This window comes from Leptothoe sp. PORK10 BA2, from assembly GCF_034932105.1.
Lineage (GTDB): Bacteria > Cyanobacteriota > Cyanobacteriia > Phormidesmidales > Phormidesmidaceae > Leptothoe.
In genome coordinates this window covers 1-115,343 of record NZ_JAYGIG010000004.1, presented here as the reverse complement: position 1 = coordinate 115,343, position 115,343 = coordinate 1, and the positions used below count along the sequence as shown (strand labels likewise).

Here is a 115,343-nt window from a genome sequence, read left to right as displayed (position 1 = left end):
ACAGTCGAGATTTGCTGCTGCAGGGGGAGTCTGGTTGGTTACCGATTCACGGCATGCTGGTAAATCAACAGATAGTAACTATTACTACGGACGAAGGTGAAACCGTATTTGCCTTAGATGAGCCCATTGTATGGCTCAGTCGGGCAAATCCAGCCAATACAAAAATTACCCAAACCCCCATGGGGACTACAGAACCATGGAATTCTAGTCTGTGGTGCCCGGTTTAGGGGAGAAGCGCTGTCAAATCTAGAGATTGACCGGCTGACTCGTCCATAAAGAGAGTGTTTTTACCATCACCTTCCAGCCTTAGACCTGTTGCAGGACAGTGGCTGGAAGGTGATGCTGTGAGTACCGTTTGCATCACATCAGCCTTGGGCTGGCCAAATACACAACAGACGTTATAACGGGCTCTGAGGATAGTACTGAGGGTTAGGGTGATGGCATGGGTGGGGACATTTTCTAATTGGGCAAAGTGCTCGGAGGCGAACTGTTGTTGGCGGTTAATGGCATCTAGACGGACAAGTTTTACCCAGCGGGGATCATGGAAATTGGCTACGGCTGGGTCGTTAAAGGCGAGATGTCCGTTGTTGCCAATACCCAGTAAACAGATGTCAATGGGCTGCTGGCTCAGTAGATCGGTATAGCGATCGCATTCTGCAATCGGTTCTAAGGCATCCCCCTGAAGATAGTGAAAAGCTTGAAAAGGCAGCCACTGGGCAATGTGGTGGTGTAGGTAGTAACCAAAGCTGGCCGGATGCTGACGGCTCAGACCCAAAAACTCATCCAGGTGAAAGCCCTTTACCCGTGACCAGTCCACCTGGGTGTCATGGCGAAGATAGCTCAAGAGGCCTAGCTGGGATCGTCCGGTGGCAAAAACCATGGTGGCCGTGGACTGCTGGGCCAAGGTGTGCTGCAATCGCTCAATGATTTGCCGAACTGCGGCCAGGGCGACGGCCTGAGGGTCAGGATAGACTTCCACATTCAGAGCATCGACGCTAAAAGTACGTACAGGGATGGGGTTCATGCCGGAGGAATCCTGGGTAACGCTACAAAAGTTTAAGCTTTATCCTAGGGTAAGCCTTGCCCTACAAGGGTTTCTGATAACTCCTTGAAATAAGACCCTGGGGTTCCTTAGCTTGCGCTAAGCTTTTTAAGCGTTATCTGACAGGCTAAAGCATGAGTGCAAAATGGTTATGGCTGATTTTCGGGGGATTCCTTGCGATTACCTTTTCCGGCTCGTTAGTGCATTTAGCGACGGAGATGTGGTGGTTTGAATCCGTCGGATTTGCTGATGTGCTGCGGACTCGATTGCAATGGCAGGGTGCGATCGCAACCTTCTGCTTCATCGTCTGGTGGCTAGCCCTATTTCTTAACTACGCCATTGCCCAACGCTTAACCCGAGAACGCCCCCTGCACGTGGCGAAAAATCCCCAGTGGGACCCCTATTTACCCGGCCTGGTCCGCTACACCAGTCTAGGCCTCATTACCCTATTAGCCCTAACCGCCGCCATTAATGGAGCCGAAACCTGGCAAGAGGTGCTTAAATTTCTTCACCCCGTCGACTTTGGCAGTCAAGATCCCCTATACGGCCGGGAAATCAGCTTTTACATCTTTCAACTGCCCCTCTTTGAAAAAATGCACCGGGCCGCAGCCGAGCTGCTCGTGTGGGGTGCGTTCCTGGCCGCCAGCATCTACGGCCTCAAAGGAGAAATTCGTCCAGAACGCGGCTGGAAATATTTTCTCACCGGAGAAGTCAAAACCCACTTCTGCGTTTTACTCGCTGGCTTAGCCGTCATCTTTGCCCTGGGCTTTTGGATCGCTCGCTACAATCTCCTCTATTCATCCACCGGGGTAGTCTTTGGCGCTGGCTATACCGACGTCCATGCCCGGATGCAAGCCTACGGCACCATGGGCTTTATTACCATTGCCATCGGCATTCTATTTGTCACATCCCTATGGCGCAGCGGTTTTCTACTGCCCCTGACCGCCATTAGCCTATATGCCATCGTCTTTATCCTGATCACCGGGGTATACCCCTGGGCCCAACAAAAATTTGTCGTAGAGCCCAACGAACTCCAAAAAGAGTCCCCCTACATTGCCGATAGCATTCAGTTCACCCGTCAGGCCTACGGACTCAACGTTGTCCAACAACAGCCCTTTGAGGTGAAAAATCAGCTAGATGCCGCCACCTTAGAACGCAATAGCGCCACCATCGACAACATCCGTCTATGGGACTATCGCCCCCTCCAAAGCACCTACGGCAGTCTGCAAACCCTACGGCCATACTACAAATTTCTAGACGTCGATATTGATCGATACACCCTCAACAACGACTATCGACAGGTCATGCTCTCCCCCCGAGAACTGGTGGACGACAGCCTCCCCGCCCAAGCCCAAACCTGGGTCAATCAGCACACCATCTACACCCATGGCTATGGATTAGCCATGAGCCCTGTCAACAAGATCACCGAAGATGGCCTGCCCGAATTATTCATCAAAGACTTACCCCCCAAAAGCTCCGTCGACCTCACAGTGGAGCAACCCCGGATTTACTACGGTGAAGCCACCGACCGCTACATTCTAACCGGCACTGACCAAGCAGAATTTGACTATCCCCTCGGTAATGACAACGCCCAGTACAACTACACCGGCCTAGGCGGCGTTCCCATTGGCTCCCCCCTACGACGCTTGGCCTATGCCTACAGCCTGGGTAAAGGGCAGCTACTGTTGTCCAACGCCCTAGGAGAAAATTCCCGCATCCACTATCATCGGCTAATTCAAGAACGGATTCTTCAACTGGCACCGTTTCTCTCCCTCGACAGCGATCCTTACATCGCAGTCATAGACGGACGGCTGCAGTGGATTGTCGATGCCTACACCCTGAGCAATCGCTATCCCTACTCTGAACCCCTATGGCGCAGTGAAGGCATCCAATCCTTGCTTCAAGACCCAGCCATGCGGCAGATCGTTAGCCAAGAAACTAACTACATTCGCAATCCAGTCAAGGCCGTTGTGGACGCCTACGATGGGACGATCAAGCTCTACGTTGTGGACACCTCCGACCCGATTCTGGCCTCTTTCCAGCAGAGTTTCCCCACCTTATTCGACACCCTGGAGAATGCACCACCACAGCTACAGGCCCATTTCCGCTACCCTCAGATGTTGTTTAAGATCCAAGCCCAAATCTATCGGGCTTATCACATAGATCAACCGGGTGTCTTCTACAACCAGGAAGACTTCTGGGATTTTCCCACCCAAATCACCCGGGAAGAAACCGCGGAAATCCTAGAACCCTACTACGTCATCATGAAGCTGCCAGAGGCAGAGTCCGAGGAATTCATGCTGATTTTGCCCTTCACACCGGTGGGCAAAAACAATATGGTGGCCTGGATGACGGCGCTCTGTGACGGAGACAACTACGGCCAGCTGCTGGTGTATGAGTTCTCGCGCCAGGCCCTGCTCTACGGACCTCGCCAAATCGACTCCCGCATCGATCAAGACACCGAAATTTCCCAACAGCTCACCCTCTGGAATCAGGAAGGTTCAGAAGTATTCCGGGGTGATTTACTGGTCATTCCCATTGAAGAATCCCTGCTCTACGTCGAACCCGTTTACCTTCAAGCAAGGGGACAAAATGACAATAGCAATGCCATCCCCGAGCTAAAGCGGGTGATCGTCGCCTACAAAGACTCGATTGTGATGGAAAAAAACCTAGAGGACGCTCTAACCAAGCTCTTTGGTCAGCTGAGTAGAAAACCATCTCCAGCCGTTGACAATAGCCCATCTGCCACTGGCACACCCAGCACCGCTCCACCGCCCACCCAAACCCAAGCAGCCCTGATCAAATCTGCCCTGGAAGCCTATACCCAAGGCCAGCAGGCCCTGCAAAAAGGTGACTGGCAGGCCTATGGAGCAGCTCAAAAGCGGCTAGAGGGAATACTCAAGCAGCTGACTGAAATTGAACAGTAACTGAACGGTTACTGTTCAGTTACTGTTCAGGCCAGGGCCATGGAACATTGAATAAAGGGTGCTGCGTCTTTAGTTTTAGAGACGCAGTTAAACCATTTCAATATTTCTTGACGGGGACCTCCTGACGGCTACTCAGATCGGCTGGAAAGTAAAAAGGGGAACGACTGAAATTGAGCAATAATCCGGAAACGCATTGTCCTCCTGGATTCTATTAGTTCCTAACGCAAGCTACCCATTAAGCCCTTGAGGGGACCTAAATAAGCGTGAAAATTAGATCTAAAAGCCTACTGCTTCGGCTGATCACTCCCCTATCACTATTGTCTGCCGCCACCGTATTGACTATCTCAGTCAGCACCTATTTTTCGGCCAGGGAAACCCTTAAACAATCCATCTATGATCGCCTGAGTGTCGCCGCTATCCTCAAGGAAGAGGAGCTTAATGATTGGTTTCAGTCTCAACGCAACGACATACTACTCCTAGCTCAGTTGCCAGAAATTCAGTCCCAGACGGAAATCCTGCTGTCTGACTCAAACTCTGCTGACTCAAACCCTGCTGACTCAGACCCTGAAGCGGGCGGAAACGAGGCTGAAGCCCCCTCATCTACGGCAGAATTCAAACAAACGGCCAGGAAAAAACTAGCTGCTTACCTCCGAGATATTACTGCATTTAAGCCTGACCTGGCAGAAGTATCCATCGTGACCGATAGCGGTACCGTTCTATTCTCCACCAATCAGCAATTAAACAATCAAACCCAGTCCCTGAAGGACAATGTCACCTACTTTGCCGATGCCTCAGATAAAGTGACCCCTATTTTCTACACCTCTTCCACCACTGGGGCTACGGCCATTACCCTAGCGACGCCGGTTTTGAATGATGCGAAGAATCCTATGGGAGTCCTGCTGGTCACCCTAGACCTCCAGGATGTAGACTCCCTAATTCAAGATCGTACGGGTTTGGGTGAAACGGGGACAACCTACCTGGTGGGCCAGTTAGAGGAACAAAATATATTTATTGCCTCTGAACAAGCCAAAGAGTCAGCGGGAAACATTAGTAGTTTTGCCATTGATACGGCGGTGGCAGGCGAAAGCGGTGCCGGTCTCTATCAAAACTATGCCGGGGAGCCGGTGATTGGTGTCTACCGTTGGCTAGAGGATCAGAGTCTAGCGTTACTGGCAGAAATTAATCAGCGGGAGGCCTTTGCCCCAGCCCGTGCCCTAGCCAGAAATATCCTGTTAATTGGCTTTGTGGCCACGGGCCTACTGTTGTCAGGGATTTATTTATTATCCCGCCGCATTACCCAACCCCTAACGGAAATTACCAAGGCGGCCATTCAGCTGCAAAGTGGTGAACTGGATCAGACTTTATCCATTGCTAGCCAGGATGAAATTGGCGTTTTAGCCCAAGCCTTTAACCACATGGCCCAGCAGCTCAAACAGTCGTTCGTCATTCTGGAAAGCAATAATCAAGAACTGGAAACCCGCGTCCAGGAGCGTACGGCTGAACTAGAAGAGGCTAAGGAATTGGCCGAAATTGCCACCCGCACCAAAAGTGCTTTTTTAGCCAATATGAGCCATGAACTCCGCACACCGCTCAATAGCATTATTGGCTATAGCGAAATGCTGGAAGAAGACGTCGAACTGATGGGTGAAAACGACCTGATCCCAGATCTGCGGAAAATTCAGGGTTCTAGTCAACATTTACTCAGTCTAATTAACAGTGTGCTGGAGCTGTCAAAAATTGAAACGGGCCGTATGGAACTCCATCTAGAGTCGGTGAGCATCTCTGCCCTGGTAGAGGACGTTCTTGCCACTATCCGTCCGGCTGTAGAAAAGAAATCCAATAGTATTACATTGAGCAATTTGAGTAGTATGGACTCCATTGAGACCGACTTGAGTAAATTGCGCCAATGCCTCTTGAACTTACTGGACAACGCGAATAAGTTTACTGAACAAGGTCAAATCACACTGACTATCCAAACCCCCCACTATCAAGATGAAAAGTATCTTGAATTTATCGTCGAAGATACGGGAATTGGTATAGAGCCCGATCAGTTAGAACATGTTTTTGAAGCATTTACCCAAGCTGACGGGTCGTCCACCCGGCGCCATGGTGGTACAGGATTAGGGTTAACCATCACCCATGAATTTGTATATATGCTTGGGGGTGTTATTACCGCCCAAAATAGTCCAGACCAAGGGTCTATATTCACGATCCGGATTCCCCAGATGATTCCTAACCTTGAACGTCAGCTAGCAACCGCTCAACACAACTGAACCCGTTTTAGAAGCTGTTGTAAAAGGTAGAGGGGTCTCGAACCCACCCACGTACACGCTGATGAAGAGCAGCCCCATCTTGGCGCCAATTACGGAAATAGGTACTAGTCATTGACCAGGGAACTAAGTCGCCCGGACTATCTCACCATTTGCACCCTTGAATCGCACGTACAAAACTGCGTTGCCGTTCAATACCAACTAGCAGAGACTAAGGCTTAATGGATATTTTTTTGGGGTTGCAGAGTGGAGGTTATGGGTATGGAAAACTTGGCTTTGTTGACCAGACTGAGCAGCAAAGATTCGTAGGCTTCCAAGGCTTGCTCAAAGGAATAGTTTTTGATCGCATACCCGTGCCCATTTTCACCAAACTGCTCCCTGCAAATGGGATCATTATAAATTGTGAGGATAGCCCTAGCTAGGTTATTGGGCTTTTCTGGCTCCACCACTAATCCACCCATGCTCTTTCGAACCGCTTGGGCGGCAGCCCCATGCTCTGGAACAGAGGCCACAATGGGACGACCACTAGCCATCAGCACCATGGTCTTAGAGGGCATATTAAAGCCTACTACACTTTCTTTTTGCATAATCAGCGACACATCAGCCGCCGCTAGCATAGTCGGAAGTTCTTCACGGGGGGTAAAGGGCAATAAAGTGACATTATCTACGTTTAGCTCATGACGTAAATTTTCCAAGTCCTCAAGCTGACGTTCTTCACCCACGATCACAAACTCAATATCAGGGATATCCCGCAGGACATCTGCCGCATGGATGATTGTACGAACACCCTGGGTGCGGGCAATATTCCCTGAATAAAGCACAACAAATTTATCCACAAGCCCATGCTGTTGCCGAAATTGATTGTCATATTTCGGCAAGGGGCGAATGAAATTTGTATCCACCCAATTGGAAATGCACTTGATCTTATTGAGATCAACGCCCTTACTCACCAAATTTTTGGTGAAGCTATCAGTAATCACGCTGATGTGGGTAGCACTGGCATAGGCAAATTTTTCTAATACCTCAAAAGCTCGAATAGCGATTTTATTGCTAATCAGTCCGGTGCGGACAGCGGCCTCTGGCAAAATATCCTGCAAACTGAGTACGGTAGGACAACCGTAGATCAATTTAAGCAGTGCCACAGGGACACAGGCCGGTAGGGAAGGGCTCGTCGACAAGATTATATCGGGTCGCCACCCCTTGAGGGCCTGGAAAAAGCTGAGCAAAGCAAAACTACCATCCAGCAAGACACGGGTCACCACACCAGGGTTGGGGTGAATAGCTACATAGCAGCGCTGAATCTTAACCCCGTTACGCTCCTCTTCACAGAATAACTGGCCCCGATACTCAGAATAAATCTTGCGCTGAGGGTAGTTCGGCATTGCCGTTACCACTCTGACCTCATGGCCTTTCGTCACTAATCCTTCGGCCAACTCGGTCATCAGGGGGGCAATGCCGATGGGCTCAGGATGGTAATTGTATGAATAAATCAGTATACGCATGGAAATTGCTCTGACTACTAATGCCGTGGTCAACAAATAAGCAACAAGCGGAACAGGGCCAAAAGCTTGAAGACCAAATCGCGGAGCTAGGGAAATAGCTCCCATATGTAGTCCTACGAGATGGCCAACAGGTTTTTCGGAAACGATCCAAGTTACATAGTTACTTCCTTGCGGATAGACGCAAGTTAAATAAAGGGTTCCCCAAACAGCTTTTGTAAGATCCAAAGATCTCGACTAAAAAAATCTTACTGGGGGAAACATAAAGTCACCTTAACAACCGAACTTAGAAATCATCACCTGTCAACAATCTAAGACAGATCGGCTTGACAGATCGATTTAAGCATGGCTGATGTATGCGATAGACAAGCGACTTGCGACACATAACATCTAGTTCTGGATATTTCCTGACTCTAAATACTTATTCTCCAAGAAACTCTCCCAACTAGATGTCGCACATTCAGACTTCTACATGTGACACCAGCAATTCTCATTATGAGAATGATTCTCACTCAAATGTCTGATTTCAGTGGCTTCAAATGGCTAGACCCTGCATTCTGTCGTCCAAACGATCAGGAGTAAAAGTCTTTGAAAGCCCTGATTTCAGTACAAATGTTTCAAAATGAGAATTGCTGATGTGACACAGGAACACTACATCAGGAACCTTTTATATGGTAAAGGCCTGAAGCTTTGCAAAGACTAACCAAAGACAATCTTTATGATATTTGGATAAAAGTCTCCAGGTATATAGGCAGATTCTTCATAAAAACAGTTTAAATTCGACTTGACTAAAAGAAGAATCTTCACATATGAACAACTCGAATCAATAAAAAAGTCATTGCACAACTTAATAAACGTTTATGCAATGACTTTAGGAATTTTTAAGTTTCTAGTAGGCTCTAGACGGGTCCCCTTCAGAGCGAATCCGATCCTTGGCCCGGTTAGCACTGCGTTTTAGCGCTTCCAAACGCTTCACATACCGATCCCGCTGCTTTTTCTTCGGAGTTTGCTCGATCAGGGTTTTAAGGGCACTCCCTAGACTTTTATAGGCATTGGGCAAGGAATAGCCAAAACGAATCGCTAGGGCAATCGCCTTTTCATCAGCATCCATCGATTCTTTGAGGGTTTTCTCGGCATTATTGCGATTATATAGCCGCCAACCAGAAACGCCGCACAGACCCATGGCTAAGAGTAGCAGCAGTCCGTCTTGCACCCACAGCTCCCCCACAGCTCCCCCCAGACCAATGGCCAAAGCTGCCATTTCCCAACCATCTCGGGGAATTGTATCGTTCTGAACCCGGGCTACCTCATGCCAAAACAGTAGGTTGCGCTGGTCAATGGCTAGCTGCTCCCACTTGGGCAAGTCAATCTGAACTTCAACTTGGTCTTTACCCAGTTCTTCGGACGTAATCAGCGGTGGGCCTACATCCATGGCGGGCTCTACCGTAACCCAACTTTGCAGTTCTGGGGGCAGCAGACTACGTAAACGACGAAGTTCGCCCATATCTGCTCTGGAACTGTAGGTGGCGTAAGACATGCTGATACTAGTCCGGAAACGCTTATAGAAAATGCTTACACTATAGCGGTCTTTAGGGAACCATGGTGGCAACTTTCTGGGGAGATTACCGTAATGGCATCCTCCAATAATCCACAGCCAGCCTCTACGGATTCAAGGCGGCACAGCTTTTCCCGGAGTTCAGCCGCCCCGTCAAAGCCCTTGGCATACCAGGCCATATGTTTACGGGCCTGGCGAATACCGCTTTTGCCCTTATATTCCGCCAGCATAATCAGGTGTTCTTGGGCACAGCGCAGCCGCTCCACCACCGTCGGTGGCGTCAGATACGCCCCCGTTTTCAGACAGTGATCAATTTCCCCCACCAAGAAGGGATAACCCAGGGTGCCACGGGAACACATGACTCCATCCGCTTGGGTTTGCTCCAAACAGGCGATGGCGGCATCCACTGAAAAAATATCTCCGTTGGCGATGACGGGAATGGATAGGGCCTGTTTTACCTTGGCAATCCAGCTCCAGTCGGCGGTGCCATGGTAGCCCTGGGAACGGGTCCGGCCATGGAGCGTCAGCATCTGAGCTCCGGCGGATTCCAAACGCCGGGCAAACTCTACGGCATTGATGTCCTCTTCGGACCAACCGATGCGGGTTTTGGCGGTGACGGGCACGGATACAGCGGCGCTCACCGTTTCCACAATGCGGGCGGCGGTGTCAGGGTCCCGCAGCAGCGAGGAGCCCCCGCCATTTTTGGTGATTTTATTCACCGGACAACCCATGTTGATATCAATGGTGTCAGCCCCCTGATCCACCGCCTTTTTGGCCGCTTCCGCCAGAAAATCAGGTCTGCAGTCAAACAGTTGAATACTGATGGGGCGCTCATCCGGATCAACCTCCATCACCTGGGGTAACTGGCGCACATGGTGCAGCTCAGCCGCACTGACCATTTCGGTATACATCATGGACTGGGGGGCGTAGCGGCGCACCAGTCGACGGAAAACAAGATCGGTTACTCCGGACAAGGGGGATTGCAGTACCCGACTGTGCACGGCAACGTTACCAATGATCAGGGGAGTGGCAAGACGGGACTTTAATGCAGGGGAGAGGGAGCTATGGGTTTGGCCTTGGGACTTTTGAGTTGGGGATAGGTGGTCAAGGTTTAGGGCGACTGACATAGGTTTTGGCCCAGGGCCATGGAGCGAAGGGTTAATAACTCAAAACTTAAGGCTTAAACTTAGGACCTACTAGTTTAGAACTTAACCCAAAAACTTAACCAGAGAACTTAATCAGGATGTTTCAAGGGGAAATTGCAGCGCTGATGGCGGCGGGGTTGTGGGCGTTTGCAACGCTGATGTTTGGTCGGTTGGGGAAACAGCTGTCGCCACTGGTGCTGAATTTGCTTAAGGGTGCGATCGCGGTGGGGTTTATTGTGCTCACCTTGGCGGTGCGGCAACAGTTACTGACGTCATTGCCCATGGGGTCGGTCTGGTTGCTGCTGATCAGCGGTGTGGTGGGTATTGGGCTAGGGGATACGGCTTACTTTGCGACGGTGAATGCGTTGGGGGCGCGGCAGGCCCTGCTGCTGGAGATGCTGGCTCCCCCGATGGCGGCCGTAATGTCCCTGGTGTTTTTGCAGGAGCAGCTATCGGTGCTGGCGTGGCTTGGCATGGTTTTGACCTTGGTCGGCATTATTTGGGTGGTGAGTGAGCGCAATCCTAAAACAGATGGGGCGAAGTCGAAGGCTAGCCTGACCAGGGGAATCGGCCTCGGCATCCTGGCGGCCCTGGGGCAGTCCGTGGGCAGTGTGCTATCGCGGGCGGCACTGGCGGACACAGGGGTGGATCCGTTGTGGAGTAGTTTGCTGCGGTTGTCGGCGGGTGTGGTGTGGCTCGGGATACTCCTATTATGGCGGGTGAAATCCCAGCCGTTTAGTCGTCCGGTCATATCAGGGCGGTTGTTGGGGGGAGTTGCGATCGCAGCCTTCTTTGGCACCTACCTGGCCATCTGGCTCCAGCAAATCGCCCTCAAATATTCCCCCACCGGCATCGCCCAATCACTCCTAGCCACCAGCCCCATTATGGTTTTACCCATGGCCCTAGTGCTCGGCGAGCGAGTCACCCTACGAGCCGCCGGGGGGGCAATTGTTTCCCTGGCAGGTGTGTGGCTATTGTTTAGCCGTTAAACCGTTAAGCAAATGGTGATGCAAGAGGGGCGACGCAAACCGATGCATGCATTCACCGGCTTGCTAGATCGCGCCCTTCTAGGCCACCCTCACCTTCTTGGTCAAAATCGCCATCACCTCATTGGGTCGCCCAGTGGAGATGGGTTTGCTCCAATCATTGGGCTCAGCATATTGTTTACTGTGCAGGTCTTTGATGGTGAGCTGCACACCGGTCAGGGTGCCAAAAAGCATATGGCGAACAACTTCGAACGGGTGTTCGGGCAGAAACTCTGGAGTAGGTGGAGCTGTGGGCGCAACTGTAGGTACAGCTACGCCCTGGATTGGGTCGGTAAGCATCGGTTTTTTCTCCGAAATAATAAGGATTGAGATTTTGCAACAAGGGCACGCTAGCAGTACACTTGATCGCATAACTCCATATTGACCGCTTGCCGGACATTAGTCAATAAAATATTGGGCCGTTGTTGACCCGCCAGTAGCCTTCCCAGAGGGAATAAGGAAAGTTGATTGCAAAAGTTGGCTAACTCCGAAAGAGGCGCTTCGCGTTAGGCTTGCCCACAGGGCCGACTTCGCTCAGACAACTTTTACAACTTTTGTTCTGTTGGAGGTGTTTTAAAGTCAGATTGTTGGGCGATCAATTCTAGAAATTTTGTTGTTGAGCGATCGGGATCGTAGACGCCGTTTTCCCATTCGCTGACAGTTTGACGGCGCACACCCAGGGCTTGGGCAAATTTGGCTTGGGTTAGGCTCATGTGTTTGCGCAGGGCTTTGATGGCATCCTGCTGCCACACAATAGTGTCGCCTTTTTTCTGGATGTTGTACTGGGCCTGGAATGGATGGAAGATAACGGTTTGTTGAATGAGGTCAACGGTTTTGACATGGTAGCCTGCACTGACCCAAGCTTTGGCCTGGAGGGCACTGTCACTATCGCGGTTGCTCCACCAGTTTTTCCTTTTGAAGGCTGACGCCGGCAGGGAGTCCTGGAGCAATGCTTCAATTTTTGAAAAAGTCAGCGTTGTTGCTTTCCCATTGCATGTTTGCAAATGCTCAAACAGTGGATAGTATTTGCTACCAGGCTTGACGGTCATGGGGACAAAAGAGGACAGAGCGGAATGGGGATTTGGTTCAGGAGATGGCTACAGCTAACTGGCTGACCGGAGATAATGATGGTGAGGGCAAAGGACGGTAGGATGATATCGATCTCGATCGGAATACAGAGAAGCAACCATGGTGAGGAAACAACTTTCCTCTTTTTTACAGACTATGGCAGATTGGTGGCCCCATGGGACCACACTTGAGCCAACCGAAGATTTGGTTAATGTGCTCCCAGGGATCCTCAACAGTTTGGGGGAGCCAGTTAAAAAGCTATCGCCCCCGGTGCCTTACCAAGTCACCATCCAGGAAGCTTTAGCTAAAGCTTTACAGGACTGGCAGGCAAATCCTGAGTTTGAAAATAATAGTTTAGTGGTTTTAGGCCGACCGGTGGAAGACCTTGGCCCCATTATCAAGGCCAGTCTCCATGAAGGGTTGCCTGACTGTGACGTGCATTTTTTTCTCGGGGGCTACCAGCGACCGTCCGATCCTTTAACTGTGCGTGAGCATCTAAAGCACGAGCTAGATCCAGGTGCTCAAGCCCCCAGCGCAATGGCCCCTCCGGTCACCCAAACCGAGCTCGATAACCAGGTGCCAACGGTGATGGTGGTGTCCAGTTTGGAGCAATGCTTTTTGCGCTGTATTCAAGGCTGGGAGGGGATTGAACATTTACAAACCCTGAGCACCCAGGACACGTCACGCTTTTGGGTGTTTGGCTGCAATTACTGGGCTTGGGCTTTTTTGGAGCGGGTTTGCCAGGTGAGTGCCTACTGGGAAAATGTGGTGGAGTTACCTCACCTATCGGGAACAGAACTAGAAGATTGGTTAATGCCTTTACTGAAAACTGAGCTAAAAACCCAATCCGCTGGTCCCCTGGTCCAGATTGCGGCGGCCAGTGATGGCTACTGGAATAGCCTGGCGAATACAAGTGATGGCATTGCCACTACGGCGGCCCAGGTGTGGCTCAAGTCATTAAAAATGCGAGCGACGGCTTTGACCGATGAGGGGACCGTTGCCGATGGGGCCGCTTTGCTTGAGCTGTTGCCGGATGATAAACCCACGTTGCCAAGTCTAATGCCCCTGGAGGCCATGGACCGCTATTTGCTCCATTCCTTGCTCATCCATCGGGAAATGACCCGATCTCACCTGGCCATTAGCCTGGGGGAAGCGGAATGCAGTATTCGCTCTCGACTACAGGTTCTACGGAGAGAGGGCGTTGTCCACCAGCGGGGGCGGCAGTTTAGCGTCCAACCTGGCCATTACCCTAGGCTTTATAGCGAATTGGGCAATAACAATTTCTTAATTGGGAAAAGCTAGGGGGAGCGATGGCTAGGGGATTTTTCAAGGGATTGATGGCTGAGGTATTTAAAACCAAGGGATGGACAGCCACTGCGATCGCAACCATCACCGCATTGACCGCCACCTTTACCATGTCCGGTGGGGCCAGGGCCCAGGAGACAGATGTCACCACCGAAGCGCTCGATAAATTATTTCAACCCGTTACTTTTACAGTGGTTTTTCAAGCCTGTTTGGCGATGTTAATCGCCTATGGGCTGCTATTTCTGATTCAGACCAGCGCCAACGCCCTTTCAGAAAAGGGACCCCGTCGATCTCGATTGCTCATCAAGCAGTCGGTTCCCTTTCTCAAGGGGCTAGTCCTGATTTTTACCATTGGCTATGTACTACCCCTGTTCTTAGATCTAACGGGGTCCAAGCTAATTGCCGTGACCGGCACCATTGCCGTGGCCCTGGGCTTTGCCTTTAAGGACTATGCCAGCTCCATCATTGCCGGCGTGGTAAACCTATTTGAAGGCCCGTTTCGCATGGGCGATCGCATCCAAATTGGCGAACATTATGGCGAAGTGGTGGACTATGGCCTGCGAGGATTTCGGCTCCAAACCCCCGATGACAATACCGTCACCATTCCCCACAACACCACCTGGACCACCCCCATTGCCAATGCCAATAGCGGTCAGTTAGAAGCCCAGGTGGTGACCGAATTTTACTTTTCCCATGAGGCCGACATCGAACTGGCGGTGGAAATTCTCTACCAGGCAGCCTACAGCAGTCGCTTTACCCAGCTGAAGCTGCCGGTCACGGTGATGGTTTCAGAAGAAATCGAGGCCACCCATCTCAAGCTGAGGGCCTATCCCATGGATGCGCGGGATGAGTTTATTTATAAGACTGATTTGATTTTGCGGATCAAAAAAGCCTGTGCCCGGCATCAGTTGCTCTATCCGAGGACGTTAAATGATGAAGAGATTTAGGGTGAAGGGCAGGGGCATGTCCTTGTGGGTGCTCTAAATTCTTACGGCTGTTCCGCTAGCGGTAATCAGCATCAACACACCGCTGTCATCCAGATTGATGGTGTCGGTTTTGAGCTGAATGCCGATGACGGCATTGGCCCCTAGCTTCTGGGCGCGGTCCTGTAATTCTTCTAGGGCACTCTGCTGGCCTTTTTCAAAGACCCGTTCATAGGAACCGGTGCGTCCACCCCAAAAGTCCCGGAGACCGGCTAAGAAATCCCGAAGCATGTTGCTACCATAAATCACCTCAGAGGTGACAATTCCCAAATATTGTTTAATATTTTGTCCTTGAAGTGTATCGGTAGTTGCTAAAATCATGAACTATCCCGTTGACAGCACCGTTATATTACGACATCCACCCTGGCTAGGGTCGAGGACAACCGTTAAGGACAGCGTTATTCACCCTGAATCGGGTCGGGGACAACCGTTAAGGACGGCGTCATTGGAGTAATTTAGGAGACCTATAGTTAGGAGACTTATATGGTAATGCCCATCGTTACTATGCCTATGGTAAAGCCTTCTGGCCCAGGGACTGCGCGGTTGGTCGCCACTTTAGTGGGGGCGCTGTGGCTGTGGCCCATGGCGGCCCAGGCAGTGGTTCCGACTGATGGACTGATGGCCCAGGCGGAAACGGTGGTGGACGTTCAGGTCAGTGAACTGTCGGATGCTGATAAGGAACGGTTGGGGGAAGTGCTGCGGGAGGCGCAACAGCATGTGGAGAATGAAAATTATTCGGCTGCGATCGCAGCTTACCAAAATGCCCTCACCATCGATCGTAATAATGCGCGGATCTATTCTGGCATTGGCTATTTACAGATCCTTAAGGGCGACTTTCAGCTAGCGGTGGAAAGCTATCGCCAAGCCATTGACCGCGATACTCGCAACGTATCCTTTCGCTATGGTCTGGCCCACAGTCTATTTCAGGCAGAACGTTACGCCGAGGCGGCGGACACCTACCGGGCCATTATCCGCATGTCCCCCAATGAGGCCAATGCTTACCTAGGTTTGGGGAACATGCTACTGCGGCTAAATGAGTATGACACCGCCCTCAACGCCCTAGAACAAGCAGCGCGGTTAGCTCCCAACAATGCCCAGGTCTATGAAGCCATTGGGTTACTCTACATTCAGCAAGAGCGTTACGACGAGGCCTTGGAGCCGCTACAACGGGCTCTGCGCATTGATAGTAATCGGGGTAGCATCCATGGCAACCTGGCCAAAATTTGGCTCAGTCAGGGACGGCTACGCCAGGCAGAGGAATCTTTGCGGCGGGCCGTGGCGGTTAACCCGAGCGATTGGGAAAGTCACTATCAGTTAGCGCTCCTGCTGCAGGAGCGGGGGGATATTAACGAAGCGTTTATCCATTTTGAGGAAACAGTCGATGGCAATCCTTCCTTTGCACCTGCCCAGGCAGCTTTAGGAGCCTTGCTGTTAGAGCGTCAGCAATATATCCGGGCGGTGATTTCCTATCAGCAAATTGTGCGGCAGTTTCCGGAGGATGCGGGGGCACGGTACAACCTGGCCCTGGCGCTATGGGGCCGGGGCCAGCGTGATGCTGCGGTGGCGTCTTTGGAACAGGCCCGACGGTTGTATAAGAATCAGGATAATGATGAGGAAGAAGAGCGGGCGGAGGATTTATTGGAGGTGTGGGGAGCGGAGTGAGTTGTGCTGTACTGCCATCCATACCCTTAACTGCCGAACAGTTTTATGAGCTGTGTCGGACAAATCCAGAGATGAGATAAGGCATTGACATCAAACAGGATAGCCCTTCCAGAGAAGGAAGGAGCGAAGGGGTAGATGATCGTGTTTTACTGCCTTGACACCTACCAACTAGTTGGTAGATACTGAACCTATGGAAAACAACACAGCTGAACGCATCTTGAATGTGGCGCAGGATATGGTGCGAAATCGGGGCTATAGCGCCTTCAGTTACGCCGATATCTCAAAGCAAGTGGGCATTCGTAAAGCCAGTATTCACTACCACTTTCCCTCCAAGGATGAGCTGGTGCAGGAACTGGTGAAGCGATATCGAGAAGGAATGGTCAGGGCTTGCGATCGCATCGCCCAGTCCAACCTCAGTCTCGACCAACAAATCATCCAATTTGCCAATCTTTACCGAGACGGATTGGAGAATGAACAAATCTGTCTATGCGCCATGTTAGCAGCAGATTTCGCCGTTCTTCCCCAGGCCATCCACGACGAGATTCAAGTCTTCTTTCGAGAGACCGAAGCCTGGCTCGCAAACCTGCTCCAACAAGGATGTGATGCCCACATTTGGCATTGTCAACCTTCGGTGGAGCAAGAAGCCAAAGGATTGATCGCCATGCTCCAAGGAGCACAGTTGCTGGCTCGCCCTGCCGCCGATAGCATCGCCACTTTTGAGCAAGTTGTTTATCCAATGCTAAAAGCCAAGTTTTCCAAATCCTAATCCAAAAGAGAAAATTAACCATGATTGCTTACACTTTGGTTGGCACCAACGATCTCGAAAAGTCAACCGCATTTTATGATGCTCTGCTAGCGGAAATAGGCGGCAAGCAGGCTGTTGCCGTAGATCGGGTCATTCTTTATGCCGGTGCCGAGGGGACGCCATTCTTTGGCATTGCCCAGCCCGCCAATGGTCAACCCGCTAATGTCGGCAATGGTTCCATGGTGTCTTTAGGGGCAAAGAGCCCGGAAGAGGTTGACCGGTTACATGCCAAAGCACTGGACCTGGGGGCGTCGGATGAAGGTGCACCCGGTCCGCGGACTAATCAGGGCCTGAATTTTTACGCTGGCTATTTCCGCGATCCCGATGGCAACAAGCTCAATTTCTTTTACATGGGCTAGGGGCTGTTAGAAAATCACCTAATGGCTTTGGCATCCTCCCTTTTTTCAGGGGGGATAGGGGGGGATTCCTCAGCCAAAGGGTATATCGCCCCCCTCAATCCCCCTTATGAAGGGGGAAGCTAGAGAATTCATGAAGTTAATCATTAACAATCCCTTAGACTAACCATGAAAATCAATGCTGACCTAACACAACGCGCCGTGGTCCACACCCCAGACTTACCCTGGGTCGACTCCCCCATGGCAGGAGTCCAACGGCGCATGCTCGAACGTGATGGCGAAGAAGTTGCCCGGGCCACGTCCATCGTCCGCTATGCCCCTGGCAGCTACTTCCCAGCCCACACCCACGGCGGGGGTGAAGAGTTTGTCGTCCTAGAGGGCATATTCTCCGACGAGCATGGAGACTTTGGCCCAGGCACCTATGTGCGTAACCCCGTTGGGTCTAGCCACACCCCCCATAGTAAAGAGGGGACAACTATCCTGGTAAAACTGCGCCAAATGGACCCCAAGGATCAACAACAGGTAACTATCGACACGACAAAAGCTGGCTGGTCTCCTGGGCTAGTAACTGGGTTGCAGGTATTGCCGCTGCACTCCTACGGTACCGAGCAGGTGGCCCTGGTGAAATGGGCCCCTGGCACCCAGTTTCAAACCCATCGCCACTGGGGGGGCGAAGAGATTTTTGTCTTGGCAGGCACCTTTGCGGATGAACAGGGGGTGTATCCCCAAGGTACTTGGCTGCGGAATCCGCCGGACAGTGTACATACGCCATTTAGTCAGGAAGGCTGTGTGATCTATGTCAAAACAGGGCACTTATCCTAGGGGCTGGATACCGTCAACCAGCTTAAATACCCCCTATACTGAGCGAGTAATTTATCTTGCATAGGGTCAGTCAGGATGGCATCAAATCTTCCAGGGCTAATCATTGGGGGACTTCTCCCAGCTTTGTTCTATGGTATTTCCGGCGTCTTTGCTAAAAGTAGCAGTAATGCTGGCATGTCCGTCGGCGGACATTTATTTGTCATCGGCATTACCGTTAGCATTACCGGGGTCCTGTTTAATGTTCTGTTGCCAGGTAATATGCCGTCGCTAGTTGCGATCGCATCCTCCTCCATGCATGGCATTCTTTGGGGATTGGGCACCGGCTGTGTGGTTTTAGGCTTGATTAAATATCAGGTACCGTTAGCCAAACTAGTGCCGCTATACAACATGAACACCTTGGTAACATCGGGTCTTGCCCTAATGATTTTTTCGGAGTGGCGGGCCGTCAATCCACTGCAGCTTTTTGTCGGGGCGGGGTTGATCGTTGCCGGTGGTATTTTGGTGTCAGGGGCTTAGGGATGGGAGCTGAGCTAAACCTTACTCTGACAAGCTCTGCTTAGATAGACGTCGATAGAGAACATAGGCAACAATAATTAGACTAAATGAAAACAATGTGGTCAATGTCCCCAATGCATATAGAGCAGGGGATGTCACATTGGTGGTCATACCAAAAATCTCTAGGGGCAAGGTGTTGTTCTGCCCAGAGACCAACGATGTCCGGGTAAACTCATCGTAGGACAGAGTAAATGTGAGTAAGCTGACACCCACCAGACTCGGCGCAATTAGCGGGAACACAATCTCCCAGAATGTCTTGGTGTCACTGGCCCCCAGGTCCCTGGCCGCTTCCTCATAGGACGGATTAAACCGATTAAAAATACCCAGCATAATCAAAAAAGCAATCGGTAGGGTCCAGGTGAGGTGAGCCCCCAAACCAGAGCTGTACCATTTAGTAGGCCATTTCATTACCTGGAACATCACCCCCAACCCCAGGGAGACCAAAATACTCGGCACAATGAGGCTGGCAATGCTCAGGTAAAACAGCACCGTTGCCCCCTTAAACCGCTGCCGAAAGGCCATGGCGGCGGAGACTGACATGGTGGCTACTAGCAGGGTGACGATGCCGCCTAGCATCAAGGAGCGCAAAAATGGCTCCACAAAGTTTCCCACCCGTTGTTCCTGGAATACCTGCCCCAGCCAATATACACCAAAGCCCCGTAGGGGAAAGGTTAGGGTCCCCTCTGGCCCCTGCAACGACAGCATAAAAATGGTGATCATCGGGCCATAGAGGAAAATCACAAACAGCCCGAAAAAAGCAGCCAGGAGATAGAAGGAGAGGGAGCGTTTTTTCATAATTCTTTCCGAATATCCACCAGACGTAAAATCGAAATGACCACCAGTAGCGTCACCAATAACAACACCATGGCATTGGCTGCGGCCAGGGGATATTGCAAACTACCAATCTGGGTCTGAATCAGCTTGCCGATGGAGGCCGCCTGACCACCCCCCATCAGACGAACCGTGACAAACTCCCCCATGACTAAGGTGACGATAAAAATAGAGCCAATGGCAATGCCAGGGGTAGATAGGGGGAAAATAACTTCTTTAAATACACCCAACCCCGATGCCCCCATGTCCTCGGCTGCTGTAATCAGGTTACGGTCAATGCGCATCAGGCTATTAAAGATCGGTGCGATCATAAAGATCACATAGAGGTGTACTAGGCCCAGCACCACGGCAAAGTCGGAGTAGAGTAAAAACTCCAGGGGCTGTTGCACTAGGCCAGATCCCATCAGCATTTGGTTAACTAAGCCCTCCCGACCCAGCAGGGGCACCCAGGAAATCATCCGAATGATATTGGAGGTCCAAAAGGGAATGGTACAGACCAAAAACAACAGGACCTGCCACCGCAGTTTGGGGACATGAAAGGATAGGAAGTAGGCGACCGGATAGCCCATTAGCAGGGTCAATAGCCAGGTCAATCCGACAAATTTAAATGTGTTGAGATAGGTTTTGAAGGTGACATCGGAGGTAAACACACCGATGTAGTTGTCCAGAGTAAAGGCGGGAGTCATGGAGTAACCATTAAACTCCCAAAAGCTGACGACACCGATCAAAATGATGGGGAAGATCAGAAATAACCCCAATGCGATCGCTTGGGGAGTGGCAAGGAAATAGGGTTTGAGGGTAGTCCAGGCTTTAGCCATAACAAAAAAATTAAGTCTGCCACCAATGCTCCCCTCCCACGAGGGGCAGGAATGTGATCCCCTCCTAGGAGGGGCAGGGGTGGGTTAACCGTTGGCGCTATCGGTCAACCCACCCCGCCTTTCAGGCCCCCCTCCCAAAAGGGGAGGAGGGTGAAAGAGTTTTACGAAGCAATAAACTCGTTCCACTTCTGAACGAGGTAAGTGTTCTCCTTCATGGTGGAGTTCCAGCAAACGATGTTGCCAAAACGCTCCTTAAAGGAACCACCATCACGCACAGCACCTGCCTTGGCTAAGGTCTTTTCAAAGGGATCAACAATATCGGCGGCAGCGGGTTTTCCTTCATACCAGAAGTCCCACTCATCAGGGGTCATGTACTGCTTAGAGTTTTCCGGTGCAGCACTGTAGTAGCCCTGACGACCGAGGAAGGCTCCCACCCAACCCTCTAGCATCCAGTTGAGGTACTCATAGGCAGCATCGAGTTCGATACCTGTCAGGTTCTTGGAAAGGCCGACACCGCCGCCCCAGCCGCGATAGCCTTCTTTGAGGGGGGCATAGATGCACTCAATGCCCTTGGCCTGAACGGCGGTAACCGCAGGAGACCACATGGACTGGAGCACAACTTCACCGGAGGTCATCAGGTTGACTGACTCATCAAAGGTTTTCCAGAAGGCACGGAACTGACCCTTAGCTTTTTGTTCTTTGAGGATGTCAGTAATCTTGTCGATTTCTGCCTTGGTCATGTTGCCCTTGTCACCAAAGGACATCAGACCCAGGGATTCAGCCACCATGGCGGCGTCCATGATCCCAATCTGGGGAATATCCAGAATGGAGGTTTTACCCTTAAATTCTTCATTGAACAGCTCACCCCAAGTTTCGATGGTGCGACCGACTAGATCAGGACGATAGCCCAGGGTATCGGCATTGTACTGGAAGGGGATCAGGGTGGCAAAGTCGGTGGGGGTAGCGGAGAATTCCTTAGAATCGGCGCCCGTCAGATACATCACTTTATAGGGGGCCGTACCCTGGGAGGCTTCTACGGGCATGCCCTCGAATTTACCGGTGGTGAAGAAGGGAACAATTTTGTCCCAAGCAGCGATTTTGGCAACTTCTAGGGGCTGCAGATTCCCAGAGGGGACCACCAAGGGCAGACTGAAGTACTCACCGTCAAAGATGTCGTACTGGTCGGGCTGGGTAATGGCGATCTGGTTGTTCTCTTCGGTACTTAAGGCCCGCATTTCTAGCTTAAAGCCTAGATCTTCTTGGGCCTTGTCGCGGATTTCGTTGATCTGAGAAACCCCTGTACCGATCAGGCGAAGGGTAACGTCCTTAGTCTTGTTGGCATTCACTTCGGGGCCGGGGGCCGGATTGTTAGGGGTGCCTTCGGGCGCCGGGGAGGCACAGCGGGTGGTGGCGACGGCGGCCCCAGCGGCTAGTCCTGTGTAGAGCAGCTTGCGGCGAGTGATGTTAGTCATAGAGATGTCCTAGAAACAAGATCAAGTGATTACTGTGCGTTCGGATTAGAGCTGGTTAATTTAACCATATCTAAGTTAGACAAAAGCGTTATCAAACAATTGGCTAAACAATTAGCTATAGCTGGTAACACCTTTGTCTAATGGGCTAAGAAAACACAGTCGTTGGCAGACCATTTGAGTGAAACGGTCTGCCCTTCTTGCAGGGCAAGATTTTCCCAATCTACTGTCCGGAGGGTGTGCAGTAGGGGTTGTCCGGTGGCGGTGGTGATGAGGGCCACGCGGGTAACAAAGCCGGTGAGTTCTACCTGGGTAATGCGGGCGGTGAGGGTATTGGTGGGAGTCTGGGGGAGATTGGGCTCAGGGGAAGGAGAAGGGGCCAGGGTGAGGAGATCGGGGCGAATGGAGCAGGCGGCGGCGGTGCCGGGCTGGGTGCCGTTGCCAGTGGCGTGGATGGTGCCGAGGCCATCTATGTCTAGGCGGATCAGGTCTTTGCCACTGGCCTGGGGGGTGGAGGCAACAACGGTGCCGGTGAAAATGTTGTTGTCGCCGATGAATTTGGCGACGAACTGGGAGGCGGGCTGATTGAACAGTTCGGTAGGGGTGGCGACCTGGTCAATGTGGCCGTGGTTCATAACTACAATTTGGTCCGATAGGGAAAAGGCTTCTTCAACGTGGTGGGTGACTTGGATGAAGGTAAGACCAAACTGTTTTTGGATTTTGCGTAGCTCCCCCCGCATGCGTACCCGCAGGTTCTCGTCCAAGGCACTGAGGGGTTCGTCTAACATCAGCACCTGGGGCCGGGTGACCAAGGCCCTGGCCAGGGCGATGCGTTGCTGCTGACCGCCACTGAGCTGGTGGGGTTTACGATCGGCGGTGTGGCTGAGGCTCACCAGTTCTAGAATTTCGGCCACCCGATCCCGGCGCTCTGGCTTGGGAACCTGCTGCATTTTGAGGCCAAATTCCACATTTTGCCAGACGGATTTATGGGGAAATAGGGCGTAGTTTTGGAACATCATGGCGGTGTTCCGCTTGGCGGCAGGTAGGTCATTGACACAGTTGTCGCCAATTAGCACCTGGCCACTGGTCACCGCTTCATGGCCGGAAATCATGCGCAGGGCGGTAGTTTTACCGCAGCCGCTGGGTCCCAGTAGACAGCAATAGATGCCCGCTGGGATATCCAGGGTCATGTTTTCAATGGCGGTGACGGTGCCGTACTTTTTGGTGACGGAGCGGAGTGAAACACCAGCGGCTGCCTGCCCCTCACGGGGTGATAGGCGGTTGGGTGTGGGCTCTTGAGAGGCTAATGGGGATGTCCGATCAGCACTAACCGCCATGGGGTGTCTCCTATAGAGGATTTTGATATGGTTTCACTATGGGCGGTGACGGCTAATCACATCTGTTCCCGGTGAACATTGGATTAAGGTTCAAGGGGTTAAATGTAGTTCAGGCGACAACTGGGTAAACCTTACCAATAGCCGCCTTTAGGATAGGAGAAAGTTCCACTAAACTTTAGACTTTAGATTCTTTTTAGATTGCCCTAGGGGTGTCGCCAGTGGTGCTGTGGGTAATGTCGTCCATGGCTTCAGGGCAGCGGTAGTGTTGGTCTAGTTCGAGCAGGGTATGGAGCAGAATATTGGCCCCTTGAATGCAGTGTTCAGGACTGGTGTACTCGGTTTCTGAATGGCTGATGCCGCCCTGGCTGGGGACAAAAATCATGCCCATGTCGGTGATGCTGGCGATGATTTGGGCGTCGTGGCTGGCCCGACTGGGGAGGGACTGCACCGGTAGCTCTAGGTGCTCGCACACCTGGGCAATGGTGTTGTAAATGTGGGAGCTGACGGGGATAGGTTCATTGCGGAGCTGGAGTTTGAGGTGAATCTGGGTGTCGGTGTGGGTTGCGATCGCACCCATCTCCTGTTCCAACTCCGCCATCATGGCGTCCAATCGCTGGTTAGACAGATCCCGAATGTCCAAGGTCATCTCCACCCGCCCCGGAATGGTATTGGCCACATTGGGCGATAGCTTCATGGCACCGACGGTGGCCACCTGATCCCCATAGCCATCCCCCGTCTTTTGACCGATGCGATTCACCGCCAAAATAACCTGGGACGCCGCCACCAGAGCATCCTGGCGCATGGCCATGGGGGTGGTACCGGCATGGCTAGCCTGACCTTCAATATCGATCAGGTAGCGCCGCTGCCCCACGATGCCAGTAACCAGCCCCATGGGACTACCGGCGGCTTCTAGTACCGGTCCCTGCTCCACATGCAGTTCCACAAAGGCAGCCAATCCGTCGGTGTTTCGCTGGGCAGACGGGAGATTGGACCAGTCACCGCCAATGTAGTTCAACCCAATTTCAATCGGCTCATAGTGGGGATGGTCATAAAAGTTGGGGTCTAGCTTAGCCTTGCCCGCCATGGCCTTGCTGCCAATCATGGTGCGCTCTTCGTCCGCAAACACAATCACCTCAATGGGGTGGTCGGGACGCATGCCATGGTCGTGGAGGGTGCGCGCTATTTCCACCCCGGCCAGAACCCCATAGGTGCCGTCGTAAATGCCAGCATTGGGAACCGTGTCCAGATGGGATCCAGTGACTAGGGCCGGGGCATGGGGAAAACGCCCCTCGTAACGGCCAATCAAATTGGCGGCAGCATCAATGGTGACGGTCATGCCAGCGGCTTCCATCCAGCTTTGCACCAACTGCCTGGCCTCCCGGTCCTCTGGGCTAAAGGCAAGTCGTCGCACACCGCCATTGGGTAACGCTCCAATCGCTCCCACCTCGGTCATCATCTGCATTAGCCGCTCCCCATTAATGGTCAGAGGGGTGGTCAGATTGTCAGTATTAGAAGCAAGGTTAGAAGCGATAGTGCCAAACATGAGCGGTGTGTCCCTTAAAGATTTTTAAGAATCGAAGGATTCTACGAAAGTTTTTTTTTAATCAAGTGATTGCTCACTCAACTTTTAACTTAAGTTTAAGGGTTATTCTATTAAGTGCCCTTGGAGGATATCTGTAACGACAGTTACCCCAGCCTTTAGTGGTGGCTAAGTTCTCCCTGGGCCAATACTGTGGAGCAACACCATGGGGTTTATTATGGCTGTTGTCATCCCACGTCCACCAGCTCACTGCTGTAATCACGCATGAAGGAAAAACGACCCATGGCCGACGATGGTAACAAGATTGTATTTATCTGTGGTTCAGCCCTGCGGGGACAGCCGGACCATGGCAATCTCCAATCGGCTACCTTTATGGGGGAGGCTAAAACGACCGCTAGCTACCGGCTGCATTCCGTCAAGGATGGCTGGCATCCCGGCATCTATGGGGTGGAGTCCGACGGCGTTGCCATTCCCGGTGAGCTGTATGAACTCACGGCTGAACAGTATGACTATCTGGTGTCCACGGAACCGCCCCACATGTATCCGGCGGAGGTGACCCTAGAGGGGGGGGGAGTTGCGATCGCAATGCTCTACCCCCAAAATCTGATCGAAGAAAACAACTGGCCCGACATTTCCCATCTGGGGGGCTGGGCCGCCTATAAAGCTTCCCAGGCCTAGCCCCCCTGCTCTCAAACAACCACCATGGCCGATATTCTGATGGAAAATGGCAAAGTCGAAGCCATTGGCCGTTAGCTCACCGCATCACTGTCCAGGGCAGCCGTTTTCTTCCGGCCACGCTTAAGCAGCGCCGCCGTTCCCAATAATCCGAGAAGAATAGAGGGTTCTGGCACATCCTGACTGTCAGGGACACCATCGAAACTGGCGGTAACCAGGGAAATGGGACCGGACGTTGTCGTTCCTGAACCACCAGCAACAATAACGTCCGGTAGAGCAGTAGCAAGAGGATCCTCGACAGCGGATGTCAGGGCCACGAGGTCCGGAGGAAGTACGGTGGACAGTTCAGGCACCGCCGTGGAGACTTCAGTCACCTCTGAAGCGGTGGCGAAGGATGTGCTAAAAACCACCTCCTCCTCTGTTCCGATGGTGGTAGTGACTGTGATTACACCGTCGGTAATCGCAGCATCAAGGCCAGCATCAGCTGGGTCAGTGGTGGCCGAAAAATCGGACGACACGGTGCCTAGGCTGAGGGTGGGGCCAAACAATTGGGCCAATGTGGCTATTTGCTGTAGGTTTGCGATCGCAGCCGTCGTCTCTGGCGTCAGGGGCACCGGGGAGTTGGCCAGCAGGTCGCTGGTAAAGGTGACAAATTCGCTCAGCACCAGACTGACACCAAAACTCACATTGCCATCAAACAGACAGGTGGTAGACAGACAGCTCTCCGCTACCGCAATGTTGTAGCCATCAAGCACAGCCGTATTACTGACGCTGTCGTAGCCGATATTAAAGGCACTGGGAGTGAAGGGGAAAGCCTTAGATTCCAGGACACCGCCGCCAGTGAACGGACTGATGTTAAACAAATTATCCCCTAACTGCACCACCTCCTGGGTGGAAGTAAAGCCATAGTCCGCCAGCAGGGCCTCCACCATAGCGCTGTAGGAGCTGTCCAGCAGATCATCCAAAAAATCGGAACTGAGTTCAACGCTGCCATCGGTAAATTGGGCCGGATCATCTAGCACCGTAAAACGACCGGCAACACTATCTGCCGTTACCTCAAGGCTATTGGGTACGGTAATTCCCTCCAGGGTCATACCGCCAAAAAATGGATTGACCGTGACCGTTGAGGTGGCATCCACCTGAAAGTCAAACGTCAGGGTGCCCGCTTGGGCCGGGACGACAATCAACAGGCCCATTGCAGAAAGGGCGACGCCAGTGAAAATCAGCGGTTTATTCAAGGTACTTTTTATCTCCCTTTTATAAAAGTAAACTAGCCAAAACAGAGTGGTAAAAGCAGACTAGTTTCTACGGATGTTTGTAGTTTGGTCTTACAGACTAACCAAACTTGTTTGAAGTTATGGACAAGTTGCCCAGGGGTTTTACTAAAGCTTTGATTAATAAATCAGATTTAGTGCTGATTTAAACCATGTTCAAGGGGCTATTTCTGGCCATTTTTCCGTATTTTTGCTAACCGTATTTTTGCTAATAAGCATAGCTTTCAGTCCAATCACACCCTAGGACAGCATCCAGACTAACTTCAAACTTGAAAATAAACTTGAAAATAGTTTATGCCCGCGAGAAAAGGCTTACCCCCATTCCGAATGACTCCCAGACCTTGAGATCATCTCACGAGATCATCCCAAAGATCCGCCACGGCCAACCGTAAGCTTTGTAACATGGATCGGTGCTTCCTAAAGACACTGCATAAGATCGAAACAGGATGGGTCAAGACTGTTGCTAGCCCATCGCTATTCCCTTACCCGGTGAACTGCCATGGTTAAGAACCTGATTCTTATCTGTTTAGTGGGATGCCTTGGGATAATGGGCTTTATGGGTCCTGCATGGGCCGATACTACACCGAGTACACTACTTTGGATAGCTCAAATGGAAACATTTTCTCCCTTCGTTCCTCCAGAACAGCCTCGTCTCACCAACCCACCAACTCACCAACCCGCCAACCCGCCAGAAACACCCCCCGCCGTCGACCAAACTGCGCCTAAACAAACACCTGATCAGCAGCCATCGCCGGTTCAGGCGCGGTCTGGCTCTAAGCCCTTTAATCCCTATGATATGAAGGCCCTGAAACAGTTTGACGCGGGCGATCATCGGGCTGAATAGCCCCTGCCGAATGTGCTTAACGACAACTGCCACCGCTGCCGCCCTCGGCCATGCATTCCGGCGGCGGCACACATTGGGGGGCATCAAAGTTAGCCGGAGCCGGTAACGGCTTCGCCGGCTCAGCACAGGGTGAACAGCCCTTAGTCCCCACCTGGAACTGGGTCATCATGTCATGATCCTCGTGCACTAGATTATGACAGTGGATCATGTACTTTCCCTCGTGGGGGCCAAAGCGGCCAATCATATCCACCGTTTCAAAGTCATTCGCAAAGAAGGTGTCTTTCATCCCCCGCTCATAGGGGGCCAAGGGGGTGCGACTGCGGCCTAGCAGCCGGAAGTGGCCTAGGTGAACGTGGATCGGATGGACCCAACCACCGGTGGAAATAAACCGCCAGATTTCCGTTGCGCAAGGTTCCACAAAGGCATCCACCCGATGGGGGTCCCAGCCTTTGCCGTTGATCAACCACCGGGACCCTAACCGCTCAAATCGGAAGGTGCGGATGGGGGCTTTTACCTCAGCTAGCAGGGTTTCAATTGGGGTCAAGGTGGCTAGGCGGTCCGGCAACGGTGGATTATCCTGGGCCCCCTGCCCCACCTGGAAGAGCATCACTTGGGTGCTGCGCAGATTGCCATCGATATTGCCAAAGAAAATCGGGTTAACCAACAGCACTTCTTTCCCGGCATAGTCGGCAAAGTCAATCACAAACTCATAGCGTTCTGCCACCCCCACCCGTAGATTTTTGGTGGTAACGGGAGCACTTAATAGGCCAGAGTCGCTGGCCACCACATGCAACATGACCGGTTCCAAGGCACCATCGTCATGTTTGACCCTGGCTTCTAAACTGAGGGTGCGCGATGGGCCACCGTTGAGTACCCGAAACCGATACTTACGGTTTTTCACCGTCATCCGGGGCCAGGGCACACCATTGACTAACACCACATCATCATAAATTCCCCGCTGCCGCCGGTCGTTAAATATCAGTTCACCGTCGGGGCTGAGACGCTTGTCTTGGATCAGCAAGGGAATGTCATATTCCCCTTGGGGGAGAAGCTCCTGGGCGCTAGGATCACAAAAATCGTGGTCGTTATACTCCACGATGTACATGCCCGCTAAACCCATGTAGACATTGCGCGCGGTGTGCTCAATAGCATGGTCGTGGTACCAGAAGGTGGAGGCTCTGTCGTTGGGATAGTAGTAGTCCTTGTAGTAATGGGGTGGGATTAAATCTTCAGCATAGCCATCGTACTGGGGTAATGAAGACACCCCATGTAAGTGGATGACAGAATTGATGCCCCTACCCCGATCATCCGTGCCGAGCTGATTGATAAACCGCACCACGGACCCTGTGTCCTGGCGTTGTCGAATTAGGGGGCCGGGGACCAAACCGTTATAGGTCCAGACCTCCGAGGGTTTCCCCGGCAGAATCTCCACCTGGGATTTGGCCATGGTAATGGTGTAGCCATCTAAATCTGAGCCAACTGACTTAGATGGCAGGACCTGCATAGGCTCAAAGGGTCGATCAAAGAGGGGAATCTCAGGACTAAATCGAGGATTTACATAGCGCCCCGGTGGCTCGCCTAAACCATGGGACTCACAGTCTTCAGTATCGGCTAGGGCATAGTTGTGGTCGTATCCCCCGTATCCCCAAGCAAACAAGCTGCCAGCACCGAGTATCCCCAGGCGCAACGCATCCCGTCGTGTAAAGTCCATGTGTGACCCTCCACTTCTTTTATTTCAATACTTTGGGCAAACCCAAATTACGTTTAGCCCGGTCGTTTTGCCGTAGGAGAAACGACCGGGCTAAACGTGAACAAGGTTTATATGCCTGTTTTAACTGCTGATTAGACAGATGGACTCGAAAAATTGAGAAAACGCAATCTTTGGTGATTCAGACGCTCATCAGGTCCCCTAATCCAGGATTTAGATAAGATATACTACAAATTACATACCTAAACTTAAACATCCCCGCCCCCTTACCCCACTACCGGTAATTGGAGCGCAAACTCACTTCCTTCACCAGGATTAGACTTCACCACAATCTCCCCGCCATGGGTTTCAACAATGATCTGTTGCGCAATCGCCAGTCCTAAACCGGTGCCCTTGCCGACATCTTTAGTGGTATACAGGTGATCAAAAATATGGGGTTTGACCGTTTCGGGAATACCTGGACCATTGTCCTGGATCCGCACTAAAACCTGATCTTGGTGCAGTTCAGTGGTAATCACAATGTGATTAGGCTGGGTTTCCAGGGTGGCGTAATCCTTGCCCTGGCTGTTTTCATCTAGGGCATCGATGGCATTGGCCAGAATATTCATAAATACCTGGTTGAGCTGACCTGGAAAACATAAAACCTCAGGTAGGCTGCCATAGTTTTTATAGACTTTAATGGCTGGACGGGACTCGTTAGCCTTAAGACGATGTTTGAGAATGAGTAGAGTACTGTCTAATCCTTCATGGAGATCAAAGGCGGTTTTACTGTCTTTGTCTGTACGGGAAAATGTGCGGAGACTGATGCTGATGTTGCGGATGAGATCGCAACCCACTTCCATAGATTTCAGCATCTTAGGAATATCATCCAACAGATATTCCAGATCAATGTCCCTAGCATGGTTCGCAATCTCCGCCGCAGGTGCCTGCTGCTGATAGAGGTCCAGATGATTGGTCAGATCCGCTAGGCAGGATTTTAACTCAGCCAGATTCCCCCCCACAAAGCCCACCGGATTGTTAATTTCATGGGCCACACCGGCTACCAAATTCCCCAGGGCCGACATTTTTTCCTGTTGCACCAGCTGAAGCTGGGTAGCCTGAAGCTCGGCCAGGGTCTGTTCTAACTCCTGATTTTTCTGATGCATCTTCGCCTCAACGGCTTTGCGGGCGGTAATATCCGTGGCCTGGGCAAAGTTATACTGCTCCCCCTCAAACTCTAAAAAGTCAACAACAATTTCCACCGGGAAACAGTCACCATCTTTTCTTTGGTGGATAGATTCAAACTGTTGGTGGTGGTCACTTTGGAGTGATTGCCAATGGGCTGGCCATCTATCCTGGATACCTGTAACATCAATGTCCCAAACGGCCATATGAGTTAACTCGTCATAGGAGTAGCCCAATGCTTCACAGGCAGCTTTGTTGACAAAGGTAAAGTACCCCTCTTGATTTAGCCAAAAGGTATTGGTGGCGGTGTGATCAATGGCAAATTTTGTCAGGCTCAGCATCTTCTGGGTAGCTTTGCGCTCGGTAATATCTTGAATGAGACCCAAACTGTAGACCGCTCGATTTCCTGGCAGTTTGACGAGATATACCGTAGTCTCAGCCCAGAACCAGGTGCCATCTTTACGGACATAGCGTTTTTCCACAGTGAAGCGATCAATCTCACCCTTGTAGAGCTGTTGCATAGACTGCTTAGATGCTAGCCTGTCATCTGGGTGGGTGAGATCCAAAAAGGTTAATTCAGCTAATTCGGCTCGGTTGTAGCCGATCATTTCGCAAAATAGCGTATTGACCCTAGTAATTTTTTTACTGGTCATATCAGCTTCGACAAAGCCTAAAGCAGCTTGTTCGAAAACTGCCTCCGTACGGGCTTGGCTGAGTTGTAGGGCAGCTTCAATCTGTTTTCTTGCGCTAATGTCACGAAAAACAATGACATTACACTCCTGTCCTGCCAATAGGAGATAATTGATCGTAGCTTCGACCGCATATACATGCCCATGGTTGGTACGATATTGAGTTTCCAGGGTGAAGCTCTTAAATTGCTTAATGTCTTGCCAATGCTGCTGCCAATGTTGGGGTGAAAAATTGATATCAATGTCAGGCAGACTTAACCTAGCCAGGTCTTCAAATGAATATTGGAGCATTTTATAAGCAGTGGCATTGGCATAGAACAGCTGCGCATCCTGATCCACCCAAATAATGCCATCCGCCAAATTGTCTACCGAGAACTGCGTGAGTAGCAGCCCTTCATTGAGTCGGGTTAGTTCAGCTGTTTTTTTCTGCTCGCGTTCGTAGAGTTGCTTAACCTGGCTGAGTTCTAACTGGGTCCGTACCCTGGCTAATAATTCTGCCGCTTGCACTGGCTGACGAATAAAGTCAGCGACCCCGAGTGAAATCCATTTGTCATAAGTTGCTTGATCGGCCAGGATCGTGAGAAAAATAATCGGAATATGGGCTGTTTCAGGATTCGCTTTGATCTGCCCACAGGTTTCACCGCCATTCAGGCCCAGTATTTGGCTGTTGAGCAATATAAGATCGGGGTAAAAAGGCCGTAGACTATCCATTGCCCCCTCAATCGTCATGGCCACGACGACATCATAGCCAGCCCCAGATAACATCTCTGTTAGGAAGTCAAGGTTTTCAGCCTGATCATCAATAGCCAGAATTTTGGCCCTATTCAACATAGGTTCCTCCTGCCATCCCTATGGTCGCACACGTCCTGATTCCCTTCCAAGTCCTGAGGATTTTTCTAAGAGTAGGTAGTTCTTCCCTATAGTTCCCTGCTTTAAATACAACAACCGCAACGGATATAGCGTACAGCAGCAATTCAGCATAAAAGAGTCAGAATTCGGTAGTTAACGGGCTCCTAACCCCATTTTTCGACTCTAAGCACCTTCTTTTAGAGAAATTCTTATTTGATCAGATTAGAGTCCTTCCCAGCATGTAACTAGGTGAAGCCAAACACAATTATTCTTTATTAGGAATATTTAGCAAAAAAAGTCAGGCAGTTCCTGGGCAAACCCTAAAAAAAACAAGTGGTAACGCCCCATGGGCTGGCATGCTGTGTATGTTCTTAGAAATGTCTAATTTTCTCTATAGAGTATTGACTATGGCTTGGCAACGTCCCGATGGTCGGCACCCTGATGAAATCCGTTCGGTTAAGTTTGAGCGTCGCTTTACTCGCTATGCAGCGGGGTCCGTCCTCACCCACTGTGGCAACACCCAGGTGCTCTGTACGGTGTCGGCCTCTGAGGATGTCCCTCGCTGGCTAAAGGGATCGGGGCAGGGCTGGCTGACGGCGGAATATCGCATGCTGCCCAGCGCCACCCACACCCGCACATCGCGGGAGCTGATGAAGCTATCGGGCCGTACCCAAGAAATTCAGCGGCTGATCGGTCGCAGTTTGCGGGCGGCCATCGACCTGGAGGCCCTAGGGGAAGTTACCCTGACGGTGGATGCGGATGTGATCCAAGCGGATGGGGGCACTCGCACCACCGCGATTACTGGGGCCTATGTGGCCTTGGAAGATGCGATCGCATCCCTCCTCCAGCAGGGCACGATCCAACGTTCTCCCCTCAAACACCAGATTGCAGCCATATCCGTCGGCCTTTTAGAGGGCGATGCCTTCCTCGACTTGAACTATCCCGAGGATGTGGCCGCCGACATTGACTTTAATGTGGTGATGAATAGCGATTTAGGCTATATCGAAGTACAGGGCACCGCCGAGGCCAATAGCTTCAGCCGTACGCAGCTGAACCAAATGCTGGACTACGCCGAAGGAGGCATTAAACAACTCATGGTGTTGCAAAAAGAGGCGCTGTTGTCGACATAAGAACTGTTTTAGACTGTTTTGGTATCACTGCTTTGGGTATCCAGGGAGAGGGCGAAGATGGCGATCGCCAGGGTTAGCCCCCCCGCCACAAAAAACGGCATGCCATAGCCAAAGGTCACCAACACCCCAGATATGGCCGGACCCACCGCATTGGCAATGCTCAAACTGGAAGCATTGGTCCCCAGAACCTCCCCTTGTTCATCCTTAGGCGTACGCAAGGACAAAAGTGAATCGATCAGCGGCATGGGAAAGGCATTTACCAAACCAAAGAAGAATAGCAATATCCAAAATGCCTGAATATTAGGGAAGGTGGGATACAAAATTAATATCCCCCCCCGCAGCACCAGGGACGCCACCAGCAAGGTGACCAAATTCATCCGCTGGCGCAACGGCTCTAACAGGAATACCTGGGCAAGAAACGCCAAAATACCAAAGAACACAAAGGCAAAGGCCAAGTTCTTGGTATCTTGCCCCAATACCGTCAGAAAGAAGGGCTGAAAAGCAAAGGCAAATATCGTAAACGTGGCCCCATTCAGAAAGGTCATCAGAAAAATGCGCCCCACCACTGGCTGCTTAAAGGAGGTAAACAGTCGCTTTAAGCCAAAGTCGGAGAGGGAAACCAGGGGACCCGCTGCCGCCCCATCCACTCGGGCCGCCGGTGGTCTGGTTTCAGGCAATACAAAAAAGCATAGAATGGCCGCAATTAGCGCCATGCCCGCCGACACCATAAAACTCATCCCCAGGGGTGTGATGCCAGGAAAAGGGGGCAGGGTCTGGGCCACATAGGCCAACGGCGGGCCGACTACAAACCCCAAGCGGAACATGCCACCAAAAATACCAAACGCCTGGGTGCGCTGTTCCGGCGTAGTAATGTCGCTCACCACCGCCTGGGCCACCGAGTTATTGCCCCCGGTGAGACCATCTAACATGCGGGCTAGATACAGCCACCAGGCAAAAGGACTGACAGCAGCTAGTAAGTTAGCAACAACGCTCCCCAATAAGCTGATCACCAGCAGAGGCTTACGGCCAATGCGATCCGACAGTCGCCCCAGAATCGGTGTGCTAAAAAACTGAGATAGGGAAAACGACGTCGTCAGCAAGCTGGCCGCCAGGTCACTCAGGCCAAACTCCTTGGCATAGGGATAGAGCGTTGGAATGATGATGGTGAAGCTGACGGCATTGATGAACGCCACCAGGGTGACAATCCAAAACTGTAGGGGCAGGCGTGACTTGGCAGCCATAGATAACGAGTGGCGTAAAGTTTTGTAACCCTGTCACAATAGCAGTCTGCCTGGTACGGTGTGAAATCTTCTATCCTGACGTTAGGCCCATGGACTAGACCGAGAATGTTGACAGTCCAAAAAATGGTAGGCTAGAATTTCTCCATTGAGTTTTCACCAGTTTTTTTTTAGTTATTTGTTGTCATGAATGCAGCCCAGCAGCTATCGCTTCACAGTCTTACTGGCCTTTTTGGGCTAGGACTGCTGCTGCGCTTGGCGCATACTAACTTGACATCACCCCAAAATTAATCGATCCAAGCAAGCTTTGGCCAAAAAAAAACTAGGCCACCCACCGGCAACCTATCCCCTCCCAGGAGGGGCTCCGGGGTGGGTCTCCTAGAAGGGGCTGAGTGCGTCTCCTAGGAGCCGTCTGTAGTTTATTGGCTAATCGCTCCAACGGCTAACCCACCCTACCCTCCGGGCACCCCGCCCAAGAGGGAATTTTTCGCCAGGCAAGTTCTTTTCTGTCACAACAGATTCCTCTCTGCCAGACTTCTTTTGAAGACATTGGAAACTAGCTGATAACTCTCCTCTGCCAAGCCGGGAAAACTCACCCCGCCTTGATCCCAATACGACATATTTTACGGAAATCATACGGAAATCATCATGTTGCAAAATCCCGCTCAGAAATACCGTCCGGTTCAGCCGGTTCAGGGGTGCGATCGCACCTGGCCCAACCGCACCCTCACCCAGCCCCCCATCTGGCTCAGTACCGATTTACGCGACGGCAACCAGGCCCTGGCCCAGCCCATGTCCATTGACCAAAAGCTACGATTGTTTGAACTCTTAGTGCAAATTGGCTTCAAAGAAATCGAAGTGGGTTTTCCCTCCGCCTCCACCATCGAATTTGCGTTTGTCCGTCGCCTCATCGAAGAGAATCGCATTCCTGACGATGTCACCATCCAGGTCCTCACCCAGGCCAGGGAATCCCTCATCCGACAAACATTCGAGTCCTTGCAAGGGGCAAAGCAAGCCATCGTCCATGTGTATAACGCCACTGCCCCCGTCTTTCGGCGAGTGGTGTTTGGCAATACCCAGGCCGAGACCATTGAACTCGCCGTGACCGCTGCCACCCTAATCCGGCAGCTAGCCCAGGAACGACCCGAAACATGCTGGCGGTTTCAATACTCCCCAGAAGTATTCACCTCCACGGAGCTACCCTTTGCCCGAGACATTTGCAATGCGGTCTTAGCCATCTGGCAACCCACCCCCGAGGCCAAGGCCATCATTAACCTGCCCGCCAGTGTCGAAGTCTCCACCCCCAATGTATTTGCCGACCAGGTGGAATGGATGCATCGCCATCTGGACTATCGCCAGGCCGTGGCCCTAAGTGTCCACCCCCACAACGATCGGGGCTGTAGTATCGCCGCCGCCGAACTGGGGCAAATGGCCGGAGCCGACCGGGTGGAAGGTTGTTTATTTGGCAATGGAGAACGCACCGGCAATGTGGATCTCGTCACCCTAGCCATGAACCTCTACACCCAAGGGATCCATCCCGGACTAGACTTCTCCCACATAGATCAGGTGGCCGAAGTGGTCAAACACTGCACCCAACTCCCCATCCACCCCCGCCATCCCTACGTGGGAGAGTTAGTATTCACCGCCTTCTCCGGCTCCCACCAAGATGCGATCAAAAAAGGATTTGCCCAGCGTCAGATAGAAAATCGGCCAGACGCCCCATGGGAGATTCCCTATTTACCCATGGATCCAGCTGATGTGGGCCGTTCCTATGAAGCAATTGTGCGGGTCAATAGCCAGTCAGGCAAGGGGGGGATCGCTTTCTTACTAGAGCGAGACTACAACGTAGTGTTACCCAAACGACTGCAGGTGGAATTTAGCCAGGTAGTGCAACAGGTAATGGATAGTCTAGGTGAAGAGATGTCCGCCGCTGCTATTTGGCAGTTGTTTTGTGATACCTATGGCTCGTCAGCCACCTATGGCTCCCAGCCACCTATGGCTCCCAGCCACCCCAGCCAACTATGCCAGCCTCCAGTCCACGGACGTACAACACCCACCCTCTAACAACAAAAATCATCAGCAACAACAGCTAAAACTTAAGGTTAACCATCAGCCGTAACAAAAAACTGAACTAAATTCACCTCCTTTCTCAAATAACATATCCATGGGTCAGAAAGCCCTTTGAGCGAGGTGGGTTGATCGCTAGCGTCAGCGATCAACCCACCCTCCCAACATTTCTCAAGGGAGAACGTATACTAACTATTTTAAGTAGGCCGACAAACAGGTAGGTGTGGTTTTAGTTCTCAATTCCACAATACCTTCAGCATCAGATGACTGAGGCAATAGTTTTTCTAGTCGTTGAGAATCAGGGGATTGAGGACGTTGAATACTCAACTGCAACAACCCTTTACAAATCAAATCCACCAGCTGCGCTCGGTTGGCAGGGGTCATAAATCGGTGCCATTGCGGAGTTAGCCGCTGAATAGTTTGGAGAATTTCATACAGATCTTCACTAATTTGATAGGTCGTAAAATACGGATCGTTGGGCACAAAAAGTTCATGTTTTCGCCTAATGCCACTGACTCCTGACTCAATGCGAAAACATAGGCTCGGCAAAAGGGAAAGGAAACAATTGTCTCGGCTAGGTGATTGTAAAAGATCCCGCTGTTCAAAATAGCCCTGCACTAATCCATGGATAGCCTGGGTTGGATTATGGATCGTTCTACAGAAATATGAACTTGGCTGTTCATCAGGCTGTTGCCGAATGAGAATATAGCCAAAGTTGACGGCCCCTAGACCGGCCTGGTGGAAATTGGTTAGCCACCGTTCTAATTCAGCATTGTAATCCGCCAGGCTTTGGCCAAAGGGGGCATGGCTATGGGGCACCGAAAATAACACATCGTCCCGATCTGCCGTACACAAAACTAACTGATGGCTGTTGCCGCCGTACCACCACTGGGAAAGTTTAGCTTCATAGGTTGTAATATCCACCAGGTCAGTCACAATGAATACATGCCCCTGGGGTTTCAAATATTGGGCACTGTCACGAATAATCGCGGCAAGAATATCTTCCCCCGTCGCCCCCCCATCACGGAAGCCTAAATCACGTTTGGGACTGGGAACAAAGGGAGGATTGGCCAAAATAGTATCAAATAATTGTCCCCTCACCGGTTCATACAAACTACCCGGAAAAAACTGAATGTTACGAATGTCGTTGAGCTGCGCATTAAAGCGAGAAAAACGAATCGCGCGGGGGTTAAGGTCCACCGAGGTGACCTGTTGCGCATAGCGACTGGCCACTAATCCTTGCACACCGCTACCACAGCACAGATCCAGTACCCTTTCAACAGAATACCGGGGGGCCGTATAAACCAGCCCTTGACTGTCCGCACCAATGTACATGACGGGACTTTCATCCATGCTATCCTCTTCCAGCAGTAGATAGCGATGATCGGTGGCAACATAGAGTCCATCAACACAAAATAGATCAATCCGTGCAGACCATTGCTCTCCACGAGGAATCAGCAGTCCCAACTGAATTAACAACTGCATTAACTGCGGACCAAATAATGCCTGCAGTCGCTCTGGGGGTAGGGCCACCCGCAGGAGAAATAACCGAATCAGATCGTCGAGATCGCTCTGTCCTAAGCGATGGCGGTCATAATAGTGCAAGCGGGTGGGCTCAATTGCCTGTAACGACTCTATCTCTAATCGTTGACAAATCGTTTGGAGATCATAGCCCGCCAGTTGTAGACAGCGCCGCAGACTTTCCAGCTGATGGCGCAATGTAAACTCTTGATCATCAAAGGGAGCTAGGGTTTGAAGACTCTCCACAGGCCAGGGAGAATCGACGGCGTCCTCAGGGCTAAAGGCGAGGGAAGGCTCAATGTCATATTGAGTTAGCTGTTTCTGTGCCCATTGTATTTTTTGAGATAATTCAGCATGGGTGAGACAAAATTCTAGACGTAGTTTCTCTTGCCAACCGGGTGGGTTCGACAAGATAGCCATCAGGAGTTTTACTTCATCAAAGGTATAACTTGTTGCTTTAGCTTGACCAAGAAACGGCTGGGGCAATTTTCCGCTGGCTTTGGTGGCCAATTTAACAGCGCAGCTAAAATCATCACTGCTCATTTTTGAGCCTGTCTCCAGGGTTAGACGGCGTCTGGGCGAGAGATTTAATCGCTCCTGAGCGGTGTTATTTTCTTCCGATAGGTTGGTCAGTATAGACCGATTGAGGGGATCTAATATCCAAACCACATCCTCTGATATTTTTGTATTAGGCGATCCGAGCAGTGGCCAATCGGGAAAGAGAACACTGGTTTCTTTGTATCGGGCCCCCAGGGTCGATAGCTGTTGTAGTTCTATTTCGCTCCAAGGACAGTGCTCTCTTTCCCCAAAGAATAGGGCCCGATCCAAGATTGCCATCAGAGGGGTAACGGCGGGTTGACCAGGCGGGAGCCCCTGGGGAATGGCCGTATCTCCTACTTTAGACAGGTGTTCTTCATAGTTTTGAACCTGCACATGTCGTTTGGAAATCCAAGTATTTTCAAGGGCTAAATAATCAATATCCGTATTTAAGAAGGTTTGAATGGCTTCTGCTGGAGTTTCAACAATGGGCTGCCCACCCACATTGAAACTAGTATTCAGTAATACAGGCGGCCCCTGGCGTAGATCCACTAAACGACGGCAGAGCTGATAAAAGTAAGGATTATCCTGGGCCGTCACGGTCTGGATGCGTCCGGTTCCATCCACATGGGTGACCGCTGGAATCTGTTGGCGCATCTCTGGCTTAATGGGGGAAACCATGAGCATAAAAGGCGATTTAGCGTCTAGATCAAAGACTTCGCCCACATTCTCTAGGGGAATCACCGGCGCAAATGGGCGAAAAGCTTCGCGGAATTTGACCCGAGCATTGATGATGTCCCGCATCCGCTGAAACGTGGGATCCGCCATAATGGAGCGATGCCCCAATGCCCGGGGGCCATATTCTGCACCCCCTTCAAACCGGGCCACAATGTGACCGTTAGCTAGGGCTTGGGCACTGCGCTCTAACATCTCTGCTGGGGTCAGTGCTTCTACCTCTACCAGACCGTCAAACTGTTGTATTGCTTGCTCTAAATGGAATGAACCGTAGGCATGACCTAGGGTCGCTTGGGTTAACTCTGGCCGTTTGTCTCCCCCTTGGTTAGCATAGGCCCATAGGGCTGCACCTGCGGCGATGCCACTGTCACTGGCTGCTGGAAAAATAAATATATCGTCTAAACCAAGGTCATGAAAGAGTTTGTAGTTAGCAACCGAATTAAGACCTACTCCGCCAGCAATGCATAGTTTCTTGAGTCCGGTTTGTTCCATAGCAACGCGGACGATATGCTTGAGCGCTTTTTCCAACTCGTCTTGAATTTTATAGGCTAAATCTACTAGGTAAGGACGTAGGTAGGGCTTACCTTCTCCCGTGTCATAGGTTTTCTCAAGGGCTGCAATTTCCAGGAAAATGTCATAGGGAGAAATGGCTAGACTATAGCTGTTTTCTACCGGTTTAATCCAAGGATGAAAGTTAACCTGTTCTCCTCCAAAGGGAGCGAGTCCCATCAGCTTGCCAGCCTCTGCATGGCTGACATTGGTATTGCCCAGTTTGGTAACAAATCCAGCTTTGCGGGTGACATATTCATAGAGAAAGCCCAGGGTGGATAGCCCTGATAGATGAGCTGCGACGGTTTCACCATGGAGGGTGGTTAGGTTATGGCCATGGCCTTCATACAGGGTATAAGACTCAGTCCGGTGCTCCTGGCTGATGGTGCCAGTGGCATCCACCACTAAGACCAGAGCCTGGTCAAAGCCAGACGGCCAATAGGCTGAGTAAGCATGGGCTAGATGGTGACTGGGTATGGAGATGACCTTGTCGGCAATTTCCATGGGTAAGATATTGCGCATAATGTCGGGGGCAAAATCATACCCTGGCATATTGGCAGTGACAGATGATATATCCTGGAGAGTGATGCCACAACTGTCTAAACAGTAACGAATGGCTTCATTTGGGGGTTGAATCCGGGAGGTCACTCCCGGGGCTTGCAACATAAAACCAAGACTATATTTTTGGCGATCTAGACGTTCTTGCTCAATCGCTACGACTATCTCACCGTCCTTAACAATGGCAGCTGATCGTTCATGGCTGAGATTAATTCCAAGATAATAATTAGACATGTCCGTACGTCCCCTTAGTCAATACCTGTTTAGTGTCGCATTTACTCCGATAAATACAACAGTTGGTAAAATTCATTTTTTTGGTATATTTTGGCCTGATAATATCCGTAAAATCACTTAAAATCTGGTTCATTCAGCCACAATTTAGGCAAATGAATCAGTTGTTATAACTTTTATGTGATCTTCTAGTCTTTCCTGGCTGTTATTTTCTCTGGCTAGATAGTAGAACAGGTGTGTCAATAGTTGTTGTTGGTACTAAACGAACATCCTGTTGTCTATTAACAATGAACATCTAATGCCCGGTCTCTCTTTCATGAGAGTTTTTACCAGCATCTCAAGACAATCCACTAAACGCTTCAGCGTTGCCGCAGGGTAGTGGTTGGAGATCGCTAAAAGCTCTGTATAGGGAATTTCAGGATGGTGAGTCGTTGTTTCATTGACCATAATCCCGACCTGTCAGGTACTATGCTAGCAAAGACGTCTCCACCAGCCATGCAGCCATTTGATTTGACCGCTTATCCCTATACCTCCTCCCGTCCTGTCATGTTAGGCTCACGGGGGGCGGTGGCGACGTCTCAACCATTGGCGGCGGCGGCAGGGGCGGAAATTTTGTTGGCGGGGGGGAATGCGGTGGATGCTGCGATCGCAATGGCCATCGATCTCACCATCGTTGAGCCCACCTCCAACGGTCTGGGTTCCGATGCCTTTGCCCTAGTGTGGGACGGCCAACTCCACGGTCTGAATGCATCGGGCAAAAGTCCCCAGGCCCTTTCCCCAGACATGTGGGCCACCATGGAGCATCTCCCCATGCGCGGTTGGTTGTCCACCACGGTACCGGGGGCTGTTTCAGGCTGGCAGGCCCTTTGGCGACGCTGGGGCAAACTACCGTTTGAACGCCTATTTGAACCGGCCATTCGCCATGCAGAAAATGGTTTTCCGGTATCGCCCGTGACGGCCCGCAGTTGGCGGCAGCGGGCGGTCGACTATCTCTCTTTAACCGGTGCAGCCCATCAACCGTTCCGAGAGTGTTTTTTTCCGCATGACCAGACACCCCGCCCCGGTGAAATTTGGCGCTGTCCAGACCAGGCAGCAACCCTGCGAGAATTAGCGGCAACCGAAGGGGAGAGTTTTTATCGGGGTAAATTGGCGGCCCAATTGGTGGCGTTTTCAGCAGCAACTGGGGGAATGTTTTCCCTGGAGGATTTACGCGATCACCAGGCGGAGTGGGTCAACCCAATCTCCACTACCTATCGGGGGTTGACGGTGTCGGAATTGCCCCCCAATGGTCAGGGGATTACTGCATTAATGGCCCTGAATATTGTGGAAGGGTTTGACCTGACGGCGGCACCACGGGAATCGGTGGCTAACTATCACCAACAGATTGAGGCGATGAAGCTGGCGTTTGCGGATGCCCATCGGTATGTGGCGGACCCGCGCACCATGGATGTGACGACGGCGGCGTTGTTGGATAAGGCCTATGCGGCCCAGCGGCGAGGGCTGATTTGCGATGATCGCGCCATGCCTTTGGCGGAACCGGGCTTGCCGAAAGGGGGTACGGTGTATTTGGCGGCGGCGGACGATGAACTGATGGTGTCGTTTATTCAGTCAAATTTTATGGGGTTTGGCAGTGGGATTGCAATTCCGGGGACGGGGATTGCGTTGCAAAATCGGGGGGCTGGGTTTGTGTTGGATGGGGGGCATCCGAATGCGATCGCACCTGGCAAACGGCCATTTCATACGATTATTCCTGGCTTTCTGAGCCGGGATGGACAGGCGTTAGGACCGTTTGGGGTAATGGGGGCGTCGATGCAACCCCAGGGCCATTTACAGGTGGTTTCGAATTTGGTGGATCATGGGTTGAATCCTCAGGCGGCGTTGGATGCGCCGCGATGGCGGTTTGAGCGGGGGAATCAGGTGTTTTTGGAGCAGACGGTGCCTCGCCATGTGGCGTTAGGGCTGAGGGACCTTGGCCATGATGTGCAGGTACTGGCGGAGCCGGAGTCGTTTGGCAAGGGGCAGATGATTTTGCGGTTGGGGAATGGGGTGCTGGTGGCGGGGTCGGAGCCACGGGCGGATGGGATGGCGATTGTTTTGTAGGACTTATAAAAATGAGATAGGTTGCTTTTGCGGCTTTTGGGTTGATTGTAAACTTTAGCGGACGGGATTTAAGTTTTACAGTGAAAATACGGCATCAAAATTTTCTGAAACGTTGTATCAAACACCGTATAGACTTCAGTGTGTAATGTAGTGTTCAGGTCTAATGCTTCATCAAAAGTCATTAATTGATGCCCTGAAACTGCCTTCTCCAGGTCAGGTTCAACCCGTTATATGCAAGGATGCCACAAGTGATCTTGCTTACATGCTTGCTGCTGTAAATGATCTGGAGTGGCAACGAGTTGTAACACACAGCTGGGATCTGTTACCTAATCAAAGACAGGTTATTGCTGATGTCGTAGAAACTCTAGCCCAAGTTTCTTTTGAGTTATGGCCTGCTTGGTATCAACAAGATAAATTATTTGTAGAATCTGGGGCATTAGCGACGGATGCCTTAAGCAATCAATATTCATGTTCCGTCTTGCAAGCAACCCGTGAAAGTATATCTTTACCTTGGCTCAAGACGGCAGTACAAGCATGCCAAAACCAGAAGGTCCCTTTTCTAAAGGACTTTCCCCATCACCTACAGTTGACTCAACTCGCTTTTGCACTTGAATTAGATGGGATTATTCTAGCGATCGCAGATTCTCAGCCATCAAGCCACTGCTTGCTTGGGTTAGCAAAAGCAATCACTTGGATAGCTGATCATACGAGTTCACGCATAATATTACTGATCCCAGAGAGTTTAGCGGTATCCAAAGAGCTAGAGTCAGTGCTTTATGGCGCAGTTACACTTTATACTACTGAGCCAACATTCCAGCAAACTAAACCTACTCAAGAAGCTAAATACAAAATTTTCCCCATTCATGGGAGGCCTCACCCTTTCAGCCCTGGTGAGAAAAAACTAGCTATCTTATTGGAGCAAGATAATGAATTAGCACAACTGTTTCAGTTTAACCAAAGATTACAATCGGTAAATCTTAGTCAATACGTGGTTGATTTACTTTGGAAAGAAGGACGTGTCGTGGTGGAAATTGATGGCTACCGACATCATGGGAATCGATTTGGATTTATTCAAGATCGCAACCGTGACTATGAACTCCTCATAAGCGACTATATTGTTCTAAGGCTACCTCACGATGAAGTTATGTCAGATGCTGAGGTAGCTATTGAAAAAATTCGTGACGTCGTCCGATTTCGACGTCAGCAACTACAATCTTTGAGTGAGGTACTTTAATGAGTGAACAGTTAACCCCAAAACAGGCACTTGCACTATGGGACCTTATAATTAGTGGTGAAGAGCCAGCCATTATGGACTATAACATTCTTTCTGCATCTCAACGTAGGCCCTTAGAAGTGGCAGGGCTTATCAGGTTAGAGGAGCGTGAGCGAATACAACCTGGAAAGAAAACAACGAAACGGAAGCATATTGTTCTTAACGATAAAGCGTGGGACTGGGCAATAGATAATTTTACTGTAAAGCTATCTTTGTCCAAGTATTCGACACTTGTGCTAGGTCAATTATTAAATAAGTTGGGCTATCACCTAAAAGAACGAGATATTTCTTTATCAGAATTCTTAGCAGTACCCAAGACTAAATCTCTGGAAGAAAAAATTCGTAACGCACACGCTAGTATTACTGAAAGCAGTTTTGATTCTAGAGCGCGGCTTTCCAAAATTCATCAATATTTAGAGGATATATCACCTCAGAAGATTAACGATACTCTGCGTTCTATGCAGCAAGCTGGAGAGGTTTCTCTTAGCCCCATGGAAGATCCCCAAGAAATTGGGCCTGAAGATGAGCAAGCAGCCATTGATTTAGGGGGCGGAGACAAACGCTATTTTATTTACATTAAATAATTAATCACTATGATCGACAATGCCCAGGCTCTAAAAGCATTACAAGCTGTTGACTTTAGTTGGACCACCCATGTTCGAAATATATGGGATGCACCCACATTTCATATTGAAGATTTACATCAGAAAGAACGCGAAAAAATCCTTGCTGCGGCAACTCAACTTTCTAAATCCCAAGACTCTAAGCCACCTTTAGGACAAATTGTGGAGGGAGCTCCCGGTGCAGGAAAAACCCATTTTCTAGGTGTTCTGCGTCAGAAACTAGCGTCACAGGGCATTGGCTTTATCTTAGTAGATATGACCGATGTCCATGATTTTTGGGAAACAACAGTACAAGGCTATATCAGTTCCCTACGTGAAGAAAGTGAAGATGGAACATCTCAATTTCAATTAAAGCAGGTCATACAATATTTGCTTAATTTAGCTGGCCATGCCAATGTTTCAGTTGAAACATTGGCAACTTTAACAGCGGTTCCCCTAAATAAGGGGATTATGTTGATTCTGAATGCTATTAATCAACGTAATCGCCAGGCAGCCAATCAATATCAGGATATTATTAGAGCCTTAGTATTGCTTAATTCTGATAACTTTATTTTTTCTGATATCGGCTATTCTTGGCTATGTGGGTTAGAAATCGAAGATTCTGCCAAGAAAGAGTTTCGCTTTAAAACAACTTCTTGCAAAAAGCTCAGTGATACTATAGAAGGACTCTCCTGGGTTTTAGGGTTACAGTCTTCTTGGGTTCTGGCCTTTGATCAGATTGATTCTATAGTTTCTCAACATCACTATGTTAAATCCTTATCAACAAACGATGAGCTATCAGCAGAACAGCGCACCTCCCAATTAATTATTGACGGAATCGGTGGCGGATTAATGGCGCTACGAGACAAAACATCACGCACATTAACGGTAGTTTCTTGCCTAGGTTCAACTTGGATAATACTGAAAGAGAATGTAATCAAATCAGTTAGAGATCGATTCCAAAGCTCAATCGTTTTATCAGAAATTAATCAACAAACTTTAGCATCTCAATTAGTACAGTCTCGAATAACAGCTGCTTACCCCAAGAATCTAAAGATACCTTACCCAACATGGCCATTCCATTCTGATTTTTTTGCAGATGCTGCTAAAAAAGGGAAACTGCCCAGACAGATTTTAAAAACCTGTGACAAACATCGCCAGGATTGTTTGGAAGCAAAGGCAGTTAAAGAGCTTCGTTTATTTGATGAAGGAAGACCAGAAATTTCTCACCACTCAGATTTCTCTAGGATTGAAGACTCCTTTCAGAAAATACAAGTTCAGTTCTCTCTTCATGGTGTTATAGATGAAAGCAATGAAGATATTGTCTTAGGGCAATGGTTACAAACAGTTGGATATTGTCTTCAAAAGGAAAGTACTCTTTCTGATGATGTAGACACCGCTCTAGATATTAATTTTCCTGGTGGCAAAAACTATCCGCAAATGCATGCTCGAGTTCGGTTGATCTATAGCGCCGAAGGAGATCGCGAGAAACATTTATGCCTTAGAGCGCTCCAACGCACACATCATTCTGCCTATAAGGCTAGATTAAAAGCTGCCATCACCACTGCCGGTATTGATCGCGCATTGAGTTTTCGACGATTGGTAATCTTTAGAACCCAAAACAACGATATTCCAGGTGGTGCAGCAACCCAACAGATAACACAGAAATTTTCTCAGGCAGGAGGACTATTTATCTACCCCACCGAGGAAGAACTTCGAACTATAGGCGCTTTGCATCAATTAAAAGCACAAAACTTACCTAACTTTGATAGTTGGCTGCAGCAGCAACAGCCGGTTTCCAAACTTCCTTGTTTGCAAGATACCGTAGCCTGGTTATTTGGTAATGAAAGTCCTACTAACAACAGTCAAGGTCATTCGCAACCTGCCAATAGCGCTAAAGGTTCTGCTTCAAAGAATACCGAATCTTATTCATCTAGTACTACTTCGACCGAAACATCAAGTAAGGCTCGGGCAGATAATTCAAGCTCTAGCTCGTCCGCTCCCGAAAATCAACCCGATGGCTTACCTGTGGGTAAGCGAATTATCGGGCAGCAAATCAGTAATACAATTTCAATTCCGTTAGAAGAATTAACCAAACATACAGTGATTTTGGCAGGAAGTGGAGCTGGAAAAACAGTACTCGTTCGACGCCTGGTCGAAGAAGCTGCTATTCAAGGTATTCCTGCCATTGTAATTGATGGAGCTAATGATTTAGCAAGAATGGGAGACACATGGCCGATCATTCCAGATAGCTGGAATGATCATGATCGCGATCAAGCTGAGCGCTATCACCATAATACTGAGGTGATCATCTGGACGCCAGGGCGTAAGGCCGGTAGACCACTTTCCCTAGATCCGTTGCCCAATTTTTCAGCACTGGTCAGTGATGCTGATGAATTGAGTCAAGCAATTGATATGGCTCGCGATAGTTTACAAGCTGTTGTGGCTTCAGGGAAAGGTAACACAGCCCAGATCAAGCGTGGAGTCTTGAGGAATGCTTTAGAGCACTTTGCTCGCACAGGTGGAGGAGATTTAGAATACTTTGCTGAGTTTCTAAAAGAGCTACCAGAGGAAGCCCATGGTGGTATTAGCAATGCTCATAAACGAGCACAGGAAATGGCCGATTTATTAAATGCGGAAATTGCTAACAATCCACTTCTGCGCCAAAGTGGTTCCTCACTTGATCCAGCTATTTTACTAGGTTTAGAAAATCCATCCAAAACGCGTCTATCCATTATTAACTTTATTGGTTTGCCAGGACTAGCTCAGCAGCAGCAGTTTCTCAATCAATTGGCAATGACATTATTTACCTGGATCAAAAAAAATCCAGCTCCATTGGATAAACCGTTGAGGGGTTTGCTAGTTATTGATGAAGCCAAAGATTTTCTGCCATCTCAGCAATCTACACCCTGCAAATCTAGCCTCAATCGGCTTGCAGCTCAGGCACGAAAATACGGACTTGGTATTATTTTCGCAACCCAAGCACCAAAAAGTATCGACCACAATATTATTGCAAACTGTTCTAATCAATTTTATGGAAGGGCGAATTCCCCTGCGGCTATTAGCGTAGTTCAAGACCAAATACGTCAGCGGGGTGGTCATGGAGATGATATTGCCAAACTTAAGCGGGGACAATTTTATGTTGCTTCAGAATCTTTACATCCACCGATTAAAGTTGCAACTTCACTCTGCCTATCTCATCATCCATCGAGTCCGCTAGATGAATCAGAGGTACTGCAACGAGCCCAACAGATAATGCTTTAAAATAGAGATAGAATACTAACTCGATACCACAAAATTCCTATTTCCAGAAAATTTTGCTTTAAGGAACCATTCACATCATTGCCGACAATGCAGGCCATGAGCCGTGTTGGGATTTAGTCATGGGGATGCCATCCTTAGATTGTTCAACACAGTCAAAGTTGTTATTCACGTTAAACCATGACCCATGTTTATTTCCGATTCAGGCCGAACCAGACTGGGGTGAACCCAGACATTTCAATGCTTTAAATAAAAATCTAAGCGATCCTCTGAACAACTCCATTAGCGTTATAGCCAAAGGCGATCGCAACTATCGTCGATTGGTCCAAGACCGACAATGGCCTCTGGATACACCCGCCGCCACTGCTGGAGTCCCTTTCCCAGTCCTAGCATGAGTGCTCAAATCCGCCGATGCCCTAGTCGGCATGGACCCATCAGCCACCGCAACAGCTGCCGCCAAATTTGACGATTGGCGCAGCCGTGGTCATTTTGCCATAGTTCAGTTCAGCAAGGGAGTGTTTGCGATCGCACCCAGATTTTCAGCTTGAAGTACCCCAGCCCAATTAGCCTGGAAAGTACTATTCCCTGGCTCAGACTGTCGCAAGATGGCCAGGTTAACCAACATATCGTGCCACACCCCCGCATGGCCGTAGAAGATAGCCTTAGACAACAAAGAGGACTGAGCGCTCAACTCGCCATCCGCCGGTGCCACCCGCCGAATTTGCCCCTGGACAATGGGTATATCGGTTTGAGCCGGCTGGCAAAGCAGAGCGAGGGACCAATCATAGGTTTGCCCCATGGCCAGTTCAGGACTATCGGCGGGCAATTCAATCCGTAAAACACCCCCCGTCCTGGGAATGGCTATCTGGCTTTGGTACAGCCCACGCTGGTCCTCATCCCTCAATGTTAAATGGGCCTGGGTGGCTTGGGTGGGCGGCACATACACCAGCAGTGTAGGATGCGGGGCAACGGTAAGACCGACCCCAGACTGGGGAATCAACGCCGTTAGGGGAATCCCATAAGCATCATCTTGGATACATTTCACCGCCGTGGGCCGAGACGCCCCACCTCGAGAATTATCCACCCTATCATCCGTGGGGGGCTCAAACAGCACAGACCCACGGGATGGTGACGCCACAACATGCATCGAGCTGAGCACAGGAGCAGAATCATCCGCTTGAACCGCTGAACTGGATAAGCTCCCAAAGAATAGTGCACCTAACAGGGTTAAACACAAGTAAAGTGGAGATTTCATGGCATGGGAAAGCTAAAGAGATTTTTGAAAGGAGATTTTAAAGGGGCATTAGGTGAGCGAGTTGAGAATCCAGGGCCTAGTTAGTTATCGCTCCTTAAAGTGGATCTGAGCTAAATTCAGCAGGCACCCTTATTTAACTTTTTTGTTTTGCCCCCCCAGGTCCAGCATCGCTTCATAAACCTGAGTGTCATTACCTCTATGCCCCTGTAATTTTACGGTAGTTAACCCCCACCAAGTTGAAACTTAGTGGTTCTTGCTGAGGCAAAACGACCATTCTAGGCAATCTAGCGCATACTACAACCAATTTCCCACCAATACAAACGGTGCCCAGTAAAAGGGCTGCTGGTATTGAGGCTGCTGTAACAATTTTAGCTGGGCAGCCCTGAGGGCTGCCGCCTTAGTCATGCCTGGATGATGGGTTAGCTGTTGGTAAAACTCCCCCATCAGGGTGGCGGTGGATTCATCATTCACCTGCCACAGGGTGGCCAGAGTACTACGAGCCCCAGAACGCAAGGCAATGCCCGCCAAGCCCAGGGCGGCCCGTTTGTCCCCCGTGGCGGTTTGGCAAGCACTGAGTACCAACAGCTCCAAGGGTTTGGTCAGGTTTCGCCGTCTAGGCTGCAACAATGCATCCAGCTCTTGCACATTGATCCGGCCATCCCAGGTGACCAGAAAGGTATCTTCTGCCTTGGAGCTAAACTGACCGTGGGTGGCCAAATGCACCACCGAAAAGGGGACATCGCCGAGGGCATGCTTCAGGCGCTCGGTGGTAAACCGCTGGTTGAGCAGTTGGGTGGTGGGCAATGTGGCGGCAATTTGGTTGACTTCTGTATCCACGGCGGGCAAGGCAGAGAAGCCTTGCTGGGCGGTGCTGATGCCCCCCGTTAACACGTCTAACTGTTCAACCTTCAGGGCTTGGGGCTCTAGCAACTGTAACCCTGGACTCAGGGCAACGCCATAGCGTTCGATCAGATATTGTTGGCCATCGTGCAATGCCGCCATGGGCAAATTGCGCAGCGTTCCATCCAATACAAAAACGAGGGTTTGGGTATCCCCCAGAAAATCCTCAGCCGGACGAATCAACCAGTCATATAACTGCTGGGAAAGCTGTAGCCGATCCGCTTCAAAAAAGTGGGGATTGAGATAGAGCTGCAATTGGGCCAGGGTACTTTCCACCTCAGTTTGGGGCAATTGGGTGGCGTAGTAAAACAGGGGCTGTCTCGGTCGGGAAACAATCACCGCTAGCCGATCGGGCAAAATAATCGGATAGAGCACAGCGGCGGTGGCATCAACCGTGTCAATCTGCTGGGGTTTGGCCTGTAAACAGGCATGGCGGAAAAAGTTGTCCAGTTCCGCCAGCTGTAGGGATTCAATTAACTGCCTCGCCTGCTGCAGCTGGGGCTGATCGGGATGATTGTCTAAGAGCAGGGACACCAGCTCCCGGTAAACCGGTTCAACGGTTTCTAGAAACGAAAACTGTAGCTCAGGGCTGAGGGCTACCAATTCTTGCCGCAGGGTTTGGAGGGATTCCACCGCCTTGCCGTAGGCTGCGATCGCACCCTCCGTTTCCCCCTGGTGTTGCAAAATCCGGCCCAGTTGCCACTGCCAGGTCATCTTCAGATCCGGGGCATCCAGCTCTGCCGCCAGCCCCATGGCCTGCTGGGTCAGGTTTTGGGCATCTGACCATTGGCGGGCTGTCTCATACAAATGTCCCAGCTGTCCCAGGGCAAAGGCTTCTGCCCGTCTATCCGACAAACTACGGGCCATTTTGACTGCATCCGCCAGCAGCTGAGCGATCTCGGTCCGTTGGTTCAGCATCCGTTTGTCTAGGGAGAATTGGGCCGCCCGGCTCCAACTAGCCGCAAAGTTGACCTGGGCATAGACCGTATCCCGTGCCGGTGGCAACGCCTTTAACTGGGCAGGCAACGTCTCCAACAGCGGTTGGGCAGATGACCACTGCTCCGTCTTCACCCATAGCTGTAGCTGATGCAGCTGGGCCTCAATCCGACTGTGGGGCTGCCGGGCCAGCTCAACCGCCTGTTGATAGCGGGATAGAGCAGCATCGGTGTCTCCACGGATAGCCAGGGTATTGCCCAGGCTGATCAGGATAGCGCTGGACTGATCGGCAAACACGGGCTGGGCGGCGGCCAGGGTTTGGGTAATCCCTAGACTTTCTGTTAGGAGAGATTGCGATCGCTCCAAATCCCCCATGGCCTGGGCGGCCATCCCCAGCAGCCTGAGACTGGTTGCTTTCACCTCTGGATCAGCTTGGTTTTGCGATCGCTCCAGGGACTGATCCAGCAGCAGTTGAGCTTGTTGATAATGGCCCAGGGTCTGTAACGCTTTGGCTTGATTGAGTTGAGCCCCCAGCTGTCCCGTGGCATCCTGCACCAAAGCATAGGTCGCTGCAGCCTGCTTCCAGGTCTCGATCCCCTGCTCCGGCTGACCTAACACCAATTGCAACTGTCCCTGCAAATTCAAAATCGCCCCCAGCAAAGCCGGATCAGCCTGAGGGCCGCCCTCAGGCTGAGGGCCGCCCTCAGATGCAGCAGCAGCAACAGCTAACTGGGTCTGAGCCTCAGTATTGGTCGCCTGGGCTAGCTGCCATCGCCCCAAATTAAAATAGGCCAGGGCTAGGTAGTGGGTCGCCCTAGCCTGGTCCAATCGGTTTCCCTGGGTGCCATAGGCTTGGGCCGCCTGCTGCCACACATCAGCTGCAGCGACTAGCTGCCCAGAGGCAAACAAGGCCCTGCCCTGCCCTAGGGCGGACTCGGCACTGGGGATCGTTCCGCTGACATCGTTAGCCGTCACGGGCCTGCCCCAGGCCACCAGCAACCCCATGACCACCGCTAGCATCACATATAAGCTACGCTGCCAAAGCCGTCGCCTAACGACGGGTAAAAATCCTAGCATTGGTCCCATCGCCATCCATCCCAACCATCGTTTTGGGCAACGATGTTTAGCAGTTTCATTCAACCCATGCCCTTAACAATCGGGATATAACATCCGCCAATGGGGGAAAAGTCATATCTCTTAACTACGTACGACTAACCACAAATAAACAGATGGAAGCCAGCCGTTCCATATAGCCATAAACCAATAATCGCCATAAATCAATGATCGCCATGCGGGAATTCAAGGATTCTCCTGACAGACTTGGACCTAACCTGTAAGACTATTAACCAGGCAAAAATCCTATGTCGTCAGGCCAAATCCTTCAGATACGACCTGCCATGAGAACGAGGCTCCCGACGATGTCCCAACTAGACTGGTCCAAGTTGTCACGTTACGGCTGGGCGATCGCAACAACGCTCGTGGGTGCCGTCTTTACGAACGGCATGGCTCCTCCTGCCGCCCAGGCCCAGATCAGTCCTGATACTACATTACCCACCCCATCAGTCGTGCCTGGGGGCTGCACCATTTGCCCCATTGCTGGGGGCACTCTGGCCAGCGACGGTCAGACTCTGTTCCATAGCTTTCAAGAGTTTTCCATCCCCACCGGTGGAGCGGCCCTCTTTCAAAATGATCCGTCCCTAACCAACATCATTACCCGCGTCACCGGGGGACTGACCTCGGATATTGATGGTGCCATTACAGCCCAGGGCGACGTTAACTTATTCTTGCTCAACCCCAACGGCATTATCTTTGGTCCCAACGCCGTGCTTCAGGTGCCGGGTTCCTTTGTCGCCAGCAGTGCCGACAATGTTGTCTTCGCCGATGGCAGCGTATTTAGCGCCACTACCCCCAATGCTCCACCGTTACTGACCGTGAGCACCCCCGTTGGGCTAAACCTGGGGGCAACACCCGGAGAAATTCGGGTGGATGGTCCCGGTACTTTTCCTCCCACGCTGCCGGGATTATTTGTCACCCCTGGCCATACCCTGGCCCTAGTGGGTGGGGATGTCACTGTGGCGGGGGGAACGGTATCAGCTCCCTTAGGACGGCTAGAAGTTGGTAGTGTGGCCCAAGGGACTGTGAGCCTAACCCCCATTCCCACCGGCTTTGACCTGGAGTACGCCGACAATTCTAGCTTTGGTACGATTCACCTGAGCCAAGGGGCGCTGCTAAACACCAGCGGTCCTGGTGCTGGAGAAATTGATTTACATGGAGCAGCCCTTCTAGTAGAAGGCGGGTCTCAGCTCCTAGCCGTCACCCAGGGGGCCTTGCCAGGGGGAGATTTGACCATAACGACTACGGACTCAGTCACCGTCCAAGGAGCCTCCGCCAATGGTCAGATTATTAGCCGGTTGAGTACGGATACCATTGGCGATGGCATGGGGGGTGACCTGGTGGTGGATACCAGGCAGCTACAGGTTCGCGATCGCGGTTTGCTTTCAGCCTCCACCGGGGGCAATGGACCGGGGGGAAACCTAATCCTGCAAGCTACCGACTCAATTGAACTCAGTGGCTTAGGGTATGACAATTTACAGGTCTTATTTGTTAATGCGATCCAAGGCACTTTAGACATCTCTGCCGCAGAAAGTGGCCTACTGGCAGGCAGCAACGGAACGGGACCAGCCGGTCAATTACGGATCGATACAGCTCGACTCCGGTTACAGGATGGCGCATTAATCTCCACCACCACGAGCGGAGCTGGTGCAGGGGGCGATGCCTTTGTCACGGCCACTGAGTCGGTGGACATTGTCAGCTCCATCTTCTTGACTGGAACCCTGCAGGGCACCACCCAAGATGCAGGAGACTTAAGCCTTAACACCCAGCGTCTGACCTTACGGGATGGCGGACTGTTACAAACATTCACCTTCGGTTCTGGCAACGGTGGCAATCTGTTGGTGAACGCCCTTGAGTCGGTTGAATTATTGGATACTCCCCCAGGGGCCATTGTCCCCACGGGCATTTTTGCCAACAGTATTTTTGGCACTGGCCCAGGGGGCAATATCGAAATCAATACCCAGGATTTAACCACCACGGGGGGCGCTCAGCTCGGGAACCAAACCGGAGCATTTCTGGGTACAGGGTTAGTCCCATTAGGTGGCCCTGCTGGGGATGTGATCCTAAATGTGACAGGGACTACAACCATTATTGGTTTGTCCTCCGATGGACGATTTATCAGTGGACCGGGCACATCCAGCTTTAGTGGTGCCCCGGCTGGAGATGTGGTCCTGACCACGGGCAATCTTGTCATTCGTGATGGGGCCAACATTTCTACAACTACGTTTAGCGATGGGCCAGGCGGCACGCTAACGGTTGATGTGGCTGATGTTTTAGAGATCAGCGGGACGGGTTTGAGTAGACCGCTGAATGTGACGGTGGAAGTGCCCAGTAGCCTGACGTCGTCGTCTGGACGGGGTGATTTTCCAGGGGTGGTGGGCAATGGGCGAGCAGGTGAGCTACAGGTCAGGGCAAATGAGCTGATTATTCGGGATGGAGGTGCGATTTCCATCAATAGTCTTGGCTCCGGTGATGCGGGCTCATTAAATGCCAGGGCCAATCTCATTCGCTTGGAAAATGGAGGCTCCATCAATGCGGCCACGGCGTCTGGCCTAGGGGGCAACATTGAACTGCAAACCCCTATTTTGTTACTCAGACAAGGCAGCAACATCAACACCGATGCCGGTAATGCCGACGGCGGCAACATCGATATTGATACCGTTTTTCTCATTGCCCTGGAAAATAGCGATATTACCGCCAATGCCCAGCAGGGTAGGGGGGGACAGGTGAGGATTACGGCTCAAAATATTCTCGGCACTGACTTTAGGGAACTGCTCACCGCCGAGAGTGACATTACGGCGACATCGGCCCTGGGGTCTGAGTTTAATGGTGTGGTTGAGTTAAATACCTCTGGACTAGAGGCGAGCAGTGGTTTGGTGGAGTTACCGGCGACGGTGAATGATTCCAGCAGTCAAATTGTTGTGGGCTGTCCAGCAGATAATAACAATCGCTTTGTAGTTGGTGGCCAGAATGGGTTACCGTCAAATCCCACCCAGCGGTTGCAAACATCCGAAGGCTGGCAAGATTGGCGATTTTTAAATGATGTTGATCCGATGGCAGCTGAGAATAATCTTCCTGATCCTGAGGCAACAACAATCTCTAATCCTCCACAGCTGCAGGAGGCCAGCCATGTACAGAGAGATGAACAGGGTCAAATTGTATTAGCAGCTAGGGCAGCTGAACCCCCTAGTTTTAGCGCTCAGCATAATGGGTTAGGTGCATGCACAACGTCTTGGTAGAGGTGCTAGATTTTGACCGTTATGTTGCGTTTTGAGTGTTTGTAAAAGCACGATGGGATGGGACGGGAAATACTAAACTCTAGATTCCAGCGCCCATGTTCTAGCTTCAAACTCCCATGCTTCGACACCTGCTGCCGCTTATCGTTTTTCCCCTAATCACTATGCCCGTTTCCGCCCAGATCGATCAGCCTGTGTCCACTTGGCAAAATCCGCCGGAACCGATTGTGTCTATGTTGGATGCAGACCAGCTACCGGCGGTGTCGATTTCCCCGGATAACCAATGGCTGGTGGAGTTTGAACGACGGGCACTGCCCCCCATATCTGAGCTGGCGGAACCTTGGGTTGCGATCGCAGGCACCAAACTCAACCCTGCCACCTGGGGACCGGCCCAAGAAGCCTCCTACAAGGGCATCACCGTCCGACCCTTGGGCGCGACGGAAAGCACCCCCATCGCTCTGCCCGCCGGTGCCCGTATCCGTAACCTGTACTGGTCCTACGACAGTCGCTATCTCGCCTTTACCCTCACCCAGGCCGACGGCATTGAACCCTGGGTGTTAGATTTGGCCGAGGCCAAGGCCACCCCCCTGGCGGGTCCCATCCTCAATGGTGTGTACAACAGCCCGTGCCATTGGCTGCCAGGGGATGACGGCATGATTTGCAAAGTACGACCCCAGGGACTCGGGGCACCTCCCACCGAGCCCACGGTCCCCCCAGGCCCCATCATTGAAAGTAGCCAGGGCCGGGTGGCCGCTACCCGCACCTACACCAATCTTTTGAAAAGCCCCCACGATGAGGCCCTGTTTGAATACTATTTCTCGGCCCAGCTGGCCCACATTAGCTTAGCGGGAGACATCACCCTACTGGATGCACCGAGCCTAATTCGAGATGTGACGGTGTCTCCAGATGGTCAATGGCTGCTGCGGTCTACGGTACACCGGCCCTTTTCCTACCAGGTCCCCCTGGGCCGATTCCCCGTGCGCTATGAATTGCTCAACCGCCGGGGAGAAGTGATCCACGAACTGGCGGACTTACCCCTGGCCGATGATATTTCCCTGGCCTTTGACTCCGTGCGCCCAGGCAAACGCAACATCAGCTGGCGCACCGATCAGCCCGCCACCCTTTACTGGGTAGAAGCCCTCGATGGCGGCGATGCCAATACCCCAGCCGACCATCGCGATGGTCTCTATACCCTAGCGGCTCCCTTTGATGGCAATCCGACAAAACTGTGGCGATCGACACTGCGGTTTCAGGGGGTAACCTGGAGTAACGATACTTTAGCGATCGCAACAGAAGCTTGGTATGACAGTCGTCAGCTCAAAACCTGGGCGATCAATCCCCAGGCCCCAGGCCCTGAGGCGAAGTTACTGGATGCACGAGACTTTCAAGATGCCTATGCCAACCCTGGCACCCCAGTCACCATGCCCGGCCCCTATGGCCGCTCAGTCCTGCAGCTCAGCGGCGATGGCACCAGTCTCTATCTCAGCGGTGGCGGGGCTTCGCCAGAGGGGGTATTTCCCTTTCTAGATCGTTTAAATCTAGCAACCTTGGAGAAAGAACGTCTGTGGCAGGCGGAAGGAGAAATCTTTAGCCAACTAATCCGCATTCTGGACGGCAATGCCCAATCCTTAATTGTCTGCCGAGAATCCCAGACCAGCCCCAGCAACTATCATCACATTAATCTCTCCACCGGAGAAGATACTCCCCTCACAGAATTGGTCGATCCCTTAGCCTGGTATGCCGATGTGCAAAAAGAGATTGTGCGCTATCCCCGCGCAGATGACGTAACCCTCACCGCCACCCTATATCTGCCACCGGGATATGATGCAACCACTGACGGTCCCTTACCCACAATCTTTTGGGCCTATCCCGAAGAGTTTAAAGATCGCCAGGTGGCCAGTCAAAATACTCGCTCAGAATATACCTTTACCCGGCCTGGCCGAGACTCAGTATTATTTCTGTTAACCCAGGGCTATGCGGTCCTGAGTGGACCCACCATGCCGATCATTGGCGAGGGGGATACGCAACCAAACGACACCTACATTGAGCAGTTGGTGTCTAGCGCTGAAGCAGCGATCGATTATCTGGTGGAGCGCGGGGTGAGTGATGGCAGCCGTCTGGCCATTGGCGGCCATTCCTATGGTGCGTTTACCGCCGCCAATTTGTTGGCCCATAGCGATCTGTTTCAAGCGGGGATTGCCCGCAGTGGGGCCTATAACCGCACCCTCACACCGTTTGGGTTTCAAGGAGAGCAGCGCACATTTTGGGAAACCCCAGAAACCTATCTCACCATGTCCCCCTTTATTTCCGCCGAGAAAATCAATGAACCCCTGCTGTTGATCCATGGGGCTGAGGATACCAATGCGGGCACCTATCCGCTTCAGTCGGAACGTTTATATGAAGCCGTGAAGGGTTTGGGCGGCACGGTGCGCTACGTGTCGCTACCGGCGGAGGGCCATGGCTATCGTTCTCGGGAGGCAGTGGGTCATGTGTTGTGGGAAATGGTGGAGTGGCTGGATCAGCATGTGAAGGGTGAACCCTAACCGCCTAGGGCCATCCCTTGTGGTTAAACTAATTGCTCTCCAAATTGCGCTCCCAGGATCCATTGCTGGTAGAGGGATGAGGTGCTGGTAAATTGCAATCGATGTAGATTATCCCTCCAACAAGGACCCCACCAATAATTTTTGCAGCATCCACACCAGGCTAACGGCTAACGATGCACTCCAGATGATGGCCGCCAGGGTCAGTTTGCCATTTAGCACACAGAGACTGCCGCTGATCAATAGCGCGATCGCAACTCCCCCCGACACTCGCACTAAAATCTGCACAGCCTCGGTTAATTTCCGCAAACGAGTGGCCACATCATCGGTGGACAATGGAGAAATTGCCGACTCCAGCAAATTTTGAAAGCTGTCGTAGTGCTTGGGATCAATGTGGTAGTAGGTGCCCAGGTCCGTATCGCGGAGGGCCGGATTGGAACGGAGGCCAAACTGCTTGGCGGTTGCGATCGCAGCCCGCACCTGGCGTTTACTCGCCACCCCACTAAAAGCATCAAATAACGATTCCCGATACACCCCCACCGTTGCCATTTCTAAAATCCGCTGACTGAGTTCCACCTCATGGAGTTTGGCTAGATTAGACACTGGAGTCACCGGCTTATTCCAATTACTATCTAATGACTGATCTAATAACTACATTAATTACTGTCTCAGACAAATCGCTGTCCAAACAAGTAAATATGTACTATTTAGAATATCGCTAATCGGCCTGCTTCGGCCACATTAATCACACATTAATCACACATTAATCATAAAAAAACGTAGGGGCATTCCATGGAACGCCCCTACGAAATATCGAATTAAGGCCAGGGAGGCTTACATCATGCCCATGCCGCCCATGCCGCCCATGCCACCCATGCCGCCCATGCCGCCCATGCCGCCCATGCCACCCATGGGATCACCGCCACCGGCAGCTGCAGGCTCAGGCTTCTCGACCACTAAAGCTTCCGTGGTCAATACCATGCCCGCAATGGATGCCGCATCCTGCAGGGCAGAACGCACAACCTTGGCCGGGTCCACAATGCCACTCAGCATCAAATCTTCGTAGGCACCGGTCAAGGCGTTATAGCCCTCGTTAAAGGGCATGGCGCGGACTTTTTCCACGACCACATAGCCTTCATCACCAGCATTGTCAGCAATCTGACGCAGGGGCGCTTCCACCGCCCGCATGACGATGTCCACACCCGTTTGCTCTTCAGATGCCAAACCTGCTTTCAAAGCCTCTAGCTTTTGAGCCAGGTGCAGCAGAGTGATCCCCCCACCGGGCACAATGCCTTCAGCCACAGCGGCCTTAGTGGCACTCAGGGCATCTTCAATCCGCAGTTTCCGGTCCTTCAGCTCAGTTTCCGTCGCTGCACCGACCTTAATCACGGCTACGCCACCCGCCAGTTTGGCCAAGCGCTCAGACAGCTTTTCCTTGTCATATTCAGAATCGGTGGCATCCAATTCCCTACGAATTTGACCAATACGCTCGTCAATGTCGGGCTTGTTACCACTGTTGGACACGATGGTCGTGGTGTCCTTAGTAATAGTGATTTTTTCGGCGGTTCCCAACATTTCAATGGTCGCCATCTCTAAGCTGAGGCCAATTTCTTCAGAAATCACTTGACCGCCAGTGAGAACGGCAATGTCCTGCAGCATGGCCTTGCGACGCTCACCAAAGCCAGGAGCCTTAACGGCAGCGACGTTGAGTACACCACGGGCCTTATTCACCACCAAGGTGGCCAGGGCTTCGCCGTCCACGTCTTCAGCGATGATCACCAGAGGCCTGCCGGAGCGGGCAATATTTTCTAGAACGCCGACTAGATCCTGCATGGAGCTAATCTTTTTATCAGTGATTAGGACCAGGGCACCGTCCATATCAGCGATCATTCGTTCCTGATCGGTGACGAAGTAAGGCGATATGTACCCCCGGTCAATCTGCATCCCTTCGACCACGTCTAGCTCAGTATGGAGGGACTTGGATTCCTCAACGGTGATCACACCGTCCTTAGTCACCCGGTCCATGGCTTCGGCGATCATGTTGCCAATGGCTTCGTCGCTACCGGCGGATACGGTGGCCACCTGAGCAATTTCTTTGCCTTCCACGGGTTTAGAAACGGCCGCAATTTCAGTCACTAGCTGGGCAACAGCCTTTTCAATCCCGCGACGTAGGCTAACGGGGTTGGCTCCAGCCGCTACGTTCTTTAAACCCTCACGGATAATAGCTTGGGCCAGGACGGTGGCGGTGGTGGTGCCATCACCGGCCAAATCCTTAGTTTTAGAAGCAACTTCCTGGATCAGCCTTGCCCCAGTATTTTCAAAGGGATCAGACAGCTCAATTTCCTTCGCGATGGTGATGCCATCGTTCACAATTTGAGGTGCGCCGAATTTCTTTTCTAGAACGACGTTACGGCCCTTGGGACCTAAAGTTATTTTGACCGCATCGGCCAGGGCGTTAACCCCTCGTTCTAAAGCCTGGCGGGACTTTTCATCAAATAGTACCAGTTTCGCCATAGTCAGCTCGTTTCGCTCTGCAATGAAAGACTTTAGCACTCTCCGAAGCAGAGTGCTAATTAAGCGTATATCACGACATGGCGTTACTTAATTCCGGATAACCGATCCTGATCCTTGACCGGTCATGCTCCTGATCCTTGGCGTTGACCATTCCTTGGCCTAATCGAGCCTGGCCATTGACCGCTCACCCAGTCCTGATCAAATCCTGATTAACCATGGTGATGCCAGTGATCCCCATGGATCTTTGCCATCACCATGGTTTTAGTATCAACTTTGATTAAGTTGTTGCAGGTATCCCCATTGCAGTTAAAAACCTGTAGTTTCTCCTATCTATGGTAGGATGACCGTTTTGAATGTGGACAAGGTTGATTCCTAGCTATTACGGATTACTTTTCGGGCATTATGACTTTAGTGTTGCTCTGTTCCCTAGATTTCTACTAATCGTGTTAGGTAAAACCATAAACGTCTCTCTAGCCCCCAAGAGGATCCGGAAATCTATAAGGGAGATGCGTATCCTGCATTAGGATGCGTATCCTGCATAGACAGTTAAAAAAATGTCGCCTTGGGCACACACAAAGTGAAATCTATCTCCTAGGCTGTACTAGAACACAATAAACTTAAAATCTTTTACTATTTTACTTTTTGGACTTTATTAGAGCTTTAACGAAGTTTTATCAGGGTTATCATTCTCTTTACCTAGTCACAACTTTGATTGCTTAACGTAGAGGGGATTTACAAACCACTCTTCAAGCTTTTACTAAACGCTTTAGTCAATCTTTAATCAATACAGTTAACGCCTCAAAATAATTTATTTAATTTCTTTTCCTGGAATACTACGTCTTTACTACCTGAACCATGTCTTCTGCCACTGCATTTCTGAAGAATCATGTCCTTCATGGCGTCAAAGTTCAATTTATGCCTTTGCTACCCATCCGGCATTGGCTTGATGCCTTCAAAATTGAAGAGCCTAAGTTGGCCCGTCGCATTGCCCGGCTAGTGCCTTCCCAATGTCCGTTCGAGCGGGATATTGTCCTGTTTGGTCGCACTATTGGTCATATTCCGCCCATGTGCAAGCTCAACCCTTTATACGATGAGTTGGTGGGGCTACGTTTTCGTGCTCTGTGCTTCTTAGCCGATGAATGCGGCGAGGATATTTCAAGCTTCGTTTAAGGCCCATCAGGTCAGTGATGTAGCTATGGGCTGGGACCTAACCCGGCCCACTGCTCTGGCCCACTGCTCTGGCCCACTGCTTTTAAGAGTGTCATTGGCCCGATTTGTTTGAGTCGATCCATTTGGCTTTGGTTTTTCACTAAAAGCGAACCGGCAAAGCCTAGGGAATTGACGGAGACGTCGAGGTGGTTTTCTTGGCGTCTGGGCACTACCATGAGCCAGTTACGGGTACCCAGTAGGTTATAGGCCTGGCGCTGGGGATCTTGCCATTGGCCGGTGGGATCATCGATGGCTAGGTGACTGAGCAGTTGTCGATAGCGTTTCAGCCACTGTTCCGCACCATCGTCCGGGGACAGCTGGGCAATGCAATGGGCATAGGGCAGCTGGGGGGATTGCCCGATGCCATCAATAAATTGGGTGGCGCGGATGGCGGGTTCAACGGGCAAATCCATGGACGGTTGGGGCACGATTTGCAAATGTTTGTGGGGCTGACTGGCTCCGGCGGCTTCACCACCGTTGTAAAAAACTAGACCGGCCACCTCGTCTAGACAGCGACAGAGGGCTTGAAAATCGCCCAGAGTCAGCCAGTTGAGCTGGGACTCGAAGGCTCGAGTGACGATGAGAAAGTGATGGTCAACGACGTTGAACTTATTTAGTAGACAGACATGGGTGTCGGAGATGTCTGTGACATAGAGGTTTGGATCGTAGGGTAAGAAAGGATTGGTTTTTTCTTGGGTCTGCACCTTACGGGCCTGGTCTTTGCGGTTGAGGTTGGTTAGAATTCGCACGATAAATGCCATCCCACCATCGGGGACAATTTCGTAATTGGTGTCAATGGGTCTGAGGGCTCCGGTGACTAGGCCATGTTGGGTCTGGGTTTGGAGCTTAGACCATAGGGTACGGGACTGCCAGGGTATGCGGGGAGCTGTGCGATCGCACATATGTCTATCCTGATAAACCACAACTGCTATGCAGTTTTAACATAGCTGCGGGGGTAAATCTGTGGTGATGACCTAAGGATGGGAAGGATGTACCTAGATTGCATAAGCCGTTGTTGATTTATGGCAGGATCAGCAATGCCTGAGTTATTTATCTGTTCTACAATTAATAAAATCTTGATTACTCACATATGAACATGGGTAGGAACCCCTTCGAAGTACTTAAATTCCGCACCCATGTACTGGTTACATTTATACTGAGCAATTTGCTGGTAGGTACAATCTGTGCCGTCCTGGATTATCAACAGCTGCTGCCTTGGCCCCTGCATGACAAACTGTGGCTGCCCTTGCAGTTCATGATGATTTTTGGTCTGGTCTGTGGCGTTTTACTGGCCACTGGCCGCCATGCCGGGCTCAAGTTGGTCCGTTTATTCGGACCTCCCCCCCGTTTCCCTTGGGCCTATGGGGTGTTGCTAATTTCTAGCATGTTGATTTTCTCCTTCAGCAGTTTTCTGTTGCTGTTCTATCCGGTCTCCCTGATTGCCCCTGGCTTTGTTGAAGAGCGACTGACCGAGCAACTGTTGAATGTCGAAACGGTGGCCCCCGAACTATATCGTTATCTGATGCTGTTTGTGGTGATTGTCTTTGCCCCCATCGCCGAGGAATTCGTGTTTCGCGGGGTGCTGCTGCAGCGCTGGGCCGTACGCTGGAATCTGCCAGCTGGGGTGATTATGTCATCGGTGTTGTTTGGCCTGTTGCATATCAATAATCCCCTTGGCTTGACCATGTTTGGGGTGGTAATGGCGCTGCTATATATTCGTACCCGCAGCCTGTGGGCACCGATTATTGCCCATGCGCTCAACAATATTGTTTCTGTCCTGCCAGAGTTGTTTTCATCTAGTCCTCAGCCATTTGACCTTGGAGATTTTCAACAAACCTGGTGGGTCGGCTTGATTGGTCTAGGGTTGGCAGCACCAACGTTGGGCCATTTTATCTACAAAAGCTGGCCCAAAAAGACAACGCGCCCTCCCTATTTTGGAGAGTAGATTCGGCTACTCTCTCTGTTGCTGCACTCTCTCTTTAAATCTCTCTTTCGCTGATTCAAACCCTTCCTTCATAGCTATCTGGATTCTTTCTGGATCAGGCTTTTTGCCCCCCATCAGATCACCAAAATAGACACAGGCTCCTTCCCCTAAGGCCCAGGTATAGGCCGCAGCCCAAGACGCAGCGATGACACTGCCAAAGCCGGGCACCAGTTTAATTAACTCTCGCCCCACGGCCTGAGCCAAAAAGCCCCCGGCAATGGTGCTGGCGACACCGCCTGCTTGGGAAAAGCTGAGGCGCTGACCATAGAGCTGCCCCAGGGCCACAATCATGGACACCTGGAGAACAGTGATGGCGGGCATGGTGGCAAAGGGCAAGGGCACGGCGGCCAGGGTAGCAGCAATCACGGCAAAGGCTGAAATATATCGACGGGCAACGTCTCGGTAGATGGCCCCCAGCTGGGTTGTCGCGTCATCGGCCTGCTCAAGGAGTTGGTAGATGGCGTTGGATTCTGCCTCGGGGAGCTGGTCAGACAGGACCTGGAGCAGGGCATCTAACCCATAGAAAACAGGGGCATAGCCATCTTCTTCGAGGGTGAAGTCGATCATCACGGCACTGTCGTAGAGGCCGTCAAAACTCCGTTTTAGTTCACCAAAGGCCCGTTGGACAGAAGTTTGGCTAGGAGGATAGGGGGAATGCTCCTCGGTGGGAGCGTAAAGCTCATGGAGGCAGGTGACCACTAATACCACCGGAATAGTGGGATGTTGGGCTCTGACCTGTTTGAGGATCTGGTGCAGGCTGTCTAGGGCAAAGTCGTTAATCTTGACGGTCACCAGCAGGATGCGGGCTCCCCTTGCCTGCTGGGTCAGGTCATCCTGCAGTTCTTGAATGATGCTCTCCACATCGCGGTCCACATCTCCGAGGCCTACAGTGTCAGTAAACAGTAGCAACGGCAGGTCGGCAGAAGGATAGGCATAGCGCTCGGTGTGCTGGGTGTGGGGCCGAAATCCCTGGCCAATAATGTCGGCGGATACCCCTGTTAAGCCGCGTACCACTGAGCTTTTGCCAGACTGGGGTTTACCAATTAACCAGGCTTCGGTGGTGGGTAATTCTGCCCTAATCTTTTCAAGGACAGAGGCTACCTGGTCATCGTCAACAGCAAACCACTTGAGGGCGCGCTGGGTGACCCAATCAATCGATAAACCGCCAGATAAAACGGTCTTGATTGACTGCCAAGGCGGCAGCCAGCGATCGGGTTTTGAATCTGGAGAATTTTCACCAGATGCGGCCATGGCATCTCCTCACATGCAGACTGTGGTGCCATTGTAACGAGTAGTGAACGATTTGCTGGGTGTAATATCTCACCTACATTGAGTACTGATTTCACTACCTGAGGGCTGACCTGAGGATTAGTTGGGCGGATCGAATCAGGCATGACCAGGGCGGTGAAAGACAGGGCTAACTGTCCGACCTCGTCATTGCGCTCCGCCATAACGGGGGGTATGCCAATTTCCTTGGGTCAGATCCTTCTCAGATTGATTCAGTTTCAGAATCAGTTGAACAATCCAGCGAGCCGTTAAAATATCAACCAGAATGGACGTTAGCAGCGCCAACAAACACAGTAGTATGTTGTGACGTACGTTTCGATTGATTTGCCCCATAAAGTCATGTTCAGAAGTCATGTTCAGGGACGACCATGACAATTCACCAATCCAGACCAAATTCATTTTGCTAAGGGGCAATAGTCATAAAGTGCCTCTTACTGTCTATCTTTAGTTGTAACAGAGAGGCTTCGGTTACGTCTTGCCAACTGGCTAAAGTGCCTAGAATTGATTGGACGGCTAGTTGAACGGTTGAATCTTAACGGTAGAATTTTTAACAGATCGATTTATTCTTTAACTCAGTAACAAAAATAATCGATGAAATTACCGAATTACGGACAATACGTAAAGAAAAACTAAGAGTATTTACTCATTTTTCTGAACCTAGGCCATTATCAAAATGAGCGAACATAATGAACCAAGAACATATTGATAGTCGTTTATTTTCAGCTTATTAATATGTTCTAAGAAACGACAGGGTGTGAAGAGTTCTACATTTTAATTGCGTGTCCCATGGCTTAGGGAAGTCCTAAGTGATTTTGTTGATCGCTAAATTATGTCTAAGCGGTAACTGGTAGTTTCCCCAGATTGTGCCGTCCGTAGCTTTGGCTATCTAAAACTTTCAGCGATCATCAATATTGTGAACTATGGACGCAAAGCGATAGATTTTCAGTTCTGGATGTGAACAAGGTTCAAACTAAGGAGTTCCCATGACACTTTTCCCCGCTGTTATAGTGTTCGTTCTCGTTTTTCTATCTTTTTCCAAAAAAGTACTGACAACCCAAGAAGAACCTGAGCAAATAAAAAAAGGTGATCCGTCTGAACTTAACATGTCCGATATATTGCTCAGATATAAATTACTCAATGAGCTTGGGGATAAACCCTAAAACGATTGCATTTGTTAGGTTAGTTAGACAGGTTAATGGGCAATAAATATTGCTGAAAGCCTTGAATAAGATTGGCTAACTTGACGTTCGAATGCCCTAACAAATTAGGGCATTCACCATATAAACTAACTGTCTAATAATTAACTGTTGAAAACTATTAGGCGGTTAATCAACCGAGTTTGGCTTGCAGGTCAACCTCAATTTTATCTAAATATTCCTCGGTAAAATCAATTCGTAACTCAACCCACATGGGCAAGTGGTCAGACATCTGATGGGTCCGCCAGTCCAAGTAGCGGGAATAAAACTCACTAGATTCTGGCCTACGCATCAACGGACGATAGATCTCCTCTTCATCGCTTCGATAAACGACATCAAAGAAATCAAAGACACCGGCTCGGTATGGCACAATCCGCGTATAGGGTTTACGACGGCTTGACTCCCCAGTCCATAGGGCAATCTGGTCGTAAAACTTGTCCTGTTTAACATTGGAACCGGGTACATGTTGTAATGGCTCCGGAATCATAAAGTCGTTTGTCCGTAGGGCATCCATGGTTTCGTGGCCAGGACCCACGATATTAAAATCCCCCAGGACCATAAAGTATGAGTCCGCATCCGAATCATTATCACTCTTAGCCTTGTCGGCTAGGAGGGCTGTCAGACGTCGGATTTCCTCCTTGCGGCGTTCGATACCGGTGGCCCCAGAACCATAGTAGATGTGTACGGTAGCTAGGTTAATCTTTAACCAACCTGCCTGGAATGAAGCAATAAAGGGCGTGCGGGCAAACTGTTGTGGACCCCCTACTAGGGAGTTGGGCGGCAGGACAATTTCAGCGGACTCAGGAATGGTGGGGGTTGCGGCAAAGTCTATTCTGTTGTCACTGGTGATGGGCACCTTTGCGTTTTGGGCAAAGCGAATCGATGAGCCTGGTGGTAGAACAATCTTGGTTCCCTCTGGTAAAGGTATTTCCACTGCTTGACGAAGTTTTGTTTGACCAGAAGCCAGGGTATCTACCTTCAGTCTTGCTGGGGATACCAGATTGTCACCTTCAGGCAGTTCTAGCTGGGCTCCGCCTTCAACCCTAAAGCGCTCGCCAAAGGGATCGGTAATCTTTTGATCATGGGGTAGGGTTAGCTCCCCCGCCACATTACGAAACCAGACTTTCTTTTTATTAAACAGAAACACCATCCTTTCTTCGTTGCCGGAGTCCCCCTCAGTCACGTCGGTGGCAATATAGTCCCAGTCAGGCCCCAGGAGTTGTGTGACATCGTTGAGGGCAGAAAGGTCACGACGGACTTCTTGTAGGGCAATGAGGTCAAACTGTGAAAGAATTTCGGCGATATACGCTTTTGACTCTTGACTTCGATATCCATAGCTCGATGAATCAAACTCTCGGATATTCCAGGTGGCGATTCGGACATACTGTGCCTGATCAGCAGGGGGCTCCCCGTTTTGCAGGCCATTTTGTAATATTGTTGCCTCCTGAACATGGGCATTAAATGCCGCCCGGAGCTGTTTTATCTTTTGGGTGGCGCGTTGCTTAGTCTTTAGGCTTCTTACGCTATCGTGGGAACGGGGACTGAGCCAACTATAGAAGGGCATTGGTACTTCCTGGGTGATAGGGAGGAGGTGTGTCTCAGAATCATCTTAGGAGTAGATCAGTCCTCTAGGGGCAATTCTCATCTATCAGGCCCCCTTCACCCATGGTCATTGTCTATGCGTCCCCTAGGAACAAAGGCTGTTATGCCAGGTCTGTCGCCCTCGTCCTACTTGACAGGAAAACTGTTGGCCAATCCAATCAATGCGCCACTGGTCACCATCAGGAACAAACTCTAGGCGCAGACGTTTGGCATACACTGAGTCGTCCTCCAGCTGCTTACGGCTATAGCCAATTACCACGCGCTGATCGGTTGCTTCTAACACATCCAGTATGATCTCAGAAGGCTCCGCCGCTTCAGGACCATCGCCTAACACGGTCCGGGTCAATGCCAGGGGATCATCCACCGCCCCCGCCTCACTAAAGCGGCTTTGCTCAACGTTATAGTCAAAATATTGCTGCCTATCCTGGGGAATCTGAACCATGCCCAAGACTGCCAAACTGCCCACTCGCAAAATTCTGGTATTAGCTGCCAATCCTGGTGATACGTCCACCTTGAGATTGGATGAGGAAGTGCATAGTATTCAGCGCAGCATTCAGCTATCCAAGGAACGGGATCAGTTTCAGCTGGTTTCTGAATGGGCCGTGCGTACGGAGGATCTGATCCAGGCATTGATGTCTCATCAGCCCCATATTGTTCATTTTTTGGGCCATGGGATGGGGGACTATGGCCTGGTGCTAGACGATAGCCGGGGCCGTAGTCAGCTGGTGCCCACCAGGGCGTTGGCGCGGTTATTTCAGCAGGTGTCTAGGGTCGAATGTGTGCTGCTGAATGCTTGCTATTCCGATACCCAGGCCCAGGCCATTAGCCAGTTTGTCTCCTGTGTGATTGGGATGAACCAGCCCATTGGGGATATGGCCGCCATTATCTTTTCACGCGGGTTTTATACGGCCCTGGGGCACGGTAGCTCCTACGAAGCCGCCTATGAGATGGGTCGCACCGCCATTGATTTGGAGGATATTCCTGAGGTGGCTACTCCTGTGCTACGCACCCGCTCCGGCAAAGTCATTGACGATCGTTTTGGCAGTACCACTCATCCCCAAGGCAGGGGCACGGCTACTCGACGCATCTTCATTAGCTATCGCGATGAGGCCCCCGATAAGGGCTTAGCCCAGGAATTTTACGATGCATTCCAGGCAGCGGGGCATGAAGTCTTTATGGCAGCGGAAAGCATTAAGCTGGGGGAAGACTGGCGGAAGCGGATTAGTGCTGAGCTGCACCAGTGTGATTATTTTTTGCTACTGCTATCGCCGCTGTCCGCCACTAGCGAAATGGTGACAGAAGAGGTGAAGCGGGCCAGGAGTCTGCGAGATCAACGGGAAAATGGTCGTCCGATGATTTTGCCCATTCGGGTGCAGTTTCCGCTGGATGACCCGTTGAACTATGAGTTGCGGGGCTACCTGCAGCAGATTCAGCAGCGGGAATGGCTGTCGGCGGCGGATACGCCTGGGCTATTGCAGGAGCTGCAGGCGCTCATGTTAACGGGACCAGCGCAGCGGGATGTGGGGCCGGTGGATCAAGGGGAGGAGGTTTCACCACCGACTGGGGGTGTAATTGACAGTGTGGATCGACCACCGCTCCCCGTGGCAGAACCGGAGCTACGGCGGGAACCGGGGGGCTCGGTGCCTTTAAAATCTGGTTTATACGTGGATCGACCACCGATTGAGGTGGATTGTTTTACGGAGATTGAACAGCCGGGGTCATTGATCCGAATCAAGGCTCCGCGTCAGATGGGTAAAACGTCCTTGATGGCGCGGATTTTGAACCATGGGCGGGAGCTGGGCTATGCCACGGTACCGGTGAGTTTTCAGCGGGCGGACAGTCGGGTGTTTAACGATTTGGACCTATTGCTGAAGTGGCTTTGCACCCAGGTGGGGCGACGGCTGAAGAAGCTAAAGGACCTGGAAGACTACTGGATGGGCTTTGGCAGCAAGGACAAGTGCATTGCTTACTTTGAAGAGTGTTTGCTAGAGGATTTGGAGCAGCCATTGATATTGGCTTTGGACGAGGTGGACATGGTATTTCCCCATGCAGAGGTGGCGGATGATTTCTTTGGACTGCTGCGGTCTTGGTATGAGTCGGCGCGCTATGGCGACTTTGGCAGTGAGCTGTGGGAAAAGGTGCGGCTGGTGGTGGTGCATTCGACCGAGGCCTATGTGCCGTTGAATATTAACCAGTCGCCGTTTAATGTGGGTAAAAATGTGGAGCTAGAGGAGTTTTCGGCAGAGCAGGTGCAGGACTTGGCCCAGCGATATGGGTTGTCGGCCAGTGCAAGTCAGACGGAGGCGTTGATGGCCTTAGTGGGGGGGCATCCCTATTTGATTCGTAAGGCGTTGTACCATCTGCGACGGGATGATTTGAGCATAAATGCATTAACTGAAACAGTAGCAACGGAAGCGGGAATCTATAGTGATCATCTGCGGCGGCATTTGTATGTGCTACAGGACTATCCGCAGTTGGCAGAGGCGTTTCGGCAGGTGGTAACCAAGCGACGTCCGGTAGATATTGATGCGGAATCTGCATTTAAGTTGGAGAGTATGGGGTTGGTGATTTTATCGGGGAATCAGGCAGCACCGCTGTGTGAGATTTATCGAGAGTATTTTAGTGAGCATCTAAAGGCGTAAACCATGGATTCAGAGCCTAGCTATCAATAGTGGTGCTTTACGTTTAGATTCGCCTAGTTATGTCACTCGCCAGGTAGATGAAGAGCTTTGCCAAGCACTCAAGGCTGGAGAGTCTTGCTATGTGTTTAGCTCTCGGCAGATGGGTAAATCCAGTCTGCGGGTACGGGAATGCAGCGTCTCAAAGCAGAAGGTGTAGCTTGTGGCGTGGTGGAAGTAGCCAATATTGTGAAAAATAGGGTTGTGCATCAAAGAATATTGGGTCGAGTAAGATAGGGAGATTGCCACTTTTACTTACGAACTATTGAATGTAAGCTCTATTGAGGAAGATAGCAAACATCTTTCTATAAAACAAACAGATTCCTAAAACAATAAAAGATAATTGTAGTACCCAAATCACTTATGGCGTTACGCCTGTAAACATTATGTGGTCACTGATTTCAGACTTCCACTACACTGCTAAACCAGAATAGGAGAATAATGTCTTCAACCTCTGCCTCTCAATATACCGTCGGCGGAGCCCTACGCCAAGACGCCCCCACCTATATCTCCCGCCAAGCTGACGAAGACCTCTTCCAGGCTCTCATGGCCAGAGAATACTGCCATATCTTCAATGCCCGCCAAATGGGCAAATCCAGCCTGCGGGTCCAAACCACCCAACGCCTCAAAGCCAAAGGCATCGCCTGCGGCATTATCGAAGTTAGCGCCATCGTCGAACACGGCATGACCTCCGAAGCCTGGTACCTCGGCATCATCCGACGCCTCAGCCGCAGCCTGGGCATTAAACTCAAAGTTATCCCCTGGTGGCAAGAGCGAGACAGAATTTCACCCATCCAACGCTTTAGCGAATTTATCGAAGACGTTCTTTTAAAGGAGATTCAACAACCCATTGTTATCTTCATCGACGAAATTGACAGTCTATTTCAGTTTGGCTTCAGCGACGACTTCTTTTCCCTGATCCGTTACTTTTACCAAGAACGAGCCGAACATCCCAACTACCGTCGACTAACATTCACCCTCATCGGTGTCGCCACCCCATCTGAGCTTATTTCAGCCCGCGATCGCACCCCCTTCAATATCGGCACCGCCATCCAACTCAGAGGCTTCACCCTAGACGAAGCTAAACCCCTAAGCGCGGGTCTGGCCCACCTGTCAGACTATGGAGAAGGAGTCATTCAGAGTATTTTACGCTGGACTGGCGGACAACCCTTTCTCACCCAAAAACTATGCCAGCTCATCGTCAGCGAGGCCGACATTAAACCTCAGGACTATCCAGGCCCCTATGTCGATCAACTGGTCGAACGCAAAATCATCCAAGACTGGCTACAGCAGGACACCCCAGAACACCTCAAAACTATTCAAGATAGACTGCTCCACAGCTCACGTGCCCAACGACTGCTGGAAGTTTATCGAGACATATTAAAGGCGCGCATTATCCTGATGGACGACAGCCCAGAGCAAAACGAACTACAGCTAACGGGGCTGGTAGTCAAAGAAGGAGCCTATCTAAAAATTGCCAACCAAATCTACGTCGAAATCTTTAGACCCTGGTGGATTGACCGTCGATTGTCCTCCCTCTGTCCCTATCAAGCCATGCTAGATAAGTGGCTAACGTCCAACTGTGATGCTAAATGGTTACTCGACGAACAGTCCCTGCAGGCAGCTAGGGCATGGGCTGGCAACCAAAGCCTGAGAGAAGCACATCATCAGTTTTTGATGAACAGCCAGTCCCATATTTATGAACAAGAAATGGCCAGACAGGAAGCCATACGTAAACGGGAGCAGGAGAAAATGAGGGCAGAGGTGAATGCGATCTCAGCCCGTAAAGAAACCAAGCTCAAACAGTTATTCACCACTAGCATAATCCTCTTTACCCTTTCGGGGCTGATGCTCATCACCAGCTTACTGGTTCTTTTCCGACGCACCACATCTGTACCCAAACCATCAGAAGAGAGCCTTCACAGGACAATGGGTTTCGTGCATCAACCTAACCTATACAGATCTTAAATTTAATGGTCATTGTCTATGCGTCCCCTAGGAACAAAGGCTGTTATGCCAGGTCTGTCGCCCTCGTCCTACTTGACAGGAAAACTGTTGGCCAATCCAATCAATGCGCCACTGGTCACCATCAGGAACAAACTCTAGGCGCAGACGTTTGGCATACACTGAGTCGTCCTCCAGCTGCTTGCGGCTATAGCCAATTACCACACGCTGATCGGTTGCTTCTAACACATCCAGTATGATCTCAGAAGGCTCCTCCGCTTCAGGACCATCGCCTAACACGGTCCGGGTCAATGCCAGGGGATCATCCACCGCCCCCGCCTCACTAAAGCGGCTTTGCTCAACGTTATAGTCAAAATATTGCTGCCTATCCTGGGGAAAAGGAATGGTATCCAGGTTGATTGACTCACGACTGAGCAACCTGAGTCCTGTCTCTGTCCAACGGTAGGTATAGGTGGTCTCATTTCCCCATAGTTCAGCTGCACCCGAGACCACAATCTGATCGTCAATCAGCTCTACCTCATGGATCATCCCAAAGAAAGCGGTGTCCCTGTGGACTGGCCGTCCCTGTTGATTGAGCACCACCGCTAGGGCAAAATGGCCATCATCACCGCTGTTAGCATCCTGCTCACTTTTAGGCAGCACCATCAGCGGCACCAACACATCTTCGAAACCATCACCGTTTAGATCGTGGTGAATCAGCGTAAAGTCGCTCTCCGTCTCATGGGTGGGAAGATACAAAACGGCCCCATAGTCAAACCCCTCAGAGTCCATAAACTCGGTAAAGGTGATGCTGGTGGTGACTACCTGACCACGCCCAGGCACATCTAGCCGATATTCCAGCGGTTGCAAGTCCAATGCCGATAACGGTTGAGCATCTACGGGGGGTATCGTTCCGGCAAAACCGCTGGGAATGCAGCTGATCAGGCCCATTAGACCTGCTAAACCAGTGAATCGAACGGCATGTTTTAGGGAAGCTGCCATAGGTCTGATAGTAGGGTAGTTTAGCAACCTACAGAGCTCAGGGAGTGGTTTCAGCAGAGTCCACTTCAGTAACTGGTTAAATCTTTCAGTAAACGAGACAACGTTGAATGTATGGCATGCTGTTCAGCGATTTATTTGCCCGTTTGCAACATTTCTCAACCTTTGACTCCCTGGGACTGCAGACTAGTCCCAGGCCAGGTATGTCTTTTGGGTAATTACTTTCCTGATGTGTATAGCTGGTCGTTCTACTTGGGCAGGTAATTTAAGCGATCGCAATTCCCCAGTCTGAAGCTGAATGGGCCGATCGATGCGTAGGAACTCGAATCCATCACTAGGCCCCGATAAACCTGCTCAATTGGCAAACATCGTTCATCTCTCAGATGACATCGACCGACGCATAGTTGAGTCTCAGAATACTACCGCTAAGCCGGGTCAGACTCTTTGGGTAATTTTTCTAACCGTTGTTGCAAACTCAAAATCTCCTGTTCCCGTTCTTCCACAATCCCCACCACCTGTTGAATGGCCCGAGCCAACGAACCCAGTTCATCCGTGCGTTCTGCCACCTCATCAATGCCCAGATTGTTAGCCTTAAAGCTTTGATTCTCCACCGCCGCCACGATTGCTTCCGTCACATAGTAAATATGGGCCAGGTCCTCCGCACTTTGATCGTGGCGTTTTTCAAAGGCACCAATCACATGGTTATACCGGGTGGCAATATGGCCAATCTCCGTAAACGGTTCCACCGGCACCCGCAGACTTAAGTCATTGGTTCTAGCCTGGTAGTCCATTACCTGGAAGAGTTCATAGGTTTCGGTCTTGGCCTGGTGTTCCGATACATTGAGGCCAATGTTCTCGTCTTCTGGGGAAATACGAAGGGGAAATACCTTATTGACTAGGGTGAGCACAGTCCAGGCTAGGCCAAAGGTCCAGACGGCGGCCACACCAATGCCAAAGAGCTGGACCATGATCTGATTGCCCCGGCTTAGCCCCGTGCCAATGACATCTAACTGCCCAAATAAGCCAACGCACAAGGTACCCCACATGCCCGCTGCCCCATGGACCGGAAATGCATCCACGGCATCATCGATGTGCCAGCGGTCTAGTAACTGGGAGGCTAGGGTTGCGATCGCAGCCCCCGTTCCCCCCACAACTACCGCTAAGGGCGCATTAATCACATGGCAACAGGCCGTTACTGCCACCAGACCCGCCAACGTCCCATTGATCAGCAGCTCCACCTCCACAATCTTATTTTTCAATCCGCTCAAGGCGACCATCGTTATCATGCCTGCCACGCCAGCCATCACCGTGTTGACAATGATGCCAGGCACCTGATCATTGAGGGCCAGGGTACTGCCCCCGTTAAAGCCAATCCAACCAAACCAGAGGATCATCGCCCCCAGTACAGAAAATGTCAGATTAGCCCCTTGAATCCGTTGGGATGCGCCATTCTCGGCATATCGACCCTGGCGCGCCCCCACCACTAAAATGACCGCCAGGCCAAACCATGCCCCCACACTATGCACCACCGACGACCCCGCAAAGTCGACAAAGCCTAGACTTTCTAGCCAGCCAGCCGAATTATCTAAGGCCAAGCTATGCCAACTCCATTGGCCAAAGACAGGATAGATGATGCCGGAAATAAACAGGGTCAACAGCAGGTAAGCATGGAACTTGAGTCGTTCCGCCGCCGCCCCTGACACAATGGTGGTCGCCGTGCCACAAAACATCATCTGAAACAGAAAGAAAACCTCCTGTTCTGGCTGGCCGTTGAAGGTGGGAAAAAATCCCGCATTGCCAAACCAACTAGCTCCAGACTGCCCAAACATGATGCCATAGCCAAAGACCCAAAATAGACCGGCAGACACACCAAAATCTGCCAGGTTCTTGACCGCCACATTAATACTGTTTTTGGAGCGCGTCAGACCCGACTCCAGACACATAAACCCAGCCTGCATCAAAAAGACAAGACCAGAACAGAGTAAAACCCAGAGGATATCAATCATGTCACCGACAACTTTTGATGGCTAACGTGGTATCGCTTCAAATGGTAATATTCAGCAAATTTTGGCAACTGATCCTGATGGCCCAAAACAACGATGGAGTCTTCTGCATTTAATAATTGGGAAGAAGCGGGCCGAAAAATCAAATTCTCATCTAATCGACGCAGGGCAATCACCATAAAGGCCCCCTTGCTTCTAATCTGGAGCTCCATGAGCGTTCTACCCACAAAGGGAGAGTCTTCTTTAATTTGGAGTTCTTCCATTTGGACCTCAACATTTGCCAGGAACTCATTCAGATAGCTACGTTCATAGGAATTGTTCAGCAGATCCATCCCCGCCGGACGAACAATTAAGTTAGAAATCTGAATCGCACTGATGGTGTCAGGCAACACAATGTGGTCAGCCCCCGCCAGGCGTAGCTTTCGTTCTGTGGGGGGTAACTCTCCTCGGGCTAGAATTTTGATCCTAGGGTTGAGATCCCGAGCGGTCAAGGTAATGAAAACATTGGTTTTATCATCGGGCAACACCGCCACCAGGGCCTTCGCCCGATAAATGCCGATCTCCTTTAGGGTCACTTCATGGGTAGCATCTCCCTGGTAATGGAGGTATCCCAAGGCATCAGCCACTTCGATCCGTTCCGGCAGACTGTCCACCACCACAAAGGCCTGTTTGGCCTCATTCAGCTGCCCTGCCAAGACCTGCCCCATGCGGTCAAAGCCGCAAACAATCACATGATCTTGCAAATTAGCGATGGTGAGCTGTTTACGCTGATTGCTAAAGGCCCGGTTAATTTCTCCCTCGGTGACCATTTGGAAAAAACCCCCTACGCTATAAACAGCCGAGGTTGTCCCGGCAATAATGACTACAATTGTAAAAATTCTCTCGAACGGGGTTTCCATAGGTCTCACTTCCCCATAGCCCACCCCAAAAATCGTGATCACTACCATGTAAATGGCTTCTAGGGGGGTCCATCCAAAAAAGATATAGCCCAGAATGGCCACCAACACCGTAAAGACAAAAAAGACAACCCCAATTAAAACACGGCGAGCAGATTGCTGCATGGATTGAAACGCTACAACCTAGGTCATACAATGCTGACATTAAACCAGGTCATAGAAAACGGATGTTGTGCCGCAAGCTACAGAATCATCAGCGGCAGCCGGTCAGCTTGCCAAAAGCTGCAACCCGTTTACGTTCGTAAACTGACAATCCTATGCATTTCCTATATATCACGTGTCAAAAAGCACATAGAAGTCTTCAGTAATTGCCTACACTTACGTTAGTTCATCCTCAACTACTCGATAGCCGCATTACATAATCATCAAACTCTTTTATATACAACTCCAACGGCGCATGTAATAACCCTGCTTTCTCCGAGCCAAAATTCGCCCCTGCCTGCATCCGCTCCACCATCTCCTTATCCTCGGTAGTCGCAATTTCAATCACGCTGACAATCTCTTCCACAAACTTTTCAGCATCAGGCATTGTCTTCATTGCATGATGAGAGAAAGAAATCCCCCAACGGGCATTCGTTTTGTCAACAGCTTTCGGTTCAAGGGCCATCCACCATACAAAATTCGGCTCTACCGCAACTAACCCATTCGGAAAGACACCCGTTACATAAAACCGTCGACGCTCATCATCATCCAGCTGGGGATTATAAATATCCGGCTGATTTTCATGGGTGTAAGAATTACTGTGAATCGTAAAATTGGGATCACCAATGGGGCCGTATTCAACCAGCTTGGTTGGGTTGGCTGGGCCAATGGACTTCGTATGGGTGTAAGTGGTGTGATAACTCTCAATAAAATTGTGATAGATCAGCTTCCAATTGGCATTCCATAGCTCTTCATGCACCACATGCCGATCTTCGTAACCATCAAGTTCAAAATTTTTCAGGATTAAACTAAGATTTTGTAACCGTTCAGACACCGGTTGCAGGTCGTTTCGCAGAGAAACAAAAACATACCCCAGATACTCCTCCGTAGCGATGGGTTCCAGGGCAATACCCTCGATGTCTTCAGGTCTAAATCCCTCCCTCTCAGGGACGCCGACCAACTCACCATTTAATTTATAGGTCCAACAATGGTAGGGACACACAATACTTTTAGTAGAACCACTGCCCTCCAGCAGTTTGACGTAGCGATGTAGGCAATAATTCGCCATTGTCCGAATGGAACCATCCGGCTGTCGCATGACAATAATGGGACGCTGCCCCAAAAACGCCGTCATATAGTCACCAGGATTAGGCATCGCTCCTGCCCGACCCACCATGACCCAGTCATGATCAAAAATACTGCTAACCTGATTGCGGAAAAGGTCAGGGTCCGTGAAAGTCTGTTGCTTACTTGCCACCATCCGGCTTGGAAAATTGGGGGCCAGGGGCTGATCTAATGTGTAGTTGAACTGTTTAGAATGGCTCATAACGGAATCACCTCTTTCACAGGAGTGTCTGCCTGTATTACCAGGCAGTATTAATACAGACAGATAGATTAAGATACATAAATTTAGATTCTGCCATAGTGTTCATTGCTGCAGAAGGGCATAGCAGTCCAAAATGCCAGCAGAGTTGCCTGTCAAACCGGCTCCATCGGTCCAAGATTAAAATGTCATGAGCTTGAAATTTAGAATTGCTGAGACGCCATCGCCATTTCAAAACCGATGCTTACCCTGCCTCAATCATTGAGTCTGAAGGGGTTGGCCCTAGGATAAACAGTCATTTAGGTGTCTTTGCAGAAAAGTTCTGGAAAAAGCAGATAACTTAGCAGGCTGTGTCAATTTAGACCTTAGGATGCAAATGTTGGTCTGGTGAGCTTTGCCTGCAGTGCTTTCCGCCTCCCTAGCCATCGCCCTGTCCCACCTCTATACTGATCCAGCCCAATCTGTGCCCCCAGCAGACCTGTACCTGGCACATGACTGAACCATCCATGGAGACTGTCAGCTATGTTGAAGCTGATCTATACCGATTACGGCCTATGCCTTGAAAAGGTCCCTGCATCTAAGAATGCAGCTGCATCCTTAGATGCAATGATCACCCAACAAGTCATGTTAGCCGTTCAAGGTGGTGAAACCTTACATCTAGAGCCCGGTCGGGCTAGCTTTTTACTACCTGTAAAGATCGCTGGCATAGCTCATTTAGAGTCCATACTAAAAAGCAATACCACAGACGCCATTAAAGTAACTACCGTCGACGATGACTTTGTTGAAATCAGTCTCAAAGGCACCTGGATGACAAACAGCTCCAATGCTGAATTTGGCACCTTTATCACAGTTCTCTCCCCCAAAATCGAACGGCTGATTTATCAGCTGTGGCAATCAACCCAATGACCTGTTTTGGGTGACCCACAGGGATAAAGCAGCGAGGTTTCACACTTCCCCTATCGGTAATCGCTAGTACTGTAAAGGCATATCCTGTAGAGCGAAGATCAGGATTGCTGGCGCTGGCAGCTCGATTTTCTACAAAGGCATTGCCATAACTGGCATAAACTACGACCCATTGTCTATGTTTGACTTTTGATTGTGTGGGTACTTTAAACACATATCAAAGAAACAAATAATAAGATCAGAATTTCCACCTTAACCTTGTTGTCAAACAAGGCTCAATAACAAATTGAATTGATTCTTAGCCCTGGCAGGTTTATACCATTACCAGCCTAATCTCAATGGTGGCAGTAGGTTGGTGGGAAAAACCACAGAAGTACTCAATCGAAGTACTCCATCAATATGTGTCGGCTAACATTATGTACTGAGTATTTCCACGCTCATCAATCGTAGATATGTGGCCTACGGCAAAGATTTAATGGTAGTTATTAAAGATCCCAGAGGAGAGTATTAATGCTTCAGTTTGAATCCGAACAGTTAGGTGATTTAATCTTACAACTACAAAATGAGCATTTTTGCGGAGTTGCCTCCATAGAAACGTTATCTAACGTTTCAACAATCAAGCATCCTAGGATTTTAGTTTTTCTCGATGGGGAGATCACCTACGGTGGATTATCTCTACCCAATCCCATTGAGTTATCAAAAGAACTGGGTCAGCATTTGAAGCTGGATATTATGGAGGCAGCGTTACAACTGGCTCAAAAAAAAGTTGACGATCCCACCTCTGTACGTAAATATCTGGAGCTATTTATTCTCCTCAAGCTGTTTGACTGGAAAGATGTCGAAAGCTATATGCGCACACAGACTACCCTAGTGTTAGAGCAAATTTACCCCTATGCAGGAAGACTGACACTAAAGCCATCCAGCACAGTTTATATTGCCTATGGAGAGGACCGCCATGGGTTTACCTGGGAACAGCTCCAGGATGATATTGTTCAACGTATACAGGCATGGGCTGAGCTCAACCCTATAATCCCTTCTGCCCACTCAATTCCTTATCAACTTAAGACTGGTCAGAAAGTTATAACGGATGTCTGGGCACAACAACATTTACCACAATGGGTCAATGGGCAGCGCACCCTGGATGAAATTGCAAATCAGATCAATATAGACCCCTTAGAATTAGCGAAAAAATACCTAGGCTTCGTACAAAATGGCTGGCTTACTTTTGAGCAAGATCTATTTCTATCCACCACTAATAAACTAGAGAAAAAAGAGGAGACTCCCAAGGTGTCCACTGTTGCCCCCCAAGATGTTTCCCGTCAATTGCCCACTATCCTTAGTGTTGATGACAGTCCTGTGGTACAGGCCATGATCAAACGGATCGTTGGGGATCACTATCATTTGTTACTGGCCAGTAACGCCATGGATGCCCTCAGCCTACTAAATCAAGCAAAGATTGAACTCTTACTGCTGGATGTAACCATGCCAGATATTGATGGTCTAGAGCTTTGTCGAACTATCCGTGGTATCAACAGGTTTCGAGATCTGCCGATCATTATGCTGACGGCTAAAGATGGGGTATTTAGCAAAATTAGGGGACAAATTGCCGGTTCAACTCACTATTTAACCAAGCCCGTTGAACGTTCAAAACTCCTGGAAATCTTGGGTAAATATATTCCCAGCAAGGTGATGTCATAGGTCTATTTTTTAACAATTATTATGGAAAACCAAGTCTACCTGATTTTTGAACTTAACGATTTGAGGTATGGTATCGAGATACCTCAGGTTAGAGAGATTTTTGAACTGCCCGAGCTGACACCGATGGCGGATGCACCGGGTGACATCATCGGTATCCTGGACTACAGAGGAACGGTTCTGCCCATTATGCATCTGGCCAAGCGTCTAGGGCAGGACAGTCCACCTTGCCAATTGAGCGATAGTATCATTGTTATAGAATGGCAGGGGCTGAAAGTTGGCATGGTCGTCAACCAGGTCCATGACGTACAATCTTTTGCTAACTCCAGCATCGAACCCGTTCCTACCCACGAGCTTAGACAGCATACCCATACAGCGTTTGCAACAGGCATTGCGAAGACAAGCGATACTCTGATTACGTTGTTGAATCCAGAAACGCTGATCCGCCAAACTGATGAGGTGGCGATGATGGCCTGGGAAGCCGAACTCAATGATCTGGACCAGGATGCGTCAGCCTATCCCCAGGAACAGATATTTGAAGTCTCGTCTGGCCCAGTCCTGACCAGCTTCTTCTCTCTCTATTGCCCCAAGGCTACCGCCGCCGAAAGGCGAGTTTTCCGGCAGCGGGCTAGTAATCTGAAAATATCTTTAGATAGTTCTGATGCCAGTGACTTGATGGCATTGGCTGTGATTGGCTTGGGGGAAGAATACTTTGGTGTGGAATTACAGCAGGTCAGAGAATTTATCAATACTCGCCATGTTATGCCAATTCCCTGTTGTCCTAACCACATTCTGGGCAACATGAATCTACGGGGAGAAGTAATGACTTTAATTGATATTCGTAAGGCTCTAAATCTGCCGGAATCAGATAGCAAAACAACTAAGGCCGTCATTATCGAGGCCGATGATATTGTTGCTGGAATCACGGTAGATCAGGTTTTAGATGTAATTTATTTGCCACCCTCAGATATTTCTGCAATGCCCGCAGCCGTGCCCAAGCATTTTCAAGGTTTTTTTCAAGGGGTTACCCATTATTACCAAAAAACCTTGAGCATTCTGGATCTCTCCAAACTTCTTTCTCAAGGGGACTTAGTTGTAGATCAGACAACCTAAATGCCCATTTAGTTCAGTCATTGCTCGACCATTAATGTTCTCCAAATCAAAATTCTAAAAAATAATACAGGAGTGATTGTATGAAGATTACCACCCAGTTAAAAATGACCGTTGCCGGACTCGCTATCTTTACCATAGGCACAGCCTCTTGGGCATACTTGGGGACAAAAGACGGTGAATTAGACGCCAGTCTTGTAAACCAGGCTGGTATTGTTCGAGGGGCTACTCAGAGACTGGTTAAGTTAGAAACGAATAGTCAACCCAGTGATGAACTGATCCAAAAGCTGGATCAGTTGAACAGTGCTTTGATCAATGGCGACAAAAGCTTGAATTTGCCCAAAGCCACAGATGCAGAGTATCTGGCTAAAATGCAGAAGGTGAGTGCTGCCTGGGAACAACTGAAAGTAACTATTACTCAATATCGCCAAAATCCTAATCTCGAATCTAAGTTGATTGCGGACAGCGAAGCCTACTTTGAACTAACCAATGACGCTGTATTCGCAGCGGAGGCTATTGCACTCAAGCGATTTAAGCAGGTTGAGCGGCTTGAACTGGCGATTGTAATTCTTGACCTAGCTATATTTATCTTTGTACTTTGGACAATTCAGCGGATTTCCAGCGTACTCCAGAAATCGATTACAACAGTTACTGACAGTTCCTCGGAAATTGCGGCTACGGTGGAAGTGCAGGAACGCCTAATTGCGGATCAGACCAGCTCTGTAACCACGACCACATCTACGATTGAAGAATTGGGTGCGACATCACTGCAGGCCGCTCTCCAAGCTAACTCTTCAGCGACAGGTGCAAAAGAAGCGTTAGACCTATCTGAAACCGGCAGTCAAGCGGTGGAAAGCACGGTGCAGGGAATTGAGGACTTGAAGAATAAGGTGGGTGCGATCGCAGAGCAAATCATGCAGCTGAGTGAGCAAACCGACCAGATTTCCACAATTTCCACCCTGGTGGCCGATGTCGCCGACCAAACCAACATGCTGGCCCTCAACGCAGCGGTAGAAGCTGCCCGAGCTGGAGAACAGGGCAAGGGTTTTGCAGTAGTAGCCAGTGAGATTCGTAAACTAGCTGACCAAAGTCGTGAGTCAGCGAGCAAAATTAACATTCTGGTTGAAGCCATTCAGTCCTCCATTAACAGCACTGTGATGGTGACCGACGAAAGCAACAAAACCGCAAAGGCAGGCATTGAAGTTGCTAGAGGTACGGCGGACGTGTTTAGCCGCATTGCCGCAGCCATTAACGATGTATATGCCAACTCTCAGCAGATTGCCCAGACTGCAAAACAACAGGCAGTGGGGGTACAGCAGGCCGTCTCCGCCATGAACGCCATTAACCTGGGAGCCAAAGAAACGGTAACTGTGGTGAACAAAGTACAAGACTCCGCCGAAGGACTCAAGACCATTGCCCAGAAACTCCAGGTTTCCGTTTAGTCTCCTTTCCCTCACCCTTCTACGTCATGTATATCGAAGACGAAGAGCTGCGTACGCTCTATCGAGATGCCAGCAAGGACCATTTAGACAAATTAGAGGCAGGGTTTCTCCAGTTGGAGCAACAACCAGATGACTTGACTATACTCAAGGACTTACTGCGAGCCACCCACTCCCTCAAAGGAGACTCTCGCATGCTGGGGGTGCAAGATGCAGAAACCCTAACCCATCAGCTAGAAGATTTACTGAGTAGCGTGGAACAGGGGCAGCGGGAGGTCACTCCCCCATTCTGCGACTGTCTCTACCAGGGACTGGATGCGATTCGCAAAATAGCCCATGAAGCCGTCACCGGAAATCCTTCCAATGTCAGCGTGTTTCATGTATTAGCCCAGCTGATGAACGCTGGAGATGTCTCCGCGCCTGAGTCTGAGGTATTAGGTGAGTATCAGGAGCTGGCTGAGACAGATCTTGCCGATCACGAGAGGATGATTCTGTCTACGGTAGAACAACTAGAGCGACAACTAGAGTCAGCTGAGAATGAAGCAGCTAGCGATCAAACAACATCAGACGTTTTCGCCCTAGAAGAGGCTCCAGCACACCCAGAGATAATCATCCCTAGGCCCGTAATCCCTGAGACCGCAATACCCGAAAAATTAGAGCCAGCGGCTAGCTTGGGTGAAAGCTACCAAATTGATACCGTCAGGGTTGAAGCCACCAAGCTTGATACCTTGATGACCCAGGCGGGTGAGTTAGCGGTGACCAAACGACGAATTACCCGCCGCATGGATGATGTCGACAAAATCCTTTCCTTTTGGGAAGGCTGGGTCCGGGATAACTTAGTTGACCGGCTAAACGTGGGTGAGCAGGTTCCCCAAGGGACTGAATCCCTGCAGAGCCTGCAACAGATTACCGAAGACCGGCTCGATCAACTAGGTGACCTGCTAAAACAGCTACGGACTAACGCCTACGAAGATTCTGCCCAGTTGGAAACCCTCTCCAATGATCTAGAATCAGGCATTCTCAAGCTACGTCAGCTGCCGTTGTCCAGTATGTTTAGCCTATTCCCACGGATGGTGCGGGACTTGGCAAAAGAGCAGGGCAAAACTATCAACCTAGTAATTGAAGGGGGGGATATCCAGGCAGATAAACGGATCTTAGAGGAGATGAAGGCTCCCCTCACCCACCTGATCCGCAATGCCATTGACCATGGGATTGAAGCTCCCAGCGAACGTATTGCCATGGACAAACCACCCAAGGCAACCGTTTGGCTTAAAGCCCATCAGCGGGGTAGCCTCATTGACATTGAAGTGGTCGATGATGGCCGTGGTCTGAGCTTAGAGAGTATTAAGCGAACGGCTGTACGTCGGGGGGTGCATACGGAAGCAGCCCTGGCAAAGATGAGCAGGGAACAAATCCAGGACCTGATTTTCATGCCTGGATTTTCCACCCGCAGCACCGTAACTGAGATTTCGGGTAGGGGTGTGGGGCTGGATGTGGTGCGGGTTAATGTTGAGCGTTTGAAGGGTGCCATCCAGGTCAACTCTAATCCAGCCCAAGGCTGCACATTTCGATTTACCCTCAACACAAGTTTGGCCACCGCGTCAGCCCTAATTGTGGCGGCAAACGAAACATCCTATGCCATTCCAGTTGAGTCTGTTGAGGTGATGATGCGGGTAGAACGTCAGGATATTTTTACCCTCGAAGGGAGTCCTACCATCAACTTTCAAGGACAGCCCCTATCCATTGCCTGGTTGAGTGAACTATTGCAAATGCCCGTATCGGTTACAGCACGACTCCAGAGACCGAGGATTGATCACCCATCGATTTCCTGCGTAGTACTCAAAGTGGGTGCAGAAAGATTGGGAGTATTTGTTGATGAATTAATCGACCAGCAAGACATTGTATTAAAACCCCATAGCAAGCTACTCAAACGAGTGCGCAATATTTCGGGAGCTACAATTTTGGGCACAGGGGAAGTCTGTATGGTCCTCAGCCCCCAGGATTTGATCAGATCTGTCAGTGGCACAAGTAGCAAAGAATTCGAACCCATGTTCACCGAATGGGAGCACACCATCACCAAACCGAGGGTGTTGCTAGTGGAGGATTCTATGCCTATTCGTACCCAGGTACGACGGATTTTGGAAGGTGCGGGCTATCAAGTCACCATTGCTGTAGATGGTCTGGATGGTCTGGATAAACTACAGCAGGAGGGCATGTTTGATGCGGTAGTCTCCGATGTAGAAATGCCCAATCTGGATGGTCTAGGGTTAACTAGCCGGATCCGAGAAGAGACAAAATACGAAGATTTACCCATCGTTTTAGTGACTACCTTGGCCGAAGATGATGACAAGCGCCGTGGCGCAGATGCTGGAGCCAATGCCTATATCACCAAAGGTGATTTTGACCAAAGCTTACTTATCGATACCCTAAGGAGATTAATTTAGCCATGTCTACCCCAATCAAAGTTGTTCTTGTTGAAGACTCTGCCATTGCATTACAAATTCTGCAGCGGTTGATCGATTCATCCCCAGAAGTTGATGTCGTTGGTACAGCTCAAGATGGGACTGAGGGATTAAGGGTGATCGCCCAAACCATGCCGGATGTGATCTGTACCGATCTACAAATGCCCAAAATGGATGGTTTGGAATTCACTGCAAAGGTAATGTCTGAATTTCCTCGCCCCATTCTGGTGGTGAGTAACACAGTACACCCGTCCGATGTGGACAATATCTTTAATTTGATGCAGGCTGGGGCTTTAGACTTTTTCCCGAAACCCACATCGGGCACAGCCATGGACTATGAAAAACTCAAAAATGCATTAATTACTAAGATCAAAGTTCTGGCTGGCAAAAAGGTTTAGGGTTGGCAGTGCTCCTTTGAGATTGGCCGCAAGGGTACCAACTCAAAGCGAGACGTTTTCCCAAAAATAGTATCCAGAAGTCAGGAGTCAGGAATCAAGGCCTCACTGGCTTCTGGCCCCTGATTCCCCACCTAGCCAGGATTTTCCGGCTTAAGTTGATCCCCGGCTGCAAGAATCGTCATCTCATTTTGTTTCTGTCATCTCTGTAATCGTTTTCAGGGATGAAAATCCAACAGTATAGCAACCGCTATCAAGGTATTGAAGTCCTTCGATAGCGGTTGCTATTTTATGGGCCCACCTATGCAGAAAGTCTGCGTAGGAGAAGATAGGCTACCTACATGGCTAGCTGTAACAACACTTGTAATAGCACATTGGCCCCATTCTCTAAATCTTCGGGAGCTGTGTACTCTTTCACATTGTGGCTAATGCCGTTGACGCTGGGGACAAAAATCATGGCGGTGGGGGCCATGGGGGCAATCAGCCCCGCATCATGACCGGCTCCACTGGGCATGGATTTGACCGATAGTCCTAATGTCTGAGCAGTGTTTGTGACGAGCTCAATCATCCCAGGGTCAAAAACAACAGGTTCAAAGCGAGCTAGGGAATGGCTGGTAATCTCTAAACCCTCTGCCTTGGCAATGGCGTTGATTTTTGCACTCATTGCAGCTTCGGCCTGTTGTAAACAGGTTTCGTCGGTGTTGCGCAGGTCCAGCGTGAGGCAGGCTTCTTTGGCAATTACGTTAACCAGACCGGGGGTGAGTTTTATAGAGCCAACGGTAGCCACTTGATTGCCACCCATTTCTAGGGCGAGATGACGGGCGGCGGTTGCGATCGCACTCGCCCCATACCCTGCATCATGGCGCAAATGCATCGGCGTAGTCCCCGCATGGTTCGACACCCCTTTCACGGTGTACTCTTTCCATGACATGCCCTGCACCCCCGTCACCGCACCAATCTGAACGCCTTCTAGTGCCAGGACAGGTCCCTGCTCAATGTGCAATTCTACAAAGGCCCTTACCGGCTGACTCCCGCAGGGCACTGGGCCAGCATAGCCAATGCGCTCTAGATTTTCGCCCACGGTGGTACCGTCAATCCCCACTGACGCCAGTGCTTCGGCCACCGGAAAATCACCGCGAAAAACCCAGCTACCCATCATGTCAGGGTGAAAGCGGGCTCCTTCTTCATTGGTGAAAAAGGCCACAGCTAGAGGATAACGAGTTTGAATGTTGTTGTCATTTAGGGTAGCGATAATTTCTAAGCCGGCGAGTACCCCTAAATTGCCATCGTAACGCCCCCCAGTGGCTACCGTGTCGATGTGGGAGCCGGTCATGATTGGAGGACCCGGTTCCTGGCCTGGGCGGGTGGCAACAACATTGCCAATTTGGTCAATGGTAATGGTGAGACCAAGTTCTCTCATCCAACTAACCACCAAGTCTCGACCGGCTTTGTCTTCGTCGGTCAGGGCTAGGCGACAAACGCCGTTACCGGGGATCGCTCCGATTTGGGCCAGCTGATCCAGTCGTTGAAGCAGGCGATCTATATTGATGCGCAAATCTGTGAGGGTGGACGAGTTGGCAAGGGAAGAGAGCTGAGAAACCATCGTAGATTTAACCCTGGCGAATTAACATGACTGTTGAACTTACTTAGGGCTTGCTGAATAATTCAGAAGCACTGGTATATAGTCGTTTCAGATAATAAAGTCGAAGTTAAGTGCAAGGTCATTTTATGAGTTTTCAATGGTTTCAGCCAATTTACCCTTGCACCGACCTATCGACACAGCCTGAAAAGATAACGTATTTGCGTCGGTTCAGCCCTAAAAAAGGCAGATTAGACTTTTTCAGCAAGCCCTACTTAAATCTTATCGAAAGATTCCATTGATCGGCCTTAGGTTATCTATCCCAAAGTATTGGCTACCCACAAACAAAGGCTCATAACATTCTCATAACATTTGTCAGATAAATCGAATGGGTGGAACTGAACAGCCCCTCAGATTTCAGCTCAAGTCAATTCATCCAGCTGCAACAGCGTATGTAACAACACATCAGCTCCCTGACCACATTGTTCTGGCGAGGTGTATTCATCTTCCGCATGGCTCACCCCTGCCTGGCTAGGCACAAAAATCATGCCCATCTGGGTAAACCGACCAATTTCCTGGGCATCGTGGATGGCTCGGCTGGGCATAGAATAATGGCTCAGACCTAGGGAGTCACACACGCTGGCAATCGTATCTTGGATCCTAGGACTGGCCAGGGTAGGATTGACCGCATGTTGGCGTTCTAACTGGATCTGAGTGCCCGTAGCCGCTGCGATGGCTTGCACCCGTTGCTGTAAGGATTGCACCATCACCTCAAGGGTTTCTAAAGATAAATCTCGCAAGTCGATGGTGAGGTCCACCAGCCCTGGCACAATGTTGGCAGCATTGGGAGTGACATTGAGATATCCCACGGTGGCCACCTGGTCCCCAGGCATGTCTACTGCCACATCGTGGACTGCGGCCACCAGTAAAGAAGCGGCATAAAGGGCATCCTGGCGCATATCCATGGGGGTGGTCCCCGCGTGATTGGGCCGACCTGAAATGGTGACTCGGTAGCGCTGGAGACTGACAATGCCCTGCACTACACCAACTTGGCATTCTTTAGTTTCTAAAACTCCCCCCTGTTCCACATGTAATTCCAGATAGGCAGCGATATCTTGGGCCGTACGTTGGGCGGTGGTTAGGGCATCCCAGTCACCGCCAATTCTCTGGAGACAGGTTTGAATCGGGGTGCCATCCAACCGACGGTAAAATTCCCCATCGGTATCATGGGCATTACCTGCCATGGCCTTACTGCCAATCATTTCCCCTTCTTCATCGGTGAATACGATCACTTCAATAGGATGCTTCAGGCGTTGTCCCGCTTCATGCAATGTGGCGACAACCTCAATACCGGCCAACACCCCCAGGGCTCCGTCGTAGCGGCCACCGGCAGGTACCGTATCAATGTGGGAGCCGGTGGCTAGGGCTGGCAGGTCCTGGACCCCAGGGTAGCGACCGATAATGTTACCAGCGGCATCAATGGTGATGTCCATGGCCACCTGTTCCATGGCGGTGATCACCATTTGGCGAGCTGCCAGGTCTTCTGGACTGTAGGCTGTGCGGCGCACACCGCCACAGGAGAGTTGTCCAATGGTGGCAAGGTCACTCAATCGTTTTTGGAGGCGAGTGTAATTAGTCTGTAAGGCGACGGTAACCATAGGGAATGCCAAAACTCAGAATTCTATCGTCCCTGGAAAAGCGTTAGAGGATTGTTATTAAAATTACCTAATAGAGACTTGTATCTTAGCAAAGCATTGTTATCCCATCCTGCACTCAAAGTGTCAGGGCTAATTGGATCAAATCTCACCGAAAGGGGTGGATAGCCTCAACGTTCTCTCAAATAGCAGGGGTAGTTTGTCCCTTTAGGGGAAAGTCTTCAATTAACGTCAGGGGCTGTTAAGAAATAACCTCATGGTTTTGGTGTTCCCCCTGTTCAAGGGGGCTATAGGGCTCCCTCAGGCTCAAAAGGGTGATCGATCCACTTAAAGCCCCCTAAAGCTCCCTAAAGATCTCAGAGCAGGCGCAAGGCATAAGAAAAAGGGAAAGGCTAGAGAATCCATGGAGTAATCATGAATCAAGCCCTCAGGTGGTGAACTACCAAAGGTATAGGTTGATTTTCAACGGTTCCTCAAAGTATTACAGTTCGTTACTGATTATTCGCTCCATCATTGAAATCCCGTTAAACGGTACATGCTGAACACTTCGCCTCAGGGAAAATGCTTAAGATCCCCGCGATAGCTTCTACCTTAGGGACCGAGCATGAAACTCATCGGCGTAGACATTGGTGGCACGTTTACTGATTTGATCCTGGCAGATGTGGCACTGCAACAAACCTGGATTCATAAGGTCCCAACGACGGTGGAGGATCCCTCCATTGCCATGATGCAGGGGATAGCGACCCTGTGTGAGATGGCCCAGGCGGACTACGGTGACATTGAGCATGTGCTCCACGGTACGACCATTGCCACCAATACGCTGCTGACCCATGATGGGGCGCACACGGGAATGGTAACGACGAAGGGCTATCGGGATATTATCCACATTGGGCGACACCAGCGCCCCCAGCATTATTCCATCATGCAGGATATTCCGTGGCAGGCGAGACCGTTGGTGAAAAGACGCGATCGCAAAGTCGTCTCCGAACGCCTCGATCCTAAAGGCCACACCCTCACCCCCCTGGATGAAGCCGAAGCCAAAACCGCCATCCTAGAACTCAAAGCAGCTGGCGTAGACTCCATCGCCATTTGTTTTCTCAACTCGTACTTTGATTCCCGCCACGAAGAACGGGTAGCGGCCATCGCTAAAGAACTTTATCCTGAAGCCTTTATCACCACCAGCGCCAGCATCTTTCCCCAGTTCCGAGAGTTTGAACGGTTCACCACCGCCTGTATTAACGCCTTCGTTGGTCCCAAGGTAAGACGCTACATCCAAAATCTCAGCCATAGCCTCAAAGAACAATCCGTGCGGGGCGAACTGCACATCATGCGCTCCAACGGGGGGGTGGCCACTGCCGAGGTGGCAGGAGAACAGCCAGTTACCCTGTTGCTATCAGGGTTGGCCGCTGGCGTGCTTGGCGGAGCAGCCGCTGGTGCCCAGTCTCAACGAGACCGACTGATTACTTTTGACATGGGAGGCACCAGCACCGACATTGGCATTGTCACCGAGCGGGGCTTTGCCGAAGCCACCGCACGGGATACCTGGATTGCCGGATACCCGGTGATGGTACCCATGATCGATGTGCACACCATTGGGGCCGGTGGCGGCAGCATTGCCTATGTCGACGGTGGCGGCGCGTTTCGGGTAGGTCCCCGCAGTGCTGGGGCTGAACCGGGTCCCGTTTGCTACGACAAGGGGGGCACCGAGGTCACTGTGACCGATGCCAATGTAGTGCTCAATCGGCTGGACCCAGACTATTTTCTCGGGGGTGAAATGACCATCTACCCAGAGAAAGCCTTTGCGGCGGTGCAGGCGCTGGCAGATCACATGGGGTTGGACCTCTACGAAACCGCAGCCGGGATTCTCACCATTGTGAATAACAACATGGCCAATGCCATCCGCTCCCGCACCATCCAAAAAGGACAGGACCCCCGGCAGTTTGCCCTGGTAGCCCAGGGTGGCGCTGGCCCTCTCCATGCCGCTGAAGTGGCCCTATCCCTGGGCATCCCCGAAGTGATTGTCCCCCGCTATCCCGGCATTACCTCCGCCATGGGCCTCCTCACCACCGACCTCAAGCACGATCTGATCCAAAACGAATTTACCCTCAGCACCGAGCCCAATCTGCCTAAACTCAACGCCGATTTACAAGCCCTAGAAGATCAGGTCAAAGAACAACTTAGGGCCGATGGCTTTAGCGAAACAGACATGACCCTACAACGGTTCGCCGACTGTCGCTATGTGGGCCAAGGCTACGAATTACGAGCCCTAGTACCCAGTGGCATGCTAGATGAGACAGCCCTGCAAACCGTCTGGCAACAGTTCCACGATCTCCACACCGCTGAGTATGGCCATGCCTTCCCAGAAAACCCGGTGGAGTTAGTCACCCTCAGGGTCACCGGTACCGGCCCCATGCCCAAACTCTCAGACTTCCCCGCACCCACCCAGGGAGACTTGAAAGACGCCTGGTTAAAAACAGCCGTCACCTACTTCCGAGTCAACGGCCAGCTAGAACAATATTCCACCCAATTCTTTGACCGAGACCGATTACCCATGGCAGCCCAAATCGAAGGTCCCGCCGTCATCTTCCAAAAAGACTCCACCATTCTGTTACCTCCCCACAGCCGCACAACCGTAGAAGCCAACGGCAATCTAATCATTCGCTTAACCAATGAGTCCTTAGTGGATAAAGCCCTAGAAATGGCCACTTCGGTCACATAGCCACTATTTTCTCCCCTCCCAGGAGGGGATTGGCTTGTACCCTACTTAAATCCTCATTCCTTACAAAATTGCCGGTTACCTTGCTATGACAATCTCTCCTCCCCAACTCCGCCAACTCCCTAAAATCGACCCCGTCACCGCCCAGGTCATTGCCGGAGCCCTCAACGGCATCGCCCTGGAAATGGGGCACAAGCTGGCTCGCATGTCCTACTCCAGCATCATTCGTGAGTCCGAGGACTTTGGTGCCGCCATTCTCGATGCCGACTGTCAACAGCTGGCCGAATGCGCCTATAGTACCCCCCTCCAGCTCGGCCCTATTCCTGGCTATATGCAAGGCGTACTCAAAGCCATGGCAGAAGACGGAGAGGAGTTTTACCCCGGTGATATCATTCTGCACAATCACCCCTACTATGGGGCCTCCCACGGTCCAGACATTGGCATTGGTATTCCCATCTTCCGTGGAGAAGACCTGATTGGTTACTCCTTCACCACCGCCCATCACCTGGATATTGGCTCATCGTCTCCCGGCAGTTGCGGCATTGTGGATGCCGTGGATGCCTTTGCTGAAGGGCTACAGTTCAAGGCCGTAAAAATCTACGAAAGGGGTGTCAAAAACCGTCAGGTTTGGCGCATGCTGCGGCAAAACATTCGTAGTGCCCAAGTGGTGGTGGGCGACATTGAAGCTCAAGTGGCAGCCTGCCGAGTGGGTGAACAACGGTTTCTAGAACTGGTGGATCAGTATGGACTAGATACGGTGCTTGCCGCCAGCGAAGTCCTCATGAACTATTCCGAACGGATGATCCGTCAGGCGATTGCCAAGCTGCCCGATGGCACCTACTACGATGAGGGTTTTATCGATGGGTTCTTGGACGACCCAGACCCCAGTAAAAAAGACTTAAAAATTGCTGTTACGGTCACCATTGACGGTAGCGACATGACCATCGACCTCACGGGCACCGCGCCCCAAATCGATGACCGTCCCATCAACATGCCCTTTGTCGGCACGGTGGATATTGCCATTTTTGTTACCCTGCGGTCCGTCTTGCTCGATACCGCCCTGATGGAATATGTCCCCCAGAATTCTGGCTTGACCCGTCCCATTCACATTGTTGCCCCCAAGGGCTGTCTGGCAAATCCCATTTATCCGGCTCCGGTGATTGCCCGCTGCTGTCCCGGCAACATTGTTGCGGATACCTTGATGAAAGTGCTGGCCCAGGTGGCTCCCCAGAATATCAGTGGTGGCATTGGCAATATCAAGGTGGTGTCCTACAGTGGTGCCCTGGATGAAGACTATTGGGTCTATATGGATATTACCGAGGGCAGCTACGGGGGGCGCTATGGGAAGGATGGCATGGATGGGGTGGATACCCTTTATGCTAATACCCGTAACAATCCTATCGAAGATATTGAGGCCCATTTACCCCTCAGGGTAACCCGCTATGAGCTGATCGAAGATGCTAGCGGTGCTGGGAAATGGCGCGGGGGGCTAGGCTCGATTAGGGATATGCAGTTTCTCTCACCGGGGCAAATGTCTTTGGAGGGTGAGGGGAATAAGTATGCGCCCTGGGGCATTTTTGGTGGAGAAGACGGTACACCGGGCGGGGTGCAAGTTTTCAATGCCAATCATGAGGGGCATGAGGGGGAGGGGGTACAAATTTTACCGTCTAAGTTTCCCTGTCGTAAAACTAAGCCTGGCGATACGTTGCGTACCATTAGCCCCTGTGGTGGCGGCTACGGCAACCCGTTGGAACGTGAGCCAGCGATGATCTTGGAAGATGTCCTGGATGGGTTTCTGACGGTGGAATCGGCCAAGCGGGACTACTTGGTGGAGATTGACCCGGTCACCCTCAAGGTAGATGCAGCCGCCACTGCATCCCTCCGAGGCAATCACTACGGGGAATAAGACATGGAGCCGGGTGCGCCGTTAACCGTCTTTTAAGCAATCGCCATCTTTTTAAAAAGTTGTTAGCTTATAGGCGTACCTCTTTTCATCACCTGCCATCATGTTTTTTCCTTTCTGTAACTCGTCTGCTGCCGGTAGCTGTACCCGTGGTGACTATGCCAGTTTCTATGCCCATTGCCAAAAAATGAGGCTGGAATGGCTTAAGGCTACTCGCGATCGCATGCAGGTCCACCTAGCCGCTATGAATGCTGCCATTACCGAACTGGAAGGCCAGATTCCAGCGGATAGCGAGCCATCCACCGAATCAGCCGCTTAGGCTTGAAACAGCGGGTTGATTAACCCGCTGTTTAGCTCAGACCTAACGGCTTCAACCCCGTCCAATCGGCCTATCCTTTAGGTGGATGTTGAGCCAACACATGTTTCAAATAATGGCCCGTGTAGGAATTCTCCACCTGGGCCACCTCCTCCGGTGTCCCCTCGGCAATAATCTCTCCGCCCCGGTCGCCACCCTCCGGCCCTAGGTCAATAATCCAGTCGCAGCAACGGATCACATCCAGGTTGTGCTCAATCATCACCACCGAATTGCCCTTGTCCACTAGGCGTTGCACCACATCCAACAACTTGTGAACATCGTAAAACGACAGTCCGGTGGTGGGCTCATCAATCAAATACATGGTCTTACCCGTGGAACGCCGGGCCAGCTCAGACGCTAGCTTCATCCGCTGTGCTTCTCCACCAGAGAGGGTGGGAGCCGTCTGTCCCAGACGAATATAGCCCAGCCCCACATCCACCATGGTCTGTAGCTTGCTGGCTGCCTTATGGATATTCTCAAAGAAGTGCAACGCCTCTTCCGCCGTCATATTCAGCACATCTGAGATGGTCTTGCCCTTGTACTTGACCTGCAATGTCTCACGGTTATAGCGTGCCCCTTTGCACACCTCGCACTGCACATACACATCGGGCAGAAAGTTCATGGCAATGACATTCACCCCCTGCCCCCCACAGGCTTCGCAACGGCCACCCTTCACATTAAAAGAGAACTGTCCCCGCTTATAGCCCCGAGCCTTGGCCTCGATCGTCTCAGAAAACAGATCCCGAATCACATCAAACACCCCCGTGTAGGTGGCCGGATTGGAACGGGGGGTGCGGCCAATGGGGGACTGGTCAATCACAATGGCCTTATCTAGGGCACTCAGACCCTGAATGGGCTCCATTTCATTGGGTTCCGGTACTTTGCTACCAAAGTTATGCTGCAGGGCCGGGTACAGCAGCTCATTAATGAGGGTGGATTTTCCAGACCCCGACACACCGGTAATGCAAACAAACTTACCCAGGGGAATATCAACATCGATATTCTGCAAGTTGTTGCGGCGGGCATTGCGAATGAGCAGCTTACGACTGTTGCCGGGTCGCCGTTCAGCGGGCGTGTCGATCCCCATGCGCCCAGACAAATAGGCCCCTGTGAGGGATTCTTTACTGTTTAGCAGGTCATTAATATCGCCATTAACAACAATGTCACCACCGTGGACTCCCGCCCTGGGGCCAATATCCACTAGGTGGTCCGCCGCGCGAATGGTGTCTTCGTCATGTTCCACGACGATCAGGGTATTGCCCAAATTGCGCAGTCGGTTGAGGGTCTTTAGGAGGCGTTCGTTATCCCGCTGGTGTAGACCAATACTGGGCTCATCTAGAACGTATAGCACACCCGTCAGCCCTGCCCCGATCTGGGTAGCTAGGCGAATGCGCTGGGCCTCGCCGCCGGAGAGGGTCATGGCGGTCCGGTCCAGGGTGAGGTAGTCCAATCCCACATCTAACAAAAAGGTGAGTCGGGCTTTGATTTCCTTCAGCACCAGCTCACCAATGGCCAGCTGTTTCTTAGTCAGGAGAGGCTCACCGCCATTGCTCCCCATGACATCTTCAACATTGTTCAAACAGTCGCGGATGGAAACACTGGTGAAGTCGAGAATGTTGTAGGGTCCCAGTTTGACCGCTAGGGACTCTGGCCGCAGCCGGGCTCCGTGACAGGTTTCACAGACTTGGTCGACGAGATACTTCTCTAACTTTTGTTTGTAGAGATCAGATGTGCTCTCGTGGTACTGCCGGTCCAGAATGGGTAGGACACCTTCATATTTACGTTCGTAGCCTTTTTTGTCGCGGTAGCGGGAGTCGGTTTCGATGTAAATTTTGTCGGGAGAACCGTGGAGGATAATGTGCCGCTGTTCATCGGTGAGGCTCTCCCAGGAGGATTGAATTTCGAAACCGTAGGCTTTGCCGACGCTGTAGAGCAGGGAGAAGTAGTAGGTGTTGTCCTTGTCGGACCAGGGTGCGATCGCAGCATACACTGGCAAGCTCGGGTCCGGCACCACCAGTTCCGCATTAAACCGCCGATGGCTACCCAAACCATGGCAGTCGGGGCAAGCGCCATAGGGCGAATTAAACGAAAACAGCCGGGGAGACAGCTCATCCATCACCGCCCCATGCTCGGGACAGGCAAAATTCTCAGAAAAAACTAGCTCCGACGGTAGTTTACCGCCATAATCCCCCTCCGCTTCTGCTGCCATGGGCATCTTGGCCTTCCCTTTGCCCTTCAGCGGCACCACATTGTCCGGCTTGCGGTCTTCCAGGATATCAATAATGGCAATGCCCTCAGCCCGCTTCAGACAGGTAGCCAAAGAATCCGCCAGCCGTTCCTGGATGTCGTCCTTCTTCACCAGGCGGTCCACCACCACCTCAATGTCATGGGTCTTATTCTTAGCCAGCTCAATGTTGTCGTTCAGCTCTCGGATTTCGCCGTTCACCCGCACCCGCACAAACCCTTCCGCCGCTAAGCCCGATAGTAATTTGGCATGGGTCCCTTTCTTGCCCCGCACCACCGGAGCCAAAATCTGAAACCGGGTACGGTCCGGCAGCGCCATCACCTGGTCCAGCATTTGGTCAATGGCCTGGGGTGCAATAGAGCGATCGCACTGGGGACAGTGGGGTTGCCCGGCCCGACCGTAGAGCAGTCGCAGGTAGTCATAGATTTCCGTCACCGTACCCACCGTCGATCGGGGGTTGTGGGAGGTGGACTTCTGGTCAATGGAAATGGCCGGACTCAGCCCCTCAATGGAGTCCACATCAGGCTTATCCACCTGACCCAAAAACTGTCGGGCATAGGCACTGAGGGACTCCACATAGCGCCGCTGCCCCTCAGCAAAAATCGTATCGAAGGCGAGGGAGGACTTACCGGAACCAGAAACGCCAGTAAACACAATCATCTGGTTGCGGGGCAGGTCCAGATTGATGTTCTTCAGGTTGTGCTGACGGGCACCGCGAATGCGGATCAGGGAGTCCGATAGGTTGGTGAGTGGAGCCGTCTGGCCAGCTGTGGCACCTTTGCCAGCCGTGGCACCCTTGCCACCCTTGCCAGCCGTGGCACCCTTGCCATTTGTGCTGGCCTTACCAGGGGCGGCTTTGCCACTGGCCTGCTGGCTAGAAGCCTTACCATTGCTGCTGGATTTGCTTGTCTTGGCCGTTTTAGAGGTCTTTGACTGGGGCATGGGGGCAAATGGGGATTACAGCGCAGGCAGATAGATCATACCGAAACTAATAAATTAGTACTAGTACAATCACAACATTTATTTATAGTAAGTCATAGAGCTTAGTCATGTCGTGTTGACCAGGGCAAAAAGGATGCAGCAACAACACCCATGCCATGGGGTATCCGATACTCTTCCACACCTTCCACTGAGTAAAGTTTAAGTTTGTATTTTCTGTCACGCTCTTTGTCCTTTTGCGACATCAGGCGTGCCGTCTGGCCCATCAGTCCACATCCCGCTGCCATTTAACCTGGGGTGACGCGGTTTCCACCAGCACTTGCCCACGGGAAATGACATGGCTGACGGTGGGTCGACGGCGGATGGCGTCATACTTATCGCTGCTGTCTAACACAATCAGGTTGGCCGGTTTCCCCACCGCTATGCCGTAGGAGTCCTGTAGGTTCAGCGTGCGGGCTCCGTGGGTGGTGGCCATGTCATAGCAGGCATCCATTTCTTCGAGGCCGGTCATTTGGCATAGGTGGACGGCCATGGAGATGACGTCGAGCATGTTGCCGGTGCCGAGGCCATACCAAGGGTCTTGGATGCAGTCATGACCGAGGCTCACATTCAGTCCGGCCTGCCACAACTCTTTAACGCGGGTGAGGCCCCGGCGTTTGGGATAGGTATCAGTGCGGCCCTGGAGGGTAATGTTGATTAACGGGTTGGCGATGAAGTTAATCCCAGAGCGTTTGAGAAAGCCCATGAGTTTAAGGGCATAGGCGTCGTTATAGGAGCCAAATGCGGTGGTGTGGCTGGCGGTGACTTTTTCTTGGAGGCCCGTTTGCAATGCACAGGCGGAGACCACTTCGAGAAAGCGAGATTGGTCGTCGTCGATTTCGTCGCAGTGGATGTCGATCAATCGGTTATATTTTTCGGCTAGCTCAAAGATGCGATGGACCGAGCGGACGCCGTCTTCGCGGGTGAGTTCGTAGTGGGGAATGCCGCCGACGGCATCAGCTCCCAGGATGATGGCTTCTTCGATCAGTTCGTCGTTTTTGGGACTGCCATTTTTAGGGTTACTGTAGATGCCGTCTTGGGGAAAAGCGACGATCTGTAATGTGATCCAGCCTTTGACTAGATCGCGCACTTCGAGCAGACCCTCTAGGGCGGTGAGGTTGGGTTCACTGACGTCGACGTGGCTACGGACAAATAGGGTACCCTGGCTGGCCATGAGTTTGAGGGCGGCGATGGCCCGGTGTTTGACATCGTCCGTGGTTAGGGTTTGCTTGCGATCGCGCCAGATTTCGATGCCTTCAAATAGAGTACCGCTTTGGTTGTGGCGCGGTTGACCGACGGTTAAGGCTGAGTCTAGGTGAATGTGGGATTCGACGAAGGGGGGGCTGACCAGCTGGCCAGAGATGTCGATTTCGGTGGGGGCAGTCATCTCCAGATGCGGGGCAATGGCGATGATGGTATCGCCTTCGATGGCGATGTCGAGGCGGGCGTGGTCGAGGGTGCAGTTTCTAAGGATGAGGGTGGGGGTCATGGGGAAGATGGGCAATATGCTGGTAGTTGCTTAGAAAAGATCTAGCTTAATAGCTGTAGCCCTTTCAGTACCTAACTTAGCAGTAGCACTATCAATTATTATGTATGGTGTCTAAGATCTCTGCTGTGGTTTGTAGGGTGATGACAACGGGTAGGATTGGGCAGTTTTTGCACCTATAGAACAGTGTCGTGAATAGTGATTTAACCCAGTATTTCCTGAATAATGAGCACAAAGCTCCATTTTGAGGACCTGTATCAAGGGTGCTTAGCATGGATGTGTCCGAGTTCTTTTTACTTCGGGGCTTCCAGTTCACCCATAAAACCGTACGAGATTGGGAGGAACGTTTTCTGCCTCATTTTACGGAGCAGATCCGAACAAAACAAAAAGGCCAAGTCGGTAAGATCTGGTTGATTGACGCAACTTTCATTCAAGTAAACGGTGTGTGGTGCTATCTCTATCGGGGCATTGATGAGGATGGCAACCTCCTCGATGCTGGCCTCAGTGCCACCCGAGATATGGCCGGGACCAAAGCCTTCTTTGCCCGGGCCGTCGGTCTTCACGAAGACTCCTCCGAGAAAGCCCAAACACCTCAAATAAAGGGAATTTGACAGATTTTCATCAGTACCCTAAAGGGTACTATCGATAGGCACACACTTCGGATAGTTTTGTTTTGGGCTGCTATTGGCCCGTAAAATTGGTAAGCAAAACGATGATGTCAATTTCTGGTCAGAATCTCAAACAGAATAATTTCAGTCACAACAACCGTCTTATAGCCAGTATCAGCATTTCAGTTTTGTTAACGGTTTTAGCAGGTTGCTCACCCACCTCTGACAATAGCGAGTCCAGCGCCAGTGAGAAAGCGGCTCATGATCGCGAAGTGGCTGCAATTCTGATTAGTAGCGTCGTTACGGAATCGACCAACCACAGTATTGAGCATGTGATTGAGAATAATCCAGCAGCCAAGGTGTTAGAAGCCTGTGCCAACCGAGCAACTGAGTCGATCACGACCTCTCTGTTTGCACCTGTTTTTGAAGAGGGTTATGCGATCGCACTCAAAGAAGCAGCCTCCCAATCGGCTCAGGGAAGTCCAGGCTTCCCGTTAGCTGATACAGATGTAAAAGAGATTTCACTCAATCAAATTCCGCCCATTTTAGACTTTTACTGCAAAGGCTGGCTGGCAGAACAGACCGTTTCCCCCATTAATTAAACCTCTTCTTAGCTCGACTTTATCAATCCAGTCAATCCCCAACTTTCGGGGAGGGGGTGCTATCCCTGGTGGATGAACAGGGCAACCGCCGCGATGATGGCTTGCTGCAGTTCACGATATCTTTAACCTGAAACTATCGGCGGAGTGGGTGGTGCTAAGCGCCTGTCAGACCGGACGCGGTGAACAGATCAGAGGTGAGGGCATCATCGGCCTATCCAGAGGATTTATGTATGCCGGTGCGGAACGGGTGGCGGTGTCGTTGTGGAATGTGAATGACGAAGCCACAGCCAACCTAATGACTGAGTTCTATCGCTATTTACTGGAAGAAAACCAATCCCCGGCGGCGGCCCTCAGAACTGCCCAGCTTTCTATGTGGGAAAACGGGCAAAGTCCCTACTACTGGGCTGCCTTTACCCTGCAAGGCGAGTGGCGATAGGGATCGTGAGTCAGGCGGATTGTCTGTTTCAACCTGGGTAATCTGACTGTTGGCTCCCTCAAGCGCTGTATGAGTATGAAGCCATCAGTGGAATCAAATCGTGATTAGTCGTTCAAATTTCGTGCATTGGGTAGGAATGAACCATATATGCTGTCAAAACGGCAGATTCTAGCGATAGGGTTAAATTTAGGACTGAGTACGGCTTTCTGGCTAATGCCTGTAGCAGAACTCACTGCGCTGGCTACGGACGGCGATATTGTCCTTGGGCAGCAGGCTGACTTGGCTGAAGCCAATCGGCTGTATCAGGAGGGCGATCGCCTATACCAGGAAGGTAGTGAAGCATCGCTGCGTCAGGCAATCGAACGATGGCAGCAGGCGCTATCCCTCTGGCAAAGCGTTAACGCCCAGCACGAGATGGCTGTTGTCCTCAATGATATTGGTGCAGCTTACTATTCCCTGGGCGACTGGGAAACGGCATTGGCTTATTATCAACAAGCACTGCCGCTGCGGCGAGCCACAGGCAATCAGGCGGGAGAAGCAACTACCCTCAATGGCATAGGGTTAACCTACAGTGCTTTGGGTGACCATGAAACTGCGCTGGCTTATTATCAACAAGCGCTGCCGCTGCGGCGGGCCGTAGGCGATCGCGCGGGTGAGTCCGTTACCCTCAATAACATTGGCCTGATCTACTTTCAGCAGAAAGCGCAAGAAACCGCCCTGGACTATTACCAGCAAGCCCTATCCTTGAGTCAGGCTGTGGGTTATCAAGAGCAAGAAGCTGCAACCCTCAACAACATTGGAGCCGTCTACCAGGCATTGGGTGAGCAAGAAACTGCATTGGAATATTTCCGACAATCTTTACCGTTGCGGCAAGTTGTGGGAGATCGCCCTGGTGAAGCCGTTACCCTCAGTAACATAGCCGCTTCCTATCAGGCAATCAGCCAGTGGGATATTGCGCTAGCCCATCAGCAGCAGGCGCTGCAACTCTATCAAATGTTAGGTAATCGGCAGCAGGAAGCCATGACCCTGAACAGGATCGGCAGTATTTACAATGACCTAGGGGAACAGAACAGTGCTTTGACCCATTACCAACAGGCATTGGCATTGTGGCAGGCGATGGGCGACACGGCCAGTGAAGCCATTGCCCTGAACAATATTGGGGCGGTCTACAACGAGATCGGTGAAGGGAAAACTGCCCTGGACTATTTACAACAGGCACTGGCCCTGCGACAAACCGTAGGCGATCGCGCAGGCGAAGCCGTTACGTTGACGGTTATGGGGTTGGTCTATAATGACTCAGGCGAGTCACAAGCGGCGCTGAATTATTACCAAGAGGCCCTGGTGATACACCGTGAAATTGGAGATCAGTTTAAAGAAGGGGTGACCCTTAACAATATTGGATCTGCTTACGATTCCCTGGGGGAGCGACAAACTGCGCTAGATCACTATCAACAGGCATTGTCCCTGCTTCAAGCAATCAACAATCGTCGAGAAGTTTCTGTCACCCTTAATAATATTGGACTCCTGTATGATTCTTTAGGTGATCCAGAAACCGCTCTGGATTATTATCAACGCTCTTTATCCTTGAGCCGGGCGGTAGGACACCGCGCCTTAGAGGCGACAACGTTGACCAACCTGGGCTCTGTCTACGAGACCCTGGGCGAGATCGCAACAGCACTGGAACATTATCAACAGGCGTTGCCTCTGAGTCGAGCCGTGGGCGATCGCAGGAGTGAGGCCTCTATTCTGACCAATACTGGACGAGCATACGGTAGGTTAGGTAATTGGACTGCCGCTTTAGACTACTATCAACAGGCCCTGCCGCTCCGACGAGCAGTAGGTGATCGGGCAGGTGAGGCGGTTACCCTCAACAATATTGGCGCTGTCTACTATAGCTTGGGTAAGCCAGAATCAGCCCTGGAACACTATCAACAGGCATTGCCCCTGAGCCAGGCCGTGGGCGATCGCCCTCAGGAAGCGAATGCCTTAAGCAATCTGGCGCACCTTTATCAAACTCAGGGGCAACTTGACGATGCCCTTGAAACTATCAATGATGCCATTACCTTGATTGAAGACCTGCGCCTCGATATCAGCCCCGGCGAACTCCGCTCTAGCTACTTTGCCACCGTACAGAATTATTACCAACTGAAAACTCATATTCTGATGCAGTTGGGGCGACCGGAAGCAGCCTTTGAAACCAGTGAAGCCTCACGGGCCAGGGTCCTGCTCGAATTGCTCAGCGAGGCCAATGTGGATATTCGTCAGGGGGTTGACCCAACGCTGCTGGCCCAGGAACAGTCTCTGAAAACCGAGCTACAACAGATCGAAAGTCGTCGCATTGCCCTGCGCAGTGGCGACTACACCCAGACTGAAGCCGCCGCTATCGACCGGGAAAGCGAGACCGTCTTACAACAACTTGAAAATACCCTAGCAGAGATCCGCCGAGCCAGCCCTGCCTATGCCGACACCGTGCAGCCTCGTCCGCTCACCTTAGACCAGATTCAACAACAGGTGCTTGATGATGACACCGTGCTACTACAGTACGCCCTCGGTGAAGACCAAAGCTACCTGTGGATAGTCGGTCCAGAACAATTTCAAAGTGTTGTCCTGCCCGGTCGAGAAGAGATTAATACCGCTGCCAGCACCTTTCGCAATGCCCTGGCCAATCCTGGCCCGGTGGGTCTGGTGAGACGCCCTGCTCAAACCCTGACGGCGATGATTCTGCCGGAACTTCCTGCCTGGGCCGAGGGAAAACGTCTGCTGGTGGCTGGGGATGGCATCCTCTCAGAAATACCCTTCGCCGCCCTGGCAGTTCCCGGCGCAGAGCAGTATGAGCCACTGCTCAGTGAACATGAAATTCTCAGTCAGCCTTCAATTTCTGCGGTTTCTGTTCTGCGACACCAGTTGGGCAACCGCCCTGAACAACCCTTATCGGTGGCAGTGCTGGCCGACCCCGTTTACCAGCCCACTGATGAACGCCTCAAGCAGGCGAGTAACACTGACTTGCCCAGGGAAGCGGAGCGGAACTTGCGGGATATGAACCTGCAAGCGATTCTGCCATTGCCCTTTACCCGCACCGAAGCCGACGGCATTCTGCAACTGGCTCAGCAACGCAACCTCCGTTCTCTCGCCGCCTTTGACTTTGAGGCCAACTACGACTGGGTAACCGATCCAAAACTGGGCGACTATGGGGTGGTGCATCTGGCGACCCATGGCTTTATCAATCCGGTGAACCCCCAGCTTTCGGGGGTGGTGCTATCCCTGGTGGATGAACAGGGCAACCGCCGCGATGATGGCTTTCTGCGGCTACACGATATCTTTAACCTGAAACTATCGGCGGAGTTGGTGGTGCTAAGCGCATGTCAGACTGGGCGCGGGGAACAGGTCAGTGGCGAGGGCATTATCGGTCTATCCAGAGGATTTATGTATGCCGGTGCGGAACGGGTCGCCGTTTCATTGTGGAATGTGAATGACGAAGCCACAGCTAACCTGATGACCGAGTTCTATCGCTATTTACTCGAAGAAAACCAGTCTCCGGCAGCGGCTCTGAGAGCCGCCCAGCTTGACATGTGGGAAGCGGGCCAAAGCCCCTACTACTGGGCTGCTTTTACTCTGCAAGGGGAGTGGCGATAGCAGCTCGTATCCATTTTTGATACCGGGCAAAAGGGGTCTTCTACCAAAGTCAAACTGTCGAATAATCCCTTCAAATTACCCTCTAAAAAGACTGTTATGCTGAATCGATTCATCCGTAAAAAATTTATCGCGCTGCTGCTGGTGACACTGTTGACAATTCTTCTGGGATTCAATGTGCCTGCGATGGCTCAAGTCCCTGACGGACCAGGCATGATTGACCTGGCGTTTGATGCTGAGACCGACGGTGCCACAATGCTGCCCGAAGACATTACCCAAAGCGATGCCCCCTACGATGACAGTCGGGTGGTGATCGGTGCAGATGAGCGGCTACCCGTTCTCTCGCGGGAATTTCCCTGGGTAGCCATGGGACGGTTAGAGTGGCAAATCCAGGGTGAAGCCACCTCCACCTGTACGGCCACCCTGATTGCCCCAGCAGCGATTTTAACCAATTCCCATTGCCTGATTTTGGCCCTACAAGATGAATCCGGTGAACTGGTGGATACCTTTATCGAACCGGCTGACTACTCTGGTTTGATCCAGGGAAACGCTGCGATCGGTCTGAAGCTAATATTTAAACCCGGATTAATTGACGGGGTCTCATTAGACGAAACCGAGATTATTGCCTATCAGACGGGCTGGTCCACCGGCCATGAACTGCCCAAAGATGATTGGGCCGTCTTGAGCCTGGCAGCCCCCCTGGGTGATTACTACGGCTATATGGGCTGGCGGGACCTGAACTTTGAAGACCCAGCCGTGATTGACTCAACCTTCGAAAGCATTAATCTGTTGGGCTATGCGGGCGACTTCCCGACGGAGACTCTCCAGGAGTGGGGCCAACCCACGGAGACCGCTGGGGTTGATCAGACCTGTAGCATTTTGGGGGTATGGCCCGCTGGCGATGAGCTAGAAGAAACCCTGATCCACGATTGCGATACCAATCCGGGGGCATCCGGGGGACCGATTTTCGCTCTCTTTAGTGATGGTAACTATTATCTGGTGGGTCTCCATGCTCGCAGCACCCCTTTGTATGAAACAGTAACGCTGCCCAATGGGGTGGATACAGATATTGTTAACGGTGGGGTTCCTGTGTATCGCTGGCAGTCAGCTGCCTTTATGGCCCGCTAATCCTCCTTCAGGAGTGAGTCAGTGGCAAATCAGTCAGGGATCTTCCTAATCCTTAACCAGGAAAGCTCCTAAGCAGGAAGGTCCCTCCCCTGTCAGTTCGGTCACGTCAACTGTTTTTAGAAAGACACCATGATAACAACGACAACGCCAGGAAATGTTGGCTTCGGGATACGGCTTCTGCTTGCCATGATACTCACTGGTGGGCTTGCGATCGCAACCACCGCCTGCACCCAAGCAACACTGCCGGCATCCCCATCGCATACCGCCTCAAATCCAGTCCCTACGCCGGACGATGCTCTCACTCCAGGTGCGCCTGAGCCAGCGGCAGATCCTGAAGTTCCATCAGAACCCCTCTTCAGCGAAGCCACAACAGCCGATGCCCCTAAGCAACAAGTCCCCTTTCCAGGAGAGATAGAGTTCTCCGAAAGTGAACTATCCCTAGGGGGTATCCGTCCCGGTGATGATGAGGCAACCGTTCTGGCCGAGCTCGATTTTCTCGGCCAACCCAATCACATTGTCGAAGATCCGGTCGAGCGTAGGTTTGAGTACACCGACTTCACCGTTTACTTTTACGACGGCAGGGTGATTGAAATCTACAGCACCAACTCGATCCACTGTACTCCCAGTGGCGTCTGCCCCAATATGAAGTTTGAGCGTGCCCGTGCCAGATACGGTGACCCTGTTGTGGTTGATCGAGAAGATGGGCAATACCTGGAGTATTACCCGTCTGAAGCCGGTAGCTGCTGGCTGAAAATCGATGTTGATGATGAAGACAAAATGGCTTCCTTGACAATCGAATGCCAGCCTTGATCAGTTCAATGACAAGGCAACCTGAACCAGCCCAGCCTGCTGACTCAGATTTTCTCCTGCTCTATTATCCTTTCGCACTTAACCGAATTCTTGGCTATTATGACACCCAACATTTTTTCCCTACGTGCCCGTACGCTGCTACTAACCACAGCCTTGACTCTGACTCTCTACAGCTGTGGTAAACCCGCTGCCACGGCTGAAACCCAAGCCAGCGCTGCAACCAATCCGGTCGCTGCCAGTGAGCGAGTAGCGGCCTCCGATGATGAAACCGCTGCCCCAGCGGAGTCTCCCCACGCCAACGACACTCTCACCACCACCGCCCGACCCAACGATGGCCCCAGTCAGACCAAGCAAAACACTACAGGCCGCCGCATTACCGATGGCTACTACGCGATGGGCGGCACCGGTCAGGGGCTAGAGGTACGCGGCGATCAATACCGCTACTACGACGAAGGCGGAGAGCATGAATGGCAACCCACTAGCCAGCTCACTGCCATCAACCCTGGCCATGTGTTTGACGGGGAAAACTACTGGTGCCACAGTGACAACGTACCCGAGGGGGGCGGCATCTGTACGGCCAATGGCTGGCAAGCTCACAGCAGCGTTGGTAAACTCTCGTCTGATGAACTCTCCCTGGGCGGTGTGGAATCCGGTGCTAGGGAAGCCGAAGTGATTGCAGCCCTGGGCCAACCCGATCAGATCGATCGAACCAGTCCCTTTTCTGCTCGATTCACCTACCGGGGTCTGTCCGTTAGTTTTTATGAAGATGCGGCGCTCAACCTCCGCAGTGTCAGCTCCAGCTACTGCACACCCTCGGGCATTTGCCCTGGTATGGACGTCTCTGAAGTAGAACGGATCTACGGGGCACCCCTGGTAGACCCCCGAGCAGATGCGGACTATTGGCAGTACACAAACACGGAAGTCGCCTGCACGATGGAGCTGGAGGTGACCAATGAGACTGTGGATGCGATCGCAATCATCTGCCAAATATAGTGAGATCGCGCCATCCATCCGTTGCAGCTGCCGTCTAGCCTCAACGAATTGACCGTTCTTGAGGCTGGATCGCTGAATTTTATCCCCTGATCTGCGAGTTAAAACCGCAACTCTGGTCGAGATGCCACCGCCATCTTTCGTCGTAGCCCGAGCCGTAGGTTGAGAAACTATAGCCCATGTAGTACGGGTAATGCCCCTTGGGAACTTGCTCAGGTGACACCGCATCATAGGCCGATTGATAGGGACTCTCAAATCTATCGGGCGGGCGTTCTGGCCAGCCCACTGCCTGATAAAAGACCAGCATTTGTTCTCGGCTGAGCGGGTGGTTCTCGGCAGGCAAGAGTTTCAAGTCTCCTAAGATTTCGGCCTGAGCGGTGAGGCCAAAGTGCCCTCGGGAATAGTCCATCCATAGACTGTCGATGGCGGTCAGTAGATAGCAGGGAATCAGTTGATGGCCATCGGTGCCGCCAAATTCGGCCCAGTGGGCCTGACGATAGTGATCGAACAAAATCCGCGTGATGTTGTCGGCGGCAATCCAGCGGTGCTGGGCCAGGGCTTGCTCTAGCTCGGTCAGGTGCTGAGGTAGGCCTACGCCACCCCAGTCGGCGGTCTCTCCCCAACGTTCGGTGGCGGCTTTGAGGCGGCAGGGGTCGGCGCTCGGGGTGCGATCGCAAGTGGCATAGTAATCCTCTCGCAGCAGGGTAACCATCGCGGGTGCCTGACAGGCTTGTAACCGCTGGCCGAGGGTGGCGACACCGCCCCAAACCGCACCGCTGACCCCGTTACCCGTGGTCGCAGGCAAATGACCCACCGGAGCATCGGTCGCAAAGGTCAGCATCTCATAGGAGCGCCACTGGGGAGTCGACAACTCGCGCCAGCCCACCCGTTCGCCAAAGGCAATCGCCATCGCTGGAGCATAGTCCCCCCCGCCTACGGCCCGCCAGATCTGTTGCTGACGACTCCAGCCGAACCGACCCTGGCTATGCACCGTCCAAAGGCGATCGATGGTTAGTAGGGTGGAGCAGTCCAGCGCCACAACATCCGCTTCAGCCAGCCAGCCTTCCTGAACGCGATCGCTACCCCTTAGCAGCAGTTGCAGGGTCAGCGCATCTGCGGCTTGCCAGTTTTGCGCCTGGAGCTGCTCTGTTAATGGCTTGTAGTCAGCCCCGGCGACAAACCAAGGCCCTTGACAGGCAGACAGACAGCCCACCACCAGTAGCCCCAGGCCAATTGCTTGTCTTCCGTGGATCATCATCCTGCGCTACCCACATCTACATCTATTGGGGAGACCAGATTTGTACGCTATAGCCCTGAGTCACAAGCCAGCGGTTGTCGGGGCTAAAGTGCGCGGTGAGGCTTCCTTCCAACACGGTCAACCGTTCACCGTCGCTGGTACGGCGAATATCCACTACAGCGGGAGAACCGAACGAGTCCCACAGGAACGGCTCTGCCGAGTCCTGCAGGAACGGCACCGCAAAGGTTTGACCGTCGGGGCTAAGGGTAATCGGCTGTGAGAGGAAAATGGCATGCTGTCTGTCCACCGTGGCAATGGAGAGGGTGCGATCGCGTTCGTAGGTCTGCAAATTCCAGTACGTCACCGACTGCTGGTGGTTGCGCACTAGCAGGCTCTGTCCATCCTGGGTAAAGGCCAGAGCCCCTACCGGGTCAGGGCTTTGCAGGGTAATCACCCGAGCCCCAGTCTCCGCGTTCCACAGCTTGACGCTGTGATCGGTGTCGAGGGTGGCAAAATAGCGGCTGTCGGGGCTAAAGGCCATACTATGGGCCAGGGACAAGGCGTCGTAGGCAATATCGGTTTGATCCGTGATTTGAGTGGTGACTTTAATCAGCCGACCATCGGTACCCCAGAGCTGAATTGTGCGTCCGGTGGACACGGCCAGTTGTCTACCGTTAGGACTGATCAGCAGTGCCTGTACCGAGCCGGGGTTGACTTCCCCCGCAGACAGCCGCAGGGTCTGGTAAAGCTGACCGCTGGGCGACCAGATTTTGACCGTGCCATCTGCGCCGCCAGTATAAACATAGGCACCATCGCGGCTAAATGCGATCGCCTTCACCTCGCCCCGATGGGCGTCCCACTGCTGGATGAGCGCACCCCGGTCTGTGTCCCAGATTGCCAGCTCACCACTGTCTAACCCGGCCCACAGGGTTTGACCGTTAGGGCTAAAGGCCAGTGTCTCGGCCCGCAGTCTGGCCGGTTCCAACAGGGTAATGCGGCGAGTGCCAGTCGTCAGGTTCCACAGCGCCAAAGCGGCCTGATAATCGGCTACGTCTGTGGTCGCGCTCACGGCCAGCAGTTGACTGTCGGGGCTAATCGCAATTGTGTGGGGCCATATACCCTCAGACGACTGAGCGCCTGGGAATAGCGCCGCCAGGTCAAGGGTGAATCGCACTTGGGGCGATTGCCAGGAAGAGTCGGCGGGCGCATTCATCGCTGTTGCCACCGCAGCCATCAGCTCGGGAATGCGGCCATAAAACCGACCATCGCGCAGGTGCATGGCATCAATCGTGCAGCTACCGCAGTGTTCGCCAGGACCAGGCACGGCCAAATCCTGCACCACTGCATCTGAGACCCCGGCCCAGGGCAAATGTCCCTCGGGAGCCTGCAAGCTATAGGTGAGCTCCGACTCGTTGCGCCAATCGCTGCTGATAAAGTCAGTTTCCTGACGGAGAGCCGGAATTTTCCAGCCGATGCGATCGCGAAAATCATTCACCGCTGCATAGCGATCGTCGGGATGGGCGGCCTGGGCCGCCTGCCACAGCCGCAACTGTACACTCAGGCCAAAGTGCCCGTCACTGGCCTCCAGCCAGGCCTGGTCAATGGCGCGAATCAGAACTGCTGGGGTGACAAATGGAGCCGCATCCGCAGATGGACTGGACACCGAATAGGGATCTAACAGTCGCCGTGTCTCGCGGTCTGCTGCCGCCCAGTCCTGCGCCTGGAGAAGTTGTTGCAGGGTCGCAAGGGTCCCGCCTGTTACGGCCGTTAGTGGCACCTCTGCCCTGTTGCTCTCCGTTACTAACTCAGCGGCTTGTATTAGTGGCACCTCTGCCCTGCTGCGCTCTGTTACTACCTCAGCGGCTTGTATGAGTGGCACCTCTGCCCTGTTGCGCTCCGTTACTGCCTCAGCGGCTTGGAGCTGATTGACAATCTCGGTTTTGTCCAGCCGTTGAGCGATGTCCAGCGCGGTCTCACCGTTGTTGTCGCGCACGGCCAGCAGCGCCTCGCTTCCCGGCTGGCTCAAGAACAGTTCCGTCAGTTCAATGCCCCAAAAGCTGTTTTCTTCGATGGCCGCCTGGTGCAGCGCCGTGCGACCCTGGTGATCTTGCCGGGTGAGGTCGGCCCCCGCCGCTACCAGCTGCCGTGCCACCTCAATATTGACCTCAAATAAGGGTGTTCGACCCTGGCGGTCTTGAGCATTAACATCTGCACCGCGCTCAATCAGTATCTGGGTCAACTCAGGGTTAAACCGATGGCGATGCAGCGGTGTTTCCCCCTGTTGGTTCGTCAGATTAACATCCACACCCCCGTCTAACAGGGCCGTCAACACTGTGGGGTTCAGACTGGTGGAATGAATCGGCGCACCCTGGTCATTTTGCAGGGTGAGGTCGGCCCCCGCCTCAATCAGCACCATCGCCACAGCAGGAAGCGTGACCGCATAGTGCAGCGGCGTGTAGTTCTGATCGTTACGGGCGTTGATGTCGGCACCGCTAGCTAGCAACAGTTCTACCGTTTCTGCGGTGGCCCTGTGCAGGGGCGTAAACTGTTCCTGATTGCGGGCATTGATATCAGCGCCCTGATCCAACAATAGCTGCATCACTGGGCGAGACTTTTCTCCATATAGGTTATGCAGGGGCGTATCGCCGCTGTTGTTTGTGGCATTGACGTTAGCGCCGTTGTCGATCAGCAGCTGCGCCACGGTCTCAAACTGACTGGCATAGTGTAGCGGGGTATTACCGTTGCCGTCTTGTCCATTGACATCAGCCCCCTGGGCAACAGCCGCCTGAATCAGAAGGGTCTGACTCTCCAGGCTTTGGCTGGCAATCAAGAAGTTGAGGGGCTGCCAACGTTCACCATAAACGTTGCAGGGTTGGTCGAGTCCCCCTTGTGCGATCGCATCTCGAAAATCATCGTCATTAGCGGGGACGCTGTCAGCGTCAAGAAACGGTCCCTGGCCTTCTATCAGTTGGCAGAAGGCTGAAGGGCTAGCGTCAGCAGGGGTAGACTGCGCCCACAGCGGCAGCGTTGTGATAACAGTACCGACCGTAGCCAGCAAGCTAGCAACATAGGCTTTGAGCCGAACTGACCCTAAAAAATTTGAAGGTAACATTGGCATAAAGGATGGACCGATCATGCTCGATGAGATGATGGGTTAAGTAGGAGAATCAGGTTTTGCTACACTACATGTCCAATATCTGAAAATCCTGACGGATAGGGCCACTTTTTAACCTGCCTGGCAGCTCTCCGCCCCAGATCGCACAAACTGCCCCCAACTCAGATAATCCACCAGTTGATTCAATTGGCAATTGGTAACTGGCTTTAGGGAACTGGCCAGGTCAGACTACCTGCTTCAAAAAATGGGTAGTCTGACTGTTGGCCCCTTTAAGCTCTGTATAAGTATGGACAGTTAGGGGCCTCAGATTATTTTCAGTCGTTCAACTTCAAGCATAGGTAGGAATAAACCATATATGCTGTCAAAACGGCAGATTCTGACGATAGGGCTAAGTTCGAGTCTGGGTGTGGCTTTCTGGCTAACACCCTTGGCAAGTCTCGCCGCACTAGCTATGGGCGAAGATACCTTAGTCGCACAGCAGGGCGATCTGGCTAGCGCCGCTCGACTATATGAGGAAGGTGTGCGCCTTTACCTGGAAGGGAGTGAAACCTCACTACGTCAAGCCATAGATATTTGGCAGCAAGCATTAGTTCTGTGGCAACAAATGGGGGCTCAGAAGGAGGCTGCCATCACCCTCAACAACATCGGCCTGATTTACGATATCTTTGGCGAACGCGACACTGCGCTGGAGTACTACCAGCAGGCCCTACAGTTAAGCCGTGCTGCTGGTGACCAACAACAAGAAGCAACAACCCTGCACAATCTGGGGCTGGTCTATGACGATTTGGGTGAACGCGAAACTGCCCTTGACTACTACCAGCAGGCACTGCAACTGCGGCGAATCGTAGGCGATCGGGCGGGCGAGGCGGTTACGCTCAACAATATAGGCCGCCTTTATAGTGCTCTGGGCGAACGTCAAACCGCGCTGGACTACTACCAACAGTCCCTGACCCTGAGTCAGGCCGAGGGCGATCGCACGGGTGAAGCCAGGACCCTCAGCAACATTGGCACAATTTACAACGACCTAGGCGAACGCCAAACAGCCCTAGCCTATTATCAGCAGGCCTTGCCCATCCGTCGAGAGGTGGGCGATCGGTCAGGCGAAGCCAATACGCTGGGCCATATTGGGTTAGTTTACTATTCGCTGGGTGAATGGGCCACCGCTCTGGACTACTACCAACAAGCATTGCCACTACAACGAGCAGTGGGCGATCGATTTGGTGAAGCCGACACCCTCAACAGCATTGGTGGCGTCTACGATATCCTGGGAGATTGGGAAACGGCCCTGGACTATTATCAGCAAGCCCTACCCATCAGACGAGCCGTCGGCGATCGCAACGGCGAAGCCGTGACTCTCACCAATCTTGGCACCGTTTACTACACGCTGAGCGATCAGGCAACCGCTTTAGACTACTATCAACAAGCCTTATCCTTGAGCCAGGCTTTGAAAGATCCCCAGCGACAAGCCACTGTGCTGAACAACATGGGAGCTGTTTACGATGATCTGGGTGAACTACAAACTTCCCTAGACTATTACCAACAAGCCCTGTCCCTCCAGCAAACCTTAGGTGATCGGGATGGCGAAGGCAACACCTTGAACAATCTTGGCTATGTTTATGCCTTGTTAGGGGAGTTAGAAACTGCCCTGGATTACTATCAGCAGGCATTGCCTCTACGCCGAGCCGTGGGCGATCGCGATGGTGCAGTGACTACGTTAGGCAACCTGGCATTGCTATACCAGGCCCAGGGGCAGCTCGACAAAGCCCTGACCGAAATCAATGCTGCCATTACTCTGATTGAAGATTTACGCCTGGCCGTTAGTCCGGGCGAACTGCGCTCTAGCTACTTTGCCACCGTGCAACGCTACTACCAGGTCAAAACCGAACTGTTGATGCAGTTGGGGCGACCTGAAGAGGCCTTTGAAACCAGTGAAGCCTCACGGGCCAGGGTACTGCTCGAACTGCTCAGCGAGGCCAATGTGGATATTCGTCAGGGGGTTGACCCAACGCTGCTGACCCAGGAACAGTCTCTGAAAACCGAGTTACAACAGATCGAAAGTCGTCGCACTGCCCTGCGCAGTGGCGACTACACCCAGCCTGAAGCCGCCGCTATTGATCGGGAAAGCGAGACCGTCTTACAACAACTTGAAAATACCCTAGCAGAGATCCGCCGAGCCAGCCCTGCCTATGCCGACACCGTGCAGCCGCGTCCGCTCACCTTAGACCAGATTCAACAACAGGTGCTTGATGATGACACCGTGCTGCTACAGTACGCCCTCGGTGAAGACCAAAGCTACCTGTGGATAGTCGGTCCAGAACAATTTCAAAGCGTTGTCCTGCCCGGTCGAGAAGAGATTAATACGGCTGCCAGCACCTTTCGCAATGCCCTGGCCAATCCTGGCCCGGTGGGTCTGGTGAGACGCCCGGCCCAGGCCCTGACGACGATGATTCTGCCAGAACTGCCCGCCTGGACCCAGGGTAAACGGTTGCTAGTAGCCGGGGATGGCATTCTCTCCGAAGTTCCCTTCGCGGCACTGGCGGTTCCAGGTGCAGAGCGGTATGAGCCATTGCTGAGCCAGTATGAAATCCTTAGTCAGCCTTCGATCTCGGCGGTCTCGGTGCTGCGTCAACAACTGGGCAACCGCCCTGAACAACCGCTGTCGGTGGCAGTGTTGGCCGACCCCGTTTACCAGCCCACTGATGAACGCCTCAAGCAGGCGAGTAACACTGACTTGCCCAGGGAAGCGGAGCGGAACCTGCGGGATATGAATCTGCAAGCGATTCAGCCATTGCCGTTTACCCGCACCGAAGCCGACGGCATTCTGCAACTAGCTCAGCAACGCAACCTCCGTTCTCTCGCCGCCTTTGACTTTGAGGCTAACTACGATTGGGTGACCGATCCAAAACTAGGCGACTATGGGGTGGTGCATCTGGCGACCCATGGCTTTATCAATCCGGTGAACCCCCAGCTTTCGGGAGTGGTGCTATCCCTGGTGGATGAACAGGGCAACCGCCGCGATGATGGCTTTCTGCGGTTGCACGATATCTTTAACCTGAAACTATCGGCGGAGTTGGTGGTGCTGAGTGCCTGCCAGACCGGGCGCGGTGAACAGGTCAGCGGGGAGGGCATTATCGGCCTATCTAGAGGATTTATGTATGCCGGTGCGGAACGGGTCGCTGTTTCGTTGTGGAATGTGAATGACGAAGCCACAGCTAACCTGATGACCGAGTTCTATCGCTATTTACTCGAAGAAAACCAGGCTCCGGCTGCGGCCCTGAGAACGGCCCAGCTTGACATGTGGGAAGCGGGCCAAAGCCCTTACTACTGGGCTGCTTTTACTCTGCAAGGGGAGTGGAGATAGCAGCTCATACGTGAATAGTGATTTAACCCAGTATTTCTTGAATGATGGGCACAAAGCTCCATTTTGAAGACCTGTTTGAAGATCTGTATCAAGAGTGCGTAGCATAGCGGGTTAATCGGTCAGAAACTTGCTAAAACTAAAAGGATTCACGCCTTTCTCCCTTAACCCCTTTCCCCTACTCCCTCTCCCCTGCCCCCCTATGACCCAAGATGAACTGCTAAAGCTCATTGACCAGGCCGCTACAGAAGGCTGGACAGAGCTAGATTTGGCTGGAGCAGATTTGACGGAGTTGTCACCGGAAATTGGGAGGCTGACTCAGCTTGAGACCCTGATACTGGCGAAGGAAGTTAAGGACAAATATTTGGGCAATGACCTGACTGAGCTACCAGCCGAAATTGGATTGCTTAAGAGCTTAAAATCACTTCACGTTTTCGGCAATTGGAGATACAAGTACAAGGATCTTTGGCCCGATGCTAGGCGAGGCAATCAACTGAGCCAGCTACCCCCTGAAATTGTCCAACTCACCAGTCTCACTCAGCTCTACCTCAGCGAGAACCAACTGAGCCAGCTACCCCCTGAAATTGTCCAACTCACCAGTCTCACTCAGCTCGACCTCAGCGAGAACCAACTGAGCCAGCTACCCCCTGAAATTGTCCAACTCACCAGTCT

General features: G+C 51.5%; 77 protein-coding genes and 3 pseudogenes (1 of these 80 running past the window's edge). 44 read left to right on the top strand and 36 right to left on the bottom strand.

The annotated features are described in order from the left end of the window. A protein-coding gene (locus tag VB741_RS02440) for a hypothetical protein (RefSeq protein WP_323363549.1) crosses the window boundary here: on the top strand, window positions 1-227 show its 3' portion. Its footprint begins 133 nt before the window's first position; the window shows 227 of its 360 coding nt (coding positions 134-360); its start codon lies beyond the left edge, outside the window; it ends in the stop codon at window positions 225-227. Here VB741_RS02440 and VB741_RS02435 read toward each other — a convergent pair. After that, entirely contained in the window at window positions 224-1,024 is an 801-nt protein-coding gene (locus VB741_RS02435; protein ID WP_323363548.1) for a glucosamine-6-phosphate deaminase, read from the bottom strand. The genes VB741_RS02440 and VB741_RS02435 overlap by 4 nt on opposite strands. 152 nt (window positions 1,025-1,176) lie before the next feature. Here VB741_RS02435 and VB741_RS02430 point away from each other — a divergent pair, with 152 nt between their 5' ends. Together VB741_RS02430 and VB741_RS02425 are read left to right on the top strand one after the other, a co-directional pair. Further along, entirely contained in the window at window positions 1,177-3,969 is a 2,793-nt protein-coding gene (locus tag VB741_RS02430; RefSeq protein ID WP_323363547.1) for a UPF0182 family membrane protein, read from the top strand. A 263-nt stretch (window positions 3,970-4,232) separates the two neighbouring features. Continuing rightward, entirely contained in the window at window positions 4,233-6,242 is a 2,010-nt protein-coding gene (locus VB741_RS02425; protein WP_323363546.1) for a sensor histidine kinase, read from the top strand. Between the two features lie 215 nt (window positions 6,243-6,457). Here the strand turns inward: VB741_RS02425 and VB741_RS02415 are convergent, their stop codons facing one another. The 3 genes from VB741_RS02415 to dusB all read right to left on the bottom strand — a co-directional run bounded on the left by VB741_RS02415 (window position 6,458) and on the right by dusB (window position 10,420). Beyond that, a complete protein-coding gene (locus VB741_RS02415; RefSeq protein WP_323363545.1) occupies window positions 6,458-7,741 on the bottom strand; it encodes a glycosyltransferase family 4 protein in 1,284 nt (427 codons plus the stop codon). 886 nt (window positions 7,742-8,627) lie between these two features. Continuing rightward, on the bottom strand, window positions 8,628-9,275 hold the full coding sequence (locus VB741_RS02410) for a DUF3318 domain-containing protein (RefSeq protein ID WP_442786269.1): 648 nt from the start codon (window positions 9,273-9,275) through the stop codon (window positions 8,628-8,630). 35 nt (window positions 9,276-9,310) lie between these two features. Then, window positions 9,311-10,420, bottom strand: a complete 1,110-nt coding sequence (gene dusB / locus VB741_RS02405; RefSeq protein ID WP_323363544.1) for a tRNA dihydrouridine synthase DusB — start codon at window positions 10,418-10,420, stop codon at window positions 9,311-9,313. 116 nt (window positions 10,421-10,536) lie between these two features. On the opposite strand from dusB, the gene VB741_RS02400 reads away from it, so the two are divergent. After that, window positions 10,537-11,427, top strand: a complete 891-nt coding sequence (locus VB741_RS02400) for a DMT family transporter (protein WP_323363543.1) — start codon at window positions 10,537-10,539, stop codon at window positions 11,425-11,427. Between the two features lie 78 nt (window positions 11,428-11,505). On the opposite strand, the gene VB741_RS02395 is transcribed toward VB741_RS02400, so the two are convergent. Then, a complete protein-coding gene (locus VB741_RS02395) occupies window positions 11,506-11,763 on the bottom strand; it encodes a hypothetical protein (protein WP_323363542.1) in 258 nt (85 codons plus the stop codon). Window positions 11,764-12,008: 245 nt separating this feature from the next. Then, complete coding sequence (locus VB741_RS02390) at window positions 12,009-12,512, bottom strand: helix-turn-helix domain-containing protein (protein ID WP_323363541.1); 504 nt, start codon at window positions 12,510-12,512, stop codon at window positions 12,009-12,011. Window positions 12,513-12,687: 175 nt separating this feature from the next. Between VB741_RS02390 and VB741_RS02385 the strand changes: the two genes are divergently transcribed. Both VB741_RS02385 and VB741_RS02380 read left to right on the top strand, forming a co-directional pair. Further along, window positions 12,688-13,833 (top strand): hypothetical protein, encoded by a 1,146-nt coding sequence (locus VB741_RS02385; RefSeq protein WP_323363540.1) that lies wholly within the window; start codon window positions 12,688-12,690, stop codon window positions 13,831-13,833. 113 nt (window positions 13,834-13,946) lie between these two features. Beyond that, window positions 13,947-14,783 carry a mechanosensitive ion channel family protein gene (locus tag VB741_RS02380; RefSeq protein ID WP_442786271.1) on the top strand — a complete coding sequence of 279 codons (837 nt, stop codon included), beginning with the start codon at window positions 13,947-13,949 and terminating at the stop codon, window positions 14,781-14,783. A 33-nt stretch (window positions 14,784-14,816) separates the two neighbouring features. On the opposite strand, the gene VB741_RS02375 is transcribed toward VB741_RS02380, so the two are convergent. Further along, a complete protein-coding gene (locus VB741_RS02375) occupies window positions 14,817-15,140 on the bottom strand; it encodes a YbjQ family protein (RefSeq protein ID WP_323363538.1) in 324 nt (107 codons plus the stop codon). A 189-nt stretch (window positions 15,141-15,329) separates the two neighbouring features. On the opposite strand from VB741_RS02375, the gene VB741_RS02370 reads away from it, so the two are divergent. The 5 genes from VB741_RS02370 to VB741_RS02350 all read left to right on the top strand — a co-directional run bounded on the left by VB741_RS02370 (window position 15,330) and on the right by VB741_RS02350 (window position 18,980). Beyond that, the gene (locus tag VB741_RS02370; RefSeq protein WP_323363537.1) at window positions 15,330-16,481 is read left to right on the top strand and encodes a tetratricopeptide repeat protein; all 1,152 of its coding nucleotides are present in this window, start codon (window positions 15,330-15,332) and stop codon (window positions 16,479-16,481) included. A 190-nt stretch (window positions 16,482-16,671) separates the two neighbouring features. After that, complete coding sequence (locus VB741_RS02365) at window positions 16,672-17,247, top strand: TetR/AcrR family transcriptional regulator (RefSeq protein ID WP_323363536.1); 576 nt, start codon at window positions 16,672-16,674, stop codon at window positions 17,245-17,247. Window positions 17,248-17,267: 20 nt separating this feature from the next. Further along, entirely contained in the window at window positions 17,268-17,645 is a 378-nt protein-coding gene (locus VB741_RS02360) for a VOC family protein (RefSeq protein WP_323363535.1), read from the top strand. A 165-nt stretch (window positions 17,646-17,810) separates the two neighbouring features. Next, on the top strand, window positions 17,811-18,464 hold the full coding sequence (locus VB741_RS02355; protein WP_323363534.1) for a cupin domain-containing protein: 654 nt from the start codon (window positions 17,811-17,813) through the stop codon (window positions 18,462-18,464). A 75-nt stretch (window positions 18,465-18,539) separates the two neighbouring features. Then, the gene (locus tag VB741_RS02350; RefSeq protein ID WP_323363533.1) at window positions 18,540-18,980 is read left to right on the top strand and encodes a hypothetical protein; all 441 of its coding nucleotides are present in this window, start codon (window positions 18,540-18,542) and stop codon (window positions 18,978-18,980) included. Between the two features lie 21 nt (window positions 18,981-19,001). Here the strand turns inward: VB741_RS02350 and VB741_RS02345 are convergent, their stop codons facing one another. The 5 genes from VB741_RS02345 to VB741_RS02325 form a co-directional block, all read right to left on the bottom strand. Then, window positions 19,002-19,814 carry an ABC transporter permease gene (locus VB741_RS02345; protein WP_323363532.1) on the bottom strand — a complete coding sequence of 271 codons (813 nt, stop codon included), beginning with the start codon at window positions 19,812-19,814 and terminating at the stop codon, window positions 19,002-19,004. Beyond that, the gene (locus VB741_RS02340) at window positions 19,811-20,668 is read right to left on the bottom strand and encodes an ABC transporter permease (RefSeq protein ID WP_323363531.1); all 858 of its coding nucleotides are present in this window, start codon (window positions 20,666-20,668) and stop codon (window positions 19,811-19,813) included. Before VB741_RS02340 ends, VB741_RS02345 begins: the two co-directional genes overlap by 4 nt. A 161-nt stretch (window positions 20,669-20,829) precedes the next feature. Further along, window positions 20,830-22,140: an ABC transporter substrate-binding protein gene (locus VB741_RS02335; protein WP_323363530.1), complete on the bottom strand. Its 1,311-nt coding sequence runs from the start codon at window positions 22,138-22,140 to the stop codon at window positions 20,830-20,832. 137 nt (window positions 22,141-22,277) lie between these two features. Further along, complete coding sequence (locus VB741_RS02330; RefSeq protein ID WP_323363529.1) at window positions 22,278-23,474, bottom strand: ABC transporter ATP-binding protein; 1,197 nt, start codon at window positions 23,472-23,474, stop codon at window positions 22,278-22,280. Between the two features lie 193 nt (window positions 23,475-23,667). Beyond that, window positions 23,668-25,017, bottom strand: a complete 1,350-nt coding sequence (locus VB741_RS02325) for a Zn-dependent hydrolase (protein WP_323363528.1) — start codon at window positions 25,015-25,017, stop codon at window positions 23,668-23,670. Window positions 25,018-25,296: 279 nt separating this feature from the next. Between VB741_RS02325 and VB741_RS02320 the strand changes: the two genes are divergently transcribed. Then, window positions 25,297-25,692 carry an allophanate hydrolase-related protein gene (locus VB741_RS02320; RefSeq protein WP_323363527.1) on the top strand — a complete coding sequence of 132 codons (396 nt, stop codon included), beginning with the start codon at window positions 25,297-25,299 and terminating at the stop codon, window positions 25,690-25,692. A 71-nt stretch (window positions 25,693-25,763) separates the two neighbouring features. Here the strand turns inward: VB741_RS02320 and VB741_RS02315 are convergent, their stop codons facing one another. Next, window positions 25,764-26,927, bottom strand: a complete 1,164-nt coding sequence (locus tag VB741_RS02315) for a PEP-CTERM sorting domain-containing protein (RefSeq protein WP_323363526.1) — start codon at window positions 26,925-26,927, stop codon at window positions 25,764-25,766. 646 nt (window positions 26,928-27,573) lie between these two features. Between VB741_RS02315 and VB741_RS02310 the strand changes: the two genes are divergently transcribed. Then, window positions 27,574-27,807 carry a hypothetical protein gene (locus VB741_RS02310; RefSeq protein ID WP_323363525.1) on the top strand — a complete coding sequence of 78 codons (234 nt, stop codon included), beginning with the start codon at window positions 27,574-27,576 and terminating at the stop codon, window positions 27,805-27,807. Window positions 27,808-27,823: 16 nt separating this feature from the next. On the opposite strand, the gene VB741_RS02305 is transcribed toward VB741_RS02310, so the two are convergent. Together VB741_RS02305 and VB741_RS02300 are read right to left on the bottom strand one after the other, a co-directional pair. After that, on the bottom strand, window positions 27,824-29,518 hold the full coding sequence (locus VB741_RS02305) for a multicopper oxidase family protein (RefSeq protein WP_323363524.1): 1,695 nt from the start codon (window positions 29,516-29,518) through the stop codon (window positions 27,824-27,826). Between the two features lie 263 nt (window positions 29,519-29,781). Next, the gene (locus VB741_RS02300) at window positions 29,782-32,199 is read right to left on the bottom strand and encodes a PAS domain S-box protein (protein WP_323363523.1); all 2,418 of its coding nucleotides are present in this window, start codon (window positions 32,197-32,199) and stop codon (window positions 29,782-29,784) included. A 425-nt stretch (window positions 32,200-32,624) separates the two neighbouring features. On the opposite strand from VB741_RS02300, the gene rph reads away from it, so the two are divergent. Next, window positions 32,625-33,347, top strand: coding sequence for a ribonuclease PH (gene rph / locus VB741_RS02295; protein WP_323363522.1), 723 nt, complete (start codon window positions 32,625-32,627; stop codon window positions 33,345-33,347). A gap of 8 nt (window positions 33,348-33,355) precedes the next feature. On the opposite strand, the gene VB741_RS02290 is transcribed toward rph, so the two are convergent. Continuing rightward, on the bottom strand, window positions 33,356-34,588 hold the full coding sequence (locus tag VB741_RS02290; protein ID WP_323363521.1) for an MFS transporter: 1,233 nt from the start codon (window positions 34,586-34,588) through the stop codon (window positions 33,356-33,358). Window positions 34,589-35,233: 645 nt separating this feature from the next. Here VB741_RS02290 and VB741_RS02285 point away from each other — a divergent pair. After that, a pseudogene (locus VB741_RS02285) lies at window positions 35,234-36,547 on the top strand (2-isopropylmalate synthase); the annotation flags it as partial. 297 nt (window positions 36,548-36,844) lie between these two features. Here the strand turns inward: VB741_RS02285 and VB741_RS02280 are convergent. Then, complete coding sequence (locus VB741_RS02280) at window positions 36,845-40,786, bottom strand: carbamoyltransferase C-terminal domain-containing protein (protein WP_323363519.1); 3,942 nt, start codon at window positions 40,784-40,786, stop codon at window positions 36,845-36,847. Between the two features lie 492 nt (window positions 40,787-41,278). Between VB741_RS02280 and VB741_RS02275 the strand changes: the two genes are divergently transcribed. From VB741_RS02275 to VB741_RS26230, 5 genes are all read left to right on the top strand, one after another. Further along, window positions 41,279-42,883, top strand: coding sequence for a gamma-glutamyltransferase family protein (locus VB741_RS02275; RefSeq protein ID WP_323363518.1), 1,605 nt, complete (start codon window positions 41,279-41,281; stop codon window positions 42,881-42,883). Between the two features lie 163 nt (window positions 42,884-43,046). Then, entirely contained in the window at window positions 43,047-44,117 is a 1,071-nt protein-coding gene (locus VB741_RS02270; RefSeq protein WP_323363517.1) for an endonuclease domain-containing protein, read from the top strand. Then, window positions 44,117-44,740, top strand: a complete 624-nt coding sequence (locus VB741_RS02265; protein WP_323363516.1) for a hypothetical protein — start codon at window positions 44,117-44,119, stop codon at window positions 44,738-44,740. The genes VB741_RS02270 and VB741_RS02265 overlap by 1 nt, the downstream gene beginning before the upstream one ends. Before the next feature lie 9 nt (window positions 44,741-44,749). Beyond that, window positions 44,750-48,022 carry an ATP-binding protein gene (locus VB741_RS02260; RefSeq protein ID WP_323363515.1) on the top strand — a complete coding sequence of 1,091 codons (3,273 nt, stop codon included), beginning with the start codon at window positions 44,750-44,752 and terminating at the stop codon, window positions 48,020-48,022. A 119-nt stretch (window positions 48,023-48,141) separates the two neighbouring features. Continuing rightward, window positions 48,142-48,414, top strand: coding sequence for an ARMT1-like domain-containing protein (locus tag VB741_RS26230; protein ID WP_442786268.1), 273 nt, complete (start codon window positions 48,142-48,144; stop codon window positions 48,412-48,414). A gap of 104 nt (window positions 48,415-48,518) precedes the next feature. Here VB741_RS26230 and VB741_RS02255 read toward each other — a convergent pair whose 3' ends face one another. After that, complete coding sequence (locus VB741_RS02255; protein WP_323363514.1) at window positions 48,519-49,274, bottom strand: DUF928 domain-containing protein; 756 nt, start codon at window positions 49,272-49,274, stop codon at window positions 48,519-48,521. A gap of 294 nt (window positions 49,275-49,568) precedes the next feature. Next, complete coding sequence (locus VB741_RS02250; protein WP_323363513.1) at window positions 49,569-52,196, bottom strand: CHAT domain-containing protein; 2,628 nt, start codon at window positions 52,194-52,196, stop codon at window positions 49,569-49,571. A gap of 332 nt (window positions 52,197-52,528) precedes the next feature. Between VB741_RS02250 and VB741_RS02245 the strand changes: the two genes are divergently transcribed. Both VB741_RS02245 and VB741_RS02240 read left to right on the top strand, forming a co-directional pair. After that, window positions 52,529-55,462 (top strand): S-layer family protein, encoded by a 2,934-nt coding sequence (locus tag VB741_RS02245; RefSeq protein WP_323363512.1) that lies wholly within the window; start codon window positions 52,529-52,531, stop codon window positions 55,460-55,462. A 161-nt stretch (window positions 55,463-55,623) separates the two neighbouring features. Beyond that, window positions 55,624-58,002, top strand: coding sequence for an alpha/beta hydrolase family protein (locus VB741_RS02240; protein ID WP_323363511.1), 2,379 nt, complete (start codon window positions 55,624-55,626; stop codon window positions 58,000-58,002). Between the two features lie 108 nt (window positions 58,003-58,110). Here VB741_RS02240 and VB741_RS02235 read toward each other — a convergent pair whose 3' ends face one another. Together VB741_RS02235 and groL are read right to left on the bottom strand one after the other, a co-directional pair. Next, window positions 58,111-58,611, bottom strand: coding sequence for a hypothetical protein (locus VB741_RS02235; RefSeq protein ID WP_323363510.1), 501 nt, complete (start codon window positions 58,609-58,611; stop codon window positions 58,111-58,113). A gap of 222 nt (window positions 58,612-58,833) precedes the next feature. Continuing rightward, window positions 58,834-60,513 carry a chaperonin GroEL gene (gene groL, locus VB741_RS02230; RefSeq protein ID WP_323363509.1) on the bottom strand — a complete coding sequence of 560 codons (1,680 nt, stop codon included), beginning with the start codon at window positions 60,511-60,513 and terminating at the stop codon, window positions 58,834-58,836. 915 nt (window positions 60,514-61,428) lie between these two features. Here groL and VB741_RS02225 point away from each other — a divergent pair. Continuing rightward, a complete protein-coding gene (locus VB741_RS02225) occupies window positions 61,429-61,683 on the top strand; it encodes a Mo-dependent nitrogenase C-terminal domain-containing protein (RefSeq protein ID WP_442786270.1) in 255 nt (84 codons plus the stop codon). Between the two features lie 23 nt (window positions 61,684-61,706). Here VB741_RS02225 and VB741_RS02220 read toward each other — a convergent pair whose 3' ends face one another. Continuing rightward, window positions 61,707-62,624 (bottom strand): ATP adenylyltransferase family protein, encoded by a 918-nt coding sequence (locus tag VB741_RS02220; RefSeq protein ID WP_323363507.1) that lies wholly within the window; start codon window positions 62,622-62,624, stop codon window positions 61,707-61,709. Window positions 62,625-62,887: 263 nt separating this feature from the next. On the opposite strand from VB741_RS02220, the gene VB741_RS02215 reads away from it, so the two are divergent. Further along, window positions 62,888-63,667 carry a CPBP family intramembrane glutamic endopeptidase gene (locus tag VB741_RS02215; RefSeq protein WP_323363506.1) on the top strand — a complete coding sequence of 260 codons (780 nt, stop codon included), beginning with the start codon at window positions 62,888-62,890 and terminating at the stop codon, window positions 63,665-63,667. A gap of 6 nt (window positions 63,668-63,673) precedes the next feature. Here VB741_RS02215 and VB741_RS02210 read toward each other — a convergent pair whose 3' ends face one another. The 4 genes from VB741_RS02210 to VB741_RS02195 form a co-directional block, all read right to left on the bottom strand. Beyond that, a complete protein-coding gene (locus tag VB741_RS02210) occupies window positions 63,674-64,957 on the bottom strand; it encodes a YcjF family protein (RefSeq protein ID WP_323363505.1) in 1,284 nt (427 codons plus the stop codon). 183 nt (window positions 64,958-65,140) lie between these two features. Then, window positions 65,141-65,347 carry a hypothetical protein gene (locus VB741_RS02205; protein WP_323363504.1) on the bottom strand — a complete coding sequence of 69 codons (207 nt, stop codon included), beginning with the start codon at window positions 65,345-65,347 and terminating at the stop codon, window positions 65,141-65,143. 975 nt (window positions 65,348-66,322) lie between these two features. Then, entirely contained in the window at window positions 66,323-67,753 is a 1,431-nt protein-coding gene (locus VB741_RS02200) for an endonuclease/exonuclease/phosphatase family protein (RefSeq protein ID WP_323363503.1), read from the bottom strand. A gap of 123 nt (window positions 67,754-67,876) precedes the next feature. Continuing rightward, the gene (locus VB741_RS02195) at window positions 67,877-68,233 is read right to left on the bottom strand and encodes a hypothetical protein (RefSeq protein ID WP_323363502.1); all 357 of its coding nucleotides are present in this window, start codon (window positions 68,231-68,233) and stop codon (window positions 67,877-67,879) included. Here VB741_RS02195 and VB741_RS02190 point away from each other — a divergent pair. Together VB741_RS02190 and VB741_RS02185 are read left to right on the top strand one after the other, a co-directional pair. After that, the gene (locus tag VB741_RS02190) at window positions 68,232-70,433 is read left to right on the top strand and encodes an AAA-like domain-containing protein (protein WP_323363501.1); all 2,202 of its coding nucleotides are present in this window, start codon (window positions 68,232-68,234) and stop codon (window positions 70,431-70,433) included. The genes VB741_RS02195 and VB741_RS02190 overlap by 2 nt on opposite strands. 477 nt (window positions 70,434-70,910) lie before the next feature. Then, window positions 70,911-72,437 carry an AAA-like domain-containing protein gene (locus tag VB741_RS02185; protein ID WP_323363500.1) on the top strand — a complete coding sequence of 509 codons (1,527 nt, stop codon included), beginning with the start codon at window positions 70,911-70,913 and terminating at the stop codon, window positions 72,435-72,437. Window positions 72,438-72,464: 27 nt separating this feature from the next. Here the strand turns inward: VB741_RS02185 and VB741_RS02180 are convergent, their stop codons facing one another. From VB741_RS02180 to VB741_RS02165, 4 genes are all read right to left on the bottom strand, one after another. Next, the gene (locus VB741_RS02180) at window positions 72,465-73,415 is read right to left on the bottom strand and encodes a hypothetical protein (RefSeq protein ID WP_323363499.1); all 951 of its coding nucleotides are present in this window, start codon (window positions 73,413-73,415) and stop codon (window positions 72,465-72,467) included. A 422-nt stretch (window positions 73,416-73,837) separates the two neighbouring features. Then, on the bottom strand, window positions 73,838-75,418 hold the full coding sequence (locus tag VB741_RS02175; protein WP_323363498.1) for an ammonium transporter: 1,581 nt from the start codon (window positions 75,416-75,418) through the stop codon (window positions 73,838-73,840). Continuing rightward, window positions 75,415-76,476, bottom strand: coding sequence for a potassium channel family protein (locus VB741_RS02170; protein WP_323363497.1), 1,062 nt, complete (start codon window positions 76,474-76,476; stop codon window positions 75,415-75,417). The genes VB741_RS02175 and VB741_RS02170 overlap by 4 nt, the downstream gene beginning before the upstream one ends. Window positions 76,477-76,705: 229 nt before the next feature. Continuing rightward, window positions 76,706-77,839 carry an aromatic ring-hydroxylating oxygenase subunit alpha gene (locus tag VB741_RS02165; protein ID WP_323363496.1) on the bottom strand — a complete coding sequence of 378 codons (1,134 nt, stop codon included), beginning with the start codon at window positions 77,837-77,839 and terminating at the stop codon, window positions 76,706-76,708. Between the two features lie 519 nt (window positions 77,840-78,358). Between VB741_RS02165 and VB741_RS02160 the strand changes: the two genes are divergently transcribed. The 6 genes from VB741_RS02160 to VB741_RS02135 all read left to right on the top strand — a co-directional run bounded on the left by VB741_RS02160 (window position 78,359) and on the right by VB741_RS02135 (window position 85,843). Next, entirely contained in the window at window positions 78,359-78,742 is a 384-nt protein-coding gene (locus VB741_RS02160) for an alr0857 family protein (protein WP_323363495.1), read from the top strand. 507 nt (window positions 78,743-79,249) lie between these two features. After that, window positions 79,250-80,437: a response regulator gene (locus tag VB741_RS02155; protein WP_323363494.1), complete on the top strand. Its 1,188-nt coding sequence runs from the start codon at window positions 79,250-79,252 to the stop codon at window positions 80,435-80,437. A gap of 21 nt (window positions 80,438-80,458) precedes the next feature. Further along, on the top strand, window positions 80,459-81,547 hold the full coding sequence (locus VB741_RS02150; RefSeq protein ID WP_323363493.1) for a chemotaxis protein CheW: 1,089 nt from the start codon (window positions 80,459-80,461) through the stop codon (window positions 81,545-81,547). A gap of 80 nt (window positions 81,548-81,627) precedes the next feature. Next, the gene (locus tag VB741_RS02145) at window positions 81,628-82,986 is read left to right on the top strand and encodes a methyl-accepting chemotaxis protein (protein ID WP_323363492.1); all 1,359 of its coding nucleotides are present in this window, start codon (window positions 81,628-81,630) and stop codon (window positions 82,984-82,986) included. A gap of 26 nt (window positions 82,987-83,012) precedes the next feature. Next, window positions 83,013-85,427 carry a hybrid sensor histidine kinase/response regulator gene (locus VB741_RS02140; protein ID WP_323363491.1) on the top strand — a complete coding sequence of 805 codons (2,415 nt, stop codon included), beginning with the start codon at window positions 83,013-83,015 and terminating at the stop codon, window positions 85,425-85,427. Window positions 85,428-85,429: 2 nt separating this feature from the next. Then, window positions 85,430-85,843 (top strand): response regulator, encoded by a 414-nt coding sequence (locus VB741_RS02135; RefSeq protein WP_323363490.1) that lies wholly within the window; start codon window positions 85,430-85,432, stop codon window positions 85,841-85,843. 334 nt (window positions 85,844-86,177) lie between these two features. Here the strand turns inward: VB741_RS02135 and VB741_RS02130 are convergent, their stop codons facing one another. Together VB741_RS02130 and VB741_RS02125 are read right to left on the bottom strand one after the other, a co-directional pair. Continuing rightward, window positions 86,178-87,443 (bottom strand): M20 family metallo-hydrolase, encoded by a 1,266-nt coding sequence (locus VB741_RS02130; RefSeq protein ID WP_323363489.1) that lies wholly within the window; start codon window positions 87,441-87,443, stop codon window positions 86,178-86,180. Between the two features lie 398 nt (window positions 87,444-87,841). After that, the gene (locus tag VB741_RS02125) at window positions 87,842-89,077 is read right to left on the bottom strand and encodes a Zn-dependent hydrolase (RefSeq protein WP_323363488.1); all 1,236 of its coding nucleotides are present in this window, start codon (window positions 89,075-89,077) and stop codon (window positions 87,842-87,844) included. Window positions 89,078-89,678: 601 nt separating this feature from the next. Here VB741_RS02125 and VB741_RS02120 point away from each other — a divergent pair. The 3 genes from VB741_RS02120 (at window position 89,679) to VB741_RS02110 (ending at window position 94,012) form a co-directional block, all read left to right on the top strand. After that, window positions 89,679-91,793: a hydantoinase/oxoprolinase family protein gene (locus VB741_RS02120; RefSeq protein ID WP_323363487.1), complete on the top strand. Its 2,115-nt coding sequence runs from the start codon at window positions 89,679-89,681 to the stop codon at window positions 91,791-91,793. Window positions 91,794-91,878: 85 nt separating this feature from the next. Further along, window positions 91,879-93,696: a hydantoinase B/oxoprolinase family protein gene (locus tag VB741_RS02115; protein ID WP_323363486.1), complete on the top strand. Its 1,818-nt coding sequence runs from the start codon at window positions 91,879-91,881 to the stop codon at window positions 93,694-93,696. Between the two features lie 100 nt (window positions 93,697-93,796). Next, the gene (locus VB741_RS02110) at window positions 93,797-94,012 is read left to right on the top strand and encodes a hypothetical protein (protein WP_323363485.1); all 216 of its coding nucleotides are present in this window, start codon (window positions 93,797-93,799) and stop codon (window positions 94,010-94,012) included. Window positions 94,013-94,082: 70 nt separating this feature from the next. On the opposite strand, the gene uvrA is transcribed toward VB741_RS02110, so the two are convergent. Both uvrA and codA read right to left on the bottom strand, forming a co-directional pair. Beyond that, entirely contained in the window at window positions 94,083-97,235 is a 3,153-nt protein-coding gene (gene uvrA, locus VB741_RS02105) for an excinuclease ABC subunit UvrA (protein WP_323363484.1), read from the bottom strand. Window positions 97,236-97,497: 262 nt separating this feature from the next. Beyond that, the gene (gene codA, locus VB741_RS02100) at window positions 97,498-98,760 is read right to left on the bottom strand and encodes a cytosine deaminase (protein ID WP_323363483.1); all 1,263 of its coding nucleotides are present in this window, start codon (window positions 98,758-98,760) and stop codon (window positions 97,498-97,500) included. Between the two features lie 272 nt (window positions 98,761-99,032). On the opposite strand from codA, the pseudogene VB741_RS02095 reads away from it, so the two are divergent. The 7 genes and pseudogenes from VB741_RS02095 to VB741_RS02065 form a co-directional block, all read left to right on the top strand. After that, a pseudogene (locus VB741_RS02095) lies at window positions 99,033-99,347 on the top strand (DDE-type integrase/transposase/recombinase); the annotation flags it as partial. A 122-nt stretch (window positions 99,348-99,469) separates the two neighbouring features. Then, the gene (locus VB741_RS02090) at window positions 99,470-99,967 is read left to right on the top strand and encodes a hypothetical protein (protein WP_323363481.1); all 498 of its coding nucleotides are present in this window, start codon (window positions 99,470-99,472) and stop codon (window positions 99,965-99,967) included. Between the two features lie 21 nt (window positions 99,968-99,988). Beyond that, window positions 99,989-100,403, top strand: a pseudogene (locus VB741_RS02085) (CHAT domain-containing protein); the annotation flags it as partial. A 213-nt stretch (window positions 100,404-100,616) separates the two neighbouring features. Then, entirely contained in the window at window positions 100,617-104,036 is a 3,420-nt protein-coding gene (locus tag VB741_RS02080; RefSeq protein ID WP_323363480.1) for a CHAT domain-containing protein, read from the top strand. Window positions 104,037-104,132: 96 nt separating this feature from the next. After that, window positions 104,133-105,161, top strand: a complete 1,029-nt coding sequence (locus VB741_RS02075; RefSeq protein ID WP_323363479.1) for a trypsin-like serine peptidase — start codon at window positions 104,133-104,135, stop codon at window positions 105,159-105,161. A gap of 186 nt (window positions 105,162-105,347) precedes the next feature. Further along, complete coding sequence (locus VB741_RS02070) at window positions 105,348-105,971, top strand: hypothetical protein (protein ID WP_323363478.1); 624 nt, start codon at window positions 105,348-105,350, stop codon at window positions 105,969-105,971. Between the two features lie 99 nt (window positions 105,972-106,070). Further along, on the top strand, window positions 106,071-106,964 hold the full coding sequence (locus VB741_RS02065) for a hypothetical protein (protein ID WP_323363477.1): 894 nt from the start codon (window positions 106,071-106,073) through the stop codon (window positions 106,962-106,964). Window positions 106,965-107,043: 79 nt separating this feature from the next. Here VB741_RS02065 and VB741_RS02060 read toward each other — a convergent pair whose 3' ends face one another. Both VB741_RS02060 and VB741_RS02055 read right to left on the bottom strand, forming a co-directional pair. Continuing rightward, entirely contained in the window at window positions 107,044-108,219 is a 1,176-nt protein-coding gene (locus VB741_RS02060) for a GUN4 domain-containing protein (protein WP_323363476.1), read from the bottom strand. Between the two features lie 22 nt (window positions 108,220-108,241). Further along, entirely contained in the window at window positions 108,242-111,310 is a 3,069-nt protein-coding gene (locus VB741_RS02055; protein WP_323363475.1) for an ankyrin repeat domain-containing protein, read from the bottom strand. Window positions 111,311-111,740: 430 nt separating this feature from the next. Here VB741_RS02055 and VB741_RS02050 point away from each other — a divergent pair, with 430 nt between their 5' ends. After that, complete coding sequence (locus tag VB741_RS02050; RefSeq protein ID WP_323363474.1) at window positions 111,741-114,674, top strand: CHAT domain-containing tetratricopeptide repeat protein; 2,934 nt, start codon at window positions 111,741-111,743, stop codon at window positions 114,672-114,674. Window positions 114,675-114,873: 199 nt separating this feature from the next. Then, window positions 114,874-115,343, top strand: a 470-nt coding sequence (locus VB741_RS02045) for a leucine-rich repeat domain-containing protein (protein WP_323363473.1), incomplete at its 3' end; no start/stop codon positions are given.

Coding starts and splice junctions, on each gene's coding strand:
- VB741_RS02435 (WP_323363548.1), bottom strand. CDS start 1,024: ATGAACCCCATCCCTGTACGTACTTTTAGCGTCGATGCTCTGAATGTG.
- VB741_RS02430 (WP_323363547.1), top strand. CDS start 1,177: ATGAGTGCAAAATGGTTATGGCTGATTTTCGGGGGATTCCTTGCGATT.
- VB741_RS02415 (WP_323363545.1), bottom strand. CDS start 7,741: ATGCGTATACTGATTTATTCATACAATTACCATCCTGAGCCCATCGGC.
- VB741_RS02410 (WP_442786269.1), bottom strand. CDS start 9,275: ATGTCTTACGCCACCTACAGTTCCAGAGCAGATATGGGCGAACTTCGT.
- dusB (WP_323363544.1), bottom strand. CDS start 10,420: ATGTCAGTCGCCCTAAACCTTGACCACCTATCCCCAACTCAAAAGTCC.
- VB741_RS02400 (WP_323363543.1), top strand. CDS start 10,537: ATGTTTCAAGGGGAAATTGCAGCGCTGATGGCGGCGGGGTTGTGGGCG.
- VB741_RS02395 (WP_323363542.1), bottom strand. CDS start 11,763: ATGCTTACCGACCCAATCCAGGGCGTAGCTGTACCTACAGTTGCGCCC.
- VB741_RS02390 (WP_323363541.1), bottom strand. CDS start 12,512: ATGACCGTCAAGCCTGGTAGCAAATACTATCCACTGTTTGAGCATTTG.
- VB741_RS02385 (WP_323363540.1), top strand. CDS start 12,688: ATGGCAGATTGGTGGCCCCATGGGACCACACTTGAGCCAACCGAAGAT.
- VB741_RS02380 (WP_442786271.1), top strand. CDS start 13,947: ATGTCCGGTGGGGCCAGGGCCCAGGAGACAGATGTCACCACCGAAGCG.
- VB741_RS02375 (WP_323363538.1), bottom strand. CDS start 15,140: ATGATTTTAGCAACTACCGATACACTTCAAGGACAAAATATTAAACAA.
- VB741_RS02370 (WP_323363537.1), top strand. CDS start 15,330: ATGGTAAAGCCTTCTGGCCCAGGGACTGCGCGGTTGGTCGCCACTTTA.
- VB741_RS02365 (WP_323363536.1), top strand. CDS start 16,672: ATGGAAAACAACACAGCTGAACGCATCTTGAATGTGGCGCAGGATATG.
- VB741_RS02360 (WP_323363535.1), top strand. CDS start 17,268: ATGATTGCTTACACTTTGGTTGGCACCAACGATCTCGAAAAGTCAACC.
- VB741_RS02355 (WP_323363534.1), top strand. CDS start 17,811: ATGAAAATCAATGCTGACCTAACACAACGCGCCGTGGTCCACACCCCA.
- VB741_RS02350 (WP_323363533.1), top strand. CDS start 18,540: ATGGCATCAAATCTTCCAGGGCTAATCATTGGGGGACTTCTCCCAGCT.
- VB741_RS02345 (WP_323363532.1), bottom strand. CDS start 19,814: ATGAAAAAACGCTCCCTCTCCTTCTATCTCCTGGCTGCTTTTTTCGGG.
- VB741_RS02340 (WP_323363531.1), bottom strand. CDS start 20,668: ATGGCTAAAGCCTGGACTACCCTCAAACCCTATTTCCTTGCCACTCCC.
- VB741_RS02335 (WP_323363530.1), bottom strand. CDS start 22,140: ATGACTAACATCACTCGCCGCAAGCTGCTCTACACAGGACTAGCCGCT.
- VB741_RS02330 (WP_323363529.1), bottom strand. CDS start 23,474: ATGGCGGTTAGTGCTGATCGGACATCCCCATTAGCCTCTCAAGAGCCC.
- VB741_RS02325 (WP_323363528.1), bottom strand. CDS start 25,017: ATGTTTGGCACTATCGCTTCTAACCTTGCTTCTAATACTGACAATCTG.
- VB741_RS02320 (WP_323363527.1), top strand. CDS start 25,297: ATGGCCGACGATGGTAACAAGATTGTATTTATCTGTGGTTCAGCCCTG.
- VB741_RS02310 (WP_323363525.1), top strand. CDS start 27,574: ATGGAAACATTTTCTCCCTTCGTTCCTCCAGAACAGCCTCGTCTCACC.
- VB741_RS02305 (WP_323363524.1), bottom strand. CDS start 29,518: ATGGACTTTACACGACGGGATGCGTTGCGCCTGGGGATACTCGGTGCT.
- VB741_RS02300 (WP_323363523.1), bottom strand. CDS start 32,199: ATGTTGAATAGGGCCAAAATTCTGGCTATTGATGATCAGGCTGAAAAC.
- rph (WP_323363522.1), top strand. CDS start 32,625: ATGGCTTGGCAACGTCCCGATGGTCGGCACCCTGATGAAATCCGTTCG.
- VB741_RS02290 (WP_323363521.1), bottom strand. CDS start 34,588: ATGGCTGCCAAGTCACGCCTGCCCCTACAGTTTTGGATTGTCACCCTG.
- VB741_RS02280 (WP_323363519.1), bottom strand. CDS start 40,786: ATGTCTAATTATTATCTTGGAATTAATCTCAGCCATGAACGATCAGCT.
- VB741_RS02275 (WP_323363518.1), top strand. CDS start 41,279: ATGCAGCCATTTGATTTGACCGCTTATCCCTATACCTCCTCCCGTCCT.
- VB741_RS02270 (WP_323363517.1), top strand. CDS start 43,047: ATGCTTCATCAAAAGTCATTAATTGATGCCCTGAAACTGCCTTCTCCA.
- VB741_RS02265 (WP_323363516.1), top strand. CDS start 44,117: ATGAGTGAACAGTTAACCCCAAAACAGGCACTTGCACTATGGGACCTT.
- VB741_RS02260 (WP_323363515.1), top strand. CDS start 44,750: ATGATCGACAATGCCCAGGCTCTAAAAGCATTACAAGCTGTTGACTTT.
- VB741_RS26230 (WP_442786268.1), top strand. CDS start 48,142: ATGGGGATGCCATCCTTAGATTGTTCAACACAGTCAAAGTTGTTATTC.
- VB741_RS02255 (WP_323363514.1), bottom strand. CDS start 49,274: ATGAAATCTCCACTTTACTTGTGTTTAACCCTGTTAGGTGCACTATTC.
- VB741_RS02250 (WP_323363513.1), bottom strand. CDS start 52,196: ATGGGACCAATGCTAGGATTTTTACCCGTCGTTAGGCGACGGCTTTGG.
- VB741_RS02245 (WP_323363512.1), top strand. CDS start 52,529: ATGTCCCAACTAGACTGGTCCAAGTTGTCACGTTACGGCTGGGCGATC.
- VB741_RS02240 (WP_323363511.1), top strand. CDS start 55,624: ATGCCCGTTTCCGCCCAGATCGATCAGCCTGTGTCCACTTGGCAAAAT.
- groL (WP_323363509.1), bottom strand. CDS start 60,513: ATGGCGAAACTGGTACTATTTGATGAAAAGTCCCGCCAGGCTTTAGAA.
- VB741_RS02225 (WP_442786270.1), top strand. CDS start 61,429: ATGCCTTTGCTACCCATCCGGCATTGGCTTGATGCCTTCAAAATTGAA.
- VB741_RS02220 (WP_323363507.1), bottom strand. CDS start 62,624: ATGTGCGATCGCACAGCTCCCCGCATACCCTGGCAGTCCCGTACCCTA.
- VB741_RS02210 (WP_323363505.1), bottom strand. CDS start 64,957: ATGGCCGCATCTGGTGAAAATTCTCCAGATTCAAAACCCGATCGCTGG.
- VB741_RS02205 (WP_323363504.1), bottom strand. CDS start 65,347: ATGACTTCTGAACATGACTTTATGGGGCAAATCAATCGAAACGTACGT.
- VB741_RS02200 (WP_323363503.1), bottom strand. CDS start 67,753: ATGCCCTTCTATAGTTGGCTCAGTCCCCGTTCCCACGATAGCGTAAGA.
- VB741_RS02190 (WP_323363501.1), top strand. CDS start 68,232: ATGCCCAAGACTGCCAAACTGCCCACTCGCAAAATTCTGGTATTAGCT.
- VB741_RS02195 (WP_323363502.1), bottom strand. CDS start 68,233: ATGGTTCAGATTCCCCAGGATAGGCAGCAATATTTTGACTATAACGTT.
- VB741_RS02185 (WP_323363500.1), top strand. CDS start 70,911: ATGTCTTCAACCTCTGCCTCTCAATATACCGTCGGCGGAGCCCTACGC.
- VB741_RS02180 (WP_323363499.1), bottom strand. CDS start 73,415: ATGGCAGCTTCCCTAAAACATGCCGTTCGATTCACTGGTTTAGCAGGT.
- VB741_RS02175 (WP_323363498.1), bottom strand. CDS start 75,418: ATGATTGATATCCTCTGGGTTTTACTCTGTTCTGGTCTTGTCTTTTTG.
- VB741_RS02170 (WP_323363497.1), bottom strand. CDS start 76,476: ATGCAGCAATCTGCTCGCCGTGTTTTAATTGGGGTTGTCTTTTTTGTC.
- VB741_RS02165 (WP_323363496.1), bottom strand. CDS start 77,839: ATGAGCCATTCTAAACAGTTCAACTACACATTAGATCAGCCCCTGGCC.
- VB741_RS02160 (WP_323363495.1), top strand. CDS start 78,359: ATGTTGAAGCTGATCTATACCGATTACGGCCTATGCCTTGAAAAGGTC.
- VB741_RS02155 (WP_323363494.1), top strand. CDS start 79,250: ATGCTTCAGTTTGAATCCGAACAGTTAGGTGATTTAATCTTACAACTA.
- VB741_RS02150 (WP_323363493.1), top strand. CDS start 80,459: ATGGAAAACCAAGTCTACCTGATTTTTGAACTTAACGATTTGAGGTAT.
- VB741_RS02145 (WP_323363492.1), top strand. CDS start 81,628: ATGAAGATTACCACCCAGTTAAAAATGACCGTTGCCGGACTCGCTATC.
- VB741_RS02140 (WP_323363491.1), top strand. CDS start 83,013: ATGTATATCGAAGACGAAGAGCTGCGTACGCTCTATCGAGATGCCAGC.
- VB741_RS02135 (WP_323363490.1), top strand. CDS start 85,430: ATGTCTACCCCAATCAAAGTTGTTCTTGTTGAAGACTCTGCCATTGCA.
- VB741_RS02130 (WP_323363489.1), bottom strand. CDS start 87,443: ATGGTTTCTCAGCTCTCTTCCCTTGCCAACTCGTCCACCCTCACAGAT.
- VB741_RS02125 (WP_323363488.1), bottom strand. CDS start 89,077: ATGGTTACCGTCGCCTTACAGACTAATTACACTCGCCTCCAAAAACGA.
- VB741_RS02120 (WP_323363487.1), top strand. CDS start 89,679: ATGAAACTCATCGGCGTAGACATTGGTGGCACGTTTACTGATTTGATC.
- VB741_RS02115 (WP_323363486.1), top strand. CDS start 91,879: ATGACAATCTCTCCTCCCCAACTCCGCCAACTCCCTAAAATCGACCCC.
- VB741_RS02110 (WP_323363485.1), top strand. CDS start 93,797: ATGTTTTTTCCTTTCTGTAACTCGTCTGCTGCCGGTAGCTGTACCCGT.
- uvrA (WP_323363484.1), bottom strand. CDS start 97,235: ATGCCCCAGTCAAAGACCTCTAAAACGGCCAAGACAAGCAAATCCAGC.
- codA (WP_323363483.1), bottom strand. CDS start 98,760: ATGACCCCCACCCTCATCCTTAGAAACTGCACCCTCGACCACGCCCGC.
- VB741_RS02090 (WP_323363481.1), top strand. CDS start 99,470: ATGATGTCAATTTCTGGTCAGAATCTCAAACAGAATAATTTCAGTCAC.
- VB741_RS02080 (WP_323363480.1), top strand. CDS start 100,617: ATGCCTGTAGCAGAACTCACTGCGCTGGCTACGGACGGCGATATTGTC.
- VB741_RS02075 (WP_323363479.1), top strand. CDS start 104,133: ATGCTGAATCGATTCATCCGTAAAAAATTTATCGCGCTGCTGCTGGTG.
- VB741_RS02070 (WP_323363478.1), top strand. CDS start 105,348: ATGATACTCACTGGTGGGCTTGCGATCGCAACCACCGCCTGCACCCAA.
- VB741_RS02065 (WP_323363477.1), top strand. CDS start 106,071: ATGACACCCAACATTTTTTCCCTACGTGCCCGTACGCTGCTACTAACC.
- VB741_RS02060 (WP_323363476.1), bottom strand. CDS start 108,219: ATGATGATCCACGGAAGACAAGCAATTGGCCTGGGGCTACTGGTGGTG.
- VB741_RS02055 (WP_323363475.1), bottom strand. CDS start 111,310: ATGTTACCTTCAAATTTTTTAGGGTCAGTTCGGCTCAAAGCCTATGTT.